The 115,006-nt window shown below is 59.5% G+C and carries 97 protein-coding genes and 6 pseudogenes (1 of these 103 only partly in view); 41 read left to right on the forward strand and 62 right to left on the reverse strand.

From position 1 onward, the window contains the following. A protein-coding gene (locus QK293_RS08535) for a DUF6543 domain-containing protein (protein ID WP_282376743.1) crosses the window boundary here: on the forward strand, positions 1-457 show its final stretch. It extends 4,646 nt beyond the left edge of the window; 457 of the gene's 5,103 nt are visible here — the last part of the coding sequence; its start codon lies off the left edge, out of view; the stop codon is at positions 455-457. Positions 458-518: 61 nt separating this feature from the next. Here QK293_RS08535 and ureC read toward each other — a convergent pair whose 3' ends face one another. From ureC to cbiE, 19 genes are all read right to left on the reverse strand, one after another. Next, positions 519-2,219, reverse strand: coding sequence for an urease subunit alpha (gene ureC, locus QK293_RS08540; protein WP_282376744.1), 1,701 nt, complete (start codon positions 2,217-2,219; stop codon positions 519-521). A gap of 132 nt (positions 2,220-2,351) precedes the next feature. Next, on the reverse strand, positions 2,352-2,660 hold the full coding sequence (locus tag QK293_RS08545) for an urease subunit beta (RefSeq protein ID WP_282376746.1): 309 nt from the start codon (positions 2,658-2,660) through the stop codon (positions 2,352-2,354). Beyond that, positions 2,660-3,193 (reverse strand): GNAT family N-acetyltransferase, encoded by a 534-nt coding sequence (locus QK293_RS08550; RefSeq protein WP_095127352.1) that lies wholly within the window; start codon positions 3,191-3,193, stop codon positions 2,660-2,662. Before QK293_RS08550 ends, QK293_RS08545 begins: the two co-directional genes overlap by 1 nt. Positions 3,194-3,199: 6 nt before the next feature. After that, a complete protein-coding gene (locus QK293_RS08555; RefSeq protein WP_282376747.1) occupies positions 3,200-3,733 on the reverse strand; it encodes a GNAT family N-acetyltransferase in 534 nt (177 codons plus the stop codon). Positions 3,734-3,742: 9 nt separating this feature from the next. Then, positions 3,743-4,045 (reverse strand): urease subunit gamma, encoded by a 303-nt coding sequence (gene ureA, locus QK293_RS08560; protein WP_123367600.1) that lies wholly within the window; start codon positions 4,043-4,045, stop codon positions 3,743-3,745. Between the two features lie 127 nt (positions 4,046-4,172). Continuing rightward, on the reverse strand, positions 4,173-5,012 hold the full coding sequence (locus tag QK293_RS08565; protein WP_282376749.1) for an urease accessory protein UreD: 840 nt from the start codon (positions 5,010-5,012) through the stop codon (positions 4,173-4,175). 30 nt (positions 5,013-5,042) lie between these two features. Next, a complete protein-coding gene (gene urtE, locus QK293_RS08570) occupies positions 5,043-5,741 on the reverse strand; it encodes an urea ABC transporter ATP-binding subunit UrtE (RefSeq protein WP_282376750.1) in 699 nt (232 codons plus the stop codon). Between the two features lie 19 nt (positions 5,742-5,760). Further along, positions 5,761-6,633, reverse strand: coding sequence for an urea ABC transporter ATP-binding protein UrtD (gene urtD, locus QK293_RS08575; RefSeq protein WP_282376751.1), 873 nt, complete (start codon positions 6,631-6,633; stop codon positions 5,761-5,763). Continuing rightward, on the reverse strand, positions 6,630-7,712 hold the full coding sequence (urtC, locus tag QK293_RS08580; protein ID WP_282376752.1) for an urea ABC transporter permease subunit UrtC: 1,083 nt from the start codon (positions 7,710-7,712) through the stop codon (positions 6,630-6,632). The genes urtD and urtC overlap by 4 nt, the downstream gene beginning before the upstream one ends. After that, positions 7,712-9,214 (reverse strand): urea ABC transporter permease subunit UrtB, encoded by a 1,503-nt coding sequence (gene urtB, locus QK293_RS08585; protein WP_282376754.1) that lies wholly within the window; start codon positions 9,212-9,214, stop codon positions 7,712-7,714. Before urtB ends, urtC begins: the two co-directional genes overlap by 1 nt. 146 nt (positions 9,215-9,360) lie before the next feature. After that, complete coding sequence (gene urtA / locus QK293_RS08590; RefSeq protein ID WP_282376755.1) at positions 9,361-10,626, reverse strand: urea ABC transporter substrate-binding protein; 1,266 nt, start codon at positions 10,624-10,626, stop codon at positions 9,361-9,363. Positions 10,627-10,905: 279 nt separating this feature from the next. Continuing rightward, positions 10,906-12,273, reverse strand: coding sequence for a PepSY domain-containing protein (locus QK293_RS08595; RefSeq protein ID WP_282376756.1), 1,368 nt, complete (start codon positions 12,271-12,273; stop codon positions 10,906-10,908). Positions 12,274-12,400: 127 nt separating this feature from the next. Beyond that, on the reverse strand, positions 12,401-14,518 hold the full coding sequence (locus QK293_RS08600; protein ID WP_282376757.1) for a TonB-dependent copper receptor: 2,118 nt from the start codon (positions 14,516-14,518) through the stop codon (positions 12,401-12,403). An 82-nt stretch (positions 14,519-14,600) separates the two neighbouring features. Further along, positions 14,601-15,050 (reverse strand): DUF2946 domain-containing protein, encoded by a 450-nt coding sequence (locus QK293_RS08605; protein ID WP_282376758.1) that lies wholly within the window; start codon positions 15,048-15,050, stop codon positions 14,601-14,603. Positions 15,051-15,071: 21 nt separating this feature from the next. Then, positions 15,072-15,551, reverse strand: a complete 480-nt coding sequence (locus QK293_RS08610) for a copper chaperone PCu(A)C (RefSeq protein ID WP_282376759.1) — start codon at positions 15,549-15,551, stop codon at positions 15,072-15,074. 48 nt (positions 15,552-15,599) lie between these two features. After that, entirely contained in the window at positions 15,600-15,998 is a 399-nt protein-coding gene (locus QK293_RS08615; protein WP_282376760.1) for a DUF2946 domain-containing protein, read from the reverse strand. Between the two features lie 209 nt (positions 15,999-16,207). Further along, positions 16,208-16,936, reverse strand: a complete 729-nt coding sequence (locus tag QK293_RS08620; RefSeq protein WP_282376761.1) for a cobalt-precorrin-6A reductase — start codon at positions 16,934-16,936, stop codon at positions 16,208-16,210. Further along, positions 16,933-18,030 carry a cobalt-precorrin-5B (C(1))-methyltransferase gene (locus tag QK293_RS08625; RefSeq protein WP_282376762.1) on the reverse strand — a complete coding sequence of 366 codons (1,098 nt, stop codon included), beginning with the start codon at positions 18,028-18,030 and terminating at the stop codon, positions 16,933-16,935. The genes QK293_RS08620 and QK293_RS08625 overlap by 4 nt, the downstream gene beginning before the upstream one ends. After that, positions 18,023-19,234 carry a precorrin-6y C5,15-methyltransferase (decarboxylating) subunit CbiE gene (gene cbiE / locus QK293_RS08630; RefSeq protein WP_282376763.1) on the reverse strand — a complete coding sequence of 404 codons (1,212 nt, stop codon included), beginning with the start codon at positions 19,232-19,234 and terminating at the stop codon, positions 18,023-18,025. Before cbiE ends, QK293_RS08625 begins: the two co-directional genes overlap by 8 nt. 144 nt (positions 19,235-19,378) lie before the next feature. On the opposite strand from cbiE, the gene cobG reads away from it, so the two are divergent. The 6 genes from cobG to QK293_RS08660 all read left to right on the forward strand — a co-directional run bounded on the left by cobG (position 19,379) and on the right by QK293_RS08660 (position 38,411). Continuing rightward, positions 19,379-20,686 (forward strand): precorrin-3B synthase, encoded by a 1,308-nt coding sequence (cobG, locus tag QK293_RS08635; RefSeq protein ID WP_282376764.1) that lies wholly within the window; start codon positions 19,379-19,381, stop codon positions 20,684-20,686. Further along, the gene (locus tag QK293_RS08640) at positions 20,679-21,305 is read left to right on the forward strand and encodes a precorrin-8X methylmutase (RefSeq protein WP_282376765.1); all 627 of its coding nucleotides are present in this window, start codon (positions 20,679-20,681) and stop codon (positions 21,303-21,305) included. Before cobG ends, QK293_RS08640 begins: the two co-directional genes overlap by 8 nt. After that, positions 21,305-22,036, forward strand: a complete 732-nt coding sequence (locus QK293_RS08645; RefSeq protein ID WP_282376861.1) for a precorrin-2 C(20)-methyltransferase — start codon at positions 21,305-21,307, stop codon at positions 22,034-22,036. Before QK293_RS08640 ends, QK293_RS08645 begins: the two co-directional genes overlap by 1 nt. After that, positions 22,036-23,724, forward strand: coding sequence for a precorrin-3B C(17)-methyltransferase (gene cobJ / locus QK293_RS08650; protein WP_282376766.1), 1,689 nt, complete (start codon positions 22,036-22,038; stop codon positions 23,722-23,724). The genes QK293_RS08645 and cobJ overlap by 1 nt, the downstream gene beginning before the upstream one ends. A gap of 419 nt (positions 23,725-24,143) precedes the next feature. Continuing rightward, the gene (locus QK293_RS08655; RefSeq protein ID WP_282376767.1) at positions 24,144-31,151 is read left to right on the forward strand and encodes a TcdA/TcdB pore-forming domain-containing protein; all 7,008 of its coding nucleotides are present in this window, start codon (positions 24,144-24,146) and stop codon (positions 31,149-31,151) included. A gap of 186 nt (positions 31,152-31,337) precedes the next feature. Further along, on the forward strand, positions 31,338-38,411 hold the full coding sequence (locus tag QK293_RS08660; RefSeq protein WP_282376768.1) for a TcdA/TcdB pore-forming domain-containing protein: 7,074 nt from the start codon (positions 31,338-31,340) through the stop codon (positions 38,409-38,411). Between the two features lie 11 nt (positions 38,412-38,422). Here the strand turns inward: QK293_RS08660 and QK293_RS08665 are convergent. Next, a pseudogene (locus QK293_RS08665) lies at positions 38,423-38,494 on the reverse strand (MarC family protein); the annotation flags it as partial. Between the two features lie 6 nt (positions 38,495-38,500). Next, entirely contained in the window at positions 38,501-39,151 is a 651-nt protein-coding gene (locus tag QK293_RS08670; RefSeq protein WP_282376769.1) for a hypothetical protein, read from the reverse strand. 241 nt (positions 39,152-39,392) lie between these two features. Between QK293_RS08670 and QK293_RS08675 the strand changes: the two genes are divergently transcribed. Together QK293_RS08675 and QK293_RS08680 are read left to right on the forward strand one after the other, a co-directional pair. Next, the gene (locus QK293_RS08675) at positions 39,393-40,232 is read left to right on the forward strand and encodes a hypothetical protein (protein WP_282376770.1); all 840 of its coding nucleotides are present in this window, start codon (positions 39,393-39,395) and stop codon (positions 40,230-40,232) included. Between the two features lie 47 nt (positions 40,233-40,279). Further along, complete coding sequence (locus tag QK293_RS08680; protein ID WP_282376771.1) at positions 40,280-40,936, forward strand: hypothetical protein; 657 nt, start codon at positions 40,280-40,282, stop codon at positions 40,934-40,936. Between the two features lie 111 nt (positions 40,937-41,047). Here QK293_RS08680 and QK293_RS08685 read toward each other — a convergent pair whose 3' ends face one another. From QK293_RS08685 to gcbA, 14 genes and pseudogenes are all read right to left on the reverse strand, one after another. Further along, positions 41,048-41,644 carry a MarC family protein gene (locus QK293_RS08685; RefSeq protein ID WP_007937197.1) on the reverse strand — a complete coding sequence of 199 codons (597 nt, stop codon included), beginning with the start codon at positions 41,642-41,644 and terminating at the stop codon, positions 41,048-41,050. A gap of 63 nt (positions 41,645-41,707) precedes the next feature. Next, complete coding sequence (locus QK293_RS08690) at positions 41,708-44,485, reverse strand: hybrid sensor histidine kinase/response regulator (RefSeq protein ID WP_282376773.1); 2,778 nt, start codon at positions 44,483-44,485, stop codon at positions 41,708-41,710. A 100-nt stretch (positions 44,486-44,585) separates the two neighbouring features. Beyond that, positions 44,586-45,881, reverse strand: coding sequence for a phosphoribosylamine--glycine ligase (gene purD, locus QK293_RS08695; protein WP_282376774.1), 1,296 nt, complete (start codon positions 45,879-45,881; stop codon positions 44,586-44,588). Positions 45,882-46,066: 185 nt separating this feature from the next. Further along, on the reverse strand, positions 46,067-47,674 hold the full coding sequence (gene purH / locus QK293_RS08700) for a bifunctional phosphoribosylaminoimidazolecarboxamide formyltransferase/IMP cyclohydrolase (RefSeq protein WP_282376775.1): 1,608 nt from the start codon (positions 47,672-47,674) through the stop codon (positions 46,067-46,069). 82 nt (positions 47,675-47,756) lie between these two features. Further along, positions 47,757-48,077 carry a DNA-binding transcriptional regulator Fis gene (gene fis, locus QK293_RS08705; RefSeq protein ID WP_007907419.1) on the reverse strand — a complete coding sequence of 107 codons (321 nt, stop codon included), beginning with the start codon at positions 48,075-48,077 and terminating at the stop codon, positions 47,757-47,759. Next, complete coding sequence (gene dusB / locus QK293_RS08710) at positions 48,074-49,084, reverse strand: tRNA dihydrouridine synthase DusB (protein WP_282376777.1); 1,011 nt, start codon at positions 49,082-49,084, stop codon at positions 48,074-48,076. Before dusB ends, fis begins: the two co-directional genes overlap by 4 nt. A gap of 185 nt (positions 49,085-49,269) precedes the next feature. After that, a complete protein-coding gene (locus QK293_RS08715; RefSeq protein ID WP_282376778.1) occupies positions 49,270-50,478 on the reverse strand; it encodes a DUF3426 domain-containing protein in 1,209 nt (402 codons plus the stop codon). A gap of 30 nt (positions 50,479-50,508) precedes the next feature. Beyond that, positions 50,509-51,387: a 50S ribosomal protein L11 methyltransferase gene (gene prmA, locus QK293_RS08720; protein WP_282376779.1), complete on the reverse strand. Its 879-nt coding sequence runs from the start codon at positions 51,385-51,387 to the stop codon at positions 50,509-50,511. A 169-nt stretch (positions 51,388-51,556) separates the two neighbouring features. Continuing rightward, positions 51,557-52,915 (reverse strand): acetyl-CoA carboxylase biotin carboxylase subunit, encoded by a 1,359-nt coding sequence (gene accC, locus QK293_RS08725; RefSeq protein WP_282376781.1) that lies wholly within the window; start codon positions 52,913-52,915, stop codon positions 51,557-51,559. Positions 52,916-52,932: 17 nt separating this feature from the next. Then, the gene (accB, locus tag QK293_RS08730; RefSeq protein ID WP_282376783.1) at positions 52,933-53,394 is read right to left on the reverse strand and encodes an acetyl-CoA carboxylase biotin carboxyl carrier protein; all 462 of its coding nucleotides are present in this window, start codon (positions 53,392-53,394) and stop codon (positions 52,933-52,935) included. Positions 53,395-53,440: 46 nt separating this feature from the next. After that, positions 53,441-53,893 (reverse strand): type II 3-dehydroquinate dehydratase, encoded by a 453-nt coding sequence (aroQ, locus tag QK293_RS08735; RefSeq protein ID WP_017336343.1) that lies wholly within the window; start codon positions 53,891-53,893, stop codon positions 53,441-53,443. A 131-nt stretch (positions 53,894-54,024) separates the two neighbouring features. Continuing rightward, positions 54,025-55,795: pseudogene (locus tag QK293_RS08740) on the reverse strand (protein-disulfide reductase DsbD). Positions 55,796-55,896: 101 nt separating this feature from the next. Beyond that, entirely contained in the window at positions 55,897-57,825 is a 1,929-nt protein-coding gene (locus tag QK293_RS08745) for a methyl-accepting chemotaxis protein (protein WP_282376785.1), read from the reverse strand. A gap of 52 nt (positions 57,826-57,877) precedes the next feature. Beyond that, complete coding sequence (gene gcbA / locus QK293_RS08750; RefSeq protein WP_282376787.1) at positions 57,878-59,548, reverse strand: diguanylate cyclase GcbA; 1,671 nt, start codon at positions 59,546-59,548, stop codon at positions 57,878-57,880. 287 nt (positions 59,549-59,835) lie between these two features. Here gcbA and QK293_RS08755 point away from each other — a divergent pair, with 287 nt between their 5' ends. The 7 genes from QK293_RS08755 (at position 59,836) to QK293_RS08785 (ending at position 67,457) form a co-directional block, all read left to right on the forward strand. Further along, complete coding sequence (locus QK293_RS08755; protein WP_282376790.1) at positions 59,836-60,903, forward strand: DUF2333 family protein; 1,068 nt, start codon at positions 59,836-59,838, stop codon at positions 60,901-60,903. 3 nt (positions 60,904-60,906) lie between these two features. After that, the gene (locus QK293_RS08760; protein ID WP_282376792.1) at positions 60,907-61,464 is read left to right on the forward strand and encodes an NUDIX hydrolase; all 558 of its coding nucleotides are present in this window, start codon (positions 60,907-60,909) and stop codon (positions 61,462-61,464) included. A 270-nt stretch (positions 61,465-61,734) separates the two neighbouring features. Then, entirely contained in the window at positions 61,735-62,106 is a 372-nt protein-coding gene (locus QK293_RS08765) for a translation initiation factor Sui1 (protein ID WP_282376793.1), read from the forward strand. Between the two features lie 214 nt (positions 62,107-62,320). Continuing rightward, positions 62,321-64,234 (forward strand): arginine decarboxylase, encoded by a 1,914-nt coding sequence (gene speA / locus QK293_RS08770; RefSeq protein ID WP_282376795.1) that lies wholly within the window; start codon positions 62,321-62,323, stop codon positions 64,232-64,234. 233 nt (positions 64,235-64,467) lie between these two features. Then, on the forward strand, positions 64,468-65,784 hold the full coding sequence (locus tag QK293_RS08775) for a contractile injection system protein, VgrG/Pvc8 family (protein WP_282376797.1): 1,317 nt from the start codon (positions 64,468-64,470) through the stop codon (positions 65,782-65,784). After that, positions 65,781-66,563, forward strand: a complete 783-nt coding sequence (locus QK293_RS08780) for a DUF4123 domain-containing protein (protein ID WP_282376799.1) — start codon at positions 65,781-65,783, stop codon at positions 66,561-66,563. The genes QK293_RS08775 and QK293_RS08780 overlap by 4 nt, the downstream gene beginning before the upstream one ends. An 18-nt stretch (positions 66,564-66,581) precedes the next feature. After that, positions 66,582-67,457, forward strand: coding sequence for an alpha/beta hydrolase (locus QK293_RS08785; protein WP_282376801.1), 876 nt, complete (start codon positions 66,582-66,584; stop codon positions 67,455-67,457). On the opposite strand, the gene QK293_RS08790 is transcribed toward QK293_RS08785, so the two are convergent. Both QK293_RS08790 and QK293_RS08795 read right to left on the reverse strand, forming a co-directional pair. After that, the gene (locus QK293_RS08790; protein ID WP_282376803.1) at positions 67,451-68,800 is read right to left on the reverse strand and encodes an MATE family efflux transporter; all 1,350 of its coding nucleotides are present in this window, start codon (positions 68,798-68,800) and stop codon (positions 67,451-67,453) included. The genes QK293_RS08785 and QK293_RS08790 overlap by 7 nt on opposite strands. A gap of 97 nt (positions 68,801-68,897) precedes the next feature. Then, positions 68,898-69,191, reverse strand: a complete 294-nt coding sequence (locus QK293_RS08795; RefSeq protein WP_033059560.1) for a hypothetical protein — start codon at positions 69,189-69,191, stop codon at positions 68,898-68,900. 314 nt (positions 69,192-69,505) lie between these two features. Between QK293_RS08795 and QK293_RS08800 the strand changes: the two genes are divergently transcribed. The 5 genes from QK293_RS08800 to QK293_RS08820 all read left to right on the forward strand — a co-directional run bounded on the left by QK293_RS08800 (position 69,506) and on the right by QK293_RS08820 (position 73,928). Next, entirely contained in the window at positions 69,506-69,808 is a 303-nt protein-coding gene (locus QK293_RS08800) for a MazG-like family protein (RefSeq protein ID WP_282376808.1), read from the forward strand. Next, positions 69,808-70,557: a methyltransferase domain-containing protein gene (locus QK293_RS08805; RefSeq protein ID WP_282376809.1), complete on the forward strand. Its 750-nt coding sequence runs from the start codon at positions 69,808-69,810 to the stop codon at positions 70,555-70,557. Before QK293_RS08800 ends, QK293_RS08805 begins: the two co-directional genes overlap by 1 nt. 12 nt (positions 70,558-70,569) lie before the next feature. Continuing rightward, positions 70,570-71,184, forward strand: a complete 615-nt coding sequence (locus QK293_RS08810) for a DUF4136 domain-containing protein (RefSeq protein ID WP_282376810.1) — start codon at positions 70,570-70,572, stop codon at positions 71,182-71,184. A 54-nt stretch (positions 71,185-71,238) separates the two neighbouring features. Continuing rightward, entirely contained in the window at positions 71,239-71,793 is a 555-nt protein-coding gene (locus QK293_RS08815; protein WP_282376811.1) for a DUF4136 domain-containing protein, read from the forward strand. 152 nt (positions 71,794-71,945) lie between these two features. After that, positions 71,946-73,928, forward strand: coding sequence for a pilus assembly protein TadG-related protein (locus QK293_RS08820; RefSeq protein ID WP_282376812.1), 1,983 nt, complete (start codon positions 71,946-71,948; stop codon positions 73,926-73,928). Here QK293_RS08820 and QK293_RS08825 read toward each other — a convergent pair. Next, positions 73,898-76,651, reverse strand: a complete 2,754-nt coding sequence (locus tag QK293_RS08825) for a PAS domain-containing sensor histidine kinase (RefSeq protein ID WP_282376813.1) — start codon at positions 76,649-76,651, stop codon at positions 73,898-73,900. The genes QK293_RS08820 and QK293_RS08825 overlap by 31 nt on opposite strands. Beyond that, positions 76,648-77,088 carry a TadE/TadG family type IV pilus assembly protein gene (locus QK293_RS08830; RefSeq protein WP_282376814.1) on the reverse strand — a complete coding sequence of 147 codons (441 nt, stop codon included), beginning with the start codon at positions 77,086-77,088 and terminating at the stop codon, positions 76,648-76,650. The genes QK293_RS08825 and QK293_RS08830 overlap by 4 nt, the downstream gene beginning before the upstream one ends. A 74-nt stretch (positions 77,089-77,162) precedes the next feature. Here QK293_RS08830 and QK293_RS08835 point away from each other — a divergent pair, with 74 nt between their 5' ends. Together QK293_RS08835 and QK293_RS08840 are read left to right on the forward strand one after the other, a co-directional pair. Then, positions 77,163-77,633 (forward strand): prepilin peptidase, encoded by a 471-nt coding sequence (locus QK293_RS08835; RefSeq protein WP_282376815.1) that lies wholly within the window; start codon positions 77,163-77,165, stop codon positions 77,631-77,633. Between the two features lie 102 nt (positions 77,634-77,735). Beyond that, on the forward strand, positions 77,736-78,518 hold the full coding sequence (locus QK293_RS08840) for a response regulator transcription factor (RefSeq protein WP_282376816.1): 783 nt from the start codon (positions 77,736-77,738) through the stop codon (positions 78,516-78,518). A 455-nt stretch (positions 78,519-78,973) separates the two neighbouring features. On the opposite strand, the gene QK293_RS08845 is transcribed toward QK293_RS08840, so the two are convergent. The 8 genes from QK293_RS08845 to cpaB are packed head-to-tail and all read right to left on the reverse strand — an operon-like array spanning position 78,974 to position 86,477. After that, on the reverse strand, positions 78,974-79,249 hold the full coding sequence (locus QK293_RS08845) for a DUF3613 domain-containing protein (RefSeq protein WP_282376817.1): 276 nt from the start codon (positions 79,247-79,249) through the stop codon (positions 78,974-78,976). A gap of 12 nt (positions 79,250-79,261) precedes the next feature. Then, a complete protein-coding gene (locus tag QK293_RS08850; protein ID WP_282376818.1) occupies positions 79,262-79,975 on the reverse strand; it encodes a hypothetical protein in 714 nt (237 codons plus the stop codon). Between the two features lie 10 nt (positions 79,976-79,985). Continuing rightward, complete coding sequence (locus QK293_RS08855) at positions 79,986-80,876, reverse strand: type II secretion system F family protein (RefSeq protein ID WP_282376820.1); 891 nt, start codon at positions 80,874-80,876, stop codon at positions 79,986-79,988. Continuing rightward, positions 80,873-81,757 (reverse strand): type II secretion system F family protein, encoded by an 885-nt coding sequence (locus QK293_RS08860; RefSeq protein ID WP_282376823.1) that lies wholly within the window; start codon positions 81,755-81,757, stop codon positions 80,873-80,875. The genes QK293_RS08855 and QK293_RS08860 overlap by 4 nt, the downstream gene beginning before the upstream one ends. Positions 81,758-81,766: 9 nt before the next feature. Next, the gene (locus tag QK293_RS08865) at positions 81,767-83,047 is read right to left on the reverse strand and encodes a CpaF family protein (RefSeq protein ID WP_282376824.1); all 1,281 of its coding nucleotides are present in this window, start codon (positions 83,045-83,047) and stop codon (positions 81,767-81,769) included. Continuing rightward, positions 83,044-84,240: a pilus assembly protein gene (locus tag QK293_RS08870; RefSeq protein WP_282376825.1), complete on the reverse strand. Its 1,197-nt coding sequence runs from the start codon at positions 84,238-84,240 to the stop codon at positions 83,044-83,046. Before QK293_RS08870 ends, QK293_RS08865 begins: the two co-directional genes overlap by 4 nt. Beyond that, positions 84,237-85,508 carry a type II and III secretion system protein family protein gene (locus QK293_RS08875; RefSeq protein ID WP_282376826.1) on the reverse strand — a complete coding sequence of 424 codons (1,272 nt, stop codon included), beginning with the start codon at positions 85,506-85,508 and terminating at the stop codon, positions 84,237-84,239. Before QK293_RS08875 ends, QK293_RS08870 begins: the two co-directional genes overlap by 4 nt. A gap of 21 nt (positions 85,509-85,529) precedes the next feature. Further along, positions 85,530-86,477, reverse strand: a complete 948-nt coding sequence (cpaB, locus tag QK293_RS08880; protein ID WP_282376827.1) for a Flp pilus assembly protein CpaB — start codon at positions 86,475-86,477, stop codon at positions 85,530-85,532. A 324-nt stretch (positions 86,478-86,801) separates the two neighbouring features. Here cpaB and QK293_RS08885 point away from each other — a divergent pair, with 324 nt between their 5' ends. Both QK293_RS08885 and QK293_RS08890 read left to right on the forward strand, forming a co-directional pair. Next, positions 86,802-86,999, forward strand: coding sequence for a Flp family type IVb pilin (locus tag QK293_RS08885; RefSeq protein WP_282376828.1), 198 nt, complete (start codon positions 86,802-86,804; stop codon positions 86,997-86,999). Positions 87,000-87,083: 84 nt separating this feature from the next. Further along, on the forward strand, positions 87,084-87,497 hold the full coding sequence (locus QK293_RS08890) for a response regulator (RefSeq protein ID WP_282376829.1): 414 nt from the start codon (positions 87,084-87,086) through the stop codon (positions 87,495-87,497). 32 nt (positions 87,498-87,529) lie between these two features. Here the strand turns inward: QK293_RS08890 and QK293_RS08895 are convergent, their stop codons facing one another. Together QK293_RS08895 and QK293_RS08900 are read right to left on the reverse strand one after the other, a co-directional pair. Continuing rightward, positions 87,530-88,384 carry a MaoC/PaaZ C-terminal domain-containing protein gene (locus QK293_RS08895; RefSeq protein WP_282376830.1) on the reverse strand — a complete coding sequence of 285 codons (855 nt, stop codon included), beginning with the start codon at positions 88,382-88,384 and terminating at the stop codon, positions 87,530-87,532. 2 nt (positions 88,385-88,386) lie between these two features. Beyond that, the gene (locus QK293_RS08900) at positions 88,387-89,739 is read right to left on the reverse strand and encodes a 3-oxoacyl-ACP reductase (RefSeq protein ID WP_282376831.1); all 1,353 of its coding nucleotides are present in this window, start codon (positions 89,737-89,739) and stop codon (positions 88,387-88,389) included. A gap of 119 nt (positions 89,740-89,858) precedes the next feature. Here QK293_RS08900 and QK293_RS08905 point away from each other — a divergent pair, with 119 nt between their 5' ends. Continuing rightward, positions 89,859-91,136: an acetyl-CoA C-acetyltransferase gene (locus QK293_RS08905; protein WP_282376832.1), complete on the forward strand. Its 1,278-nt coding sequence runs from the start codon at positions 89,859-89,861 to the stop codon at positions 91,134-91,136. Here QK293_RS08905 and QK293_RS08910 read toward each other — a convergent pair. After that, positions 91,123-92,151: a bile acid:sodium symporter family protein gene (locus QK293_RS08910; RefSeq protein WP_282376833.1), complete on the reverse strand. Its 1,029-nt coding sequence runs from the start codon at positions 92,149-92,151 to the stop codon at positions 91,123-91,125. The genes QK293_RS08905 and QK293_RS08910 overlap by 14 nt on opposite strands. Before the next feature lie 84 nt (positions 92,152-92,235). Between QK293_RS08910 and QK293_RS08915 the strand changes: the two genes are divergently transcribed. Beyond that, positions 92,236-93,027, forward strand: a complete 792-nt coding sequence (locus QK293_RS08915; protein WP_282376835.1) for a helix-turn-helix transcriptional regulator — start codon at positions 92,236-92,238, stop codon at positions 93,025-93,027. Between the two features lie 54 nt (positions 93,028-93,081). Here QK293_RS08915 and QK293_RS08920 read toward each other — a convergent pair whose 3' ends face one another. Further along, positions 93,082-95,028 (reverse strand): methyl-accepting chemotaxis protein, encoded by a 1,947-nt coding sequence (locus QK293_RS08920; RefSeq protein ID WP_282376837.1) that lies wholly within the window; start codon positions 95,026-95,028, stop codon positions 93,082-93,084. A gap of 401 nt (positions 95,029-95,429) precedes the next feature. Here QK293_RS08920 and QK293_RS08925 point away from each other — a divergent pair, with 401 nt between their 5' ends. Further along, entirely contained in the window at positions 95,430-96,323 is an 894-nt protein-coding gene (locus QK293_RS08925) for a PA4780 family RIO1-like protein kinase (protein ID WP_123369234.1), read from the forward strand. A gap of 85 nt (positions 96,324-96,408) precedes the next feature. Further along, positions 96,409-97,626 carry an MFS transporter gene (locus QK293_RS08930; protein WP_282376839.1) on the forward strand — a complete coding sequence of 406 codons (1,218 nt, stop codon included), beginning with the start codon at positions 96,409-96,411 and terminating at the stop codon, positions 97,624-97,626. Here the strand turns inward: QK293_RS08930 and cueR are convergent. The 3 genes from cueR to QK293_RS08945 all read right to left on the reverse strand — a co-directional run bounded on the left by cueR (position 97,580) and on the right by QK293_RS08945 (position 100,962). Then, a complete protein-coding gene (gene cueR, locus QK293_RS08935) occupies positions 97,580-97,993 on the reverse strand; it encodes a Cu(I)-responsive transcriptional regulator (protein WP_282376840.1) in 414 nt (137 codons plus the stop codon). The two genes, QK293_RS08930 and cueR, sit on opposite strands and share 47 nt — an antisense overlap. Further along, positions 97,990-100,383: a heavy metal translocating P-type ATPase gene (locus QK293_RS08940; RefSeq protein WP_282376841.1), complete on the reverse strand. Its 2,394-nt coding sequence runs from the start codon at positions 100,381-100,383 to the stop codon at positions 97,990-97,992. Before QK293_RS08940 ends, cueR begins: the two co-directional genes overlap by 4 nt. 195 nt (positions 100,384-100,578) lie before the next feature. Then, a complete protein-coding gene (locus QK293_RS08945; RefSeq protein WP_282376842.1) occupies positions 100,579-100,962 on the reverse strand; it encodes a hypothetical protein in 384 nt (127 codons plus the stop codon). Positions 100,963-101,109: 147 nt separating this feature from the next. Between QK293_RS08945 and QK293_RS08950 the strand changes: the two genes are divergently transcribed. Beyond that, positions 101,110-101,307, forward strand: a complete 198-nt coding sequence (locus QK293_RS08950; protein ID WP_282376843.1) for a cation transporter — start codon at positions 101,110-101,112, stop codon at positions 101,305-101,307. Between the two features lie 211 nt (positions 101,308-101,518). Next, the gene (locus QK293_RS08955) at positions 101,519-102,721 is read left to right on the forward strand and encodes a multidrug effflux MFS transporter (RefSeq protein WP_282376844.1); all 1,203 of its coding nucleotides are present in this window, start codon (positions 101,519-101,521) and stop codon (positions 102,719-102,721) included. An 8-nt stretch (positions 102,722-102,729) separates the two neighbouring features. Here the strand turns inward: QK293_RS08955 and QK293_RS08960 are convergent, their stop codons facing one another. The 3 genes from QK293_RS08960 to QK293_RS08970 all read right to left on the reverse strand — a co-directional run bounded on the left by QK293_RS08960 (position 102,730) and on the right by QK293_RS08970 (position 104,394). After that, positions 102,730-102,900 (reverse strand): hypothetical protein, encoded by a 171-nt coding sequence (locus QK293_RS08960; protein ID WP_282376845.1) that lies wholly within the window; start codon positions 102,898-102,900, stop codon positions 102,730-102,732. 152 nt (positions 102,901-103,052) lie between these two features. Further along, a complete protein-coding gene (locus QK293_RS08965) occupies positions 103,053-104,066 on the reverse strand; it encodes a zinc-binding alcohol dehydrogenase family protein (protein ID WP_282376846.1) in 1,014 nt (337 codons plus the stop codon). Between the two features lie 34 nt (positions 104,067-104,100). Beyond that, the gene (locus QK293_RS08970; RefSeq protein WP_282376847.1) at positions 104,101-104,394 is read right to left on the reverse strand and encodes a putative quinol monooxygenase; all 294 of its coding nucleotides are present in this window, start codon (positions 104,392-104,394) and stop codon (positions 104,101-104,103) included. A 201-nt stretch (positions 104,395-104,595) separates the two neighbouring features. On the opposite strand from QK293_RS08970, the pseudogene QK293_RS08975 reads away from it, so the two are divergent. Continuing rightward, a pseudogene (locus QK293_RS08975) lies at positions 104,596-104,736 on the forward strand (LysR family transcriptional regulator); the annotation flags it as partial. A 317-nt stretch (positions 104,737-105,053) separates the two neighbouring features. Beyond that, the gene (locus tag QK293_RS08980; RefSeq protein ID WP_282376848.1) at positions 105,054-105,785 is read left to right on the forward strand and encodes a helix-turn-helix transcriptional regulator; all 732 of its coding nucleotides are present in this window, start codon (positions 105,054-105,056) and stop codon (positions 105,783-105,785) included. 90 nt (positions 105,786-105,875) lie between these two features. Here QK293_RS08980 and QK293_RS08985 read toward each other — a convergent pair whose 3' ends face one another. Then, entirely contained in the window at positions 105,876-106,829 is a 954-nt protein-coding gene (locus tag QK293_RS08985) for an adenosine deaminase (RefSeq protein WP_282376849.1), read from the reverse strand. An 89-nt stretch (positions 106,830-106,918) separates the two neighbouring features. Beyond that, positions 106,919-107,041, reverse strand: a pseudogene (locus tag QK293_RS08990) (2OG-Fe(II) oxygenase family protein); the annotation flags it as partial. A 224-nt stretch (positions 107,042-107,265) separates the two neighbouring features. Here QK293_RS08990 and QK293_RS08995 point away from each other — a divergent pair. Next, positions 107,266-107,589, forward strand: a pseudogene (locus tag QK293_RS08995) (calcium:proton antiporter); the annotation flags it as partial. A 33-nt stretch (positions 107,590-107,622) separates the two neighbouring features. On the opposite strand, the gene QK293_RS09000 reads toward QK293_RS08995, so the two are convergent. Next, positions 107,623-107,841: a hypothetical protein gene (locus tag QK293_RS09000; protein ID WP_282376850.1), complete on the reverse strand. Its 219-nt coding sequence runs from the start codon at positions 107,839-107,841 to the stop codon at positions 107,623-107,625. A 940-nt stretch (positions 107,842-108,781) separates the two neighbouring features. Beyond that, on the reverse strand, positions 108,782-109,264 hold the full coding sequence (locus tag QK293_RS09005; RefSeq protein WP_282376851.1) for a helix-turn-helix domain-containing protein: 483 nt from the start codon (positions 109,262-109,264) through the stop codon (positions 108,782-108,784). A gap of 219 nt (positions 109,265-109,483) precedes the next feature. Between QK293_RS09005 and QK293_RS09010 the strand changes: the two genes are divergently transcribed. From QK293_RS09010 to QK293_RS09035, 6 genes are all read left to right on the forward strand, one after another. Beyond that, complete coding sequence (locus QK293_RS09010; RefSeq protein ID WP_282376852.1) at positions 109,484-109,876, forward strand: hypothetical protein; 393 nt, start codon at positions 109,484-109,486, stop codon at positions 109,874-109,876. 43 nt (positions 109,877-109,919) lie between these two features. Then, positions 109,920-110,366: a hypothetical protein gene (locus QK293_RS09015; protein ID WP_282376853.1), complete on the forward strand. Its 447-nt coding sequence runs from the start codon at positions 109,920-109,922 to the stop codon at positions 110,364-110,366. An 88-nt stretch (positions 110,367-110,454) separates the two neighbouring features. After that, positions 110,455-110,838, forward strand: coding sequence for a hypothetical protein (locus QK293_RS09020; RefSeq protein ID WP_282376854.1), 384 nt, complete (start codon positions 110,455-110,457; stop codon positions 110,836-110,838). 53 nt (positions 110,839-110,891) lie between these two features. Further along, entirely contained in the window at positions 110,892-111,170 is a 279-nt protein-coding gene (locus QK293_RS09025; protein WP_282376855.1) for a hypothetical protein, read from the forward strand. 320 nt (positions 111,171-111,490) lie between these two features. Beyond that, a complete protein-coding gene (locus tag QK293_RS09030; RefSeq protein ID WP_282376856.1) occupies positions 111,491-112,798 on the forward strand; it encodes a hypothetical protein in 1,308 nt (435 codons plus the stop codon). Beyond that, positions 112,785-113,444: a LysE family transporter gene (locus QK293_RS09035; RefSeq protein WP_282376857.1), complete on the forward strand. Its 660-nt coding sequence runs from the start codon at positions 112,785-112,787 to the stop codon at positions 113,442-113,444. The genes QK293_RS09030 and QK293_RS09035 overlap by 14 nt, the downstream gene beginning before the upstream one ends. Here QK293_RS09035 and QK293_RS09040 read toward each other — a convergent pair. Next, the gene (locus QK293_RS09040; RefSeq protein WP_282376858.1) at positions 113,396-114,202 is read right to left on the reverse strand and encodes an AraC family transcriptional regulator; all 807 of its coding nucleotides are present in this window, start codon (positions 114,200-114,202) and stop codon (positions 113,396-113,398) included. The genes QK293_RS09035 and QK293_RS09040 overlap by 49 nt on opposite strands. Before the next feature lie 170 nt (positions 114,203-114,372). Here QK293_RS09040 and QK293_RS09045 point away from each other — a divergent pair. Next, positions 114,373-115,006, forward strand: a pseudogene (locus QK293_RS09045) (IS66 family transposase); the annotation flags it as partial.

A 115,006-nucleotide genomic window follows, 5' to 3' on the forward strand; every position in this document is an offset into this window, starting at 1 on the left:
CCGTGTGGCCGATCGCTTAGCGAACGGAGAAACCTTCAGGCGTGTCGATGCCAGTGGCCGCGTCACCGGGACGATCGATGAAGTGGAGGTTCATCTGGCCTACATGACTGATCTGGCGGAGCGTCTGAATTTGCCTTGGCAATCGCGTGGCATGCTCTTCAGAAACATGGCCGGGGTTACCCAAGAGATGATCGAAGCTGCTGGTGTGAGGGTGCTGGCGCTGGAGGAAGGAGACCTGCTCATAGAGAGAATTCTTGAGCAGCCTTTCTGGAAGATTTACCTCGAAAACATCTATCGCCAGGCGTTCGACAGCCTGGCGCTTGAGCTGCAGGACGGAGATGAAATGGCCCACTTCAACGCGATCAAGGCGCTGGAAAAAACCTTGACGAAGCAGGCTGTAGAGCGTGCAAGGCTGCAAAGGACGGAATTACCGTTCGCGGTGCAGTCCGATCACTGATTGATGTTTTGATGAGCCCCGAATGCGCTGCCGCATTCGGGGCTTTTTATTGAGAAGACCGTCAGAACAGAAAATAACGCTGCGCCATGGGCAAGGTTTCGGCCGGCTCACACCATAATAAAACCCCGTCGGCTTTCACTTGATAGGTCTGCGGGTCGACGTCGATATTCGGCAAATAATCGTTGTGAATCAGGTCGGTTTTCTGCACGTCGCGACAGCCTTTGACCACCGCGATTTTCTTCTTCAGGCCCAAGGCCTCGGGCAAACCCGCCTCCTGCGCCGCCTGACTGATAAAGGTCAGGCTGGTGGCGTGCAGCGAACCACCGTAACTGGCGAACATCGGGCGGTAGTGCACCGGCTGCGGCGTCGGGATCGAAGCGTTGGCGTCGCCCATCAGGCTGGCCGCAATGGCACCGCCCTTGAGGATCAGCGTCGGTTTGACCCCAAAAAATGCCGGGCGCCAAAGCACCAGATCCGCCCATTTACCCACTTCGACCGAGCCGACTTCATGGCTGATACCGTGGGTGATTGCGGGATTGATCGTGTACTTGGCGATGTAGCGTTTGGCGCGGAAGTTGTCGTTGCCTTCGCCATCACCGGGCAGCGGGCCGCGCTGTTTTTTCATCTTGTCGGCGGTCTGCCAGGTGCGGGTGATGACTTCACCGACGCGGCCCATGGCCTGGCTGTCGGAGCTGATCATCGAGAACGCGCCGAGGTCGTGGAGGATGTCTTCAGCGGCGATGGTCTCACGACGGATGCGGCTTTCGGCGAAGGCCACGTCTTCGGCAATGCTTGGGTCCAGGTGGTGGCAGACCATCAGCATGTCGAGGTGTTCGTCGATGGTGTTGCGGGTGAACGGCCGGGTTGGGTTGGTCGAGCTCGGCAGCACGTTGGCGAAACCGCAGGCTTTGATGATGTCCGGGGCATGCCCGCCGCCCGCGCCTTCGGTGTGATAGGTGTGAATGGTGCGGCCTTTGAAAGCGGCGAGGGTGGTTTCGACGAAGCCCGATTCGTTGAGGGTGTCGGTATGGATCGCCACCTGCACATCGTATTGGTCGGCGACGTTCAGGCAGTTATCGATGCTCGCCGGGGTGGTGCCCCAATCCTCGTGCAACTTGAGGCCGATGGCGCCGGCCTTGACCTGCTCGATCAACGGCTCCGGCAGGCTGGCGTTGCCCTTGCCGGTGAAGCCGATGTTCATTGGGAACGCATCGGCGGCCTGGAGCATGCGCGCCAGGTGCCACGGTCCGGACGTGCAGGTGGTTGCATTGGTGCCAGTGGCCGGGCCGGTGCCGCCGCCGATCATGGTGGTGACGCCGCTCATCAGCGCTTCTTCGATCTGCTGCGGGCAGATGAAGTGGATGTGCGTGTCGATGCCGCCCGCAGTGAGGATCATGCCTTCACCGGCGATGACTTCGGTGCTGGCGCCGACCGCAATGGTCACGTTCGGCTGGATGTCCGGGTTACCGGCCTTGCCGATGGCGGCGATGCGGCCGTCCTTGAGGCCGACGTCGGCCTTGACGATGCCCCAGTGGTCGATGATCAGTGCGTTGGTGATCAGGGTGTCGACGACCTCTGCGGCGAGTAATTGGCTTTGGCCCTGGCCGTCGCGGATGACTTTGCCGCCGCCGAATTTCACTTCTTCGCCGTAGGTGGTGAAGTCTTTTTCCACTTCGATCCACAGTTCAGTGTCGGCCAGACGGACTTTGTCACCGACGGTGGGACCGAACATGTCGGCGTAGGCCTGACGGGAAATCTTCATTCGTTCGCCTTGGAATTTGATGATCGTTCCCACGCTCTGCGTGGGAATGCCGCCATGGACGCTCTGCGTCCGCCGTTATGTGACGCGGAGCGTCACGGGATGCATTCCCACGCAGAGCGTGGGAACGATCAGCTAGTCCAGGTCACCCATGATCCGTCCGGCAAACCCGAACACCCGGCGATGCCCGGCCAGGTCTACCAACTCGACTTCGCGGCTCTGGCCCGGCTCGAAGCGCACGGCAGTGCCAGCGGGGATGTTCAGGCGCATGCCGCGACTGGCGGTGCGGTCGAAGGTCAGCGCATCGTTGGTTTCGAAGAAGTGGTAATGCGAGCCGACCTGGATCGGGCGGTCGCCGCTGTTGGCCACCTTCAGGCTGAGGGTGCGGCGGCCCACGTTGAGTTCGATGTCGCCGGGCTGGATCTGGTACTCACCGGGAATCATCAATGGGCTCCCTGGAGAATCTTGTAGTAGAGCGCGGTCGGTTTGTAGCGGCCGCTCGGGTCGCAGGCATAGTCGGGGATTTCACCTGCGCGGGTGTAACCCAGAGCCTTGTAGAAGTCTTCGGCAGGGGAGCCGGCCTCGGTGTCGAGGTAGAGCATGCCGCGTTTGTGCTGGAGGGCGGCCGTTTCCAGCGCACTCATCAACTGTTGGCCCAGACCCCGGCGACGCGCATGTTCACGCACCAGCAGCTTCTGCACTTCGGCGCGGTTGAGGCCATTGGCCTTCTGGCACAGGGTCAGTTGCACACTGGCCTGCACTTGCTCGTCCTTGACCACCACCCACAGCAGCACGTTGCCCTTGTTCAGGTTCTCCTGGACATCATCGAAATAGGCTCGGGCCTGGGTGGCGTCCAGATTGGCCATGAATCCGACGCTGGCGCCATAGCCGACGGCGTCGAGCAACAAGTCAATCAAACCCTGACGATAGTGCGCAAAGCTTTCAACATTGACGCGGCGCAGTTGGGCGGCGTTCATGGGAATTTACTCCTTGTTGGCGGTCGGCGGTTCCGCGCCAGGATTGAGGGTCAGTTGCATGAAGGTCAGGTCCAGCCAGCGGCCGAATTTGGTGCCCACCTGAGGCATGTGGCCGGTCGTCACGAAACCGGCTCGTTCATGCAGGCGGATGGAAGCGGCGTTACCGCTTTCGATGGCGGCGACCATCACGTGCTTGTCGCAACCTTTGGCACGCTCGATCAACGCGGTCATCAGTTGCGGGCCGAGACCATTGCCACGCTGGTCGCTGCGCACGTAAACCGAGTGCTCGACGGTGTGGCGGAACCCGTCGAACGGGCGCCAGTCACCAAATGAAGCGTAGCCCAGGACAGTGTTGTCGCTGTCGACGATCACCAGAATCGGGTAGCCCTGGGATTGCCGGGCGCTGAACCAGGCCTGACGATTGCACAAGTCCACGGCTTGTTCGTTCCAGATTGCCGTGGTGTTAAGCACGGCGTCGTTGTAGATGTCGCGGATCGCCGACAAGTCGGCATGCGCTGCATCGCGAATGGGGTAAGTCATGGCGCGGCCTCAGGCGATCGGTTGGTGAACGGTGACCAGTTTGGTGCCGTCGGGAAAGGTCGCTTCGACCTGGATCTCTGGAATCATTTCCGGGATGCCTTCCATCACTTGTTCGCGGCTGAGCAGGGTGGTGCCGAAGTGCATCAGCTCGGCCACGGTCTGGCCGTCACGGGCGCCTTCTAGCAGCGCTGCGCAAATGTAGGCCATGGCTTCCGGATAGTTGAGTTTCACGCCGCGAGCCAAACGTCGCTCGGCCACGAGGCCGGCGGTGAAGATCAGCAGCTTGTCTTTTTCGCGTGGGGTCAGGTCCATCGTAGAAATCCATAATTGGCAGATAAAAAGGTGACTACACCCTGTAGGAGCGAGGCTTGCCCGCGAAGGGGACCTCGAGGTCGCCAAAAGCTTCGCGGGCAAGCCTCGCTCCTACAGGGATCGGTGTTCAGGTGCTCCATATTCTTGGGGGGACAGCTTCCCGGCCGAGCAACGCGGGCCTCAGCAACCGCCACAAATCAATCAACCAACCCCGCGCCAGCAACGCTTCACTGGCTAAACACCGAGCCACCAAAAGCCCCGGCAACTGCGTCAAATCCCCGCGCACGTCATGGGGCAACGAACGGCATTTCTCCAGCAATTCACTATCAACCTCCCCAGTCACCAATAACGTCGCAAACACCGGTTGCCCATCCAGCCCGATCGGCGAATCAAGCAATCCGTCACCCCCGACAATGCGCTGGCGTTCATGCCAGAGCAACTGGCCGTCGCGGCGGATGTCCAGCTGCGCCTGAAAATGTCCGAGGTCGAAACGCTCGCCGCTGGCCGGACGCCCCAGCGCCACCACGTCCCAGTAGAACAATCGGGCATCGTCTTCAAGGTCGATGCACGTGCTGAGTTCAGCCTGCGCGGCGCTGAAAATGATCGTCTCTTGTGGCAACCATTCCAGTGTCGCACCGCTCGCCACGTTCAAATCCAGCTGCTGATAGGCGGGGCCGGCAGCGCGATACCACTTGGCCGCGCCAGGACTGGTGATTTGCGCCCAGGCATCCGTGCCGACACTGGCCGAGATGGCCAGTCGATCACCGCCGGCAATTCCGCCCGGCGGGTGCACGATGATGTGCTGGCAAACTTCCGGCCCTTCGGCATACAGATGCTTCTGCACCCGCAGCGGGCCTTGGTGGCGGCGCTGAACCGGGCGCGTACTGTCGCCGAATCGGGCGTAGCCCAGTTCCAGCTCGGCGTGCCAGCTGGGGGTAAACAGGACGGTGGGAAGAGGTAAATTCATGGTTTCTAATTATCGTCAGGACGCTACAGATTAGATCGTTACCAAACCGCGTACACCCTCGGCTTCCATATTTTCTCCGCGACCCTGCTGCACGATCTCGCCCCGGGACATCACCAGGTACTGATCGGCCAGTTCGGCGGCGAAATCGTAGAACTGCTCCACCAGCAAAATCGCCATGTCGCCGCGGGCCGCGAGCTTCTTGATCACCGCGCCGATTTCCTTGATCACCGACGGCTGGATGCCTTCGGTGGGCTCGTCGAGAATCAGCAGGCGTGGACGGCTGGCCAACGCTCGGCCGATCGCCAATTGCTGCTGTTGGCCACCGGACAAATCACCCCCGCGCCGTTGCTTCATTTGCAGCAGCACCGGAAACAGCTCGTAGATGAACGCCGGGACTTCCTTGGCTTCAGCGCCGGGAAATCGCGACAGGCCCATCAGCAGGTTTTCTTCCACGGTCAGCCGGCCGAAAATTTCCCGACCCTGAGGCACATAAGCGATTCCGGCATGCACCCGCTGGTGTGGCTTGAACGTGGTGATCGGTTTGCCTTCCCAACTCACCGCGCCCTCTTTGGCTGGCAGCAACCCCATCAAACACTTGAGCAGCGTGGTCTTGCCCACACCATTACGCCCGAGCAGGCAGGTGACTTCACCGACCCTCACCTCAAACGTCAGGCCCCGCAGGATGTGGCTACCGCCGTAATACTGGTGCAGCTTGTCGACTTGCAGCATGTTCAAATTCCCCTGAAAGCTAGCGACCGAGGTACACCTCGATCACGCGCTCGTTATCCTGCACCTGTTCCAGCGACCCTTCGGCCAGCACGGCGCCCTGATGTAACACGGTGACATGGTCGGCGATGGCGCCGACGAAGCCCATGTCTTGCTCCACCACCATCAGCGAATGCTTGCCCGCCAAGTTCTTGAACAATTCGGCGGTGAATTCGGTTTCGGCGTCGGTCATGCCCGCCACCGGCTCGTCGAGCAGCAACAGTTGCGGGTCCTGCATCAGCAACATGCCGATCTCCAGAAACTGCTTCTGACCGTGGGACAACAAGCCCGCCGGGCGATTGACCGAGCTGGTCAGGCGAATGGTGTCCAGCACTTCGCTGATGCGATCTTTCTGTTCGCCACTCAAACGAGCCCGCAGGCTGGCCCACACCGACTTGTCGGTTTTTTGCGCCAGCTCCAGGTTTTCAAAAACGCTCAAGGCTTCGAACACCGTCGGCTTCTGGAACTTGCGACCGATGCCGGCCTGGGCGATTTGCACTTCGCTCATCTGCGTCAGGTCGAGGGTTTCGCCGAACCAGGCTTTGCCGTGACTGGGGCGGGTCTTGCCGGTGATCACGTCCATCAGCGTGGTCTTGCCCGCGCCGTTGGGGCCGATGATGCAACGCAATTCGCCGACGCCGATGTACAGATTCAAGTCGTTCAGCGCCTTGAAACCATCGAAGCTGACGCTGATGTCTTCCAGGGTCAGGATCGTGCCGTGCCGGGTGTCCAGGCCGGGGCCGACGCGCTGGCCCAGGCCGATGGCGTCGCGGCTGCTGCCCTGATCCCTGTTCGGTTCCAGGGGCGGAAAAAAGGCCGGTTCGAGCATGAATTCAGCCGTCGCAGTCACTCTCATTGCTCACTCCTTTTTTTTAGCAAACCGATCACGCCGTTGGGCAGGTACAAGGTCACGACGATGAACAGCGCGCCGAGGAAGAACAGCCAGTATTCCGGGAACGCCACGGTGAACCAGCTCTTCATGCCGTTGACCACACCGGCGCCGAGCAGCGGGCCGATCAGCGTGCCGCGACCACCCAGCGCCACCCAGACCGCGGCTTCAATGGAGTTGGTTGGCGACATCTCACTGGGGTTGATGATCCCGACTTGCGGCACGTACAGCGCGCCGGCCAGGCCGCAGAGCACTGCGCTCAACACCCAGACAAACAGCTTGAAGCCACGCGGGTCGTAGCCGCAAAACATCAGGCGGTTTTCCGCATCTCGCAGCGCGGTCAACACCCGGCCGAACTTGCTCTGCGCCAGGCGCCAACCGATGAACAGGCTCGCCACCAGCAACACCACGGTGGCGAAAAACCGCACCGCGCGGGTGCCCGGTTCGGTGATGCCGAACCCGAGAATGGTGCGGAAGTTGGTGAAGCCGTTGTTGCCGCCAAACCCGGTTTCGTTGCGGAAGAACAGCAGCATCCCGGCGAAGGTCAGGGCCTGGGTCATGATCGAGAAATACACGCCCTTGATCCGCGAGCGGAAAGCGAAGAAGCCAAACACCAGCGCCAGCAACCCCGGCGCCAATACCACCAGACACATCGACCAGAGGAAGCTGCTGGTGCCGGTCCAGTACCACGGCAATTCAGTCCACGACAGGAAGGTCATGAACGCCGGCACGCCATCGCCCGAGGCCTGGCGCATCAGGTACATGCCCATCGCATAGCCGCCGAGGGCGAAAAACAAACCATGACCAAGGGACAGAAGGCCGGCGTAACCCCAGACCAGATCGAGGGCCAGCGCGACAATCGCGTAGCAAAGAATCTTGCCCACCAGCGTCAGCGTGTACGCAGAGACATGAAACGCGCTGTCCGGCGACAACAACAACGACAGCAGCGGCAACGCCAGCAACAGAACGAGGATCACTGCGCCAACGGCGATCGTGACTTTTGGGCCGGCTTTTTGTGTTGCGGTAACGAGCAGGGGCTGGTTCATCAGTCGATCACCCGTCCTTTCAGTGCGAAGAGGCCTTGCGGACGTTTCTGAATGAACAGAATGATCAGCGCGAGGATCAGGATCTTGCCGAGCACGGCGCCGATCTGCGGTTCGAGAATTTTGTTGGCGATGCCCAGGCCGAAGGCTGCCAGCACGCTACCGGCCAACTGACCGACACCGCCGAGCACCACCACCAGGAACGAGTCGATGATGTAGCTCTGGCCAAGGTCCGGGCCGACGTTGCCGATTTGACTGAGGGCTACGCCACCGAGCCCGGCAATGCCCGAGCCGAGGCCGAACGCGAGCATGTCCACGCGACCGGTCGGCACGCCGCAGCAGGCCGCCATGTTGCGGTTTTGGGTAACGGCGCGAACGTTCAAACCGAGGCGAGTCTTGTTCAGCAGCAACCAGGTCAGCACCACCACAAACAGCGCGAACGCGATGATCACGACGCGGTTGTACGGCAGCACCAGGTTGGGCAGCACTTGAATCCCGCCGGACAGCCAGGTCGGGTTGGCCACTTCAACGTTCTGCGCGCCGAACATCAATCGGACCAGCTGAATCAGCATGAGGCTGATGCCCCACGTGGCGAGCAGGGTTTCCAGCGGACGGCCGTAGAGGTGGCGAATCACCGTGCGTTCCAGCGCCATGCCGATAGCGGCGGTCACGAAAAACGCCACGGGCAGCGCGATCAGCGGGTAGAACTCGATGGCTTGCGGGGCGAAGCGTTGGAACATCAGCTGCACCACGTACGTCGAGTACGCGCCGAGCATCAGCATCTCGCCGTGAGCCATGTTGATGACGCCGAGCAGACCGAAGGTGATCGCCAGACCGAGTGCGGCCAGCAGCAGGATCGACCCCAGGGACATACCGCTGAAGGCCTGGCCGAGGATCTCGCCGATCAGCAGTTTGCGTTTGACTTGAGCGAGGCTGGTTTCGGCAGCGGTACGCACATTGGCGTCGGCTTCGACACCGGGTTGCAGCAGGCTTTCGAGGCGAGTGCGAGCCAGTGGATCACCGGTTTCACCGAGCAGGCGAACAGCGGCAAGGCGCACGGCCGGGTGGGTGTCCACCAGTTGCAGATTGGCCAGCGCCAGGCTCAAAGCCGCGTGGACGCTTTGGTCTTTTTCGCCAGCCAGTTGCTGGTCGAGGAATGCAAGCTGCGCAGGTCTAGCGCTTTTCTGCAATTGCTGCGCGGCGGCCAGACGGAGGTTGGCGTCGGTGGCGAGCAATTGGTGGCTGGCCAGCGCGGTGTCGATCAGACCGCGCAGGCGGTTGTTCAGGCGCAGGGTTTTCGGTTGGCCTTCGACGGTCAGCGCGCCTTGTTGCAGGGCGTTGATCAGTTCGATGCGAGCCGGATCGGGTTGCGCGGCCCAGGATTCGAGAAGCTTGGCTTGCTGCACGGGATTGGCCGCGACGAAGTCTTCGGCGTCGCCGGCGTGAGTGGCCATCGGCAGTAAGAGCGCGAGGGCGAGGAAGATGCGGTAAATGGCAGTGAGCATGTCATTGGCCTTACGTATTGATCGTTCCCACGCTCCGCGTGGGAATGCCGCCACGGACGTTCCGCGTCCGCTTTGGAAGTGACGCAGAGCGTCACGGGATGCATTCCCACGCAGAGCGTGGGAACGATCAGGCTGGGCGGGGTGAATCAGTTGCTCTTCACCGCATAATCCGGCTTCTTGTCGTTACCCGAGATAAACGGGCTCCAAGGCTCTGCACGGATCGGCCCTTCGGTCTGCCACACCACGTTGAACTGTCCGTCCGCCTGAATCTCGCCGATCATCACCGGTTTGTGCAGGTGGTGGTTGGTCTTGTCCATGGTCAGGGTGTAACCGGACGGCGCGGCAAAGGTCTGGCCGGCGAGGGCCTCGCGGACTTTGTCGACGTCGGTGGACTTGGCTTTCTCAGCCGCTTGCGCCCACATGTGAATGCCCACGTAGGTGGCTTCCATCGGGTCGTTGGTCACCGCTTTGTCGGCGCCCGGCAGGTTGTGTTTCTTGGCGTAGGCTTTCCAGTCAGCGACGAACTTCTTGTTCGCCGGGTTCTCGACCGACTCAAAGTAGTTCCACGCCGCGAGGTTGCCCACCAACGGTTTGGTGTCGATGCCGCGCAGTTCTTCTTCGCCCACGGAGAACGCCACGACCGGAACGTCGGTGGCTTTCAGGCCCTGGTTGGCCAGTTCTTTATAGAACGGCACGTTGGAGTCGCCGTTGACGGTGGAGATGACCGCGGTCTTGCCACCGGCCGAGAATTTTTTGATGTTGGCCACGATGGTTTGATAGTCGCTGTGGCCGAATGGGGTGTAGACCTCTTCGATGTCCTTGTCCGTCACCCCTTTGGCGTGCAGGAACGAGCGCAGGATCTTGTTGGTGGTGCGCGGGTAGACGTAGTCGGTGCCCAACAGGAAGTAACGCTTGGCGCTGCCGCCTTCTTCGCTCATCAGGTATTCCACCGCCGGGATCGCCTGCTGGTTCGGCGCGGCGCCGGTGTAGAACACGTTCGGCGACATCTCTTCACCTTCGTATTGCACCGGGTAGAACAGCAGACCGTTGAGTTCTTCAAACACCGGCAATACCGACTTGCGCGACACCGACGTCCAGCAACCGAACACCACCGCGACCTTGTCCTGGGTCAGCAACTGACGACCCTTTTCGGCGAACAGCGGCCAGTTCGACGCGGGGTCCACGACCACGGGTTCGAGCATCTTACCGTTCACGCCACCCTTGGCGTTGATCTCGTCGATGGTCATCAAGGCCATGTCTTTGAGCGACGTTTCGGAGATCGCCATGGTGCCGGACAACGAATGCAGAATACCGACCTTGATGGTCTCGGCGGCCTGGACAGTCCAGGTCATGCCCATTGCGGCAATGGATGCCGTGAGTGTGAAAGCCTTGATCAAGCTGCGACGCTTCATTGTGCGATCTCCATGAACTTATGAATTTTATGGGTGGCAGATGCGGACTACTGAAGGGTCTTTAGCAAGGGCTGTGCCTGTTCGGCAAAAGGCAGGGAAATGTCGCATTAGAGCGGTTGCACGGTTTGGGCTGCGCACCATGAAGGATCGCGCCTGGCGCGTTGGTGCGAAGAGGTGCGCCACATTGGGGCGCGACGATTGCCCCTGTGGGCCTGTCCACAGGGGTAGCACGAGGTGCAAAAATTTAACCCATTGCACCGCGGCTAGCGTTTTTGAGTATCAGGCCGCTTGAGTTTTTGTAGTCATTCGCGACAAAAGCACCCGGTCGAGCAGCCAGACCGCCACCAGCGAAGCGCCTACCAACGGAAAGGCCACCGCCAGTGCAAACATGATGACCATCGCGGTTTTCCATTTCGGCAGATCGTGGCGCAGCGGCGGAACACCGAATTTTCCCTCTGGACGGCGCTTCCACCAGATCACCCCGCCGCTGACGGCGCTGAGCAGAATCATCAGGCAGATCAGCAGCACGATGATCTGATTGAGCGGGCCGAACATTTTGCCTTCGTGCAACATCACGCCGATTTCCGTCGCGCGGGCGACGGTGCCGTATTGGGCGAAGCGCACGTCGGCGAGGACGTCGCCGGTGTACTGATCGACATGCAAGGTGGCGTCGTTGCGGGGGTCGTCGGCGAACACCGCGATGGTGAACACGCCGGTGGCGGTCGTCGGCAAGGTGATGCTGTAACCCGGTTCGACCTTGCGTTGCACAGCGATGTTCTGCACGTCCTGCAAGCTGATGGTCGGCGCGGCGGGGCCGGCTTGCGCGCCGCCGTGGGCCATGTGTTCGGCGTGGTCGCCGGACATCGGCATCGGCGTGTTTTCCATCGCCCATGGCACGGTCTGGCGGGTGGCGGTGTTGAGACTGCGGGCCTCGACATCGGACTTGGGCACGTCATCCCACATCGCCGCCGGAAAGACATTCCAGACTTCGGCGTATTGCTTGCCCCAGAACCCGGTCCAGGTCATGCCACTGAGCAGCATCACCAACAGCAACGACGCGCCCCAGAACCCGGTTACCGCGTGCAAGTCACGCCAGAGCACTCGACCGCGACTGCTCAAACGAGGCCACAAAATTCCGGCGGCCTGACCGCGCGGCCACCACAGAAAGACGCCGGAGACCACGAGCACCACGCCCCAACCGGCGGCCAATTCGATCAGTCGATCACCGACGGTGCCGATCATCAACTCGCCGTGAATCGCTCGCGCAACCGCTTGCAGATTCTTCTTCGCGTCTTGCTCGCCGAGGATGTCGCCCTGGTAGGGATCGACGAACACGTTCAGCTCATTGCCGGCATTGAGCACGACAAATTGCGCGCTGCGTTCGGCGTTGACCGGCGGCAGGTACTGCTTGATCTGACCCTGTGGATACGCCGCTTTTACCCGCTTGAGCAGGTCGTCGGCCGGGACGCTGTGATGCCCGGCCGGGACGTTCAGCAGGCTGCCGTACATCAACGGGTCGAGTTGCGGTTTGAACAGGTAAATGATGCCGGTCAGGGCCAGCATTACCATGAAAGGCGCGACGAACAGACCGGCATAAAAATGCCAGCGCCAGGCCAGGTTGTAAAAATTCACTGTGGGCTGTTTCATCGGTTGTGCTCCGCTTGGCTTGGTTCTTTTGTTGTTGTCCGGTGACTGCTGCGCAGTCATTCGCGAGCAAGCTCGCTCCCACAGGTTCAACACTGTCCATGTGGGAGCGAGCTTGCTCGCGATGCTCTTAAAAACTCATATCCACCTTGGTCCAGAGCGTGCGCCCCGGTTCTTTAATGGCTTGCGGGTCATTGGCCGGGTAGCCAAAACCGGCGTTGCCAGCCAGGTTCAAATGCTCGGCATACGCCTTGCCGAACAGGTTGTCGACGCCCGTGCTGACCTTCCAGTTTTTGTTAATTCGGTAGGCGCCATTGAGCGAGAACACGCCAAAACCCGAGGTCTTGTCGAAGTCCTTGCCGACGACGTTGCCCTTGTTCTGGTCGATGCGGTTTTGCGCCGCAACCACCCGCCACAAGGCACCGGCGCTCCAGTTGTCTGCGCTGTAGGTCAGGCCAAAACGTGCGTCCAGCGGCGGCATTTGCGGCAGTGCGTTGCCGTCGCTGCTGTTCTTGCCCCAGGCGTAGGCCAGGGTCGCATCGGCCTTCCAATGGGAGGTCAGTTTGTAGGCCGCACCCAATTCGCCGCCCATGATTCGTGCGTCGATGTTTTGTGCTTGCGAGGTCATGCCCATCATGGCGGGCGTGTAGTTGAACAGGATGTAGTTGCGCACCTGCCCGACGTATCCCGAGGCCCAGGTTTCCAGGTCTTCGGTCTTGTATTGCAGGCCGAAGTCGAGCTGGGTGGTTTTCTCAGGCTTGATCGAATCGAAGGCATTCACCGATCCGGCGGGCCCCGATTTGGGCGAAAACAGCTCCCAGTAATCCGGGAAACGCTGGGTGTGGCCGAGGCCGGCATACAGCGTGGTCGGGCTGTCCTCCAGATCATGCTCGTAACGAACGAAGCCGCTTGGCAAGGTGTCGGCGCGGGTATCGTCGGCGGTCGGGTTGGCGCGAGTCATCATTCCCGAGCCAGTGGTCTGCCGATAATCCTTGGCCGAGGCGCGGTCCAGGCGTGCACCGGTAATCAACCGATCACGGTCGGCGGCGTACCAGGTCAATTCGCTGAACACGCCGTAGTTGTGGAAGTCGGCGTCCTTGTTGCGTGGCAGTTCCTTGTAGACGTCGATGCCCATGGCGCTGCGTTTGCGATGTTCGTTGGTCTGCGCATCGATACCGCTGATCAACTGCACATCGGCCCAGCGCCAGGTGGCTTTGATCCGTGCGCCGAGGGTTCGACGGTCGACGTTGGAGGCCATCGGGCCGGCCATCATTCCGGTGCCGGACGGCGTGCGCAGGGTGTAGTTGTCCATCACGTGGTCGGCGTAGTTGTAGTAAATCTGCGCTTCGACTTTATCCAGCACATCGCCGATGTTCGACTGCTCGAAACGCAGGCCCAGGCTTTCGCGCTTGAACTGCGAGCCGTCCATGCTGCGCCCGGCGTAACGGGCTTCGCCATCGCCCTTGCCGGCGGTCAGTTCCAGCAGGGTGTCAGCGTCCGGGGTCCAGCCAACTGCCACATCGCCGTTCCATTTGTCATAGCGCGACGGCACGGTGTCGTTGTTGCCGTCCCGATAGTCGTCGGCATGCGCAGTGTTGCCGATCACTCGCACGTAACCCAGTGGCCCGCCGGCAGCGGCGTCCACCACCTTGTCGAAACGCCCGTTGGAGCCAGCCAGCAGGCTGGCGTTCACTCGGGTGCCGAGTTCGCCGAAGCTTTCCGGCTCACGGTCGAAGAGGATGGTGCCGGCCGATGCGCCGGGTCCCCAGAGCACGGTTTGCGGGCCTTTGATGACGGTCAGTTTGTCGTAGGTTTCCGGCGAGATGTACGAGGTCGGTGCGTCCATTCGGCCGGGGCAGGCGCCAAGCAACTGGCCGCCGTTGGTGAGGATGTTCAGCCGCGAACCGAACATGCCGCGCAGCACCGGGTCGCCGTTGGTGCCGCCATTGCGCACCAGGGCGAAGCCGGGGATGGTTTTGAGGTAGTCACCACCGTCGCTGGCGGGTACCGGTTGGCGCGGGTCCTTGGGGTTGGTGACGATGGTCAGCGGCGAACTCGGCGCGATGGCGGTGATCACCGTTGGGCTCAGTTCTTCACTGTGACCGGCGTGTTCATTGGCCAGCACCGTCGGTGTCAGCAGTGCACCGCAAAGGAAGGCGGCGGCGTGCCTGAAACGAATACTGGATTCGTTCGAGGCAAAAGAAGCTTGGGCAGGGCTCAAGCGTGTGTCAGCAGAAAACCTGGACATGACAATTTCCATCGAACAGTCGTAAACGACACGGCCGGCAGCGGGGCTGTCTTCTAAACCGTGTGAGAGCGGATGTGGGTGTTTACGCGTCGATGGGTGGGGCGCGAGTGCGGGCACCGGGGAAGAAGGTTTGCCGGGCGTGGCCCAGTCGGGGGGAAGGGGTGGTGAAAGTGGTGGCTGTTGGCGTGTCGTACGCGATGAAGGACTGGCCGCCGGTCAGCGCCGGGCAATTGAACAGCAGGCTGCAATAGCCGCATTTTTCCCAGAGCGCGTGGTCCGAGGCTTTGGGCGTGCAGTGCTCGGCGGCGGGTTGCGCGCCGTGGTCGGCGTGCTCCATTGCCGACATGTCCATGCTCATGTCCATTGACATGCTCATCGACATCGACGAGGCGCGTTGATCCATCGGCATCGACTGAGAAATCAGCGGGCCGATAAAGATCATCAGCATGGCGAACAGGCTGATCCAGCTGCCGCGCGTCAGGCTTAACGGCTGACGACGGTGGGCGGATGACCTGGCGCTAAGCGGGCGCATGGGCGTTTCCAGCTCTGCCGATTACTGAGCGTGCACGTGCGTTTGCATACCGTCCGGCGCCTTTTTCTGCACCGCGATTTCGACCGTCACGTCGCCGGACTTCTCGAAATGCATCGTCAGCGGGAAGCGTTTGCCGTCGCTCAACAGGCTGCGGTCTTTCAATTCCAGCAGCATCACGTGGTAGGCCATCGGCGCAAAAGTGACTTCGCCGCCGGCCGGGATTTCGACACTCGGCACCTGCTGCATTTTCATCAGGTCGTTTTGCATGACATGCTCATGCAGTTGAGCAATGCCTGCAATCGGCGTGTCGACGCTGAGCAGGCGGTCAGAGGTTTTGCCTGTGTTCTGAATGACAAAATAGGCCGCTACGGTTGGCGCGTTGGGCGGCAACTCTTGCGACCAGGGATGAGCGATTTCCAGCTCCCCGGCCTTGTATTCGTGAGCATTGGCAAAACAGGCAGGCAGCAGCAACACAGCCAGAACGATGAGTTTGTTCAACATGGCAGTTCTCCAGAACGATTCAAAACGCAGGTCAATTGCGAGAAGGAATCACACCAGAGGGGACGCACGGGGGTTGAGGCTCGGCCATTGCTGGCGCGGTGTCGGTGTATCGAGAGAGACGGTGGGCAGGCTTCGATTGGCATCGAAGTGAGCGAAATACAGCTGCGGCACATGCCCGGGCAACGCCACCAACGGCGCGGAACCTGAGCAACACCAGCAATGTTGCATGTTGGAATGATCGTCGTTTAGCGGGGCTTTCTGTTCGATGTCGCCCAGGGAAATCGCCACCAACTTCGTGCCGCTGGAGGAACAGAAACTGCCCCACAACAACTGCTCGGCAGGCGACTTCGCCGTCTGTGCCATCGCTCCGGTCATCGGCATGGCGAGCATGTTGAACAGCACTGCGAAGCAGGCGATCCAGGCAATTGCGAGCCGTTGTCGGGACATGGGACAAATCCGGTTGGGTGGGCGATCAGGCGCGGCTATTTAGCCTGATCAGGGCCGATAAGTAAAAAAGCAGCGTGCGGTGTGGTGTCGCAGTGTCCTCAGAGAGCAACGGCATGCAAACGCAAACCCAAGGCTTTAATAACGTTCATGATAGTCGCGAATTACGGATTGCCAGTGCCGTGCAGATCAGCCTTCACACCAATTACAGGTTATGTTGTGAGTCCTGCCGTTAGGGCTGCCAACACGTCTTTCACCGACCCGAACTCCCGATCAACCCCCGGCAATACCGGCCGCTGCAAAACAATCACCGGCACCCCACGCTCCCGTGCCACTTCCAGTTTCGGCTCGGTCGCCGTGCTACCGCTGTTCTTGCTGATCAGTACATCAATTTGCCGACGCTCAAACAACTCACGTTCATCCTCGATCAGAAACGGCCCGCGCGCACCGATGACTTCGCAGCGCACATTGCCCGGGTAAACGTCCAGTGCACGCAAGGTCCAGAACTGCTCTGGCGGGATTTCATGCAAGTGCAGCAACGGTTCGCGGCCGAGGGTGAACAGCGGTCGGCGAAAGGGTATCAGGGTTTCGATCAGTTCGGCCCAATCGCTGACCTCCCGCCAGTCATCGCCGGCCTGTGGCTGCCAGGCAGGACGCCGTAACGCCCAGCACGCAATGCCGCTCAACTGTGCGGCAGTGGCGGCGTTCTGGCTGATGTGTGCAGCGTAGGGGTGTGTTGCGTCCAGCAGCAGATCGATCCCTTCATCGCGGATGAACTGCGCCAGGCCTTCGGCACCGCCATAGCCGCCAACACGAACCTGACAGGTCAAATCGGTCGGCACGCGACCGACACCGGCCAGGCTATAGATGTGTTCTGGCCCCAGGGTACGGGCGATGGCCAAGGCTTCTGTCACGCCACCGAGCAACAACACACGCTTCATTGAAAAGCGCCCGCATGGCCGACAATCGCGCCTTGGCGATCGATGGCAAACACTTCGACCTGAACCTGCGCCGGTACCACGCTGCGAGCAAAGTCCAGGGCGTGCTGACACACCGCATCACCCAGGGCGATCCCCGCAGCGCTGGCCATCGCCAACGCTTGCTGGCTGGTGTTGGCCTCGCGAATCGCTGATTGCAGCGCCTCATCCGCCCCGACCGCCGCCGCCCATTCGGCCAGTTGCGGCAGGTCGATGCTCGAATGCCGACTGTGCAAATCCATGTGCCCGGCCGCTAGCTTGCTGATCTTGCCGAAGCCGCCGCACAGACTAAGTTTATCCACCGGTACTTTGCGCAGGTGTTTGAGAACGGCGCCGACGAAGTCGCCCATTTCGATCAGGGCGATTTCCGGCAAGTCGTAGACCCGGCGCATGGTGTCTTCGCTGGCATTGCCGGTGCACGCGGCGATGTGCAAGTAACCGTTGGTTTTGGCGACGTCGATGCCTTGATGGATCGAGGCAATGTACGCCGCACAGGAAAATGGCCGGACGATGCCGCTGGTGCCGAGGATCGACAGCCCGCCAAGAATTCCCAGTCGCGGGTTCATGGTTTTCAGCGCCAGGGCTTCGCCGTCCTCGACGTTTATGGTGACCTCGAAGCCGCCCCGGTAATCCAGCTCCTCGGCCAGCAGCGTCAAGTGATCGGTGATCATCTTGCGTGGCACTGGGTTGATCGCCGGCTCGCCGACGCCCAGCACCAGCCCCGGCCGGGTCACCGTGCCGACGCCGCGACCGGCATTGAAGCGAATGCCCGGTCGGGCATTCAGGCGCACGTGGGAGTAGAGCAGGGCACCGTGGGTCACGTCCGGGTCGTCCCCGGCGTCCTTGATCGTTCCGGCCTCGGCGCCGTCGTCCTTCAACCGACAGAACTCCAGGCGCATTTGCACCTGTTTGCCTTTGGGCAGAATGATCTCGACGGCGTCCGCTTCCACGCCACTGAGCAACAGACGAGCCGCCGCAAGGCTGGTGGCGGTGGCGCAGCTGCCGGTGGTCAGGCCACTGCGCAGCGGTGCGGGTTGTTCGGCGGTTTCGTCACGCATCGAAAGGCTTCGTCACTTCCAGCAGGGTAATCGGCAACGCCTGACGCCACGTATCGAAGTCCCCCAACGGTTGCGCCTGAGCGATATGAATGCGCGTCAGCTCGCCGCCGTGCTGCTCGCGCCAGGTCATCAAGGTCATTTCACTTTGCAACGTGACCGCGTTGGCGATCAATCGGCCACCGGGTTTGAGTTCGGCCCAGCACGTGTCGAGCACGCCCTCGCGGGTGACGCCGCCACCGATGAAAATCGCGTCCGGACGCTCGAGACCGGCCAAGGCCTGCGGCGCACTGCCGCGAATCAATTGCAGGCCGGGGACGCCGAGGGCATTTCGGTTGTGTTCGATCAACAACTGCCGCCCTTCGTCAGCTTCGATGGCCAGCGCCCGGCAACTCGGGTGGGCGCGCATCCATTCAATGCCGATCGAGCCGCTGCCAGCGCCGACGTCCCACAGCAGTTCGCCGGGAACCGGGGCGAGACGCGCGAGTGTGATGGCGCGCACGTCGCGTTTGGTCAGTTGGCCATCGTGTTTGAAGGCTGAGTCCGGCAGGCCGGCCAGTCGGGAGAGGCATTGCGTGTTGGGCTCAGCGATGCACTCGATGGCGATCAGGTTCAGGTCGGCGATCAGAGGATCGTTCCAGTCATTGGCGACACCCTCGATGCGTCGTTCGGCGGCACCGCCCAGATGTTCCAGCACCGTGAGGCGACTCGCCCCGAAACCGCGTTCACGCAGCAGCGTCGCGATAGCGGCCGGGCTCTTGCCGTCGTTGCTCAACACCAGCAGGCGAACACCGCTGAACACCTGCGCATTGAGGGCGGCGATGGGACGCGCAACCACCGAAAGCGTGACCACCTCCTGCAACGGCCAGCCCATTCGCGCCGCCGCCAGCGAGCAAGAGGAGGGCGCCGGCAGTACCCGCATTTCATCGCCGGATACCTGCCGGGCCAGGCTGGCGCCCACACCAAAGAACATCGGATCGCCGCTGGCCAGCACGCAGACCGGTTCGCCGCGCAGCGCCAATACCGGTTCAAGGGAGAAAGGGCTGGGCCACAACTGCCGCTCGCCACGGATGCACGCCGGCAGCAAATCCAGTTGCCGCTGACCGCCAATGATCCGCGAAGCGTGCAGCAGAGCGTGCCGGGCGTTTTTGCCCAGGCCCTTGAAGCCGTCTTCACCAATTCCCACTACTGTCAGCCAGGGTGACATCTGCAGTCCTCAAAAAAAGTCCTCAAACGGACTGTTCCGACGGGCAGGCTTTTCATGCCGTCGAACAAAGCAGGCATAATACCGCGCCTTCGCCCGCGAAGCGCCTTTCCCACACTGCCGGTCGCCCCCTTGAACAAACGCCCGATGTCCTTAGCCTTACGTCCCTCGGCCTGTCCGGGGTTGCTGCGTATTGTCCAGGCGCTGGACGGCGGTATCTGCCGGATCAAGTTGAATGGCGGTTCGATCAGTGCGGCTCAGGCCGACGCGGTGGCCAGTGCAGCTGAGCGGTTCGCTGGCGGCGTGATCGAGGCGACCAACCGCGCCAACCTGCAAATTCGCGGGATTGGCAATGAACAGGGCGCCTTGATCGATGGCCTGATGACGGCCGGGTTGGGGCCCAGCACCGCCGCTGGTGACGATGTGCGCAATCTGATGCTCAGCCCGAGCGCGGGTATTGATCAACAGATGCTGTTCGACACGCGCCCGCTGGCCGAGCAGATCCTCGCCACGCTGCAAAGTCATGAACGCTTCCACGAGCTCAGCGCCAAGTTTGCCGTGCAACTCGATGGTGGTGAAGGTTTGGCGATGCTCGAACATCCTCATGATGTGTGGCTGTCCGCCACTGAACGCGAGGGCGAGCTGGTTTTTGCATTCGGTCTGGCGGGGTGTCCCGTGGACTCGCCTGTGGGTGCGGTGTCACTGGAGCAGGGCCACGCGCTGGTGGTCGCGGTGCTTGAGTTGTTTCTTGACCTGGCGCGTCCCGAGCAGACACGCATGCGGCATTTGCTCGCTGATTGCTCGCTCGACGGGTTTCTTGCTCGTCTGGCCGAACGTGTACCGTTGATGCCCATCACGGGTTGGCAGCGCAAGGTAAGTCCGAGTGTCTTGCACATCGGTGCTCATCCACAGCGTGAGGCCAAGCGCGTGTATATCGGCGCGGTGCCGCCGCTGGGTCGCCTCAATCGCGCGATGCTCAGAGGCGTCGCACAACTGGCACGTGACCAGGGTGACGGCAGCCTGCGTTTCACACCCTGGCAAAGTCTGTTGTTACCCGGTGTTCATGTCGACACTGCGGCTCAAGTTATCCACAGCCTCGAACAGCTCGGTCTGCGTTGCTCGGCCGACGATGCCTTGGCGCACCTGATCGCCTGCACCGGCTCGACGGGTTGCGGCAAAGGCCTGGCCGACACCAAGGGCGATGCCCGACAACTGGCGGCGCTGCTGCAACGTCGCGGCCAGACACTGAGCGTGCACCTGTCCGGCTGCCAGCGTTCCTGCGCGGCCGCGCATAGTGCGCCGATAACTTTGCTGGCGGTTTCTCCCGGTCACTACGACCTCTATTTTCGCGACGCAGCGCAGCCGGGTTTCGGCGCGCTGCACGCACACAACCTTACTATTGAAGCGGTCGCAGCCTTGCTCGACGCCCGCTCACGGAGCCCCCTTGATGCTTGATTACATCCGCGACGGTCAGGAGATCTATCGCAACTCCTTCGCGATCATTCGTGCCGAGGCCAACCTCGACCGTATTCCGGCCGACCTGGAAAAACTCGCGGTCCGTGTGATCCATGCTTGCGGCATGGTCGACGCCATCGACGGGCTGCAATTTTCCGAAGGTGCGGGCAAGGCCGGGCGTGACGCGCTGGCCGCCGGTGCGCCGATTCTGTGCGACGCGCGGATGGTTTCCGAAGGTGTGACCCGGACGCGCTTGCCAGCGAACAATCAGGTCATCTGCACCCTGCGCGATGAAAGCGTTCCTGAGATGGCCCGGGAGTTGGGCAACACCCGTTCCGCTGCTGCGCTGGAGCTATGGCGTCCGCGTCTGGAAGGCAGCGTCGTGGTGATCGGCAACGCGCCGACCGCACTGTTTTATCTGTTGGAAATGCTCGACGCCGGCGCGCCGAAACCGGCACTGATTCTCGGCTTCCCGGTGGGCTTCGTCGGCGCCGCCGAATCCAAGGCAATGCTCGCGGCGGACAGTCGCGGCGTGCCTTTTGTCATCATGCAAGGTCGGCTGGGCGGTAGTGCCATGGCCGCCGCCGCCGTCAATGCCCTCGCTACGGAGATCGAATGATGCAGCAACCTGGACGTTTGATCGGCCTTGGCGTCGGCCCCGGTGATCCGGAACTGATTACCGTCAAAGCCCTGCGCCTGCTGCGCGAATCGCCGGTGGTGGCGTACTTCGTCGCCAAGGGCAAAAAAGGCAACGCCTTCGGCATCATCGAGGCGCACTTGCAGGACGCGCAAACGCTGCTGCCGCTGGTGTATCCGGTGACCACCGAGGCGTTGCCGGCGCCGCTGTCGTATGAACAAGTGATCAGCGATTTCTACGATGCGGCCGGCGAACAACTTGCCGCGCACCTGGACGCTGGCCGTGACGTGGCGGTGATCTGCGAAGGCGATCCGTTCTTCTACGGCTCCTACATGTACCTGCATGATCGGCTGGCTGAGCGCTATGAAGCCGAAGTCGTGCCGGGTGTCTGCTCGATGCTCGGCGGTGCTTCGGTGCTGGGTGCGCCGCTGGTGTATCGCAATCAGAGTTTGTCGGTCCTGTCGGGTGTGTTGCCCGCCGACGATCTCAAGCGCCGTCTGGCCGATGCCGATGCTGCTGTGATCATGAAGCTGGGACGCAACTTTCCCAAGGTCCGTCAGGTGCTCGAAGAACTCGGGCTGGCGGAACGTGCGCTGTACGTTGAACGCGCGACCATGGCCAACCAGAAAATTGTCCCGCTGGATCAGGTCGAGCCGATGTCCTCGCCGTACTTCTCGCTGATCATTGTGCCCGGCGAAAGGTGGCAAGGCTGATGTCCCGTCCAGTTCCGGCGATTGTCATTCTGGGCAATGGCAGCCTCGCGACCGCGCGCAAGATTGCGCAGCTATACCCTGGCGCATTGATTCATGGTCTGGCCGAACGGGTGGAAGGCGCGGACCGCGTCTATCACGAGTTCGGCGCCACCTTGCGTGAGTTCTATCAACAGGACACGCCGATTATCGCGTTGTGTGCGGCCGGGATCGTGATCCGTACCCTGGCGCCGTTGCTGCTGGAAAAAGGCGCCGAGCCGCCAGTGCTGGCCGTGGCTGAGGACGGCAGCGCGGTGGTGCCGCTGCTCGGTGGCTTAGGCGGGGTGAACGTCATGGCGCGAGAGATTGCTGCCGTTCTTGAGGTAGCCGCCGCGATCACCACCAGCGGCGAATTGCGTTTCGGCACCTGCCTGCTCAATCCGCCCAGCGGTTACGCGCTGGGCGATCTGGAGTCGGGCAAGCGTTTCGTTTCCGATCTACTTGCCGGACACAGCGTGCGCATTGAGGGCGCCGCGCCGTGGCTGGATCAGGCGCAGTTGCCGGAAGATCCGCAGGCGCAGCGCTCGATCCATGTCGGCAGCGCCGAGCGTGAGGCGAGCGCCAATGAATTGCTGATCTATCCTCGCAGCGTCGCGGTGGCGGTGAGTGCCGGGGTGGCGGATCTGCCGGATACGATTCGCGCGGCGTTGCAGCAGGCGAAAGTGGCGGTGCAGTCGTTGGCCTGTCTCGTGGCGGCTGAGGATGAGATGGCGAGTCCGGCATTGCGTGAGGCGGCGCTGGAGCTGGGTGTGCCGCTGCGGTTTGTCACCTCCGTGAGCGACCTGAGCACGCTGCCCGATGTAACGATCATTGCGACGGCCCACGACATTACGATAGCCGTGGCCGAACAGCCGCTGGACGTGACGCAAATCGGCCGCCCGCGCGGACGGCTGGCGGTGATCGGGCTCGGTCCCGGTGCCGCCGAACTGATGGTGCCCGCCGTGAAAGCCGAACTGGCACGGGCCACCGACGTGCTCGGCTACGAAACCTACGTGCGCATGGCCGGGCCGTTCCGCGAAGATCAGGTGCTGCATTGCACCGACAACCGCGAAGAAATGCAGCGCGCCCGTCACGCCTTCGAGTTGGCGGCGCAAGGCCGTTCGGTGATTGTGGTTTCGTCCGGTGACCCTGGCGTGTTCGCCATGGCGGCGGCGGTGCTGGAGGCGTTGCACGAATCGAGTGAGCCGAGTTGGCACAGCGTCGATCTGGAAATCCTGCCCGGCGTGTCCGCCTCGCTCGCCACCGCCGCCCAGGCCGGTGCGCCGCTGGGCCACGATTTCTGCGTGATGTCGCTGTCGGACAACCTCAAACCCTGGTCGATCATCGAGAAGCGCCTGGATCTGGCCGCTGAAGCCGATCTGGCGCTGGCCTTCTATAACCCGATTTCCCGTGCGCGGCCATGGCAACTGGGCCAGGCGTTGGAAATCGTCGGCCGGCATCGCACGTCGGAAACGGTCGTGGTGCTGGGCCGCGACATTGGCCGTCCTGGCCAGTCGCTGCGGGTTACCACGCTCGGCGAACTGACCCCCGATCAGGTCGACATGCGCACCATGGTGCTGATCGGCTCTTCCACCACCTGCGTGTTCCCTCGCGCCGAGGGTGGAAACTGGGTGTACACCCCGCGCTGGTATGGCGTTAAACCCGCCTCCTGAAATCGAGCGGCCCTTTTAGGGCCGCCGCATGGATCGTTTTCCGTCGATTCTTGAATCTCTCTGATTCACCCGTTTGGCAGCAGTTTCCTACTGTTGTTGTGGGTTTGTTCTTTTCGCAAGTTTCAATTCTTATAATTGGACATACAAAGGCATGCGTTGTAATGCGCGAAACATAAAGCGCTCGCACCCTGACGCCGTTGGGTTAAGTCTTGTTTATGGGGTTGTAGTGTAAGGGGTTGGTATAGGTTTCTCCCGGGTTCTGACATTAATTGAATTCCTTGTGAGTTGATGGGTTGTGCAAGTTGACGTTATTTTTTGAATAACACGTTTGCTCAATGAAAAAGGATGTTCAATTGAAAAGTGCAGAGGCAGGAGGGCTGGTCGGTCGGGATTTTTCTAAATCTGTTGATAGAGCCAAGTTGGAGTTCGTCCTGACGCGCCAGTTAAATGCGGAACTTCAAGGCAAGGCGCTGCGTTACTACGTAGGTGCTGTCACGGCCTCCAGTCTGTCCGAACAGCTGACGGCGGTCAGTTTGCTCAAGGAAATGATCGAATCAACTCCAGCCAATGCCTCGACGACCCAACTGCAACAACTTCGAGCCACTCTGGCGGATTACCATACTCGCTTGACCACCACCGTGGAGTTGTTGAGTACTGCCAAAGCCGTACCCAAAAAACTGCACTTTGTCTGGGTGGGAGGAGGTATAGGGGCAATCCAGGGTGATTACATCAATGTCTGGAAGCAGATGGCGGGGCCTGATGGGTACAGCCTTAATCTCTGGTACGACAGTGACGCGCTGCTGGCCCATGAAACCCATCGAGTCATTGTCGAATCCGCCAAGGCCCTGGGGGCCATGTCTGTCCCTGAAGGCAAGGCAGATACCCCTGCTGCGCTGGCTGATCGTTATATCGAACGAGCGCGCGTGCTGCGTCAGCAGATGTTCGAACATATCCAACAGGTCACTGGTGCGGGTGGAAGTGCCGACCAAGCGCGAATCGATCTTTTGGTGAGCGCCTATGGCCAGGATGAACAGGCGCTCAAGGCACTCAAGTCACGCAACGTGCAGTCCCTGGAGGCTGTAGAACGCAACGGGATTTTGCTTCGCGACATCCGCACGCGGTTATCCGATCAACCGTTGTTCGATATTTATGAGCGCGAAATCTCCTTTCGCGCCAATTTGGCAGCGGCATCGGATATCACGCGTTTGCAGGTTGTGAATCTCGAAAGCGGTACCTACCTTGATGCGGATCTGCTGCCGTCCTTGCATAAAAAAATCGGTGGCGTGGATCTCACCGGTTTCGATGCCGAGGAGCGCATCGGCGTTATGCAGGTCTTGCTTGATCATAATCCGCAGATCCTTCCGAACCGCGGCTCGCACTATGCAGATCTACGTCACCAGATACCTGAGCAGTACAGAGAGGCGTTGGTAGACTTCGCCAAAAAAGTATCTTCAGTGCGGGATATTTTTGCACCGTTCGGTGACGTCATGGTTTCTGAAGGTGGGCTGCGTGTCGGTAACAAGAACAGTCCTGATCTGGCGGCAAATTCAATCGTCCCCTTCAACGGTCTTTCCAATGCATTGTTGAGTGGCCACGCAGGCTCTGCAGCGATTGCCGGGGTCATGGAAAAGATCCGCAAGAACTACGCGTTCCTAGACCGCGTGCTGGAACAGGCACAAATAGCTTACGTATCGCTTCAGGATCGCCAGGCGTTTACCGATCTGATTATTGGTGAGTGGGAGAAGCAGCACGGGCCGATATCAGACTGGGAGGGAGACCTGCGTACACTCAATAGCTTTTTACCGGCAGTCGCTGGCTACGATGCCGACGGCATCAAGTTCGGCGCCCAATCGGCCATTGTCATGAGCGGCCCATCGGCGGTGTCGAGCGGACTGAGTGATTTCGTCATTCACCATGGAGTTGCGAGTGCCCGCCAACTAGTCAGTGACAGGGTCAATCTGTTTGACGGTTTTAATCTGGCAACCGAAGAGGAGACCCACCACAGCTGGAAAGACAACGCCAAGACGGAAACTGCATGGTTCGAACTTGAAACAAAAAAGATCGAGGAAGGTGCCTATAACCTACGTTACAAGGGCAATGTAAATGAATTGCTTGAAGGTCAGACCCTTACTCTCGAGAAAGGCTGGCCCGTCATAGAAGGCCGGCCGGTGTTGATGACGGCTGTACTGCAACAGTTGATGGATGATCTGGGCGAGCCGTTGATCCAGGCGATGCGAAGCAAGATCAGCGGCGAGATGGTGCTCAACAAACCGTTGAACCTCAGCTTCGACCAACGCCAGCAGATCCTTGCCCAACCCGTCAGCGAACTCCCGCCGTCCCTCGGTGCAGAGCAAGCCGCGAACCTCAACGAGTTGTTCGCCCGTCTCGAACACGGTTCGCTACCTATCGAACAATTGAGCCCGCTGCAGCGCGTTGTGCTGGGCGGTCTGTTCGGCGTCCAGAGCCTCGATGCCACGGGTTTTGCCAACGCCTGGCAAGACGCGCTCAAGCTGGCCCGGGAAACCGCTGAAGGCGGGGTGTTTGCCCGTTACGCGATGATCGAGAAAACCCTGCACCAACACAAGGCTGCGGCATTCGAAGCAGGTCTTGCGCAGGGTGGCGTCCCCGGCCTGCAAACGGCGCGGGAGCTGAAGGCACTCGCGTTGACCGAACCCATGAGCTTGAACCAGTGGGGCCAGCGTATCGCGCAAGTCAACAGCACCGCGCAACGGGAATATCACACACAAATCCTCAAGCGTGCTGCGCAGGTTCGTGAACAGTTTTTCCAGGCCGGCGCCCTTTCCGCGCGGCAGTTGCCTCAGGATTTGCTGGCGCGCACACCGGGCGACCCGAGCCGTCGGTGCTACCCACTGACATTGCTCATGGCGGTGGCGCTGAGCAGGGGTGTGAGCGCCGAGCGAACGCTGGTAGGCCGAGTGGCCAGTGCCAGTCTGATGCCCGATGACACCGATTCCCGGGTATTGATGCAGGCTCTGGATGAGTTGCTCGGCGTCGCCATGACCGACGCCGGAACGCCACTGGGAACCCACAGCCTGGAAAAGATTCTGCAGACGCTGCAAGCGAAAAGCACCACGAGCGTGTTGCTGCTCGATACCGGCAATCATGCGTTGCTTCTGGCGAAAGTCGTCGTCGGCGACAGCAGTTTCTATCGTTTCTTTGATCCCAATTTCGCCGTGTATGGATTTGACCAGGTGCAGTCGCTGAAGCAGGGCATTGAGCGCTACCTGAGTCATGGCAACGCCGAATTGGCCAGGTTGTACGGCCTGTCTGCCACCCCGTCATTCAACGTCATCGAACTCAATCCTGCGGCCATTGCCGACAGGATCCTGCCATCAGAAGTGCAGGTGGGCAGCTTCCTGAATGACGGACCGGTTGCGTCCGCTCAGACCGCCACAATATGGGAACGACAGGCTGTTCAGCGCACGCGCTCGCTGTCGGAAAACGCCCGGATGGGGGCCAGTCTGGCGCAACTGGACGGGCGTTTCTGGGCACGTGAATTCGATGAGGCGACCCGCCGTTTGCGCAGCGAACATGAACTGGGGCGTGAATTCTTGCCATTGCTGGAGACGGTTCAGGGCAGTCCGGAGACGGGTTATACGTTGACGATGGTGGACGCCCGCAATCCCTTGGATGCTGTCAAGGTCACCACCGCCGACTCGCGGTTTATCAAGTTAAAAAAACATATTCGAAGTTTGCTGGAGAGGGTTGCGGGCAACAACACCGGCCCGGTGGAAGCCGACGGTGGCAGCCGCTTGAGTTTTGCCTTCGCCATCCAGACCGTGATCACCGAGATGCGCAACCGTGAGTATCAGGCCGGGGAGGGGCAAGTGCCGGCGCTGGCAGTCGCTCTTCAGGTGCAGGTCTATGTCAGTTATGCCCAGCTGGGCTATGGCGTGGTGAGTGATTCGGTGCAGATTATCAATCTGGTTCGTCAGGTCGCCGCCAGTGAGCAGGCCCTGGCGATACGCCAGTCGTCGCTGTCCGGGCGACTGTTGGGCCGTGCGTCCACGGGGGTAGGAATCGGATTTTCCGTGGTGAACATTGGCTTCGACATCTATGGCCTGGCCGTAGCGAACAACCAGGAGCAACGTTCGCGGCTGGCCACGCAATTGGTATTCGATGTGGCGGCGCTGGGGCTGGATGTCGTTGCACTGGCCGTGGGCGGAACCGTCGGCGCGGCAGCGGCCATCTTGTCGGTGCCGTTGCTGGGCGTGGGCATCGGTGTGACGGCCATCGCCAGTAACCTGGGGCAGATCAGCGACAAGGCCAGGGCCGTGGGCGAGCATTTACGCAAGATCCAGGATGCTTACGGAATCGCCGCTTACACGAGCAAGGACGGGGTCTTGCGCTTCGAACCGGAGGCGGTCATCACTCATCTGGACCTGCCGAAAAAACGCATCGGGTTCGACAGCCAGAAATTCTACCCAATGGTACGCGGAGGTCTGGAGCTGCCGCAGCCCGACACGAATCCCAGGCAGTTGCACCGGGCCATCGACATCCGCCAAGCATTGGAGCTGCCAGACTTCGTCGCGCTGGATCCCGGGATTCCACCGACCCGGACAGTGGTATTGCCGTGTACGCCGATTTGTTACTACGGCTATGAGTACCAACTGGGGTCGGCAGGATTCGATTATGTGCCGAAGGAAGGCGAGTCCGACGTCGAGGCGTCAGACCTTCCTTCGGGAACCTGGTACCCGAGCCTGCACAACAGCACGGTGAGTAAGCTGGAATATGACGAGGAAGGTGAGCGTCGTTTTTACTTCTTTGCCAATACCCCGTTCCCGCACATCCTCTACAAGCTCAATCCGGTCTATAAACCGACGAGGATAGAGGTGACCCTGGACGCTCATGTCCGGCAATTGCTGGTGCCCGAGTTGCCGACGAATTGGAAGAAATGCATTTCCTACGTAATCAGCGGTCACTCGGGTCTCTATCAACTCTGCCTGACTCCCGGGATCGTGGCGGTTGCCTTGAGGAACAGCACTTTCGGCGAGTCGGTCAGCTGGATGATTCGTGCACCATGGGTCAGTGAGAAACAGGTTACGTTGGAGAATACAATCCTGACCATCGACGGCGTCCAGGTCGAGGGTTTCGGAGTCTTGGAAGGGTTCCTCGAACTGGCGAACGGGGAGCTTTTCCGGTTCGACCAAGACCAGCAACATTGGGTGTTGCTGTCCGTCACACTGGACACCGGAACGAACGAGACTGCACTGCCGGCTGCTCTGGCCCGGATTCGCGAGCGGGCGCACGAGAAGCGGCTGGCTTCTGCGTATGTGCCGCTGCACAACGACGAGATCCCGTTCAACGACCGATCCGCACCGGCGTACACCACCGGATACTACGATGTGGCGCAGGATCGGGTGCTCTACGCACGCAATCTCCCGGCTGCCGCCAATGAGGGCATCGTTCTGGGTGGCGCCAGCGGTCAACACGCCTGGTTCTATCATCCAGACCATCCGACCCTCTGGCGTGTCGATGCGACCACCGGAACGGTCAACCATCGCTATCGCCTGATGAACCCGCAAAGTGGTTCGACAATCATCGGTTGCGAGCAGACCGCAGACGGGAAACTGCGCGTGGTGCAGAAAATGAAGAGGAAACGGACCTACGACTATACGTTGGAGTACCTGATCTGCGATCAGTCCCTGACGTTCGTTGGCATCAATACCTGGGGAACGTTTCGTCACGACCAATTTTTTGGCACCGACGTGGAGGACTGGAGGGATCCGATCGACGCCTTCGGGCAGCCTCATTCCTATGCGGATGAGACGCCCGGCATGGCTGCATCGATGGCCAACTGGACATCCGCTCCCTTCATTTGCGGGCGCATGTATTTGTGGGAAAAATTCCAGTATTCGGTCTGGATTCGTCTGCATGACAACCAGTATTTTCGCGATGGCATAGGACTCACTCAGAGAATCATGCTGATGTGGGATCAAGACGATAATGACGCCATGCTTTTCTACGACAAGGAACGCAACGTTCTCTTCCGTGGTTTTAGGGATCTGGACGAGCTTTCTACTTTCCATGACGAAATTATCGAGAGCGATGTTGTAGAGGTCTCATCCACTGCCGGTCGCTACATCGCCACCAAGCCTGATGGCCGGCTGTTCGAGATCGAGATGGACAGCGCACTGAAGTTTGTCGGCGTCGGCCAGCGCTGGCTCGAGCAGCATCCAGATTGGCTCGCGGCGTTACCTGAGTTGGTGAAAGAACATTCGGGTGGGCCGATTCCGATCATGGGCCTGGGCAACGGTTCCGACAGCACCTTCCTCGCGGCGTGGTGCATCGACGGACAGCTTCTGCTGGCGGACATCGGTCATGGCAAAGAGCTGGCGTTGCTCGGGCTGACCCCCGACAGGCAAGCGGGCTGGCTGCTCGATGTTGCAGCAGGGCAGATCTATCGCCAGAGGCTAATCGGGTTCGAAGCCGTTCGGCCGGCCTTTGCCAATGGCGCTCGTGTGCTGCATCCCGAACACCTGCCGGTCGCGCAAAAAGTCTGGTCGGGCTGGTCGTTTGCCGAGGTGCTGACCGACGGGCAAGGGCTACGGGGGCGAACCCGTGAAGGCGTGAATCTGGAGTTACTGGACAACCGGCCTGCACGGATCGTGAGCGTGGAAAATCAATGGTCTTACGTTCGCGGTGAGACGACTGAACAGTTGCAGGCGCGTTTGAAAGCACTGGTGTCGAGTAATGCCCATGCCTTGGTTCTGCAAGTCGAAAGCTTTCCGAATCGCTACAAGTATTTTGTACCCGAGCTGAACCGTGTATTCGACGTCTCCGGGCGAGCCGACGGACAGTGGGCGGTGTTCCTTGGAACCCGAAACGAATCGGTGCCGATGCTGTTCGATCCGGTGGACGGGTTGATTTTCGGCCGCGGTACGACAAATGGCATCTGGTTGACGGGCAGTCATGCCAGCAGAGACGGTGAGGTACTGGTGCTTGAGACGACCGTTGAGGTCACTGACCTTTTTCCCTTGGTTCCGGATGGCGTCGACAAGTTGATTCTGGCCTTCGGTTCGCAGGTGCAGACTTATTGCGTGTCCGACCAGACCTGGCAACGGCTGGACTGCATTGTCATCGATAGCCGGCCTCTGCGGGAGGATCAACCTTCGATCGTGTGTACGCTGGCCCTGGACATGGCCGACAACCAGCGTTTGTTGCTTTGTGTGGCTGAGGGGCATCTGGTGGTTACCGATCCAGACAACGCTCATAGCCTGATTGTGCGTGATGCGGATCCGCAGGATGGAGAATCAAGGATGCCATTGGAAGTCAGCATCAAGCTCCAGGGGCATGACCACAGATTTGACCTTGAACGATTGCTGAAGATGTTGAAGGACTCCCAGGGTGATGCGGGGTCTGTCGTGTTGGGTGAAATGATCAAGAAGAACGCAGCCTCTCAATAGGCCGGGGACCGCTGGCGCAACTGTGCGCAGCTTTCGGTGTTTACAACCAGATTTGCGATAACGCAGAAGTTTTGCAGTTTATCACTGAGTGAAATAGTTGCTGTGCTTCGGGTTCTGTGGCGATGTTTTTATGTGTCTGTTTGTTGGCGTTTTTATTAATAGAACAAGTTCAGGGGTGTATTTCTCATGCAAGAATTGAAAGTAAAAATCAGCGACGGCTATGTAAGGTTCGTCAATCTTTTCAAGCTATCTGATCTTGAGCGATCGCTGTTGCCGTACAAGAATAGCGAGCAATACGATGCGCTCATTCGTTATTACTTTGCCTGTATCGGTTTGCTGGAGTCGCCCAGATTGCTAGAGCCCTTGGGGCTCTTGAAACAGACGCTGGTACCGTTACTGGACAACCATCGCGTGAAGCGCAGCCTCCAAGCGCAGACGTCTCGCGTTGCTGATGATGCCGTGGATTTGTCGCAGATACATGACAGAGTCGAACGTTATGAGTCGCGTCTTCAATCCAGTGTCGAGCAGATGAAAGTGGTGGCGACGGAAGTTCCCAAAACGTTGCACTTTGTCTGGCTCGGCGGAGGGCTTGGCGTCATTCAGCGCGACTATCTCAATGTGTGGAAACAGGTGTTGGCCGAGCAGGGTTACACCCTCAATCTCTGGTATGACAGCGATGCGCTGTTGGCCTGGCAAACCAACAAACTGATTGTTGAAGCCGCCAAGGCAGATGCCCTGTTGCGGGTCGCGGATAAGAGCATCTCCGAAGATGAGCTGGCTACCCTGTACGAGGAGCGCGCCATTGTTCTGAAACAACAGATGTATGCGCACATCAATACGGCGGTGGCGAAAAAGGAATCCGCCGATGACGCCCGAATGGATTTGCTGACCCGCGCCTATGGCCAGAATACGGCGGAGCTGGAAGCGTTGAAGGAACGCAATCATCGCAGCGTGCTGGAGATGGCCGAAGGGGGCTTCCAGTTGCGCGATCTCGATGCTGGCGCAGTACCGCTGCAACTGCGGGACATCTACGATCGGGAGATGCGTTTGCGCGGCAATCTGGCGGCGGCGTCCGACGTGGTGCGCGCCGAAGTCCTGTATGCCGAAGGTGGCAGTTATACCGATGTCGACCACCTTCCACCGTTGTCGAATACCCTGGGCGCAGTCGACCTCAGCGGTCTGACCCCTGATGCCCGTCTGGGCGTTCTGCAGTTGTTGCTGAACAACAATCCTGAATGGATGCCAGGGCGTCAGGCATCCTCAAGATATTACGGGAGCATTCCTCCTGAACAGGTGCCAACGCTGGAGGCTTTTGCGCAAAAACGGCCAAGCCTGAGCGAGGTGTTCCAGGCCCCGGCGGATCGGCTGGCTCGACCTTTCATGCTGCGCGCACTCCCCAAAGACACTACGTTAACCAATGCATTTCTGATGGCTCATCCCCGTTCAGGGGTATTGAAAGCCGTGATCGAGCGGTTCCGTTTCAACTATGAAGTGATTGATGCGTCGACTCGGCTGGCCGCGCAGCGAGGTGTTGCATTGAGCGATTTTGACCTCATGGCGCCGCTGGCGCAGGACGTGCTGGAAAAAACCTATGGGCCGCTGATTGGGCTGCAAATGGAAGAAGAAATAACCGCAGCCTTTCTGGCGAGTGCTGTGGCGTCCTACTTCCGCGACGGCATTCGCCTTCAGAGCGAAGGGACAATCTATCTGACCGGTCCGGGTGCCCTACGTGACGGCATGACCGATTACGCCAAAGCGCACTTGACACCCTCGGTTGCCGAGGCTGTGCGCGAAGAGGCGGCCATTGCGACGCACTCGACAGTCAACCGCGATACCGAAGAGGAGTTGGACCACTCCTGGAAGGACAATGAAACCGACGGGGTGAAGTGGGTCAGCGACGAGCAGCAACGTTGGCGCGAAGGCCGATACACGACCCGTTACAAGGGCGATCTCGCGCAACTTCTTCAATCTTCGACGATTGAGTTCCAGCAAGGTTGGCCAGTGCTCGAAAACCGGCCGGTGCTGCTGACCGAGGTGCTGGAGCGATTGGTCGACGGACTCGGAGCGCCGTTCATCGAGGCAATGAGCCAAGGACACAATGGCGCAATCCGCTTCAAGGAACCGCTGCCGCTGAGTTTTGATGATCGCCAGGCAATCAGGAACCAGGCTTTCGAGGCGCTTACTCCAGCCTTCCTGAGCGATGCGCAAATTCAAAACCTTGGGGTCGATGAAATGCTGAGCGACATCGCCAGTGGCTCCCGTCACTTCATTGATGCAAGCCCTTTGCAGAGGCTGTCGCTGGGCGTGTTGTTAGGGCTGGATTCACTGCATAACCAGCGCTTTGTGGAGTCCTCCAGCGAACTGGACAATTTGGCCAACAGCGTTGCCGAGCAGGGTGCCTCTGGCCGTTACGCCGTCATTGAACGGCAACTGTACAAGCGTAAGGCTGCGGGGTTCATGGCCGGGCTGGCCAGCGATCTGGATCAGGCGCCGATGTTGTCCGACAGCGCGCTGGAACTGAAAAAAGCCGCCTTGAAACAGGCGCCAACGCTGTTTCAGTGGGGCCGTCGTGTGGCGCAGATCCAGCAAGTGGCCACCCTTGAACATCGCATTCAGCTCGGCGAACGGTTGGCGCAGGTACTCCATGATTTCGAGGCCAGCAGCATCCACATGGTTCCCCAGGATCTGCTGCTGAATAGCGGTGGCGAGGCGATTGGCGGGCGTTGTTATCCGCTGGCGCTGGCGATGAGCGCGGCGCTTGTGCAGATTAATATGGCCTCCAGACGCTTGCGCGAGCGTTTCTTTCTGGCGGTGCTCGAACCTGGGCAAGACGATTCGGCAGCCTTTGTGCAAGCGCTGGAAGAGCTGCGGGACGTGCAACTGAGCGAGGTCGGGACGCCGCTTGAGCGCGCGGATCTGGATCAGGTCACTGCCGCCCTTGAGAAACACGCTGGCACCCGCACGCTGATGCTCAACTCTGATAATCATTCGATGCTGGTGGCCAAGACCGTTAACGCAGGACGCGCCACTTATCATTTTTATGACCCCAACTTTGGTCTGTGCGAATTCGAGCATCCCGCCCTGTTCAAGCGGGCACTGGAGCACTTCTTCCAGAAACAGGGCATGGCCCGCTATTACGCAGCCTATGGTTCTGAAGCCCGGCCAGTGTTTGATCTGATCGAACTGCAGGGTGAAAAGGTGGCAGCCTTGCAACTGTCTGCCGGATTCGCTGTGGAGCAACTGCTCAAACCCGATCCATTACCGGGAGTAAAGGGGCCCACGATTCGCCAGCGTCTGAACAGTGCCCACGGGAAATCGCTGGTCGACAATTCGCACCTGGGCAGCAGTTTGCTGGAGCTGGACAGCCACTGGTGGGGACAGCAGATCGCGCACGCTGCTGCCTCCTTGCAGGATTTGCATCCGTCGGCAACGCCGTTGGTGCCGTTGTTCGAAACGCTGGAGATCACGCCCGAGGGCAAGTACCGGGTGAGTCTGATCAATCCGTCAGACCCGCAGCACGTGATTCAGGTGCTCAGCGACGATCAGCGGCTGCTGCGGATCAAGAACTGGCTGTCGGAACAGTTTTCGACCCTGGCGCGTAAACCGGTCGAGACGGGCAGCGTCCTGGATCCGACCGAAGCCGGCAGTGTCCACACCCTTAACGCAGGCTTCACCATTCAGGCGTTGATGAACGCCTTGCGAGGGCGGGAAGGGGATGACCGGACACTGACCACCTCCGTGCGCCTGCACGCGTACGTTAACTATGCCCAGTTGGTGCATGGCAATGTCGTGGATGTGGTGGGCCTGGTGCAATTGGTTCGCACCGCGCTGGGCGAAGAAAAGATCATCGCCCGCACGTGCGCTCCGGTAGTCGGTGAGGCCCTGGGGCATGCGGCCAACGAAGGTGTCGGCGCCGTGTTGGGGCTGGCCAATGTTGGCTTTGATGTCTATCAGTTGACGACGGCGCAAAGCGAAGTCGAGATAGCTCAGTTCGGCACTCAGCTGACATTCGATTCCGCCAGCCTGGTGTTAACGGCGGTCGGTATCGGTGCCGGGCTGGTCGGCGCCTCGACCGCCGCGGCGGTGCTCGGTGGCGCTGGAGTGATTCTCGGTGGATTGGCTATTGGTGTGGCGGCACTGGCCCAAGGATTTGCCAATATCGCGCGCGAGGCGCAGGAGGTCGGGAAGTTTTTCGACGACATGGAGCGGGCCTATCGCAGGGGGGGCTACCGTTACGATGACGCTCTGGCTGCGTGGGTTGCACAGCCCTCACTGATCGTAAAAAGCATCGACTTGAATGCCGGGAAGGTGATGCTCGACAGTCCGAAGCTGTATCCCCTGCGCGATCATTTCGGCGTGCCGGACTTCGACCCCGATTACGCGCGGGCGATCAATATCCGTCGGGAGCTGGGACTGCACGCACAGATCGGATTTGCACCGCCCGGCGGCCAAACTATCGTGCTGCCGTGCACACCGCAAACCTGTTACGGCTATCAATACAAGGCTCTGCCCTTTGCCAGCGCACGTCACGATCGCGGTTTCGACACGGCCCGACGCCTGGAGAAAAAGCAATCGGACGGCCAGTGGCTGTTTCGGTTTTCGTTCTATTCCTTTCCTTCCGATTACATTCTTTATCGCCTGACTCCGGTGTATCGCGAAACGCTCATCGAGGTGCAACTGGATGCGGTGGAACGTGCACTGGTGATCCCCGTTTTGCCGAAAGTCTGGCACGGCAAATTGTCTTATCAGCTGACAGGCGCAGACGCCTCCTGTTCATTGACGCTCAATCCCGGGGCCAATATAAGCCTCGTCTCACCGAGACTGAAGCGTTGCCGCTGGGTGTTGCAGGCTAGCTGGGTCAGTGAACGTGATATTCGGATCGAGTCTTCGGGCGAACTGTACGTAGGCAGCGTCCACGTGACGTTTTCCGGCAAAGGTCTCCACGAGGTGCTGATCAGGACGGCTGACCAACGGCTCAAAGTCAATCGCGGTAAAGGCCAGTTGGAGTTTCTCGAACAGACGGCGCCAGACGGACTCGATGAACAGGTAATGCTGGAACACTACAAGAGCCTTGCTCAGGCGCATCGACTGGTGCTGCCGTATACACCGGTCCATCACTATCTGATCCCGTTCGAGGATCCGCAGGAACCGCGTTGCACCACGGCCTGGTATGACTCCCGCGAAGATCGCTTCCTCTATGTCCGCAACGAGGAAGTGCTCGACATCAGCGAGCCGCAGCTATCGGTAGTCGTCGATGGATCTGCCTATTTTTACGACCCAGCGGATTTCCAGATCTGGCAAGTGGATGCCGCGACAGGCTTGCTCAAGCATCGGTATTGGTTATTGCTTCAGGATGGAAAAAGCATCATTCGCAGTATCGAAGCGGATGCCCAAGGTGTGATTCATGTCGTGCAGGAATACGTCGTGGGCAATCAAGCGGTCAGGCAATACCGTTACTTGATTCATGACGGGCAACTGCTGTTGAGTTCCGTCACTCACGACATGGCGCCGGAACTGCAGGCGCTGGTTCTGGCCAACGATGCGCAGGCCGACTGGTCAACGGTACTGGGCAAGTTTCTGCGACTGGAAGCCCGTCCGTTGAACAACGGTGTCACCACGGTCGACTGGCAGCCGGCCCCTTACGTTTCGATCTGTTGGACGATTGAACCGAAGGTCCGGGGCATGGTGTGGGTGCGCAGCCGCGATCGACTTCTCATCGTTCCGCAGCCCGGTCGGCATCACGCACGTGGCTGGGACGATTCGATCAAGAACCTGAACGATCTGATGCTGTTGACGATGGCCGATGACAGCGATGTGTTCCTTATTTATGAGCGACTCTACCGCAACCAGTCACTCAGCCGACTGCAACGGAGCGGAAAAAACGGCAAAGGGCAATGGACACACCGATGGGTGCAGCCCGACGGGCTCAAGCAGGTCGTGGCCATCGAGGGCGGCTATGTGGCACTCGATGAAAACGGGCTGTTTTTCAACCTGACCTCGCAAGGCGAGGTGCAACTGGGTGGCTTGAGCGAGCAGTGGCTCAAGGATCGTGCTCAATGGTGGCGGGCGCTGGAGCCGATTGCCGAGCAATATCCGGGCAAGGATTTTGCGATTGTCGGTGTGCGCAATTTCACCGGTAGCGGCAACTTGTGCGCCTGGTACGTGAATAACCGTTTGGTGCTATGCGATCCAGGACTCGACAAGGAAGTTCGCTTGCTCGGCGTAACCCCGGACAATCAAGCGGTCTGGCTGTTTGATCTATCGAGCGGTGAGATCTGGACCCAGAATTTCATCGATCCGCAGCAACTCGATGAGGCATTTGGCGCCGGCTCGCAATTGTTACTGAGCGACAACCTGCCGGCTTATCAGCGGGAGTGGGAGGACTGGCGGTTCGCCGACGTGACGATTGATGCCGCCGGATTGCGCGGGATAACCGTTGACGGCGTATCACTGGAGCTTCGTTATCAGGAGACGGAGATCATCACTGGGGTCAGCCACGATTGGGTGAGCGTGCATGGCGAACACTTGATCAAAGATCTCCAGTTGTTACTGGAAGCGGCGGAACATCCTGAGTTTGTGTCTGTGGAGTCCGAACCAGGCAGCTTGCAATGGTATGACGTGCAAAGTGCCCGGCTGATCCGGATTACCGGTGAGAACCTGCCCAGGGATTTTGCGCTGCTGGGTACTCAAGACCAGGTCAACGTGTTGCTGCATGAGCGCCAGGATGGATGGGTGCATCTCTATCCGGACATGCGAAGCCTCGGGCCGTTCGATTATGTTCAGCGCAACGGCGAAGTGCTGGTCGTCGAAGGACAGACGGCCCAGCGCGATCTCTTGCCGCTGATTCCCGATGACGTCAATACGTTGATTCTGCGATTGGGGCAGGGCGCCGTGACGTGTCACCTGACGAAGGCAGTCTGGCGGAAACTGGACTCGGTCGTCGTCGACTGCCGGCATGCTCTGGGTGAAACTCCGGCCATTGTGGGCAAGTTGATTTGGGCGTTCGACGAGCCTGAAAAACTGTTGCTCGAGATTGTCCAGGAGCATCTGGTCATTGTTGACCCGGACAGCGAGCACTGCTTGATCTTCCGTGATGTGTGTTCCGCCGACCCTGCATTGCGCGGTGAAGTGTTCCTCGCGTTTGAAGCGTTGCAGTCACATCCGGTATCCATGTTCGTGGCGCGGTTACGGGACAGAAAAGGCAAGGTTGGCAGTGCAACCCTGCAAGAGCTGCTGACGGAGTCGGCATTTGCAGGGTAAGCGGCCGTCACTCAGGGCACCAGATACCCCTTCACCCCGGTAAAAATGATCTGCGCCGCAAGGGCGCAGACAAACAGGCTCATGGAGTTTCAAAGGGACTCAATGAGTGAGTTCTTTTTTCTCAAGGAAAATCGCGCCATACGGTACCTATCAATTAACAGTTTGAGTCGTGCTCTGTTTTGCGCGAATTTTTCTCGATTTAACATTAGATGTACAGCTCGACGAATAATTTTTGTTGATCGATCTTCCCAGTTCCAGAATAAAAAATTACCGTTTTTTGTTTCGGAAAACAACTGCACTTGAATGATTGTTATAAAAAGGTTGCCTTGTAAGTCATACTTGGCTGGTATAACTTGTAATGTTTGCCCCTCCCCTGTTTCTTCACCCAGCGACAGCATTGCTGGGTTGTTGGACTTCAAGGCGTCGAACGTGTCAATCATTGCATTTTTTTCAACAGGGTCCTTGAACATCCATACAATATAGTCTGCTAAAGACAGGGTTACGTCGTTATGTGTAAGTTCTTTAATGTCACTGTTTACGGTCCAGCCCAAGTAATCCATTGTTTCTAGGTATTCTAAAAACCAGCTGTCTGAGTCGGCATATCGGTAGTAACCGAGGTCGGCCGATTTGGTTGCAATATTTTGGCTGTCTGCCAAGTCGTTGTGGTCGCTCAAGGACATTGTTTCAACATAGGAAGCCAGGGTCGGGCCGGTTACTAGCCCGGAGAGTAGTTCATTCATGGGTGAGGTCTCGTCAGAGTTGATATTGAATTTTCTTTGTTTGTGCGAGGTTGCATTGTTTGGATTGTATGAATACAACTGTTGGCGAAAATTTAAAAGTCATTAGGTTTTTTAGTGTGTGTCTGGTTTTTTGTTCGGTCATGTGTGAAGTTGTTTTGCCCTTACATATTCAGTAATCAGTGGGGAGTGTTGTGTAAGGAGGTGATGAGTTAGATTGGCGTTAGTCCGCAGGAGCGGTCAATTGGATAAAAAAGGAATAGTTATGAAATATTTTGAGAGTGTAATTGGCGTTGCGCAAAGCGTTGAGTTGATAAAGGCCCGCGTTAACAAACGTAAGGCGCTGGCGTCCGTTGGCCCTCGCCCGCGTGCGTTTGCCGTACAGCAAGATGACAGCCCGACAAAGGAACTCGATGCGGTGATGCTGGGCGATGCGCTAGTTGGTTATGGTAAGGGTATGTCGCTTAGCAATATGGCGATGATGGAGAACTTGATGACAATGGCCATTATGGAGGCTAATTACGAGGTTCCCAAGGGAAAGAATACTCAGCCATGGTATGAGGAATTTGTCCGATGCTTAATGGATCTTGGATGTTTCATTGCCGAGGATGGTTACACTCGGTACTCCGAGAGTTCTTTGCGTGTCAATATGGACTATGTGATTAAAGATATCGTTAAAGGAATATTGGACGGTGTGAAGGCCAGTGTGCCAGCGGCGGCTGTGCTCGGTGGAGTAATAGAATCCACCATTGGTGGCTTGAGGGATGATGAGAAAACCTTGAATCTTTTCAATCGTGAGGTAAAAATACCCGAAGGTGCACGACTGTCTGTCATTCCATGCGAGCAGTTGGAGAACGGTGTTCTAATCGCCTCGACTGCGTCAATAAAACAGGCAGGGTCTTCGCACAACGGCGGGGTTCTCTTTGTAAACTGGCAGTCTTCTGCACTGGAAATCTTTCGAGGGAAGTCGTTCGTCACCTTTAATCCTGCACGTTATGAGGAATTTCGAAGTGACATTGAACAATATCTTGGCGAACATCGGAAGGAAGTCCTGAAGCAAAGGTTTAGTCGTCGTAGGCCTTAAAATTGCTTAAAGAGAAAAGCGCTGACTTTTTTGGGGAGAGTTGAATAATGGAATATTCAGTTTATATAAGTGCATGCAGTATTTTATTACTGTCCCGATCATTGTCAGAGTCTTTACGGCAGAGCGTGCAGGATTCGACTCTTTTTTCCCAGCTTTGCGCAGACGAGGATTTTTTCGAAAACTCGGTGACTGTGGAATGGCACGAAGTTTTCAAGGAGTCTTTGGAGTCTTGTGGCTGGAGTTTGTACGAACAACAGGAAATGTCGTTAGCTGCTGACGGCGAGCGATTCACGCTTACAAATATTCTGCTCGGCGTTTTTGGGGATCACCTTTCACGTGCGCAGAAAAATTGTCTGGATATCGCTTCCAAGCTACTTGCTGCGTTGCCAGAAAGTACACCACTTGCCAGGATATTCCGTGATCATACGGTGATGAAAGGGCAAACTCATATCAAGATGCAATTAGGCATCGTTGACAAAGAGGGACTTCTTAAAGTTACTACGGTGCTTTTCGAGACCGTTGAGGACGTGGGGGCGAACCTCATTGATCATGTTTTCGATCCAGCCCAAGTGCAGGGGGGCGTGAAAACTGGTTTTGTTATAGCTCGATTTAACATCAAGAGCTATGAGGAGAATGCAGAGAACGTTGTGCAGTGGCTAGGTTCGCAACGGCAATCCCACTCCGGCCGTCTCGATCAGCCGTAAGGATGACGACCTCATTCGAGGGCGTCTCCCTTTTCTACCCAGTATCCCGAAGATGTTTCATATACGGGATACTGGGTCGTCGATCGTTTGGAAGAGGCGAGTGGGTGTGGCTTAGGGCACCAGATACCCCTTCACTCCGGTGAAAATAATCTGCGCCGCCAACGCACACACGAACAGCCCCATCAACCGGCTGACGATCTGCAAGCCTTGGTCACCGAGAATGCGCTCGATGCGGTTGGACAGATAAAGGACCACGCCGACGGTGAAACTGGCTAGGGCAATACTGAGAATGGCCGTGAGTTTGTCGTCCCAATGAGGCTGACTCACGCCCATCACCAGTAGCGCACCGATGGTGCCGGGGCCGACCGTCAGGGGAATGGTCAGCGGGACGATGGTCACGTCCTGCTGCACATTGTCTGTCTGCACCGCCGACTTGCCTTGGGCCATGCCCAGCGCCGAGATGAACAACACACTGCCGGCACCGATGCGGAATGCGTCTACGGTGATGCCGAAAACACTGAAAATCACCCGCCCGAACAGGTACAGCAAGACGCTGGAGACCAGCGTGGCTGTCGCCACTTTCCAGGCCAGCCGACGTTGTTCCTTGCGCGAATAACCGCGGGTCAGACTGATGAAGCAGGACAACACGAAGAACGGGCTATAAAGCACCAGCATCTTCAGGTAAACGCTGAACAACACGTGGAGCATGGTGCAAGCTCACTGGCGAGGGAAGTCGAGGGGAGTCTATCAGGCGCTGCGGGGTCTGTCGGCTCAGGACGTTTGAGTCGCTGCCCGGATCTGCTGATCGCGCTGGGCCACCCAATGCTCGATCAGGTCGCGCAGTTGCGACAGCTCGACCGGTTTGGCCATGTGCCCGTCCATGCCGGCCTGACGCGCGCGCTCTTTATGCTCGGCGAGGATGTGCGCAGTCAACGCCACCACGGGGGTGCGAGTGCGCTGGTTGCCGACTTCCCAGGCACGCAATTGCTGAGTCGCGGAGAAACCGTCGAGGATCGGCATTTCGCAGTCCATCAGGACCAGGTCATAGCGCTGGGCTTTCATCGCCTGCAAGGCTTCTTCGCCATTGCTGGCAGTGTCCGGTTGCAGGTTGAGCTTGCCCAGCATGCCGCGAATTACCTTGGTCGAAATGCTGTTGTCTTCGGCCACCAGGATGCGGAAATCGCTTGGCACCTTCACCGGTAAAGTCGGTCCGACGGGCAGGTGCTGCGAGATAGAAAGGCCCTTGTTTCGCTGGTTCAGCTCATCGGCCAACGTCGTCTTGAGGGTGTAGCCGGCCACTGGTTTGGCGAGGATGCGTTTGATCCCGGAGTTGCGCGCGATGATCTTGCTGGGTGCGTTGCTGATGCCGGTGAGCATGATCAGCAGGATGTCGTGGTTCAGGCTCGGGTCTTCCTTGATCTTGGCGGCCAGTTGCATGCCGGTCATGCCGGGCATGTTCTGGTCCAGCAGAACTACGTCGAAGTAATCACGCAAGTGGGCCTTGGTGCGCAGCAGCGCCAGCGCTTCCTTGCCGGACGGTACGGCACTCACATTCAGGCCCCACGCGCTGCACTGCTGCACCAGCACCTTGCGGCAGGTGTCGTTGTCGTCCACCACCAACACCCGTGCACCCTGCAGTGGGCCATCAAGGTCGGACGTCGGGTGCTCGAGGCGGTCAGGGTCCAGCGGCAGGGTCAGCCACAAGGTGCTGCCCTGGTTGGCGCCACTCTTGACGCCGAACTCCCCTTGCATCAAGCGAATCAGCTGGCGGGCGATCACCAGCCCCAGATTGCCTCCCAAGCGGGTGGCCGAGAGGAAGTGCTTGCTGTGCAGTTCGGCGTGCATCAATGCGTCGCGCTCTTCGGCGTCCATCGGCTCGCCGCTGTCCTGCACGGCAATGCGCAAGCGCGGTTTGGCACTGCGCTCATCGAGCGCGACGACGATGAGGATCTCGCCCTCATCGGTTTTCTTCAGGGCGTTCTCCAGCAGACTCAGCAGGGTCTGGCGCAGACGCGTCGGGTCACCGCTGATGACGCGCGGCACTTGCGGCTGGATAAAGCTGATCAACTCGACGTTCTGCTGTTCGGCTTTGGCGCGGAAGATACTCAGGCAGTCTTCGATCAACGCGTTGAGATCGAACTGAACATCGTCCAGTTCGATCTGCCCGGATTCGAGCTTGGAAATGTCGAGGATCTCGTTGATCAGCGTCAGCAGTTCGTTGCCGGCACTGTGGATGGTCTGCACATAGTCGCGCTGCTTTACCGAGAGCGGCGTGCCCAGCAGCAGCTCGGTCATGCCCAGCACGCCGTTCATCGGGGTGCGGATTTCGTGGCTGATTTTTGCCAGGAATTCGGCCTTGGCTTTGATCTCGGCGTTGCTGGCGGCCAGGTCGCGGCTGACGCTGAAACGGTCTTCGGTGATGCTGCGCTGACGTTCACTCAAGGCAATGCTCATCAACAGGCCACTGATGCAGATGAACACCAGCAAAGTGATGATCAGACCTTGAGGCTCCACCAGGGTCAGTCCCAGCAGGGCGGGCAGGATAATCAGCGTACCGGCGTTGAACACCACCATTGCCGCCACGAAAAGACGTGCCGGGCGATAGCCTTTTTGCCAGTGATAGGCGCTGACGAACAACATGGTCAGACCCGCGAGGGCGACCAGCGCGTACGTGATGATGTTGAGCGGCAGCGTATTGACGAACAACAGCAGCAAGCCGCAGACACTGATGAACAGGATGTCGCCCAGCAGCAACTTGTTCAGCGGATGCGGGCCGAGCGGGGCGAAGAAGCGATAGGCAAACATCAGACCGCAGGGCGCTGTCAGCAGCAGCGCGAGGTAAGCCCCCGGCGTCTGGACCGCATGCCAGTCCGGCAACCAGGGTCCGGCTACATTCAGCAGCAGGACCAGGCTGAGCATCAACAGCCCTTCGCAGCCAGCTAGCCAGAGACTGCTGCGCGAGCGGGTGTAGGCATAACGAATGACGTTGTGCAGGATCAGCATCGCGATACAGCCGAGCAACAGACCGTAGATCAGCGTCTGATTCTGATTGGCTGCGGTCATGACCGCCGACTGCAGGGTGATGTAAGGCCTCAACTGATGGTCGGAGACCAGTCGCAGGTAAACGTCGAGGTTTTTTTCGCTTTGCGGCAGCGGCAACATGAAGTCGCTGCTGGGCAATGGCCTTTCGGCTTGGGGCTGTCCGGTACCGGTGTTCAATTGCTCGATCAGCGTGTCGCCGTCCAGCACATAGAGATTGAGGTGCGACAGGTCGGGAGCGAACACCCGCAGCAACTGTTCGTGCTTGCCAGGCGCGAGTCTGAAACGCAGCCATAAAGCGCCATCGGGCTCGGCGGCGGTGAGGCGGTCGAGTTCAATGGGGCTGAATTGATTGGTGTAGCGAGTGGAGCGGATGTCGCTTAGCTGCAGGTCGCCCTGTTCGTCGAGCAATACCGCCCAGCCACTGCCTTGCACGGCTTGGGCCGGGAGCATGCAGAGCAAGGTCAGCAGAGTGACGGTGAGACCTATGGCAATCCTGAGCCAGCGCACGGCGAAATCCCTTCGTAGGTTGATGCCAGAATTATAACTATGCGCGGCGCCGGAATAGCCCGGCAAGTGCCCGAAGCCCTTGCCTGGCCGAATGGTGCCCTTATTCCTGATTTTCGCCACGCTCGCGGGCAATGGCGCGGTAGCCAATGTCGTTGCGATAGAAGCAGCCTTCCCAGTCAATCCTTGCCGCCAGCTTGTAAGCTTGCTGCTGAGCGGCATCGACGCTGGCACCCATTGCAGTGGCGCAGAGTACCCGACCACCGGCCGTCACCACTTGACCGTCCTTGAGCGCAGTGCCGGCGTGGAAGACTTTGCCTTCCAGTGCTGCGGCTGCATCAAGGCCGTTGATGGCAATGCCTTTAGCGTAGTCACCAGGATAGCCGCCTGCGGCCAGCACGATGCCGACGCTCGGACGCGGATCCCATTGTGCTTCGACCTTGTCCAGGGCTTGTGCCAGGGCTGCTTCGACCAGCAACACCAGGCTCGACTGCAAACGCAGCATCACCGGTTGAGTCTCAGGGTCGCCGAAACGGCAGTTGAATTCGATGACTTTTGGGTTACCAGCTTTGTCGATCATCAAACCGGCGTACAGGAAGCCAGTGTAAACGTTGCCTTCTTCGGCCATGCCACGCACGGTCGGCCAGATCACCAGGTCCATGACACGCTTGTGAACTTCAGCGGTCACGACCGGGGCAGGAGAGTAAGCACCCATGCCGCCAGTGTTCGGTCCGGTATCGCCGTCGCCGACGCGTTTGTGGTCCTGGCTGGTGGCCATCGGCAATACGTTCTTGCCGTCGACCATGACAATGAAGCTGGCCTCTTCGCCGTCCAGGAACTCTTCGATCACCACGCGCGAACCCGCGTCGCCGAAGGCGTTGCCAGCCAGCATATCGCGCACGGCGTCTTCGGCTTCGGTCAACGTCATGGCAACGATCACGCCTTTACCGGCAGCCAGGCCATCGGCCTTGATCACGATCGGCGCGCCTTTTTCACGCAGATAAGCCAGGGCTGGCTCGATCTCGGTGAAGTTCTGGTAGTCGGCCGTCGGGATCTTGTGACGCGCCAGGAAATCCTTGGTGAAGGCTTTCGAACCTTCCAGCTGGGCAGCACCAGCGGTCGGACCAAAGCAGTCCAGGCCACGGGAGCGGAACAGATCGACGACGCCGGCGACCAGCGGCACTTCCGGGCCGACGATGGTCAGGGAAACGTTTTTCTCGGCAAAGTCGGCCAGCTGTTCAAGGGCCAGCACGTCGATAGCAACGTTCTCGCACTTGGCTTCAATGGCGGTGCCGGCGTTACCCGGAGCCACGAACACTTTCTGCACGCGCGGATCCTGAGCCACTTTCCAGGCCAGGGCGTGTTCACGGCCACCGCTGCCAATGATCAAAACATTCATTTCAAAAACCTCGGATGACGCTAATTCTGTGGGGGCAGCCTGAGCTGCCTGGCTAACGGTACGCGGCATCCGCCACTGCACCAAACCGGTAGGAGCGAGGCTTGCCCGCGAAGGGAACGCCTCGGTGCGTCAGCCAGACCGAGGTGAGGCCTTCGCGGGCGAGCCTCGCTCCTACAAGAGCAAAATCAGTGACGGAAGTGGCGCATGCCGGTGAATACCATGGCGATGCCGGCTTCGTCGGCAGCAGCAATCACTTCGTTATCACGCATCGAGCCGCCTGGCTGGATCACCGCAGTGATACCCACCTTGGCCGCGTTGTCGATACCGTCGCGGAACGGGAAGAATGCATCCGATGCCATGACTGCACCTTGCACCTGCAAGCCAGCGTGCTCAGCTTTGATCGCCGCAATACGCGCGGAGTTCACGCGGCTCATCTGACCAGCGCCGACACCAATGGTCTGGCGATTCTTGGCGTAGACAATGGCATTGGACTTAACGTACTTGGCGACTTTCCAGGCGAAGATGAGGTCGTGGATCTCCTGCTCGGTCGGGGCGCGTTTGGTCACGACTTTCAGGTCGTCGGCGCCGATCATGCCGATGTCGCGGCTCTGCACCAGCAGGCCACCGTTGACGCGTTTGTAGTCCCAGGCAGCGGCGCGTTCAGCCGACCACTCGCCGCAGGCCAGCAGGCGTACGTTGGCTTTTGCAGCCACGATGGCGCGGGCTTCTTCGCTGACGCTTGGGGCAATGATCACTTCGACGAACTGACGCTCGACGATGGCCTTGGCCGTTTCAGCATCCAGTTCGCGGTTGAAGGCGATGATGCCGCCGAAGGCGGATTCAGTGTCGGTGGCGTAGGCCAGCTCGTACGCCTGACGGATACCGCCTTCGGCGTCCAGGCTGACGGCAACGCCGCACGGGTTGGCGTGCTTGACGATCACACAGGCTGGTTTGACGAAGCTCTTCACGCATTCCAGCGCGGCGTCGGTGTCGGCCACGTTGTTGTACGACAGCTCTTTGCCTTGCAGTTGGGTCGCGGTGGCGATACCCACTTCCGCAGGCTTGGTTTCAACGTAGAACGCCGCGCTCTGATGCGGGTTCTCGCCGTAGCGCATCTCCTGCGCCTTGACGAACTGGCTGTTGAAAGTGCGCGGGAATTCGCTGCGACCTTCGGTGCTGAGGGTGTCAGCCGCCTGGTTCACGGTGCCCATGTAGTTGGCAATCATGCCGTCATAGGCGGCAGTGTGTTCGAAGGCCTTGAGCATCAGGTCGAAACGCTGAGCGTAGGTCAGGCCGCCGGCTTTGAGGCCTTCGAGCACGCTGGCGTAGTCGCCGGCATTCACCACGATGGCCACGTCTTTGTGGTTTTTTGCAGCCGAACGGACCATGGTCGGGCCGCCGATGTCGATATTTTCGATCGCGGTCGGCAGGTTGCAGCCCGGCTTGTTGATGGTGGCTTCGAACGGGTACAGGTTGACCGCGACCAGGTCGATCGGCTTGATGCCGTGCTCGTTCATGATGGCGTCGTCGATACCGCGACGACCGAGGATCCCGCCGTGGATTTTCGGGTGCAGGGTTTTCACCCGACCGTCCATCATTTCCGCAAAACCGGTGTAATCCGCGACTTCCACTGCGGCAACGCCGTTGTCGCGCAGCAGCTTGAACGTTCCGCCGGTGGAGAGGATCTCGACGCCCAGGGCTTCAAGCTCTTTGGCGAACTCGAGGATCCCGGTCTTGTCGGAAACGCTGATCAAGGCGCGGCGGATCGGCAGGCGGGTAGTCTGGTCGGTCATTTCAATTTCCATCAAAAAGCAAAGGAGTCAGCAAAAAAGGCGACCGTTTTTACGCGGGCGCCTTTCTGGTTTGATTGAATGCTTACAGCAAATCGTACTGCTTGAGTTTCTTGCGCAGGGTGCCTCGGTTCAGTCCGAGCAGCTCGCTGGCCTTGGTCTGGTTGCCCTTGACGTAGTTCATCACGCACTCGAGCAGGGGAGCCTCGACTTCGGAGAGCACCAGGTTGTACACATCCGTGACGGCAGCGCCCTCAAGGTGGGCGAAATAATTGTGCAGCGCCTTCTCGACACTCCCGCGAAGGGTCTGACCTTCTTCGCTCGGCGTATTGAGGTGCTGTTTCAAATTCACGTTGTCGCTCACGGGTGTTGTTCCACTCACTAAAGTCTCGGTCATCATCGTCATGCGGCCACCTCGTCTCCGTCCCCTGTCAGGCTCTTGTTACGTTCGGCGAAGTAGCCCTGAACGTTGGCGCATTGTGCTTCCGTATCTTCCAAACGATTGAAGTGGGCGCGGAACTCCCTGGCGCCCGGCAAGGTTGCGAGATACCAGCCCACATGCTTTCGAGCAATGCGTACGCCCATGACATCCCCATAGAAGACGTGCAGCGCAGCCAGATGCTCTAGCAGAATGCGTTCCACCTCGATCAGATCCAGCGCCGGGAGTTTCTCGCCGGTACGCAGAAAATGATCGATCTCACGAAAAATCCATGGCCGCCCTTGGGCAGCCCGGCCGACCAACAGGCCATCGGCACCGGTCGCGTCGAGCACGTACCGGGCCTTCTCGGGTGAATCGATATCGCCATTGGCAAAGACCGGCATCGACACGGCCTGCTTGATCGCTGCAATGGTGTCGTACTCGGCTTCGCCGGTGTACAGATCGGCACGGGTGCGGCCATGAACCGCCAACGCCGAGATGCCTGCCTGCTCGGCAATCTTCGCCACCGTCAGGCCGTTCTTGTTGTCCCGGTCCCAGCCGGTGCGGATCTTCAGGGTGACCGGCACATCAACCGCAGCCACGACGGCCCGCAGGATCTCGGTCACTAATGCTTCATCTTTCAACAGCGCGGACCCGGCGGCCTTGTTGCAGACCTTTTTTGCCGGACAGCCCATGTTGATATCAATAATCTGTGCACCCAGTTCGACGTTGGCCCGGGCTGCATCCGCCAGCATCTGTGCATCACCACCGGCGATCTGTACCGAGCGGGGCTCGGGATCACCTTCGTGGATCATGCGCATCCGCGATTTGCGGGTGTTCCACAAGCTCATGTCGCTGGTGACCATTTCCGAGACTACAAGCCCTGCACCCAGTCGTTTGCACAGCTGACGAAAGGGCTGGTCGGTGACCCCCGCCATCGGGGCGAGAATCAAGCCGTTGTGCAATGTATATGGACCGATGCGTACCGCCGACATAGGACTTCCCTGTTGTGGGGCCGGATCATGAGAGTTCGAAAAAGGGTTGGCATGATACCCGCTCTCGATGACTGGATAAAGGCTGAATTGAACAAAATCTGAACAGTGATTTTGTTATCGCCAGCGGTTTGGTACGAACGGTCAAAGTCAGAAATATGCCGTCAAAGCCGTAATACTGAACCGTTTCACTCGGGCGAATGAAAACTCAGGCTGTAATTCACCGCTTTGGAGCCTGGGTCGAGGATATCCAGTGCGATGTGGATCGGTGTTTGCGGAGGCATTTCCACCATTCCTTCTAGATCGCCATTGAGGTACTCGCCGGGTTTGAAGCGACGGCTGGCGATCAGGTGACCGTTGAGGTCGGCAAAACGCAACTCCAGCAGCGGGAAAGGCTGGGAGAAGGGCGCGCGGTTGTAGATGATCGCGTCGACCACCAGTGCACCGTTGAAGTCCGGGTGGCTGCGGACCACCAGGTTGCTGCTTTTGATTTTGGCGATGTCGACTTTGGACGGCACCGTGCAGCCGATCTGGGGGCACAGTTGCTGGAACCACGGACGGTACTGATCCTGGCGCGCCAGTTCGTCGAAATGGTAAGCGATGTACTGACCGGCGAGCGCCGCCGCGCCGAGCAGGATCAGCAGCAGCCAGAAAAGTCGGCGACCCCAGGGTGAGCGGCGTTTTTGCCAGTCCAGTTGCAGTGGGTCATCGGTCAGGTCGTGCAGGGCTTCAGCGCGGACAGCCGGCTCACGCTTTTTGCGCAGGGGCTCGATCGAGGGCAGGTCGTCGTCGATCTCATCGGTCGCCGACAGGCGTTCGTGATGCATCGGCGCGTCGAGCGGATCGTGCAGGCGCAGTTGGGGCGGCTGATGTTCGTCGTCCAGTTCCACCGGTTCCAGGGACAGCGAAGGTTCGGTGCGCGAGTGTTTGCTCGGCTCGAGTTCCAGCTCCGGCAAGTCGGCTTCAGCGGTCTGCGCACGATCGGCGGCCGATTCGCTGAACAGGCTGTCGGGCCAAGGCGCTTCTTCGTGCTCGACGGTATCGCGGCTAGCGCTCAGGTTGTCTTCGCGGGGGCGACCGAATTCCGTGGTCGGCTGGATCTCCCGTTGTTCGAGGCGGGCGAGCTCTTCGTCCAGGTCCAGGCTGTCCAGATCCAGCTCGGCGGCGGTCCATTGCTTTTGGCTGATGGCCCGCGGCTCCGGTGGTTCGACGACGGCCGGGGCAACTGGCGTGATTGCGTCCTTGCCGGTCCGTTGCTCAAGCAGCTGCTTGGCGGCATTGAACACCTGCAAACACGAGCCGCAACGAACCACTCCGCGGGCCACGCTCAACTGAGTATGGCTGACGCGGAAGCTGGTTTGGCAATGCGGGCACTGGGTGACGAAGCTGTCGGTCATGCGGCGATCCGGTTTATGCAGGCGCTCATTCTAGCGCCGACGGCCAGTGATGCGCACCCAGCCATCGCGATGGGCGATTGGGTCCAGATCGAAGTCCTGAGCGTAGGCTTTGGCGACGTCTTCACCTTGTTCGGCGAGGATGCCCGACAGCGCCAGGCGGCCACCCGGCTTGACCAGGCTGGACAATTGCGGCGCCAGGGAAACCAGCGGGCCGGCAAGGATGTTGGCCACCAGCACGTCGGCCTGAACCTGCGGCAGATCTTCCGGCAGGTACAGTGGGAAGAGCGCTTCGGCAATGTTGTTGCGCCCAGCGTTATCGCGGGAGGCTTCCAGGGCTTGTACGTCGATATCGGTACCGACGGCTTGCTTGGCGCCCAGCAGCAGGGCAGCGATGGCCAGAATCCCCGAGCCGCAGCCGAAGTCCAGCACGTTGCAGTCTTTCAGGTCCTGACCGTCGAGCCATTCCAGGCACAGCGCGGTAGTCGGGTGAGTGCCGGTGCCGAACGCCAGGCCCGGATCCAGCAGCAGGTTGACGGCGTCAGGCTCGGGTGCGGCGTGCCAGCTTGGGACGATCCACAGGCGCTGACCGAAACGCATCGGCTGGAAACCGTCCATCCAGCTGCGTTCCCAGTCCTGGTCTTCGATGATTTCGCTGTGATGCTCGGGCAGCGGGCTGCCCGTCAGCAACTCGAGGTGGGCCAGTACGCTGGCGGCTTCGGTGCCACCTTCGAACAGGGCCAGCAGGTGCGTGTGGGACCACAGCGGCGTGGTGTTGAGTTCTGGCTCGAAAATCGGTTGATCTTCGGCGTCCATGAAGGTCACCGAGACGGCGCCCACTTCAAGGAAAGCATCTTCGTAGGTTTCGGCTTGTTCTGGGCTGATGGCGAGACGGACTTGCAGCCAAGGCATGGCGGGCACCTTTGAAAAATGTTGATTGCAGCCTAGCGGGCTGCGCGAAGCGCGCAAGTTTACGCGAGCGCGGAGCTTTTGTGGGAGCGAGCGTGCTCGCGTTCACATTATGAAACCTTCAGAAACAACAAAGCCGCTCGAAAGCGGCTTTGTTGGTCAGGATCACATCTTAATGCTTGTCGCCAGCCAGCTTGTGTTCCAGGTAGTGGATGTTGACTCCACCTTTGCAGAAGCCTTCATCGCGGACCAGATCGCGGTGCAACGGGATGTTGGTCTTGATCCCGTCGACAACGATTTCGTCCAGCGCATTGCGCATGCGCGCCAGGGCTTCGTCACGGGTTGCGCCGTAGGTGATCAGCTTGCCGATCAACGAATCGTAGTTCGGCGGAACAGCATAGCCACTGTACAGGTGCGAATCGACGCGAACGCCGTTGCCGCCTGGGGCGTGGAAATGCTTGACCGTGCCTGGGCTCGGCATGAAGGATTTAGGGTCTTCGGCGTTGATCCGGCATTCCAGCGAGTGACCGCGGATAACCACGTCATCCTGGGTGTACGACAGCTTGTTGCCAGCGGCGATGCTGAGCATCTCCTTGACGATGTCGATGCCGGTAACCATTTCCGAAACCGGGTGCTCAACCTGAACGCGGGTGTTCATTTCGATGAAATAGAACGCGCCGTTCTCGTACAGGAACTCGAACGTGCCTGCGCCACGGTAGTTGATGTCAATGCACGCCTTGACGCAGCGAGCGAGGACTTCAGCGCGTGCTTTCTCGTCGATGCCCGGTGCCGGCGCCTCTTCGAGAACCTTCTGGTGACGACGCTGCAGCGAACAATCGCGGTCACCCAGATGGATGGCGTGGCCCTGGCCATCGGACAGTACCTGAACTTCCACGTGGCGTGGGTTGGTCAGGAATTTTTCCAGGTAGACCATCGGGTTGCCGAACGCTGCGCCCGCTTCGGTGCGGGTCAGTTTGGCGAAGGAGATCAGGTCTTCTTCTTTATGCACGACGCGCATGCCGCGACCACCACCGCCGCCAGCGGCTTTGATGATCACCGGGTAACCGACTTCGCGACCGATGCGCAGAGCGGTTTCTTCGTCTTCAGGCAGCGGGCCGTCGGAACCCGGAACGGTTGGAACACCCGCAGCGATCATGGCGTGCTTGGCCGAAACCTTGTCGCCCATCAGGCGAATGGTGTCGGCTTTCGGGCCAATGAACGCGAAGCCAGAGTTCTCGACCTGTTCAGCGAAATCAGCGTTTTCCGCAAGGAAGCCGTAGCCTGGGTGAATGGCGGTAGCGCCGGTCACTTCAGCCGCGGCGATGATCGCCGGAATGTGCAGGTAAGACTTTGCAGCCGAGGCCGGACCGATGCAGACGGATTCGTCTGCCAGACCCAGGTGCATCAGTTCTTTGTCGGCCGTGGAATAAACGGCGACAGTCTTGATGCCCATCTCTTTGCAGGCACGCAGAATCCGCAGGGCGATCTCACCGCGGTTGGCGATCAGAACTTTTTCCAACTTCGCAGTCATCAAAGTCTCTCCGCGGTTCAAACGATGGTGAACAGCGGTTGGTCGTACTCAACCGGCTGGCCGTCTTCGACGAGGATGGATTCGATCACACCGCTGGTTTCAGCTTCGATGTGGTTCATCATCTTCATGGCTTCGACGATGCACAGCGTGTCGCCTTTCTTCACGGTCTGGCCGACTTCAACGAAGGATGGCGAGGCTGGCGAAGATTTGCGATAGAAAGTGCCGACCATCGGCGAACGGGCAACGGTGCCGTTCAGAACAGGTGCGGCCGGAGCAGCAGGAGCGGTAGCGGCAACCGGGGCAGCAGCAACAGGCGCCGGCGCCGGAGCATGCATTGGAGCCGGTGCGTAGTATTGCTGAGCCGGGGTCTTGCTGTGACGGCTGATACGTACGGACTCTTCGCCTTCCTTGATCTCGAGCTCGTCGATGCCAGACTCTTCCAGCAATTCGATCAGTTTCTTAACTTTACGGATATCCATGAATCATCAACTCCCAAGGGTCGGTCAGGGGCGTTACGCTTGTTGTTCAAGCTGTTGCCTGTCTTTCAAGCTGCTCTAGGGCGGCCTCCAGGGCCAATCGATAACCGCTGGCGCCAAGGCCGCAGATCACTCCCACCGCTACATCGGAGAAGTAAGAGTGATGGCGGAAAGGTTCGCGTTTGTGCACGTTAGACAAATGCACTTCGATGAATGGGATGCTCACCGCCAGCAGCGCGTCACGTAATGCGACACTTGTGTGCGTAAAAGCTGCTGGGTTGATCAGAATGAAGTCCACACCTTCGCTGCGGGCAGCGTGGATGCGGTCGATCAATTCGTACTCGGCGTTGCTTTGCAGGTGCAGCAAATGGTGGCCGGCTTCACGGGCGCGGCGTTCCAGGTCCTGGTTGATCTGCGCCAGTGTCGTCGCGCCGTAGGTGCCCGGTTCACGGGTGCCGAGCATGTTCAGGTTGGGTCCGTGCAGAACCAGTAGCGTCGCCATCTGCTGTTCCTTGTGATCTGTGTGCAATTGTCAGAACTCGGCGACTATGCCGCAAAGCCTTTGTGACTGTCCAGTTCTATGCAATAGCCAGCACGATGGCCGATGTTTGCGCAAAATATATGACCGGGTTATTAAATCCGGTCATTTGCTTTCGCGACACGTTCGGCGAAGTCACGGGCGTTGATCTCGCCGATGACCCGCACATCGGTGTGTTCGACCCCGTCCTTGCCGAAAAACATCAGCGCCGGCGGGCCGAACAGTTTGTAGCGGTCGAGCAGGGCGCGTTGCTCGGCGTTGCTGGCGGTGATGTCGAAGCGGATCAGTCGATAGCCTTTGAGGCGTTCGACGACCTTGGCGTCGTTGAGCACTTCATGTTCGATGACTTTGCAACTGATGCACCAGTCGGCGTACCAGTCGAGCAGCAGTGGGGTGCCTGAAGATTTGGCTTCGGCGAGGACGCGGTCCAGTTCCGCCGGGGTGCTGATGGTTTGCCAGGCGCTTTGGCTTTGCGGGTTGTTCTCGGTTCACCGTCGTGACTGGCTGGCCGATGGGGTTAAGCAGATTGCTCTGACCGCTGAAAGCTCCATACCAACAGGCCATCGCGTAAAACAGCAAGAACAGCCCAAGCAGTTGTGCCAAACGCTTTCTAGGCGGTTTGTAAACAAATTCCAGTGCCCCGAGAAACAGGCCCACACCGCCCCACAACAGGCCGACCAGCAACAAGGTTATCGGACCTGGCAGCACACGACTCAGCAAGCCGAGGGCGACGCCCAACAATAAGACACCAATGACGTTTTTGACGAAGATCAGCCAGGGACCACTTTTTGGCAGCCATGCCGCACCGCCAGTTGCCACCAGTACCAGAGGCAGACCCATGCCAAGGCCGATCATGAACAGTTTCAGCGCACCACCTACGGCATCGCCGCTAGCGCTTATGTAGAGCAGGGCGCCTACCAGTGGCGCGGAAACACACGGCGAGACCAGCAAGCTCGATACCACTCCCAGCACCGCCGCGCCCCAAAGCGAACCACCTTGAGTGCGACCGGCAATTCGATCCAGGCGACTGCTCATGGCGTAGGGCAGTTTCAGTTCGAAAACACCGAACATGGCCAAGGCGAAAATGGCGAAAAACGTTGCGAACGGCACCAGCACCCAGGCCGATTGCAGCCGCGCCTGAAGATTGAGTTGGGCGCCGAACATTCCCATTAGCGCGCCGAGCGCGGCGAAACACGCCGCCATCGGCAGCACGTAGGCCAGGGAAAGTTTGAAGCCTCGCAAGCCCCCCACCTGATCGCGCAACACCACGCCGGAAAGGATCGGCAGCATCGGTAATACGCAGGGCGTAAAGGTCAGGCCAAGGCCAGCGAGGAAAAACAACGCCAGTTCGCTCCAGCTCCATTTGGACAGGGTGGGCGTGGTTGAGGTGTTGCCCGAAGCAGATGCGCCGACATCTTCGATACTCAGTCGCTCGGTTTCGGGTGGATAACACAGCCCTTTATCGGCGCAGCCCTGATAAGTCACCACCAGCGTGAACGCTCGTTGATCGGTGCGCGGCAGCTCTACATCGAGAACCCCGTGATAGACCTCGACATCGCCAAAGTACTCATCGTGTTTCTGTTCGCCCTTGGGCAGTTGCGCGGCGCCCAGGCCAGCATCGGCCGGGTCTGCGCGAAACTGAAAACGATGCCGGTAGAGGTAGTAACCCTCTGTAGCGATGAAACGCAGCTTGATTGATTGCGGCGTGCTTTCGACCAGGCTCAGATGAAAGGCTTCGCGCACCGGCAGGAAGTCGGCGCTGTTGTTGATCGAGCCCAACGTCGAACTGGGTTGACTCTCCAGCAACCCGGCGGCGGTGGCCGGCAGGGTGAGCACTATAAGCAGCAGGCAGAGCAAACGGCGCATGACAATCTCGCGTATCGAAGGTGAGGGCATCATAGCGGACAGCGGTCGGGTGTGCAGGGTGGGGAATTTTGCGGTGATTGTTCTGGTGCCTTCGCGAGCTATCAGACGCGGAAGGCTTGGACGGCGGTATGCAGTCGTCCACCCAACACCAACAAATTCTCCCCTTGCACGCGCCCTTCACCAATCCTCAGCAAGTTATCCCCACCCAACTGGTGAATCCGCTCACTGTGATCGCGGATCTCACTGACCGCACCGCTCTGTTGAGCCGTGACATCGGCAATGCGCACGGCGGTGTCGGAAATGGTCTGGATCGCCCCGACGATTTTATCCAGTGCACCGTCGGCGGCCTGGGCCTGATTGGCGGTGGCTTCGGCGTGTTCGACCTGGGCGCGCATGCCTTCCACTGATTGTCGTGCGGCGGTTTGCAGTCCAGCGATCAACGTCTGGATCTCTGCGGTGGCGCCGGCGGTGCGTTGTGCCAGTGAGCGAACTTCTTCGGCCACCACCGCAAATCCACGACCCATTTCCCCGGCGCGGGCCGCTTCGATGGCGGCGTTAAGCGCCAGCAGGTTGGTCTGGTCGGCGATCGAGCGGATCACCGTCAGCACGCCGCCAATGGTCGCCGACTCCTCGGCCAAGTGCTCGATCATCTGTGCATTGCCTTGGACTTCACCCACCAGCGCATGCAGGCCGGTGAGGCTCAAGCCGATGACTTTCTGGCCATGCTCCACCGCCAGCCCGGCATGGCGGCTGGCATCGCCGGCAACCTGTTGAATGGTCGCTTCCAGTTCACCGAGAGAATCGCGGATCAGCGCCGTGTCGCCGGCCTGATGTTCGGCGCCGCTGTGCAGGTCATTGCTCAACTCGGCCAGTGTTCGGCTGCTACCGGCGACCTGTTCGGCGTTGAGGCGAATGGTCCCTACCAAGTCGACCAGGTAGGCGCGCAAGCGATTGAGCGAAGCTTGAATGTCATGCAGTTCGCGATTGGTTGCGCCCAATTCAATGTCCCGGCTGAAGTCGCCCTCGGCCCAGGTCGAGAGGGCTGGCGCGAGGTTGGTCAGGGTTCGGGCCAAGCGTCGTTGCAGGGTGTCGATGAGCAATGCGATCAACAGGATCAGACCGATCATCACCCCTTGCATCAGCCGCACTTCGCCCTGGATCTGTCCGTGCTGGGCGCGAACCACCGGTTCCAGCCCAGCGATGACCTGCTGCACGGCGGCGATTTTCAGGTGAGTGGCGGCGCTGAGGTCGGTGCGTTTCTGGATCTGGTCGCGTGTGCGTGTCAGTTCGGCCGGGTAACGACTGAGGAGGCTGTTCAGTCCACGTTTGAGGCCGGCGCCAGCCTCTTCGACGACGGCTTTTTCGGTGTTCTCCAGGCCCATCATCGCCGCGAAATCATCCGTGTTCGATTCACTTTTGCTCGTCACGCCCAGCAGCGGCAAGGCGTCCAGAAGCTCAGCCTGGGTACGGATGTTGCTGACTTCACGCTCGACATCGGCGGCCAGTTCGCTGCGGCCGCTGCTGACCAGTTTGTCCCGGACCAGCGACAGTTTGCCCAAGTGCTGGGAGGCCGCGAGCAGCGGTGTCAGATACGCCGCGTTAGCGCTGGCGTATTGGCTGAGCTGATCGAGGCTGGCACCGAGTTCGCGTTCGGCTTGCAGCAACAGCGCCTGCGGATCACCGGCCAGCTTGCCGGCCGCCAGCAGATCGGTTTTGCTGAACTCTTCCAGGTTCGACAGGCTCGGGCGCAGGGTGTCGGCCAATGCCGGCGGCAACTCGCCGAGTTCCTTTTGCAGGCCGTCGATGGCCTGGCTAGCGCTGCTCAGGCGCAGGGCATCGCCGCTGGCGAGATAGTCCTCGATGTTACGCGCGACTTCATTTTGAAATTGTTGGGACAAGCCCAGGTAACGCTCCATCAGTAAATAGGGGCGCTCCAGGGCCTTTTGCGACCACCAAAGTGTGGCGCCAAGGGCCACGCACACGGCGACTAAAAGGAGGGTGTTGAGATTGGTCAGCAGCTTCAGGCGCATTGTGGGTCTACCAACGGCAGAATGGTAAGCGCCTGAAGTTATTGCGTTTCTGTTACGGGGTTATGACTGAATGGGTCGATTCCGATGAAAAAGTGGCACTTTGCTTTGACGTCCGCGCGGCCTGAACGCGGTTGCGTCCGGCGTCCTTCGCGCGGTACAGCGCTTCGTCTGCCTGGCTGGCCATCATCAGGCTGTCGGAGTTTTCGCACAGTTCCACCACCCCGGCGCTGAACGTGCACCAAAGGTCCTGTGGTTGGGCCGGGTAGTGAATCTCGGCAAAGCGTCGACGGATCTCGTCGAGCACCTTGTGAGCCGATTCGAGATCGGTGTCCGGCATGACGATGGCGAATTCTTCACCGCCATAACGGCCGATGAAATCGGTCTTGCGCAAGCGTTGCTTGAGAAACAGCGCCAGGCTCTTGATCACCCGATCGCCCATGGGGTGGCCGTGGCTGTCGTTGACCCGTTTGAAGTGGTCAATGTCGAGCATCGCAAAGCTCAACGGCTTGCTCTCGCGACGGGCGCGGAAGCTGCAGTCTTCGAGCAATTGCAGGATGTGCGTATGGTTGTACAGCCCGGTGAGGCTGTCGCGAACCATCCGCGATTTCAGATGGCGTGCCCGTGCCGCGCGGTTGCGCACGGTCGTGATCAGGTGTCGCGGCTTGATCGGTTTGGTCAGGAAGTCGTCGCCGCCCTCGCTCATGGCGTCGAGCTGCTTGTCCAGATCATCTTCGGCGGACAGGTAAATGATCGGCACGCTGACGTAACGGTCGTTATGACGGATCACCTTGGCCAATTCAGTGCCCGTGCAGGCCGGCATGTACATGTCGAGGATGATCAGGTCCGGCTGGAAGTCCGCGAGCTCGGCCATGGCCTGGATCGGCTCGATCAAAGTCCGCGTGACGATCCCGGCGCCGTTGAGCAGGCGCTCGGTGTGCAAGGCCTGGGCGCGGGAGTCGTCGATGATCAACACTTTATAAGGTTCGTACTGGGCGACGCAGGTCAGGACTTCAATCTTCTCCAGCAGGCTCGACGCTTCGAGGGTGCCGGTCAGGAATTCCTGGCCGCCGGCGCGCACGGCGGCGAGGCGAGTCGGGGTATCCGTTTCGTGCAGGCTGAAGAACAACAAGGGCAGCGTGTGGTCGAGGCCTTCCTGTGCTTCGGCGGCCAGTTTCAGGCCGATGCCGGGGCCGCTGAAGTCCACGTCCATGACGATCGCTGCAGGCAAGCGCTCGACCATTGAGGAGCGGAACGCCGAAACGCTGTCGAGGGCTTGAGCGCTGAGCCCAAAAAATTCTAGCTGCTTGGCCAGACGCTCGGCGCGGTCGTAATCCTGCAACATCACGTAGATCGGTTTGCGCAGGGGCGGCAGAAAGGTTTGGTCCATCTGATCGCCATGGCGCAGGCCGGTGCGTGACAGGCGCTGCATCAAACGATTGAGTTCAGTGATCAGTCCGCTGCTCAGGCGTCCGCGATTGGCGTCGACAGCCTCCAGCGACTGACCGATGTGGCGCGCCAGTTGGGTGTGTTCAGGTTGTTCGAATCGCTCAGCGAAACGCAGCAGGCGCAGATTGGCTTCGCTCAGTTCCGATAAGTCGGTGGTGGACCACTCGCTGCATTGCAGGCGCTGCCATATCTCAAGAATCTGACGTGCCTGATGAATTACCCGCTGGGCAAAGTGGTGCTTGAGGCGCTCACGGCTGGGGTCTTCTGGCTCGGTCATATCCTGACTACTAGTTAGGGTGCATGCTGAGATCGACTGGTGGCTCTATGCTAGCACCTCTTTTTCGATCGCATGAGTGTCGCACGTCAATAAACTGCAAAGCGACGTTATTCAGTTTATGACCGACTGGTCGAATAGGCTCAGCGCTGTGCTTCATTTATAGTGGCTCTCGATCCCGATCATTGTGCGGTAGCCGTTTTATGCAGGATTAATGCGCGGCACACGAGGCACGATGCGATAGGGTTGTGGTCGAACCGATGAACTCAAGTGATTGAAAGGATATCGCCATGCTGGACTGGAAGAACCGCGCGGGCAGCGCGCCCGAACGTGCCGCTGAACCGAAATCGGCCACCCGCAGTTACTTGGGGGGCCTGTTGTTCAGCCGAGCGCTGGCCACTCTGATTGCCATTTACTTGCTGGTGGCTATTGCGCTGGGCTGGTACTGGAGCCAGGAACCTGCGCTGTTCCCGGTTCAGCAGAATGCCCAGATGGCCGCCGAGAAAGAAGGCAAGCAAATGGTCATCGGCTACACCACGGTCGAAACCCTCAAGACCGTCGCCGGTACTTTGCTGACCAAGCCGGGCGGCTATATTTCCAACGACCGTTTTCCACCGGGCCTGTGGATGGACAACACGCCGAGCTGGGAATATGGCGTGCTGGTCCAGGTCCGTGACTTGACGCGTGCCTTGCGTAAAGACTTCGCCCGCTCGCAATCGCAATCTGCCGAAGACTCCGATCTGGCCAAGGCCGAGCCGCGTTTCAACTTCGACAACAAAAGCTGGGTGCTGCCATCCAGTGAGTCCGAGTACCAGGAAGGCATGAATTCCCTGAGCCGTTATCAGGCGCGGCTGTCCGATCCGTCGCAGAAAAACGCGCTGTTCTATGCCCGCGCCGACAACCTGAACAACTGGCTGGGCGATGTCGGCACCCGTCTGGGTTCGCTGTCGCAACGGCTGTCGGCCAGTGTTGGCCGGGTCAAGCTCAACACCGCGCTGAAAACTGAAGTCGTCGCTCCAGGTCAGGTGCCGCAGGTTGACGAAGAGATCGTCGAAACCCCGTGGATGCAGATCGACAATGTGTTCTACGAAGCCCGCGGTCAGGCCTGGGCCTTGTCCCACCTGCTGCGCGCCATCGAAGTCGACTTCGCCGACGTGCTGGCCAAGAAGAACGCCACGGTCAGCGTGCGCCAGATCATTCGTGAGCTGGAAGCCTCGCAAGAACCGGTCTGGAGCCCGATGATCCTTAACGGCAGCGGCTTCGGCGTGCTGGCCAACCACTCGCTGGTCATGGCCAATTACATCTCCCGGGCCAACGCCGCAGTGATCGATTTGCGCCAACTGCTCAATCAGGGCTGAGTCATGGTCGATAGCGCCAGAGAGGCCGCCCATCGCGCGGCCTCGGATGCCGAACAGATCGCCTGGGTTGACGAGCAGGACAACCTGCTCGGCGCCTTGGTCCGCTCCGACCTGCGCGAACGCGGGCTGATCGGGCGCGGCACTTACATCATGCTGTTCAATTGCGCCGGTGAACTCTGCGTGCATCGACGCACGCTGAGCAAAGCTATTTATCCAGGTTTTTGGGACGTGGCGGCGGGAGGCATGGTGCTTGCGACCGAAACCTACGCCGAATCGGCCGCCCGTGAACTGGAGGAAGAGTTGGGCGTGAGCGGCGTCGAACTGACCGCCCATGATCACTTTTTCTTCGAAGACACCGGCAATCGGCTGTGGTGTTCGGCGTTTTCGGCGGTGTGGGACGGCCCGTTGATCCTGCAGCCGGAAGAAGTGCTGGAAGCGCGGTTTATTCCGATCGATCAGGTGATGCTGGAAATCGAGGAGAAGCCTTATTGCCCGGACTCTTTGGCCGCGTTGAAGCGTTATCTGAAGGCTCAGCAAAGCAACGTCGCAAAGAAGGCATAAATTGGCGCCGATTGGCTCTTAGCAAGTCGGCTTTTTGCCGTTACACTGCGCGACCTTTTGTAGGAGCGAAGCTTGCTCGCGAAGGTCGTCAACGATAACGCATACATTCAGGATGTACGCGTCGTCCTTGCGATCTTCGCGAGCAAGCTTCGCTCCTACGACAAGCAATTCCGTTTCAGTAGCGCTGCCCCTGCCTGAGTGGGGCTTCGCGGTCGATGGCACCTGCCCAGGTTGCCGCGACCAGTCTTTGTCCTCCCAAGAGGATTGCCGGTGGCCAAAAAAGCCGCATCCTTCGCCGCCCTTGGTGGCCTGGTATTTTCCACCGACGCAGGTCGTCATTGCCCGGATTGCAGCAAACCGGTGGATGCCTGTATCTGCAAGCAAACCGTGATCCCGTCCGGCGACGGCATCGCTCGCGTGCGTCGCGAAAGCAAGGGCCGTGGCGGCAAGACGGTGACCACCATCACTGGCGTGCCGCTGGCTGAAGACGCGCTCAAGGACCTGGCCACCACGTTGAAGAAACGTTGCGGGACCGGCGGGGCGTTGAAAGACGGAATCATTGAAATCCAGGGCGATCATGTCGAGCTACTCTTGGCCGAACTGATCAAGCACGGTTTCAAAGCGAAGAAGTCCGGCGGCTAGCAGCCTCTGTGAAAACCACCCTCGGCTTGATCCAGTCCTGACAGCAGGTCTGGCGTCGTCTACATGGTTTTCACAGAGCCTGTTCTGACCGGTTTCTAAACTCACTGCGGTCAGCGAGGTCTACCCCCTCGTTGACGAACCGTCATTTTCATTCTTTAGACTGCGCCGGCCTGAACCCAGGCGACGCTCTATGACTTCTTTATAGGGGACTTCAATGTCCGTACGACGCACACGCAAAGACGATGGCAGCCAATGGACAGTTGCGGACAGCCGCAGTGTTTACGGGATTCGCCATTGGGGGGCCGGGTATTTCGCGATCAATGACGCCGGTCGCGTCGAAGTTCGTCCGAACGGTCCGACCAGTTCGCCTATCGACCTGTTCGAGCAAGTTGACCAGCTGCGCCAAAGCGGCCTGTCCTTGCCGTTGCTGGTGCGTTTCCCTGACATTCTGCAAGACCGCGTGCGCCAGCTGACCGGCGCGTTCGATGCCAACATCGAGCGTCTGGAATACCAGAGCAAGTACACCGCGCTGTACCCGATCAAGGTGAACCAGCAGGAAGCGGTGATCGAGAACATCATCGCGACCCAAGACGTGTCCATCGGCCTGGAAGCCGGCTCCAAGCCTGAGCTGCTGGCCGTGCTGGCCCTGGCGCCGAAGGGCGGCACCATCGTCTGCAACGGCTACAAGGACCGCGAATTCATTCGTCTGGCGCTGATGGGTCAGAAGCTTGGCCACAACGTGTTCATCGTGATCGAGAAAGAGTCCGAAGTCGCGCTGGTGATCGAAGAAGCCGCCTCGCTCAAGGTCAAGCCTCAGGTTGGCCTGCGCGTGCGTCTGTCGTCCCTGGCGTCGTCCAAGTGGGCAGATACCGGTGGCGAGAAATCCAAGTTCGGTCTGTCGGCGGCGCAACTGCTGTCGGTGGTCGAGCGTTTCCGCGCGGCTGGCCTGGATCAGGGCATTCGCCTGCTGCACTTCCACATGGGCTCGCAGATCGCCAACCTGGCGGACTACCAACACGGTTTCAAGGAAGCGATTCGCTACTACGGCGAACTGCGCAACCTCGGCCTGCCGGTTGACCACATTGACGTCGGCGGCGGTTTGGGCGTGGACTACGACGGTACTCACTCGCGCAACGCCAGCTCGATCAACTACGACATGGACGATTACGCCGGTGTCGTGGTCGGGATGCTCAAGGAGTTCTGCGACGCGCAGAGCCTGCCGCACCCGAACATCTTCTCCGAGAGCGGTCGTTCCCTGACCGCTCACCACGCCATACTGGTGGTGCAGGTGACCGACGTCGAGAAGCACAACGACGACGTGCCGCAGATCGAGAACAAGGAAGCGCTGCCGGAAACCGTGCAGTGGCTGGTTGACCTGCTGGGGCCGACCGACATCGAGATGGTCACCGAAACCTACTGGCGCGCCACGCACTACATGAGCGACATCGCGACCCAATACGCCGATGGCAAGCTGACCCTGGCGGAAAAAGCCCTGGCCGAGCAATGCTACTTCGCCGTGTGCCGTCGCCTGCACAACTCGTTGAAGGCCCGTCAGCGTTCCCACCGTCAGGTGCTCGACGAACTCAACGACAAGCTGGCCGACAAGTACATCTGCAACTTCTCGGTATTCCAGAGCCTGCCGGACACCTGGGCCATCGGTCAGGTGCTGCCGATCCTGCCGCTGCACCGTCTCGACGAAGAGCCGCTGCGCCGTGCCGTACTGCAAGATTTGACCTGCGACTCCGACGGCAAGATCAAGCAATACGTCGACGAGCAGAGCATCGAAACCAGTCTGCCGGTTCACGGTTTGAACGAAGGCGAAGACTACCTGCTGGGTATCTTCCTGGTCGGCGCCTACCAGGAAATCCTCGGCGACATGCACAACCTGTTCGGTGACACCGATTCGGTGAACATCTACCAGAACGCCGACGGCAGCGTGTACCACGCGGGTATCGAAACCCACGACACCATCGAAGACATGCTGCGTTACGTGCACTTGTCGCCGGAAGAGCTGATGACCCACTACCGCGACAAATGCGCCAGTGCGCGTATCACCGCCGCCGAGCGCACCCAGTTCCTCGATGCTCTGCGTCTGGGCTTGACCCGTTCGTCTTACCTGTCTTCTTGAGGTAAGGCACCGCTCTCATCAGGTTGTCTGAAAATGTACCGCTCGTTGCGGAAATTTCAGATGAGCTGGTGGGACGCCTCCCTGATTTCACGCGAGATGACTCACATTCTTGGCCATCCAAGCGATGTGGTCTTCTTTTCGCGTAGGTCATTTCCTAAGTTGTACTTCGGCACTCTACTCGGCCAACTCTCTCGGAGAGAATCGCCTGCCGCCCCTCCTGTAGAGAATCGCCGATGTTCGATCCAGTCAACGAGCCGTCATTTCGTCTGGATGTAGAGGGTTTGCCCGACCCCTTTGAGGTCTTGGCGTTTACCGGTCGAGAAGCCATCAGCGAGCCTTTTGTGTTCGACGTGGATCTGCTCATCGATGACCTGACACTCGACCTTGCAAGCCTGCTGTACCGTCCGGCCTTTTTGCACGTCGGGCCTGCGGAAAACGGCTTCCACGGACAATTGCATGAACTTGTCCAGCACGACCATCACCCGGCTGTCAGGCTTTGCCGCATACGTCTGAGGCCGAAGCTGGCGTGCCTTTCCCTGCGCTTCAGTCAGCGAATCTTCAGCGCGCGCTCGGTACCGCAAATCCTTGATCAGGTGCTCAAGGAACACGGCATTGCCGGCAAGGATCGGCGTTTCGAGCTGAGTGGCGATTACCCGCCCCGTGACTTTTGTACGCAGTACCGGGAATCGGACCTGCAGTTTCTCCAGCGCTTGTGTGCCCAGGAACAGCTTCATTACCACTTCGAACACCGTGCGGACGCGAACTGCGTGGTTTTCGGTGAGGGTCAGGGGCATTTTCGCCTCGGTGAAAATGCACGCTTCGAGGTCGAGAGCGAGCAACCGGCAGTGCGCCAGTTCGAGCTTCAGAGAGGGCGACGAACCCCGCAAAGTGCCGAAGGTCGTACGGACCTGACGTCGCTGCGCAGTGGTCAGCTGATGCCGCTGTTCGGCCATCCGATTGCCGACTGGAACCATCTCTGGCTGCTGACCCATGTCGAGCATCAGGGGAGCCAGGATCCAATGGCCCCCTACAGCAACCAGATCCGCGTGGTTCACTGGGAGGCGCCTTTTGTATCGCCTCACTCTGCAGCGAAACCAACGATGCACAGCCTGCAACGGGCTTGGGTGGTCGACATCGATGAATCGCCGCCCGATGCCTCAAGACCGGTTGCCGTGCAATTTGACTGGCTCTATCAGGGCGAGGGTGCGGCGCCCAGTCACTGTTGGCTGCCGTTGGCCGCTGAACTGGGGGGCGCGGCAGTCACGCAGTTGAGTGTGGGGGCTGAGGTCGTGGTGAGCTTTATCGAGGGGGATCCGGATAAGCCGTTGATCACCGGGTTTATTCACATGCCAAAGCCTGTTGAGGAGGCTAAAACACCCGTCACGACCGATGATTGGCCGCCCATTGAAGGCCTGCAGGAATGGCTGCAATCGAGCGAGCCCTTGATGTTGCTGTGCCTGCTGCCCGGTGGCGGCAGTTTCAGCCATTGCACGCAAGCCCTTTGCACCTGCCGGGCGGCGATGCGGTTTGGCCAGAGCGGTGCGGCATGATCGCCGCGACCCCGCAATGGCTATTGCTGGATGTACCGGGTGCGTCACAGGCTCGGGCGACACTGCAACAGAAGTTTGCGCATGCCCGGTGGTTCTGGTTGTTCGAAGGCACTGAGTGGCATGCATTGCGTGAACATGGACCGGCCCTGATCGACCTTCGGACATGCCCTGTGCTGGCCGGGTTGTGCCACAGCGAAGCGCCACTCTGGCGAGGCTTGCTGGTCGCCAGTGAGACGTCGTCGTCGCCGTTGCTGGCGCATTTGCGCCGGATGCTCACGGTCACTTTCGACCCACATCACCGGGCCTTGTTGAGTTACTACAACCCACACACCGCCAGTTACTTTTTTGATGCCTGCGATGCGCTGGAGCTGAGCCGCTGGCTGGGTCCGATCAGACAGTTGCGCTGGTTCGGCGGGACCTGGGCCGACCGCGCAGTCGGCAGTCAGGGCTGGCAACAGTTGGTCAACCCGGGGCTTGCCGTCAGCCCTTTGGCGGTTGAAGAAAACCTCAGCCCTCGTCATCGGGAAAAGCTGCAAACCTGTGTGTTGGAACAGCACACTTGGCACTGGAGCAAATCTACCGGGACCGAATACCACACGCTGTGGTCCCACGTGCAGGAAGGGCTGGCGCTGGGTTTCAGCGAACGTCGGGTGCTCGATGGCTGGTTATGGCTACGCTTGCAGTACCCCGGCGCGTTTCCTGCGCTACCGTTGCCGGGCGTCACCCAACAGGAACGTCTCGATAACCTGCGCAATCTATGGCAGAACGATCAGCCCTGAACATGAGGTTCGACATCGATGGCGAGCACACTCCGGCGGCTGTTCAGCTTGGCAATCGGCAGCGTTTTACTTGCCGCGATGACGGCATGTTCGCCACTGAAATTGCTCAATGTGCTGACCCCCAACGGAACCTTCGACAAGACCGAGGGTATTGCCTATGGCAGTGATCCGCGGCAAAAACTCGATGTGTATGTGCCGCGCCATCCCGTGGAAAACGCGCCGGTGGTGGTGTTTTTCTACGGCGGCAGCTGGAACAGCGGTTCGCGCAGCGATTACGGGTTTGTCGGCGAGGCGCTGGCGTCTCGGGGGATAGTCGCGGTGCTGGCGGACTATCGGTTGTATCCGCAGGTGCGTTATCCGCTGTTCCTTGAAGATGGCGCCCGGGCTGTGGCCTGGACCCATGAACACATTCGGCAGTATTGCGGTAATCCGCAGCGGTTGTACCTGATGGGCCACAGTTCCGGGGCCTACAACGTCGCGATGTTGGCACTGGACCCCGGGTTACTGGGGGCGGTGGGCCTGTCGCCACACAACCTCAGCGGCTGGATCGGCCTGGCCGGGCCTTATGATTTTCTGCCTATTAAAAATCCGGATGTGCGTCCGGTGTTTTTCTGGCCGGACTCACCGCCGCAGTCGCAGCCGATCAATCACGTCAGTCGCGGCGCGCCGCCGGCCTTGTTGATCGCCGCGAGCGACGATGAGCTGGTCAACCCGGCCCGCAATACCGGTGGTCTGGCGCTCAAACTGCGCGAGGCGGGCGTGCCGGTGCAGGATCTGTATTTCTCGCGCACCAGCCACGCCACGCTGGTGGCGACGCTGTCCCGGCCCATGCGCGGTTTGGCTCCGGTGCTGGATGAGGTCACGGCCTTCATCAAAGCCACGCCGACTCAGTGAGCGTTGCCTGCGAACCAGCCGTCGCTCTTGTGCAGATACCAGGCAAACGCGCCGAGGGTCAGGCTGCGCAGCAACATGAACAACAGAAACGTTATCCACAGCCCATGGTTGCCCAAACCTTGCAGCGCCCAGGCGAAAGGCAGTAATAGAATCGCCGTCAGCAGCATGCCGTTGCGCATTTCCCGGGCACGGGTGGCGCCGATAAACAGCCCGTCGAGCAGGTAACTCCCGACCGCGATCAGTGGCAGTGCGGCGAGGTAGGGCAGGTAGATGAACGCTGTGTTGCGCACGCTCTGAATGTTGGTCTGCATCTCGATGAACAGATGCCCGGCGAACAAGAACAGCACGGCAAATCCCAGGCTCGCCAGCAACGACCAACCGCAGGCCACCACCAATGAGCGGCGCAAGGCCTCTCGATCGCGAGCACCGATGGCATGCCCACAAAGGGCTTCCACGGCGTGGGCCAAACCGTCCAGCGCGTGTGCAGTCAGCAGCAAACCATTGAGCAGCAACGCGTTGGCGGCGACGGTGGCATCGCCCAGCCGCGCGCCTTGCACGGTGATCAGGAAAAACACCGATTGCAGCGCCAGGCTGCGGATGAAAATGTCGCGGTTGACCGCCAATAGCGGCCGCCAGCTCTGCCACAGCGCCAGCGCGGCCCAGGCGATGTGGCCGGGATAGGCGCGCAGGGCGTTGCGGGTCATCAGAAGACCGATCAGCGCGCCGGTCCATTCGGCGATCACCGACGCTCGGGCCGAACCGACCACGCCCCAATCCAGCCCGAGGACGAACCACAGGTTTAGCGCGATATTCACCAGGTTGGTGCTCAGCAGAATGGCCAGCGGCGCCCGGGCGTTCTGAGTGCCGAGGAACCAGCCGACCAGCGCATAACTGGCCAGCGCTGCCGGCAGACCGAACAGGCGGGTGTGGAAAAACTCGCGGGTCAGCTGTTCCAGCTCCGCCGACGGCTGCATGAAGTGCAGCGCGACGCCGCTCAACGGAACACCCAGTGTGCCCAGGACAATCGCCAGGCCCATGGCCAACAACAGACCCTGCAGCAAAATCTGCCGCAACGCCGCGCCATCCCCACGCCCGGCGGCCTGTGCGGCGAACCCGGTGGAGCCCATGCGCAGAAAACCCATGGCCCAGGCAAGAAAGGTATACAGGCTGGCCCCGACCGCGACGGCGCCCAACTGATGAGCGTGGGGCAAGTGGCCGATGACTGTACTGTCGACCAACGCCACCAGCGGTACGGAAATGTTCGAGAGAATCATAGGGGCGGCGAGCGCCCAGACTCGACGATGGGTTGGGCGGTCGCGCCAGTCGGCGATCAGGTTGGACATGCAGGCTCCTTCGGGGAGCGGGCATTGTAGCGACATGATCGTTCCCACGCTCTGCGTGGGAATGCAGCCCGGGACGCTCCGCGTCCCTGTCGGATCACTAGTGAATTATCCAGCTCAACAACCAAAGCCCCAACAGCAACCAAATGATCCCCATGATGATCGACGCATTCATGAACGCCCGAATCGCCGACCACAACAGCATCAACCCAAGAATCAACGCGATGATGCTGATGATCGACGCGTCCATGCCCAGCGCACGGGACAGCCCTTCGACAAAGTTGCTGCCGGCGTGGCTCAACAGATTGAACAAGCCACTGAGGCCGTCAACGATGAAACGGATAACCGAACCAAGTGCCTGGCCGAGCCATTCGAAAAAACTTTCTACCTGCATGTCGTGAGCGTCCTTGATGGAAGGGGTGGAAGTGATGGCGTGGTTGCCGGACTTGAGCCTTGGTCCATTGATAACAGTGACGAGTTCCCTGATGCCGGAACCGTTTGAGTATGGCGCAAGAACCTTGTAGCAGCTGCCGTAGGCTGCGTTCGGGTGCGAAGCAGTCGTGAAACACTGCAATTGGGTGTGTCAGGCGAATCGCCCACACAGAATTGACGACTGCTGCGCAGCCGAACGCAGGCTTCGCCAGCTGCTACATAGACCTTGCCTTGATTGAGGATCCCCCCGAAGCTATACGCCTTCAGGAGAGCCCGATGAACCTTGTTGAACTGACCGAACGCCTGCACGCCATTCGTGACCACAATGACTGGCGGCAATTTCACAGCCCGAAAAACCTGGCCATGGCCGCGAGCGTGGAAATGTCCGAGCTGGTGGAGATTTTCCAGTGGCTGACCGAAGACCAGTCGCGCCAGTTACCGGCTGACAAACTGACCCATGCGGGGCAGGAAATCGGCGACATCGTGCTCTATCTATTGCTGCTGTGCAGCGAGTTGGGGTTGGACATGAATGAAGTGGTGCGCAGCAAGCTCGCGGACAGCGAAAAGAGGTTCAGCTGATGAGCGACCGTCATTTCGATCAGTTGGCGACCCGCTTCGCCGAAAAAATCTATGGCGGTGCCAAAGGTGCGATCCGTCTGGCGGTGCTTCAGGCCGACCTGGCCGAAACCCTGCCAGACCGACCCTTGCGTGTACTGGACATCGGTGCCGGCCTGGGCCACATGTCGTTGTGGCTGGCCCAGCGCGGTCATGAGGTCACGCTGGCCGAACCTGCCGAGCCGATGCTCGAAGGCGCCCGCCAGCGCTTTGCCGATGCTGGGCAAACAGCGACATTCATACAGGCGCCGTGGCAGGAGCTGCTTCGCCAACTCACCGAACCCTACGACCTGGTGCTGTGCCACGCCGTACTGGAATGGTTGGCCGAACCCCACGCGATCCTGCCCGTGCTGCATCAGTTGACCAAGCCCGATGGCTGGTTGTCCCTGGCCTTCTACAACCGCGATGCGCTGATCTATCGCAACCTGCTCAAAGGCCATTTCCGCAAGATGCGCAAGAACGACATGGCCGGCGAAAAGCAAAGCCTGACGCCGCAGCAGCCCCTTGATCCACGTGAACTGGCGGCGCAACTTGAGGGCCTGTGGCAGGTCGAAACCCAGAGCGGGGTACGGGTTTTTCACGATTACATGCCGGTGGAATTCCAGGCCCGCGCCAAACTGGTGGATTTGCTGGAAATGGAACTGGCCCACCGTCGTCACCCAAGCTTTGCCGGGCTTGGGCGCTACTTGCACTGGATCTGTCGGCCGGTCTGATCGGAGCACGAAATGAACAGTCGATCGGGGTTATTGGTGATCTGTCTCGGGTTGGCGGCCTGTCAGGGCAGCAATCCTTATGTGGCGTCATCCAACCCCCTGCCACCCGCGCCGCCTCAGGCGGCCAACACCTTTGATCGCAGCGCCTACCCGGCACCGCCGCGCGACTACGGACGTTACCGCAGCTGGGCCTGGCTCAACGGACGCCTGCCGCCGGGCACCGCCTGGGCGGATTCGGCGCAGGTCGCCGAAGCCGTCAGCAATGCCCTCGATCAACGAGGCTTGCGCCCGCTGCACGACAATCGCCCGGCGGATCTGTTTGTCAGCGCCGACCTGCGCCTGGAAACCCGCCTGCGTCAGGTTCGGGACGACTATGGTTACTACGGCGGCGGTTATGGCGGTTACAACCGCTACGGCAGCGGTTACGGCATGTACAACACCGTGCCGATCGTTCGGACTTATCAGGAACAGGTCGTGGTGGTGCGGGTTGATCTGTTTGATGCCGGCACCGGTCAACCGGTGTGGAGTGCCAGCGCCGAAACCAGCAACCGAGGCAGCCAGAGCGAGCGAGCCGATGCGATACGGGAGGCTGTAGAAAAGGCGATGTCGGCGTATCCTCCTAGTTAGCTTCTGTCGTTAAGACGCTTTGCGCAGGTTCATGTCTTCAACCGGAGAAATATCATGTTCCGCCGTCTCGCTTTACTGGCTGTGGCCGTGCTGCTCAGTGCCTGCGCCAACCAGGTCAATCATGACTTCGATGCCAGCCGCGACTTCGCCGCCTATCGCAGCTGGAGCTGGAAAGACCCTGCCCTGCAATATCGCCCCGATGACCCACGGATCAAGAGCGACCTCACTGAACAACGCATCCGCCAATCCGTGGCCGATCAGCTGGATCAGCGTGGCCTGCGTCCGGCTGCCGCTGGAAAAAAGGGCGATTTGAGCGTGCAAACTTATCTGATCGTCGAACAGCGCCAGCAACAAGTGACCACCCACTACGGCGGCGGTTGGGGTGGTCCGTGGAATGGCTACTGGGGTGGGCCGATGTACAACGAAACCCGTAACGTCAGCTACAACGTAGCGATCATCCAGATCGACCTGCTGGATGGCAAGGACGGCAAGCTGGTGTGGCGCGGCAGTGACGAGCAGATGCTCAGCAGTACGCGGAATCCGTCTGATCGCGCCAATGCGATACGTGAAACAATCGGGCGAATCCTCGCCAACTATCCACCGAAATAAACACCACCCAAACACTGTGGGAGCAAGCTCGCTCCCACAGTGTTTTTTGTTGTCTGCACTGGCATGTCGCCAGCAGTCCCGCCAAGTCTTGTCTACACTTCTGTTCACCCATGGAGGTAGCCCTCGGCTGTGCACCGGCAAAGGAGTGTGCGATGTCTCCCCGTTTGCAGTTACGCAGCCCGTCCCGGCAACGGGGGGCGATCGGTTTGATGGCGGCGCTGACATTGGGCATGGCCCTGATGTTCTTGCTGCTCGTGGTCGACAGCGGTCGTTTGTACCTGGAAAAACGCGACCTGCAGCGCGTAGCGGACATGGCCGCCCTTGAAGCGTCTACCCGAGGGGGGGATTGCGCTGCTGGCAACACCGCCACCGTCTATGCCACCGACAGCGCAAACCGCAACGACTTCACCCTTCCTGACCCCAATCGCAATCTGCTGGTCGCTTGCGGCACCTTGACCCTGGATGCCAATAACCTTCGGGTATTTGGCGCCGACCCAAGCAAGAGCGAAGCCATTCGGGTGATCGCCAGCCATTCGGTCCAGCAGAGTTTCGCCGGCGGTGTCGGCGCCCTGTTCGGTGGCGCCCCACGTGGAGCGACCATTAACCTGACGGCCACCGCTGTGGCCGCATTACCGCCACCCCTGGCTTCGCTGACCATCCGCAGTACGGCGCTGAGCGTCGATACCAGCAAGTCCGCCACGCTCAACGCGCTGTTCGGCGGTTTGCTGGGCGGCAATGTCAACATCACTGTGGCGGGCTGGAACGGGTTGGTGAACACCAACATCAGCCTGCTCGGTTACCTCGACCGACTGAAGGTCGACCTTAACCTCAGCACCGCCGGGTATGACCAGGTGCTGGGCACTACCGTTGCCGTCAGCCAACTGGTCCAGACTGTCGTCAATGTGCTGGACCCTGGCGGCACGCTCGGCGCGACGGCGACAATTGGGAGTTTGCAGGCGCTCAAGGTCGCGGCTGGCACGACGACGGTGGTACTCGGTAACCTGCTGCACGTCGAGACTGGCAGCAACATTTCGGCGCTGGCGACCAATCTGAAGGTGTTCGACCTGATCGAAGCTGTCGTGCAACTGGCCAACAAGAAAAACGGCCTGGTGGCGACGTTGCCGATCAATCTGGCAGGCCTGGCGCAAATCACCGCCCGGGTGCAGGTGCTGGAGCCTCCGCAGCTGTCGGCCATCGGTAATCCGAAAAACGCCGCGCTGGCTCCATTGGGGCCCAACCGCATCTATGTGCGAACTGCCCAGATCAGGACATTGCTGTCGATCGACTTGCCGGTGCTCAATTCCATCGTGGCGCTGATCAATGCGGTGGCTGATCTGGCAGGCCCGCTGACCAACACACTGAACGCCTTGCTCAATCTCAACCTGGTGGGAGTGCTCAATTCACTGACCTGTGCCTTGCTCGTGCCCTGTCAGACTCCCGACATCATCGTGCTGCCGCCACCGATACGTATCGACGTGGCGCTGGACGTTGCCAGCGCCAACAGCTATGTCACTGCCTACAGTTGCGTCAGTACCACCAACAAAACCCTGACCACCAACACCAGCACTTCGCTGGTAAATCTGAAGATCGGCAAGATCGATCCAGCCACCGCTTTCGGCAGCAACACCACGCCACCGGCGGTAGTGGTGCAGCCGTTGAAGGTGATCGATATCGGGGTGAAAACCTGTATGAGGATTCTGCTCCTGCCCATCTCCTGCGACCCACGGATTCCGGGCGTCGGCGGCGGCATCAGTATCATGGCCGACACGACCGTGGCGCAGAACGCCAACATGCCCCACGTCTATTCTGCACCGCCGGCCACCAGCCTGCCGGAGATCAACCAGCCACCGTTCTACTATTCCTATTCCACCAGCAATATCGTCAGCAGCCTTACCGACACGCTGACCAATCTCAAGGTCGACATGTACGGCCCGACGGGCAGTCTGGTCGGTGGTCTGGGGGTGATCCTCAGCAGCGTCACAACATTGCTGGTCAACGCGATCAACAGCGTGCTCAGCCCGTTACTCGACGCCTTGATCAACACGCTGCTGCTCAGTCTGGGAATCGATCTGAACAAGGTCGATGTCGGCGCCAACCTCAGTTGTCACTCAGGACGAGCGACGCTGGTGATCTGATCGTCGGCGGCAATCGGCAGTTCGATACAAAACCGTGCGCCCTCGATCGAGTTTCTGACGCTCAGTTTTCCGCCCATGTTCTCGACGATGCCGTAACTCACCGACAACCCGAGCCCGGTGCCGACACCCACGGGTTTGGTGGTGAAGAACGGTTCGAAAATCCGCTCCAGCAACCGTGGATCGATACCACCGCCGTTGTCCTCGACCCACAGCCGCACCGACTGCGCATCATGTTCGGCGTACACCGAGATCCACGGTTTGAACTCGCGGTCGGCCTCGCGTTTACCGAGCAACGCATCCCGCGCGTTAACCATCAGATTGATCAACACCTGTTCGAGTTGATCAACATAACCGCGCACCTGCACGTCGAATCCAGTGTCGCTGACCCGCAGGTCGACCCCTTTGCCGCGCATCCCTTCGGCCAGCAGCGACAGCGTGCCTTCGATGGCTTGCGCCGGATTAAACGGATGCTGCTCGATCTCCGAGCGGCGGCCAAATACCCGCATGTGATCCACCACCCGGGCGGCGCGCTGCACCTGGGCATCGATGCGGTTGAGCTTGTCGGTCAGGTAATCGATTTGAGCATCGCCGTTGTTCAGACGCTTGAGCACATTGACGATGGCCATGCGCATCACGTTCAGCGGCTGGTTGATTTCATGGGCCAGCCCCGTGGCCATTTCGCCAAGGGTGGCCATTTTGGCGCTCTGGGTGAGCTGCTGCTGGGAGCGGCGTACTTCGGTGTTGTCGCGGCCCACGGCCTGAATCTCCAGCAAGCGGCCGTCCTCATCAAACACCCCGCGATCCGACCAGACCCACCAGGCATGTTCCCGTCCCGGCAGTTGCAGGTTGATTTCCGCGGTGCTGACCGGGAATTCCGGGCTCAGCTGGCCGAGCCGCTGGAGAAATGTTTCGCGCTGTTCTTGCGACATCCAGGTGCCCAGATTAACCCCTGGCAATTGCTCGGGCTGGCACTCCAGATACGTCGCCAGCGGACGGTTGCCGAAGGTCAGGGTCAGGTCGGGGCGGTAGCGGCAGATCATCGCCGGCGAGTCTTCCACCAGGATCCGGTAACGTTCTTCACTCTGTTTCACCTGCTCGGCGGCCAGGGTCGCTTCGGTGACGTCGAGCCACAGGCCGACGGCTTCCACCGGCAGGCCAAGGTCATCGCGCAGCAGTCTGGCTTCATCGAGCATCCAGTGGTAATCGCCGCGACTGTCGCGCAACCGGTAGCGGGTACGAATCGAACCTTCTCGCAACAGGCGTCGGGTGCGCTCGAAATACTGATCGCGGTCCTCGGGATGAACCCTTTCAACCAACGTCCCCGCCGCGCAATCTACCAGTGTCCAGCCGAGCAGCGGCAGCAGGCTGTCACTGAAAAACGTCGGTTGCAGGGCACCTTCGACATAGCGCTGCACGTAGATCACCGCCGGTGAACTGGCGATCAGATTGTCCAGTCGGGCATGGGCCGCTGCAGCGTTTTGCTCCTGGTTTTTGATGTCGCTGATGTCGAGCATGAAACCCACCAATCGCCGGTTTTTGCCAACGCCCAGGGCCTGTCCCTGCAGGCGATACCAGTTCGGGGTTTGTGCCAGGCGCACGCACAGCAGTAACGGGGTGTCTTCGTCCTGTAAGGCTTGCAGGCGACTGCTCAGCTCTTCACGGTCGGCGGGATGCACCTGATCAAGCCAGTTGTGCAGCGGCAATCGGGCGCTCGCAAGGTTCAGGTTACTGGCCAACGACGGCGCCAATTGCACCTCGCGACTGTCGCTGAACACCTCCCACCATCCGGTGCCGAGCAAGGCTTGCAGCGACTCCAGTCGCTCCAGTTGCAGATGGTGCCGGTGCTCGCGCAAACGCTCCAGCAATGGGCCCGCGAGCGCGGCGGCGAGCTGCAACCAGTCGCGATCATTCATGTCGGGTGCATGTTGCTGCACCGGATAAAAGCCACACAGCAACCAGGCGACCACACCCTGAGCATCGTGATAGGGCACCGCGAACCCTTCGGCATTGCCGAAGATGCCTTGCAAACGGGGGTGTTCACCGGGGGTCAGGCGTTGCGGCGCAGAGCCGTTCAGGCTGTCGAGGCCGGTGCCCAGGCGCTGAGCGTCTTGCCACAATTGGGGCGCATCGAACGCTGCATCATGCTGATGGATCTGCCAGCCTTCCTCCTGTTCATCGAGCAAGGCCACCGCGACGCATGGAATGCGAAAGCGCTGGGTCAGGCCTTGCAATTGTTCCACAAACACCTCGGGCAGGCGCGTCAGGCTGCACAGGCGTAACTGCTCGCCGATCTGCGCCGCGAGCAACTGGCATTGCTCGCGGCTGCGCGATTGTCGGCGTTCGAGCAGCAAGTCGCCGATGTCCAGCATCTGCAACAGCCAGGCATCGGCTAACGGCTGGACCCAGCCGCGCAGGTGCAGGGGTTGTCCGCCGAGGCTGTAAAAATCAAGATCCAGTGTCTGTCCCAGCCAATCCGCAGGCGAGCCTTCAACGGCGAGGCAGCTGTGGGGCATGAGGAAATCGAGGAGGTACGGTGCTTGTGCCGCGGGCGTCTGCTGGGCCAGCACATGCCGCAGCGGGCCGGTCAGGTGAATCACTCGACCTTCGACATCCAGATGCACCTGCAAGCCGACACCTTGCACACTCAGGGTGTCTGACGTGTCCAGCGGCTGAGGCGGATGGCGGTTCAGCAGGCGGCCGAAGAGTTTGTCTGCGGAACTCAAAATTGCAGGCTCGAACTGGCGGTGAGGGTTGCCGGCAGATTGGGCACCTGGCCAATCCCCGGCAGGTTCAGAAACGGGATGACCTGCTGCAGTTTGCTGGTGGGGTAGTTGATGCTGACCTTCAACACCCCGCCCACGTAGGTGGCGCTGGCGTCGGTGGCGATATTGAAATTCAGTGCGGCGGGAATCCAGGCCAGTTGCCGGCTCAATTCCGTGGTGGCGACGGTTATTACCGCGGTGTCGTACCCGGGGGTGCTTGGGTCCAGTGCCACGCTTCGGCGCACGGCTTCGGCGGTCGACTGGTTGAACGATTGCATCAGCAACAGCGGCAGACTGTACGTGACAATCCCATAAAACACGGCGAAAAAGATGAGGAACACCAAAGCGAATTCAATCGCTACAGCGCCTTTTTGCTTGCGGGGGAGGCCTGTTTTCATGACTGCGTCTACCCTGACATTCACTACGTGATATCAGCATAGAATCATTCAGCCAAAACGGGCGTTTTTTACGGATGCAGAGCTTTGTCCTACTGATCTGGCTGACGCTATGCGCAGCACAGGATGCTCGAGAACGGCACATCGCCAATGGCCTGACCCTTGGCGCAGGAGTGTTGGCGCTGGCCTATCTGCTGTGGACAGGCACCACCTGGCTGGGGGCCGAGGCGGGGCAGGGCGGTTGGGCTTGTTTGCTTGCGCTGGCCTTTACCTTGCCCGGTTATGCGCTCAGACGCCTGGGCGCAGGCGATGTGAAACTCATGACCGCCCTGGGGCTGGCGACGGACGGTATGCACCTGCTCGGCGTGTTCATCGGCGCCGGATTGAGCAGTGTGCTCTGGCTGCTGCTGGCGCCAAGAGTCTGGCTTCATATGGGGCAAGGGCTTAGGCATCGTCTTCGATATCTGGGGCCTGGAATGTCAAAAAAACAGCCCTTTGCGCCCTTCGTGCTGGTAGGCCTGTTGCTCACACTTGTCTGGCTCCACTAGCCACTGGTTCTGTGTACAGAGTCGGAAAGTACGTCTACTTTCAAACCAGTAGTTGTACCGCCTGTGGCTGTCGGTACAGGAGTGGTCAGCAGGGAGTTGCACGTGAACAAGCCTACCTCGGCAATGAAAATCCTCGTGGTCGACGATCAGCGGTTGATCGTTGAGCAGCTTTGTGAGTTTCTTGAGCGCAGCGGTTATCGCTGTGTGCCTTGCGAGTCCAGCCGGCAGGCGGTCGAGCGTTTCAGTGAGGACGAGGCGATCGGCCTGGTGCTCTGTGATTTGCACATGCCCGGCCTGGACGGGATTCAATTGGTTCAGGCGTTGCAGCGGCTATCCGGCAAGCACCGGGCATTCGAGGCGATCATGCTCACCGGGCGTGCGGACAAACAGGATGTGATCAAGGCGTTGCGGGCCGGGTTTGCCGATTATTATCAGAAGCCAATTGATCTGCATGAGTTGCTCGACGGGATTGCGCGTCAGCAAGTGGCGTGGCAGGAGCGGCAGAAGAGTGTGCAGCTGGGGCATTTGAATCAGAAGCTGCAGTATCTTTCCGAGTCGATCGATGATCTGTATCAGGATCTGGATAAGGTTCGGCGTGGGCCGCGGTTGTCGGTTTCCCCTGATGACGATGTCAGTGCTGTGGATCGGGTTGAGATTCCGGCGATTTTCAGTCATCTGTCGCCAAGGCAGTTGGATGTGGCGCGGTTGGTGGGCAAGGGGCAGACCAATTATCAGATTGCCTGTGAGTTGGGGATTACCGAGAACACGGTGAAGCTTTATGTGTCGCAGGTGTTGCGGTTGACGCATATGCATAATCGGACGCAGTTGGCGCTTGCTTTGATGCCCAGTCATTCCGGGTTGCGGCAGCGGGTCACCGCTCACTGAAAATGTGGGCGACCTGTATTGGGTTGATTGAGTACATATCCGTTGCTGCGGTAACGGCCGCTTAGGGTTTCGCCCTTACGGCAACTCACTTTTTTTACAAACGCCTAAAAAAAGTAAGCAAAAAAACGCTCGCCCCGAGCGTCCGGCCCCTCGCCTAGGCTCGGCGTTCCTTCGCTCCGGCATTCATCTGGGGGCATCGCCTCCGGTTGGCTTCGCTTCAACCTCCTCTCGATGTGTTCGACTGCGTCGAACGGCGCTTCGCGCCTACCCCCCAGATGAACACCTCCACTCAGCCTACCGAAGGGGCGGGTGGATCAAGGTCAAGATCAAGAGCTGCAGGCGAGCTAACGCTCGGCCTGTTGAATGGTGAGAAGCGAAAGGCGTACCCGATTTATTGTGGGAGCGAGCTTGCTCGCGAAAGCGGCAGTTCAGGCACAACAAATCCCGGATTAAGACTACCCCCCCGTCCCACTGTCCACCGTCCCGCTCTCATACTGATCAAAGTACTCCGGGATCTCATGCTGATAGCTTTTCAGCCAGCGCTGCATGCTCAGCTCGCGCTCGGTCGCGGTTGAGGTTTGCGGTTTCTGGGAAGCCGCCTTGTTACTGCGTTGCAGTTGCAGCCAGCCTTCGGTTTCCTGCTGTTGGGCCGAGGCGGGGCCGGCGTCGATGGCGTGGGTGGTGAGGGGCAGGGCCAGCAGGCCGAGGCAGTAGAGGGCGGTCGGTTTCATCAGGGCTTCTCCCTATTCACGGGGCGATGTGGCGACGGCGGCAACCTGGTTCGTGGCCGTCGGGCCGGGCTTGCTTGGGGTCTTGAGTCTTTCTGCGCGGGCCTGGGCTTCGGTGACCTGAGCGGGGCTCAGGCCGAGGCGGCTGACCAGTTCGGCGGCGCGGCTCCAGTCGTCCTGGTAGATCAGCAGCGTCACCAGATTCAACGCCGCCAGCTGATCACTCTGCTTGAGCTCCATGGCCGTCAGAAATTCGAAGCGCGCATCCTCGACGCGTAATTGATTGAGGTACACCACGCCCAGGTCGTTGCGGATTTTCTCGTCGGTGGGCGCTAGCCGTGCGGCCCGTTGCAAGTGGGCTTGGGCCAGGCCGTTGTCGCCCCTGGCGGCGGCGAGTTGGCCGAGGCCGTGTTCGGCTTCGGCGGCCAGGCAACTGCCGAGCAGGCTGCGGTATAACGGTTCGGCTTCGCTGCGACCCAGCAGTCGATAAACCTTGGCCTTGCGCAGGCGCACATCCGCCAGGTTGTCGGGCAGGCTTTGCAGGTTGGCGAGGCTGGCGTGCAGTTTGCCGTCATTGGCCATATCGTCGGCGAGGTTCAGCGACAGCTGTTCATCGGAGGTCAGCTTGGCGCAACTGGCGGTGTTGGTCAGGGCGCTCCAGGGTGTCGCGCCGTTACTCGCGCAACCGCCTAATAACAACAGACTCAAACCGGCAATGATGGCTTTCATAACGTTCCCTCTAGGAAGCAAAGGCCCGGGACAGGGCGGTGAATCCCGGGCCGGCCAGTACGATCAATAACGCCGGGAAGAGAAACAGCATCATCACGACGGACATTTTGGCGGACATCTTGGAGATGTATTCTTGCAGGCGTGTCAGGCGCCGGTCATCGAGCAATTGCTTGAGGGCCAGCAGGGATTTCATCGCACCGCCCCCCTGATGGATCAACTGCTGAAGGATGACGCAGGTGTCGGTGAACTCATCGACAGCCAGCAAGCGAGTGGCCTTGTTCAGTTCTTCGCCCAGTTCCAGGCCGGAATCGACCCGGGTCAATACCAGACGCAACTCAAGGGTCAGGGCCGGCAATAATTGTTTGCCTTCATTGCTCAACACTCGCAGCGACTGCTCCACCGCCATGCCCGATTCGAACAGAATGCGCAGCAGCGGAATGAAGGTGGAAATCTCGCTCGCCAACTGTTTTTGCCGGTTCTGGGCGGCTGCGGCCAAAAGGCGTTTGGGGAGCAGGTAGCCGATGCCGGTGGCAAAGGCCGGGACGAGCCATTGGTTGTCCACCTGCGGGAAAAACACACCCTGGACCAGCAAGCTCAGGGCCAGTGCCAACACCGGGGCGCCCACCTGGAAGGCCGCGAACAGCGAGCGTCGCCGAGCGCTGCGCCAGCCGAGGCGATTGAGCAGGGTCTGGGTTTCATTATCCAGATTGACCGACCGTTGGCCGATCCGGCTGCTACCCAGCACCTGCAGCCAGTGACCCACACGACCCATATTCAGCCGTTTGCCGTCCAGCCGTTGGGCCACCTGACGAGCTCGTCGCTGCTGTTCCAGCAAACTGCCGAGCAGTAATAACGTAGCGCCCAGAAACAGCAGCGCGCTGATCAGCAGAGGCATTTTCATACGCTGCGCAACATGCGCCAGAGCGCCAGGCTGCCCACCACCTGCAGGCCGAACGCGGACGCGAGCATGATTTGCCCCGAGTTGTCGTGCCACATGGCGAGCAAATAGAGGGGGTTGGTCGCCAGGAAATAGCCGGCCAGACCAATCGGCAAACAGCCCAGGACCCATGCGGTCACCCGGGTTTCACCGGTCATGGCCCTGAGTTGGCGCGCAGCCTGCTCGCGCTCGCGGATCATCTTGATCAGGTTCTCCAACAGCTCACTGGCATTGCCGCCATAGCGGTGATTGACCCGCAACCCGAGCGCGAACAGGCGCAGTTCATCTTTCTCATACAGTTCGGCGAGGTCCGAGGCGGCGTCCGGCAGGCTGACCCCCAGCTGCACGTTGCGCTGAACCCGGCCCATGGCATTCTTCAGCGGATCTTCGGCGGCGTCGATGGCGCCCAGCACCGCATCGGCCAGGGTCCGCCCGGACTTCAGACTGCGCACTGTGTGATCGAGCATTTGTGGCAGTTGTTCGATCATGCGCTGGAGTCGGTGCTGATAACGCCAATTGACATACAGACGCAGAATCAGCGGCGGCAGCAGTAACAGAACCAGCAAGCCGATCCAGCCACTGGTAGCAAATCCGAGCAAGATGCCAAAGGCCCAGATCAACAGCCACACCCCCAGTCGTTCAGTGGGGCGCCCGAGGCCGGCGCGCAAAAAGGCCCGCTCCACACCCGACCAGGACGATTTCGCCACCACCGGCTCCGGTTGCCCCTGAGTCAGACGGCCCAGCACACGCTCGGTGCCGGTCTGGCGCAAACCGTTGTAAAACAGGCGGATCGACAGCCCGAGCAAGATCAGGCAAACGAGAATAAGCAGCAGCGGTTTGAGCATGCTGTGGCCTCAGTACGCAGAGGGAGAGAGCGCCGACTCACGGCGCAGTTTGTCGCCCGCGGGGTTGACCGCCTCACGCATAAAACCGAAACCGCTGCGCCGGTCGAGCCGGAACAAGGTATTGGTGACGTAGACGTCATCGCGGATGCCGATTACCTCCACCACCTCGCTGACGCAGCGGCGGCCGTCGGGCATGCGCGTCAACTGGATGACTACATCCAGCGCGGCGCAGATCATTTGCCGCAGGGTGCGTTCGGCGATGGTGCGCCCCGTCAGGCCCACCAGCGTCTCCAGGCGCAACAACGCATCCTGGGCATTGTTGGCGTGCACGGTGCTCATGGAACCATCGTGGCCGGTGTTCATTGCGGTGAGTACGTCGAGCACTTCGACGCCACGAATCTCGCCGAGGATGATCCGGTCCGGGCGCATCCGCAGAGCGTTGCGAATCAGGTCACTGGCCTTCACTTCGCCGTGGCCTTCGGCATTCGGCGGTCGGGTTTCCAGGCGCACCACGTGAGGGTGGCCCAGTTGCAATTCGGCGACATCTTCGATGGTGACGAGTCGCTCGTGAGGGTTGATCAACTGGCTGAGAATGTTCAGCAGCGTGGTCTTGCCGGTGCCGGTGCCGCCGCTGATCAGGATATTGCAGCGCTTGCCCACGGCCTCCTGAATGAAGTCGAAGATGGCCTGATCGATGGTTTGCATCGCCATCAGGTCAGAGCTTTTGAGCATGTCCTTGCGAAATTTACGTATCGACAGGCAGGGGCCATCGAGAGCAATCGGTGGAATGATCGCGTTGACCCGGCTGCCGTCGGGCAGTCGGGCATCGACCATCGGCGACGACTCATCGAGCCGTCGGCCGAGGGGTGCGAGGATCCGTTGCATAACCCGTTCGACGTGATGCGCATCGATGAAACGCAGGTCGCTTTGATGCAGTACGCCATCGCGTTCAACGAACACCCGGTGCGGGCCGTTGACCAGAATCTCCGTCACCGCCGGGTCCCGCAGCAGCACTTCCAAGGGGCCGAAACCGGTGAGTTCGTCGACGATTTCTTCGGCCAGACGCTCCATTTCATACCGGGAAATCGCCAGGTGCAGCCGGGCGATGTACTCGGCAGTCTTGTCGACGACGAACTGTGAGAGCACCTGCCGCGAACCCTCCAGCAGGTTTTTGCCGGACTCCTCGATGGCGTCGATGATGTAGCGGTGCAGCACCAGTTTCAAGCCTTCGTGGTCGGTGTTACCGCTGGTTGTGCAGACAGGGGCGCCGAAGAGTTTTTCACCGCTCATTGCGCACCCCTCAAGCGGTTTAACCAGCCAGACTTGGGCTTGGCCAGGCTCTCGGAGCGCTTGGCCAACCGTTCACCGAGGGCGCGCAAGCTTTGAGTCAGGCCTTCGCGGGGGGCCAGTTCAAACAGAGTCACACCTTGGTTCTTGGCGTTAAGCCGCACTTCCGGGCTGTAGACTAGGGTCGCGATGACCTCCATGCCGAAGCTTTTGCCCAGGGTCTCGGAGTCCGGTGAGACGTTGCGCAGGTAGCGGTCCACCAGCAGTTTGGCGTGATCGAGCTTAATGCCTTTTTCACGCCACAGGTTGAGTACCGCCAGGTTGCGGCGGCAGTCGAGTACGTTCTGATCGGTGTACCACAGCAACTTGTCGCAATGGCTGACGAAGGTGCGCAATGCTTCGCTGTCCGGCTGGCCGGTGAGGTTCACCACGATGTGCTGGAAGTGTTGACGCAGGGCGCTGAGCAGCATGTACAACTCGGCGGCACTGGTGTGTTCCAGCGGTTCATCGTGACTGGCGTAGGCGAGGATCCGCAGCCCCGCGTCGCAACGGGTGAAGGCGCTGTCGATCAGCGTCGCATCGAGGCGCCGCAAATGCCTGAGCGCATCGCCGAAGTGAAACGAACTCTCCAGCCCGAGCAGGGCCAGGCTGTCGCCGCTTGGCAGGCCCAGGTCCAGCAACAATGTTTGCTGACCGCTCTTCTGCACCACTTGCGCCAAGTGGGAGGCGAGCAATGCGCCGTCGGCGTTGCTCTGCACACCGTAGAGCACTGTCAGGCCACCGAGTTGGGTGTTCGGGGCCACCGGCGGCAGCCGTTTGCTCAACCGTCGCACCAACCCCGCAACTTCGCTGGAACGCGAACCATAGGCCACGAAATCCCGTGCACCGGCGCGCATGGCATTGAGCACGAGTTGGTTGTCCATGCCGTCGCCGAGCACGACGATCGCCAGCATCGGCTTGGCTTCCAGGGCGCTTTCGATCAGTGCGCTTTGGGCCACCACGTGTTCGCGGTCCAGGCCGATGAACACCAGGCTGGCGAAGGTCACGTCCACCAGCGCCAGCAATTCGTCGAGGCTGCCACCGCCGGCGCTGACCACTTGGCCCAACGGGGCGAGGGCGCCTTGCAGCCACTCAAAGTCGGTGTTGTTGCGCGTGATCGCGAGGAAGGTCTGGCTCAGGTTCTGGCTCTGGCTCATTGCGATAATCCGCTGCGTTTATCGAAGTTGCCGTTTTCGAGGAAGTACAGGCGATACCAGTTGGGGTCGTAGTTGCGCAGTTTTTCACCGGGCAGCGACGGCAATTTCGCGTTGGCGGCCAATGGCTGGACCAGGTGCGGCGTGACGATCATCAGCAGCTCACGCTCTTCGCGGTTGACCGATGAGTTGCGAAAGAACGCGCCGATAATCGGGATGTCGCCCAGCCCCGGGAACTTGCTGACCTGCGAGGCATTGTGGGTGCTGATCAAACCGCTGATGACGAAACTCTCGCCATCGGCCAGGGAAATACTGGTGTCGGTGCGGCGTATGGTGAACGCCGGAACGGTGGTGCCGCCGATGGTCACGCCGTTGTTGTAATCCAGTTCGCTGACCTCCGGCGCCACTTTGAGGACGATGCGGTCGTGACTGACCACGGTCGGCGTCAGCGTCAGGCGGATGCCGAATTCCTTGTATTCGATGGAGTAACTGTTGCTGTTGGCGCTGGGCACCGGAATCGGGATTTCACCGCCGGCCAGGAAACTGGCGCTCTGCCCGCTCAGGGCCACCAGGCTTGGCCGCGCCAGGGTGTAGGCAAAGCCGCTGCCTTCCAGCGCATTGACGATGCCGAGAAATTTACTGCTGCCACCGCCCCAGACAATGTTGAAACTGTCGTTGAGTAACGGAATGCTGGGCACCGCGATCCGCGGATCAATGTTGAACAGCGGCACCACGCCCGGCGTCACGGCGGTATTGGGCACCGTGCCGGGCGCCCCGAAGAGGAAATTGTTGGAGCCCTTGCCGAAAATCGACGTGCCGGCCTCTTTCAGTTTAGTCCGGCTGACTTCGACGAAACGAATGTCGGTCTGTACTTGCGACGGTAGCAGTGGGTCATCAGAGGGTAACCGTGTAGTGGTGGTCATCGCCGCGGTGGCCTTGCCCTGAACGAACACCATGCTCTGGCGCGGAGCGCTGGCGCAGGCGGTCCAGACCATCAGGCTGGTGGCGCCTGGGGCCACTCCGGTGAGTAAAAACGCCTGATTACCGTTGACTCGCACGTCGGCGATTTTCGGGTCGCCCACCGCCACCCGAGTGATCGCCACCGGCGATTGCACCTCCTGTTGCAGCCCTTCACCGACTTCCAGCACCGCAGGCAACGAACCCAGCGCGGCGCAGTTGCCGACGGCTGCGAACGTCACGCCGAGCGGCAGACCGCCCAGCAAAGAGACCCAGAGCAGGCCTTGGAATAGGGGCATGGAACGTCTGCGCATAAAGATGCGTCCTTGCTCGACTCAGGGAATTTGTTGGGTGATTTCATTGCCGCGGATGACTTCCACGCTCGATTTGCGCGGTGCTGTGCCGCCGCTCGTGGCGACAGGTTTGGGTGGGGGCGTCATGGCCAGTTGGCTGAACTGGATCAACTCGCGGTTGGCACTGGCGAGGTTGGCCGATGAATCGCTTTCGCCGGCCCAGTAACGAGCCAGACGTTTCTCATCGGCGCTGCGTACGGCCAGGCGCAACACGCCGGCCTGGGCCGCCAACATCAGGCGACTCAATAGTTGTTCGGGGACGGCAAGCAAGACGTTGCGGGCGCTGGCGCGCGATTGTTCCTGCCTGAGTTTTTCTTCGTTGCTGCGGGCCGGGCTTGCGGGTTGACCGTCGTTGGTCAACCCCATCTGTTCGCCCACCCCGAGTACCCGCAAGGCCGGCACCACCAGTTGAGCCGACGGCTGAAGGTTGTTGTTGTCCATGCGCAGAAACAGCAGCACATCGACATAGTCCCCCGGTGTCAATTGCCCACCGGCATTGATCACTTCATCCACCGCGACGGCGAGGGCGCGTTCATCCGGACGAATCATCCGTGCCAGTCTGCCGCCGGCTTCGAAGCTTTCATCATTGAGCCAGCTGCCGGCAGTGAGGGCGCGCCAGGGCGTACGGCCAATCGCTTGATCGAGGCGGGTCAAGCTGCCGGCGGGGGCGGTGCGGAGTTTTTCCAGGGCAACGTCGGCGGCAGTAATCGACACGAACGGCGGCACGTCATGCAGGAGTACCACCACGGGTTGGCGGGTGGTGTCCTCCACCGACGCAGGTGTCGGGGCCGCGGCCGCGGGCGCGACAACGCTGGATTGCACAACAGGCTCGGGTGCCGGTTGACGGCTGAGTGTGAGGCCCCAGTAACCGGCAATGATGGCGCCCACCAAAAACAAACCGGCCAGGCCCAGAGTGATACGGCTGTTCATGACGGCTCTCCCTTTCCTGCTGCTTAAGACCCCGTCACATCCAACGAGACAACTTCGCAATCAGGCAGCTATGAACATGGAACTATTTCGCTATTTGAAGGTAGCTCAGCTAGAGCGAAACGCCATTACTGGTCTGAAAATAACTAACGAAAGTAAGTAGTCAGGGCGAAAACGTGCAGTTTTTGGCGTCAACGAAACAACTAATACTTTAGTGATAATTCGTTCTTACAGTTGTGGGTACGGGGAATGCCGACAATGCTGATGCTGGCAAAGGCGAATCATGTTGCGGTCGTGCAACACCCGTCGTCGTCCAGGAGAAACGCCATGTCCATTTCCAAGCTTGCGCAGAAGATCAAATCCGAAATCGCTTTTTACAAAGGCCTGGCGAAAGATACCGAAGGTGCTTCGGGTATCGAATACGCCATTATTGCGGGCATGGTGGCAATCGCTATAGCGGCGTTTGTGACGCCGATCTCCGGGCTTATCACCACCATGTTTACCACTATCCAAGGCGCGCTTTGACCTGCCTGCTGTCAATGGTCAGCTACTTGCCAATCCCGCAAAGGGCTTCTAACGTCAGCGCTTAGTCCATTGCAGGTGTTGCCCATGAACTCTCCCACACTCCCACGCCAACAGCTTCTACTGGTCGATGATGAGGAGGACGCGTTGTTGGAGCTGGCGGAGTTGCTGGAGGGCGAGGGGTTCACTTGTTTTACCGCGACCTCGGTCAAACTCGCGCTGCATCATCTGACGCGCAATCCCGATATTGCATTGGTGATTACGGACCTGCGGATGCCGGAGGAGAGTGGCATGTCGTTGATCAAGCGGTTGCGTGAACATACGTCCCGGCAGCATTTGCCGGTGATCGTGACGTCGGGGCATGCGGATATGGAGGATGTCAGTGACATGTTGCGGTTGCAGGTGCTGGACCTGTTTCGCAAGCCGATTTATCACGTGCGGTTGTTGGAGACGCTTAATAATCTGTTTCCGCAGCCTCAAGCGGGACTCGTTGGGACCTGACTTTTTGAGGGTCTACATCCACTGCCGAGCGATCAGGGAACAGGCCGCCAATGCCCGACCATATGCTCCAAATCGCCTGCGCCCACCAACCGCAGATCCCCACTGGCCCCCGCCGCACTGGCCAGCAATGTCACCTCACTGGGTAACCGCACCGGTTTCCTGAACTGCACCGCAATCTCGACATTCGCCGCCGGCAGATGCTCGCTTAACGCCGCCAGCGTACGTGCCTTGTTCCACAACCCATGGGCGATGGCTGCAGGAAAACCGAAGAGTTTGGCGCTGACGGCACTCAGGTGAATCGGGTTGTAGTCGCCGGACACTTTGGCGTACTGCCGGCCAATGTCCGAGGGCGCTTTCCAGCGGGCCACTTGCGACATCTCCAGCGTCGATGCCAACACTTCTTCGATGGGCTGGCCTTCGAGTTTGACCCCGCGGCATAACATCTGGCTTTGCGCTTCCCACAGCGGCCCCAACTGATCGTCGAGCGTCGTCACCAGATCGAACGTCGCACCTTTTTCATGTGGCTGAAGGTTTTGCACCTGCACGCTGACCCGCACGCGATTCACGCCGCCCATTGGACGCAAGATGCGAATGCGGTTGCTCAGGTGAATCAACCCCAGCAGCGGGAACGGAAATTCCTTGGCCGTCAGCAATTGCATCTGCAACGCGAACGCCAGGAGGTGTGGATACGTGGGCGGCAGCAGGCCGTTGTCGGCAAAACCGCAGACGTTGCGATAGGCCGCCAGACGCTTCGAATCGACATTGACCCAACAGCGTAAACCCGAGTCGGGCAGGGTGGTGCCGGTGACTTTGCGTCGCGTCGCTGCCCGCACGTACAACGCCGGCAGGCTCGGTTCGCGGTTGAGTGTGTGCCAATCGATGATCATGCCTAAGCCCCCAAAACACTTTGCCCGCACACTCGCAGCGCTTGCCCGGTAAACGCGCCGGTTCCCGGTTGAGCCAGCCACGCCACCGCTTCGGCAACGTCTTGCGGCGAGCCGCCCTGACCCAACGAACTCATGCGTCGCCCGGCTTCACGTAAGGCAAACGGCACGTGCGCCGTCATTTGGGTTTCGATGAACCCCGGCGCTACTGCGTTGATGCTGATGCCGCGTTCATTCAGCAGCGGCGCCCAGGCTTGAGCCAGACCGATCAGCCCGGCCTTGCTCGCTGCGTAATTGGTTTGCCCGCGATTGCCGGCGATGCCGCTGATGGACGCCAGCAGGATCACCCGGCCGTTGTCATGCAGGGTGCCATTGTCGAGCAGTGCTTTGGTCAGCACTTGCGGCGCATTGAGGTTGACCGCCAGCACCGCGTCCCAGAATTCCGGGGTCATGTTGGCCAGGGTTTTATCCCGCGTGATGCCGGCGTTGTGCACCACGATGTCGATGCCGTCGGGCAGTTGCTCGATCAACTGCGCGGCGGCGTCTGCGGCGCAAATGTCCAGGGTAATGCTGCGCCCGCCGAGGCGTGCGGCGAGGGCTTCGAGGTCGGTTTTGGCCGGTGGCACGTCGAGCAGGATCACGTCGGCGCCGTCGCGGGCCAGCGTTTCGGCGATGGAGGCGCCGATGCCACGTGCTGCCCCCGTCACCAGCGCCTTGCGGCCGGACAGTGGACGAGTCCAGTCCGTCACTGGCGTGTCGCAGGCGTTCAAGCGAATCACTTGCCCGGAAACGAACGCACTTTTGGGCGAGAGGAAAAACCTTAGTGGGCCTTCCAGTTGATCCTCCGCACCTTCCCCGACATAAATCAACTGCAAGGTGCCGCCGTTGCGCAGTTCCTTGGCCAGCGACCGGCTGAAGCCTTCCACCGCACGCTGGGCGCTGGCGGCGAACGGATCGCTCAAGGTCTGCGGCGCGCGCCCCAGAATCACCAGGTGCGCGCTGTGATCGAGGTTTTTAATCAACGGCTGGAAGAACTCGCGCAGCTGTTTGAGTTGATCGGTCTGCACCAGGTCACTGGCGTCGAACACCACGGCTTTGAGTTTGGGGCCGTGGCCGGGAATCCACGCGGTGGCCAGTGAAGGCTCGGTGCCGTAGCTGAAAATCGCGTCGGTCAGGCGGTTGGCGAAGGCACTGACCTTTTCCGCCAGCGGGCCACCGCCTATCAACAGCGCCCCTTCAACAGGGCGCAGCCGGCCAGCTTGCCAGCGCTCCAGCCGTACCGGTGACGGCAGACCCAGGGCCCCGACCAAACGATGGCCGATGGATGAATTGGCGAAGTCGATATAGCGGTCAGACATGGAACGCGCTCCAGCAGCTGGGATTCAAAGTGTGGACCACGAATGGCGTTTAGTCGTTCGATCCACGAGATAAGGCCTACGCTTGTGGGTTATAGCCTTCACAGAATAGGGAGCTTTTCATGACTCAGCTGCGCCGCGTTGCGATTATTGGTGGTAACCGTATTCCCTTCGCCCGTTCCAACGGGGCGTACGCCACCGCCAGTAACCAGGCGATGCTCACCGCCGCGCTCGAAGGCTTGATCGAACGCTACAACCTGCACGGTTTGCGCATGGGCGAAGTGGTCACCGGTGCCGTCCTCAAGCTGCCGCGGGACATGAACCTGACACGCGAGTGCGTGCTCGGCTCGCGGTTGTCACCCGCTACCCCGGCTTATGACGTCCAGCAGGCCTGCGGCACGGGTCTTGAAGCGGCTTTGCTGGTCGCGAACAAGATTGCCCTAGGCCAGATCGAGTGCGGTATTGCCGGCGGCGTCGACACTACCTCCGACGCGCCAATTGGCGTCAATGAAGGCCTGCGCAAAATCCTTCTGCAAGCCAATAGCGCCAAGACCACCGCTGACAAACTGAAAACTTTCCTGCAACTGCGCCCCCGTCATCTGATCCCGGAACTGCCAAGTATCAGCGAACAGCGCACCGGCCTGTCCATGGGCGAGCACTGCGAGTTGATGGCCCAGACCTGGAACATTCCGCGCGCCGAACAGGACCAACTGGCGTTGGAAAGTCACCAGAAAATGGCCGCGTCCTACACCGAAGGCTGGCACAACGATTTGATGACGCCGTTCCTCAACCTGACCCGCGACAACAACCTGCGCCCGGACCTGACCCTGGAAAAACTCGCCTCACTCAAACCCGCGTTCGAAAAAAGCGCCAAAGGCACTTTGACGGCGGGCAACTCGACGCCGCTCACTGATGGCGCCTCGCTGGTGCTGCTGGGCAGTGAAGAATGGGCCAAGGAGCGTGGCCTACCGATCCTCGCGTATTTGCGCGATGGCGAGGCGGCGGCGGTGGATTTCGTCAACGGTGCCGAAGGGCTGTTGATGGCACCGGTGTATGCGGTGCCGCGTTTGCTGGCGCGCAATGGCTTGACCTTGCAGGACTTCGATTACTACGAAATCCACGAGGCCTTCGCCGCGCAGGTGCTCTGCACGCTGAAGGCCTGGGAGGATCCGGACTATTGCAAAACCCGTCTCAGCCTCGATGCGCCGCTGGGTTCCATCGACCGCAGCCGCCTCAACGTCAAAGGCAGTTCACTGGCTGCCGGGCATCCGTTTGCCGCTACCGGCGCACGCATTGTCGCTAGCCTGGCGAAGTTGCTGGATGCAGCGGGGCAGGGCCGAGGGTTGATCTCGATCTGCGCCGCCGGTGGCCAAGGCGTGACGGCGATTATTGAGCGCTGAGGATCGCAGCGTTTTGTTGCGCCGTCAGCTGCCGGTTGCGGTTGGCGTAGCGCTCGGCCATGACCGAGCAGACGATCAGCTGCAACGGGTGATAGATCATGATCGGCAGCAGGATCAGCCCAAGGCCCGGGTCGGCGCCGAAGATCAGCGCCGCCATTGGCGCACCGGCGGCCAGGGATTTTTTGCTGGCGCAAAACACTGCTGCGATTTCATCGGCCGGGCTGAATTTCAACGCGCGAGCGGTGCGGGTGGTCATCCACAGGATGATCGCCAGCAGGATCGCGCTGCCGATCAGCGCGCTGAGAATCACGCTGTTGCCCTGTTGCTGCCACATCCCCGAGACCATCGAATTGCAGAACGCCGCGTAGACCAACAACAGAATCACCAGCTTGTCGGCAATGTTGGTGTAGCGTTTGTGGCGGGCGAAGAACTTGCCGAAGAACGGCCGCAGCAATTGACCAAGCACCAGTGGCAACAGCAACAGGGCGCAGAGGTCGAGCAGGGTTGCGCCCAGATCGATGCCGCCAGCGCCGCTGCCGACCACGAAACTCACCAGCAACGGCGTCAGAAAAATCCCCAGCACGCTGGACAGGCTCGCATTGAGAATGGCCGCCGGTACGTTGCCGCCCGCGCTGCCGGTCAGGGCCACGGACGAGGAGATGGTCGAGGGCAGGGCGCAGAGGTACAAGAAACCGAGCATGAGCAGCGATGGAATGTGCGAGCCCAACAGCGTGTCACTGAGCAGCCAGATCAGCGGAAACACGGCGAAGGTGAACCCCTGAACCATCATGTGCAGCTTCCAGTTTTTCAGACCGTGAGTGATCTGCTCGCTGGACAGGTTGACCCCGTGCAGGAAGAACACCAGGAACACACCGATATTGATCACGTATTCAGCGTGCATTCCGCCACCGGTAGCGCCGAAGGTCGGGAAGAAATACGACAGCAGCGTGGCGATCAACATGCCGCACAAGAACCAGTCGGTGACCACGCGTTTGAGGTGTTTAAAGGTATGCATAACCGGCACCGAATACATTTGTAAGAATTGGTGACTTAGCCTAACGTCGGCCTCATCAGCCGTCTTGCGACATAAGGCCAATCAATGCCGACTAACGGACAACTTTCCCTTGAACGGACGATTCCGACGCTGACGGCGTTGCCGCGTCCGCTCTATGCCCGTGCGGAAAGCCTCAGCGCCGGTTCATGGACGCCGCCTCATCGACACGATTGGGTGCAGTTTTCCTACGCGATCAGCGGCGTTCTCGGCGTGCACACCGCCGAAGGCAGTTTCTTTGCGCCGCCGCAGTGGGGGATCTGGATTCCGGCGGATCTCGAACACCAGGTGGTGACCTCGATGCGCGCCGAAATGCGCAGCCTCTATGTACGCCGCGAGGATTGTGAGTGGGCAGACGGGCGCTGCCGGGTGCTGGAAGTGACGCCTTTGGCCCGGGAGCTGATCAAGCGTTTTTGTTTGCTGCCGGTTGATTATCCACAGGGCGACAGCCAGGAATCGCGGCTGGTCGGCGTGTTGCTGGATCAGTTGGCGCATCTGCCGGAAGTCGGCTTCTCGCTTCCGTTGCCGCGCCATGAACGCTTGCTGGGGTTGTGCAATGAGCTGATTGAAAGTCCGGAGCGGAACGTGACCTTGCAGGAGTGGGCCGAGCGGTTGGGCACCTCGGAGAAAACCTTGATGCGGCTCTTTCAACGTGAAACCGGGTTGAGCTTTCGAGGGTGGCGCCAGCGAATGCGATTGCTGTCGTCGTTGAGTTTGCTGGAGGAGAGGGACAGCGTGACCAATGCCGCGCTGTCTTGCGGGTATGACTCGACTTCGGCGTTTATTGCGGCGTTCAAAAGCCTGTTTGGGTTCACCCCGGGAGAGTTATTCAAGCAGTGACGGCCTCTTCGCGAGCCTGCTCGCGATTGGCCGCGCGCGGCCCGGAGTTCTGAATCAGGTTCTGAACCGCCGAACCAACCCATCCAACTCATTCGACAACCCCGCCAAACTCTGCGAATCCACCCGCGCCGAGTTCGCCAGCTCCGCCACCAACTGCGCATCACCATGAATCTGGCTGATGTGCCGGTTGATGTCTTCAGCCACTTGGTGCTGTTCTTCCGCGGCGGTAGCGATCTGGGTGTTCATATCGCGGATCACGTCGACCGATTCGCGAATCAGCCCGAAGCTGCTGCGTGCTTCACCGATCCGCGTCACCGATTGCTGGGACACTTCCAGGCTGGCGTGCATTTGCTGAGTCACCTGACTGGTGCGCTTGGCGAGGTTGCCCAGCAAACCGTCGATTTCTGCCGTGGAATCGGCGGTGCGTTTGGCCAGTGCCCGAACTTCATCGGCGACCACCGCAAAACCACGACCCTGTTCACCGGCCCGTGCCGCTTCGATGGCCGCATTCAGCGCCAGCAGGTTGGTCTGTTCGGCAATCGAGCGAATGGTCCCGAGGATTGACTGAATGTCGTTGCTGTCGCGCTCAAGCTGTTGCATCGACTGGGCCGACTGTTCGATTTCCTGGCTCAAGCGATCAACGCTGGTCACTGCCGCATCAATCTGCTGCTGACCTTCGCGCGCTTGGCGCTGGCCGCTGTCGGCCGATTCCGCAGCCTGGCTGCAAGAGCGCGCGACTTCGTTGGCGGTGGCGACCATTTCGTGGAACGCCGTGGAGACCATGTCCACCGCTTCACGCTGACGCCCGGCCGCTTCGGCCATGTCGCTGGAGACCTGGGTCGAACTCTTGGAGGTGGCGAGGATCTTGTTCGCGGCGCCGCCAATGCTCTGAATCAGGTTGCGAATCGCTGCCAAAAACTGGTTGAACCAGTTGGCCAGTTGAGCGGTTTCGTCACTGCCACGGATTTGCAGGTTCTTGGTCAGGTCGCCTTCACCTTGGGCGATGCCTTCCAGACCGCTGGCCACGCTGCGGATCGGCCGCACGATGAGGCTGGCGAAACTGGCGCCGACGATGGCGAAGAACACGGCCAGCACGGCGGCGATGATCGCAATCAACCAGGTCAGTTGAGTGGCCGAACTCATCACGTCGGTTTGCTTGATAAGGCCGATAAAGGTCCAGCCCAGTTGCTCCGACGGCCAGACGTTGGCCATGTAGCGTTCGCCGTTCAACTCGACTTCCACCAGCCCTTTGCCGGCCTTGGCCAGTTGCGCGTAGCCGTCGCCGAGGCTGCTCAGCGCTTTAAAGTTGTGTTCCGGTTGCTTCGGATCGACCAGCACGGTACCAGTGTTTTCCAAAAGCATCAGGTAGCCGGTTTCACCGAGCTTGATCTGTTTGACGATTTCGGTGAGCTGCTTGAGCGTCACGTCGATGCTGACCACGCCGCCATGGGTACCCAATTTGTTGTCGACAGTGCGCACGGTACTGACGTAGGTCGCGTCATCCTGAGCCCAGTAGTAGGCCTCAGTACGGAACGGCTTGCCCGGTTTGGCCTGGGCAGCCTTGTACCACGGGCGCTGACGCGGGTCGTAATTGCTCAGCTTCGCATCGTCCGGCCAGGACACATATCCGCCCGCCGCGGTGCCGAGAATGGCATAGGCGTACGACGGATGGCTGTTACCCAGGTCCTGAAGGAGGCCGAAGACCTTTTTGTCCATCTCGCCTTGGGGAATGCTCTCGGCGTTGGCGCTCATGTAGGTCTTGAGGCTGTCGTCGGAGTTCTTGATCAGCGGTTGGGTCGCCAGGTAATCCACGTTCTGGCTGATGCCGTCAAAGAACAGTTGCATGGCGTTGCTGACCTGACGAATTTCGCGACCACTGCCGTCGACGAAATTGTCCTTGGCATCACTGCGCAAGTTCATCACAACGAGGGTAGCGACCAGCACCACCGGCAAGCAGGCGATGATTGCAAACGCCCAGGTCAACTTCTGTTTGATGTTCATCCGCGCTCCAGATTTTTCTTGTTGGCCCACGCAGTGCAGATGACTCGCGGATTATTGGCAGAACGATTGTCGGACAAATCACTTTGTCATTGATGACTTCGGCAGATGGAGGCGGAAATTGAGGCCTATTAAGAAAAATCCTACGGAGGGTATGAATCGAGGTGTCAACTTCTGTCGCAAAAACCCTCCAAGCCCTACCGCAACACGTGACGCTGGTTCAGCTATGATCTGAGGCGGCCGATGACGAGGGTCGGGTTTGCCTGATTAATCCGGCACATTGTGTGCTTCTTGATGTCGATGGGAGCGTTCATAGGTCGGCAACCCCTCCCCGGAATGAGTGGATTGCCGTATAACGAATGACTTTCGCGTGTTTGGTAATAAAGGACCCCCAATAAAAGCTGATGAAGACTCCAAAACGCATTGAACCCCTGATCGAGGACGGTCTGGTCGACGAGGTGCTGCGCCCACTCATGAGTGGTAAAGAAGCAGCTGTTTATGTGGTGCGCTGCGGCAACGAGTTACGTTGCGCGAAGGTCTACAAGGAGGCGAATAAACGCAGTTTCCGTCAGGCGGCCGAGTATCAGGAAGGCCGCAAGGTGCGCAACAGCCGTCAGGCTCGAGCGATGGCCAAGGGCTCCAAGTTCGGCAAGAAAGAAACCGAAGACGCCTGGCAGAATGCCGAAGTGGCGGCGCTGTTCCGTCTGGCCGGTGCTGGCGTTCGGGTCCCTCAGCCTTACGACTTCCTTGAAGGCGTGCTGCTGATGGAACTGGTGGCCGACGAGTACGGTGATGCCGCGCCGCGTTTGAACGACGTGGTGCTGGAACCGGATCAGGCGCGCGAATACCACGCGTTCCTGATTTCGCAGATCGTGCTGATGTTGTGCACCGGTCTGGTGCACGGCGACCTGTCGGAGTTCAACGTACTGCTGACCCCGACTGGCCCGGTGATCATCGACCTGCCGCAAGCGGTGGACGCGGCGGGCAACAACCACGCGTTCAGCATGCTGGAGCGGGATGTTGGCAACATGGCGTCGTACTTCGGGCGGTTTGCGCCGGAGTTGAAAAAGACCAAGTACGCCAAGGAAATGTGGGCGTTGTTCGAAGCCGGCACCTTGCACCCGGCCAGCGTCTTGACCGGCGAGTTCGACGAGCCGGAAGAGTTGGCCGACGTTGGCGGGATCATGCGCGAGATCGAGGCGGCACGCCTGGATGAAGAGCGCAAGCAAGCGGTGCGTGCGGCAGATGATGCACCACCGGGCAAAACCGAAGAGCCGCCTCCGCCTTGGATGCAGTGATTGGTTGATGAGAAACCCGGCTTCGGCCGGGTTTTTTGTCGAACGCGTAACCCTTGAAGGACCCTCCCACACTCAAGGACTGAATGTGAACACCTCCACCCGCAACGCCCAACTGATCATCACCGCCCGTCTGATCTCTGACTTCGGCGCCTTCCTCAACATGGTTGCCCTGGCCACCTACGTCTACCTGCTCAGCAACAGCGCCATGAGCGTCGGGATCTTTCTCGCCAGTCGTGTGGGTGGAGGGATTTTCGCCAGCCTGATCGGCACCGCTTTCTATCGCCACTGGGTCGGGCGCCTGCCGCTGATTGCCTTCGACCTGTTGCGCGCCGGGCTGCTGGGCCTGCTCCTGGTGCTGCCGGTCGCCCAACACGTACTGCTTTTACCGTTAATTGCGTTCGGTCTGGGATTCGGTAATTCGATGTTCGCCATCGGCCTCAACAGCCAGTTGCCACACTTGATCGAAAACGAACACCTGCTCAAGACCAACGCCTGGATCACTTCGGCCTCCTCGGCAGCAATGGTCGGTGGAAGTCTGGTGTCGGGGCTTTTAGTGGCGGCATTCGGCTTTGAAACGGTGTTTGCATTGAACGTGGTCACTTATCTGCTGGCCGCGTTGTTCATCTTGCCGCTGCGCTTTTCACAACCTGCGCCCAGCGCCGAACCCTCCCACGAACGGGGCGGATGGTCGGCCCTGCTCCAGGGCCTGCGCAGCACACCGGTGGTGGCGGCGATGCTCGCGGTGGCCATGGCCGACACCCTTGGCAGTGCTGCGCACAACGTGGGTTTTCCGATCATTTCCAAACTGCTGACGCCCGAGTCGGCCAGCGCCACGCTGGGTCTGATGCTGGCGGTCTGGGCCAGCGGAAAACTCATCGGTGCACGCATCGCCAGTCGGCTGAAAGGCTCGGACAACGTGAACCTCGAGCGACGATTTTTCTTGGGTGTGTTGCTGATGTCCTGCGGCTTTATCCTGATGTTTCAGCAGCAGACCCTTTACGGGCTGCTGCTGTTCTCGCTGCCGGCGGGCATCGGCGACGGTTTCTCGGAAGTCGGCCTGATGTCGCGTCTGCAGCGTGAACCGGACAGCCTGCGCCTGCCGATCTTCAGCTTCCTGACCCTGCTGCAAATGACCGGGTTCGGCGTTGGCATGCTGGTCGCGGCGCCGTTCTATTCGTGGTGGACGCCGGGTGCCGTGGTGCTGTTGTTCCACGGGATTCCCCTCACCACTTTGTGGGTGGTGAAGGGGCTGGCAATCAGGGGCGAACGGGTTGGGCGCAACAGCCCGACTCCAGGTTCTTGAGGATCGGGCAGTCGGGACGGTGATCACCGTGGCAGTGTTCGACCAGGTCCTGCAAGGTGTCGCGCAGTTGGCCGAGTTCGCGGATTTTCTGGTCCAGCGCTTCGATGTGCTGACGGGCCAGCGCCTTCACGTCGGCGCTGGCTCTTTGGCGGTCCTGCCAGAGGGTCAGCAGTTTGCCGACTTCTTCCAGTGAGAACCCCAGGTCCCGGGAACGCTTGATGAACGCCAGGGTATGCAGGTCGTCGTCGCCGTATACCCGGTAACCGCTGTCGGTACGATGGGCGGCTTTGAGCAAGCCGATGGATTCGTAATAACGAATCATCTTCGCGCTCAGGCCGCTCTGGCGGGCCGCTTGGCCGATGTTCATTGAGTGTCCTCCAGATCCTTGGGTTTCCAGGTTTTCAACAGTAACGCATTGCTCACCACGCTGACGCTCGACAACGCCATGGCCGCACCGGCCAGCACCGGGTTGAGAAAGCCGAACGCTGCCAGCGGAATACCGATCAGGTTGTAGACGAAGGCCCAGAACAGGTTCTGACGAATTTTCGCGTAGGTCTTGCGACTGATCTCCAGCGCCGCCGGCACCAACCGTGGGTCGCCGCGCATCAGGGTGATCCCGGCCGCGTGCATCGCAACGTCGGTACCACCGCCCATGGCGATGCCGATGTCTGCGGCGGCCAAGGCCGGTGCGTCGTTGATGCCGTCGCCGACCATCGCTACCACGCCGGTTTTCTTAAGTGTGGCGACGGTGGCCGCTTTGTCGGCTGGCAGCACTTCGGCGTGGACATCCTTGATGCCCAGCGCCTCGGCAACCACTTTGGCACTGCCGCGATTGTCGCCGGTCAGCAGGTGGCTGCTGATGTTCCGTGCGCTAAGTTGTTGCACGGCTTGTAGCGCGCCGGGTTTGAGCGTGTCACCGAAAGCGAAGAGGCCCAGCACACGTCGTTCGGGACTTTGCTCGATCAGCCAGGACAGGGTCCGGCCTTCGGTTTCCCACGCGGTGGCGCAGTCAGCCCATTCACCTGCGCTCAAGCCGCTCTCTTCCAACAGACGACGATTGCCCAGCGCCAATCGACGACCGTCGAGCGTGCCCGCGATGCCACGGCCGGTCAGGGACTGGCTGTCGGTGACATCGGCCACCGTCAAGCTGCGTTCGGCGCAAGCGTCCAGAACCGCCTTGGCCAGCGGATGTTCACTGCCGCGTTGCAGGGCACCGGCCATTTTCAGCAACGCCGCTTCGTCACTGTTGATTGCGCTCAAATGAGCGATGCGCGGAGTACCCGAAGTCAGCGTGCCAGTCTTGTCGAAGACCACCGCGCTGACTTCATGGGCGCGCTCCAGCGCTTCGGCGTCCTTGATCAGAATCCCGTAGCGCGCCGCCACACCGGTGCCGGCCATGATTGCCGTTGGCGTGGCCAACCCCAGGGCGCACGGGCAAGCGATCACCAATACCGCCACGGCATTGATCAGCGCCGTTTCCATCGGTGCGCCGTACAACCACCAACCGATCAAGGTTGCTAACGCAATGAGCAGAACCGTAGGGACAAACACCTGACTGACTTTATCCACCAGTTTCTGGATCGGCGCTTTTGCAGCCTGGGCGTCTTCGACCAGACGAATGATGCGCGCCAGCACGGTTTCCGCGCCCAAGGCCAGGGTGCGAACGAGCAACCGGCCTTCGCCATTGATCGCACCGCCAGTGACCTTGTCGCCGGGATGTTTGGGCACCGGCAGGCTTTCGCCGCTGATCAGCGCTTCGTCGGCGTGGCTCTGGCCTTCGACCACTTCGCCGTCCACCGGGAAGCGTTCACCGGGTTTGACCATCACCAGATCATTGAGCCGCAAGGCGCTGATGGCGACGTCCTGCTCGCGACCATCGACAACCTGAATCGCCCGTTCCGGGCGCAAGGCTTCGAGGGCGCGGATGGCACTGGCAGTCTGGCGTTTGGCGCGGCTTTCCAGGTACTTGCCCAGCAGCACCAAGGCAATCACCACCGCCGAGGCTTCGAAATAAAGGTGCGGCATGCGCCCGGCGGCGGTGGCCCATTCATAGAGACTCAAGCCATAACCGGCGCTGGTGCCCAACGCGACCAGCAAATCCATGTTGCCGGTACCGGCACGCACCGCTTTCCAGGCGGCCACATAAAACCGCGCACCGAAGATGAATTGCACCGGCGTGGCCAATGCGAATTGCACCCAGGCAGGAAGCATCCAATGCACATCGAACGGTTGCAGCAGCATCGGCAGCACCAACGGCGAGGCGAGGGCGATCGCCATGATCAAGGCCCAGCGCTCGCGGTGCAGGCGCTGTTGCTGATGGTCGGTTTGTGGGTGTTCAACTTCCCAGACACTGGCGCTGTAGCCAGCCTTGATCACGGCAGCAATCAAGGTTTGTGCATCGATCTGACCGAGCAGCTCAAGGTGTGCGCGTTCGTTGGCCAGGTTGACGCTGACGCTCTTGACCCCTGGCACCTTGGCCAGCGCTCGTTCGACCCGGCCGACGCAGGAGGCGCAGGTCATGCCGTCGATGCTCAGTTCCAGGCTCTGCTGCGGCACGCTGTAACCGGCCTGCTGCACCGCATCCATCAACGCCGGCAGGCTGTCACTGGGCGCTTGAACCCGGGCCTGTTCGGTGGCCAGGTTGACGCTGACGGCAGAGGCGCCGATGACTTTGCTCAAGGCACGCTCGACACGCCCGGCGCAACTGGCGCAGGTCATGCCGGCAATCGGCAGATCGAAAGTGGTGGATTCGGACATCGGTCACGCTCCCAGTAGAAGATGACTACAGGATCAACCTTGCCATGCGGGCAAGGTCAAGCGCCAATCAACAATTGATCGTTCCCACGCTCCGCGTGGGAATGCCTCAATGGACGCTCTGCGTCCGCTCTTGGGACGCGGAGCGTCCCGGGCTGCATTCCCACGCAGAGCGTGGGAACGATCAGCGGAAAGGAATCAGTAATCGAGGGCTGTGGGCTTGAGGTACATCCCTTCCTGCGTCATCGCAATCCGGAACTTCAGCACGTCACCGGCCTTGAGCGTGATGATCTGCGAACCGGGAGCCAGCATGCCCGGGTTGCACCCCGGCGCCTGACCCGGCAGCAGTTTCAGGCGCAGGGACACATCGCCCGGCGGCAGGTTGAACGAGGTGCTTTGTTCCTGGAATAACCGCGCTGACAACTGATCCTGGATATACACGCCGATTTCGCAGTTGGTCGAGACTTCCAGGCGCTCGCGGGAAATGATCAGCACGCCGTAATCCTCCCCGGCCGCATTGACCGAGGGCGCGACGGCGAAAAGACTGAGAAAGCCAAACAGGCTGAGAGCTGACCAGCGCATGGCTGAATCTCCTGATGTCGAGTCATTGATGGACGCAGCTTGGCCGAGCGCGACGCCGATTGCCAGCCCGGCAGCTCACTTCAGAACTTGACCTTGCCATGGTGGCAAGCTCGAGACTGCACGCAACCTCACTCAAGGAGTCATCCCATGCAAGTGTTCACCGTTCAAGGCATGTCCTGCGATCACTGCATCAAAGCCATCACTCAGGCGCTGCAAGCCAAGGATCCTGGGGCCAGCGTGCTTATCGATCTGGCGGCGAAAGAAGTTGGCGTCGACAGTGCATTGACAACGGATCAAGTGATCGCGGTGATCACCGAAGAAGGCTACGAGGCGAAAGTCTCCTGAAGCGATTTTTGTAGGAGCCGAGCTTGCTCGCGATAGCGGTAGAACAGTCACTGAGATGTTGAATGTTCCACCGCACCACCGCGAGCAAGCTCGCTCCCACAGGTATCAGTTGCTTGAGGGGTTTTATTAGTTAGCAACCTAACGGAGTGTTCAAGGCGTCCATGCGCGGCTAGACTGTGGGGCTGCCGACCCCTGTCCAACTGGATGCCTGATGAACTTCCGTACCATTTTGATTCTTGGCACCTTGAGCGCCTTCGGTCCGCTGGCAATCGATTTCTATCTGCCGGCCTTCCCGGCGATGGCGCTCGCCTTCGGCACCGATGAAAAACACGTTCAACTGACCCTGGCGGCGTATTTCCTGGGCTTGTCCATCGGTCAGCTGGCTTACGGCCCGGTGGCGGATCGCTTCGGGCGACGCATTCCCTTGCTGACCGGCGTCGGCCTGTTCACCGCAGCCTCCCTGGCGTGTGCCTATGCGCCGAATCTCGAATGGCTGATTGGCGCACGTTTCATTCAGGCGCTGGGTGGGTGCGCGGGGATGGTAATCGCGCGAGCGGTGGTCAGCGATAAATGCGATGCGGTGGGTTCGGCGAAGGTATTTTCGCAGTTGATGCTGGTGATGGGCCTGGCGCCGATTCTTGCGCCAATGCTCGGTGGGCTGTTGGTCAACACCACGGGTTGGCAGTCGATCTTTCTCGTGTTAACCGGTTTCAGTGCGCTGGCAGGGTTGACCGTGGCGCTCGGGCTGCCGGAAAGTCTGCCGGCCCATGTGCCGCGTCAACCGTTGTCCGGCGCGTTGCGTCAGTACGGTCGACTGTTGTCGGATCCGTTGTTCCTTGGCCACGCCTTGACCGGTGGCATCGCCATCGCCGGGATGTTCGCCTACATCGCCGGTTCACCGTTCGTCTTCATCAAGCTTTATGGCGTACCCGCCGAGCATTTCGGCTGGCTGTTCGGTACCAATGCGGCGGGATTCATTCTGGTGGCGCAGGTGAATGCGCGACTGCTGGCCAAGCGTGGCCCGGCGTTTCTGCTGGCGCGCACCGTGTGGATCTACCTCGGCGCGGGTCTGGCGCTGCTGGCCGTCAGTTCGTTGCACACCGTGCAGTTATGGCCGTTGCTAATTCCGCTATTTATCTGCATTGCCAGCCTCGGTTGCATCCTCCCCAACGCCTCGGCTTGCGCCATGAGCGGACAGGGCGCTCGCGCCGGCAGTGCGTCGGCGATGCTCGGATGCCTGCAATTCAGCGTCGCCGCCGGGGCAGCAGCGCTGGTGGGTGTTTTACACGATGGCAGCGCCATGCCGATGGCCATGGTCATCAGCCTTTGCGCAATTCTGGTGGTGAGCGTGGCGACGCTCACCCGACGTTTGCAAAATGCCCGGGCACTGGCACTGGCACACGCCCAGGTCTGAGGGCGAACTTAGCCAGCAGCGCGCTGCTGGTGTTCATTAATTTGATGAGGTGCTTGTAGTCGCGCTTCAAGGGTGCGGGTGAAGGCGCGAGCTTCGGCTTCGCTGCGGAATGTCACGGCGTGTTGGTCCAGACGGACCTGCCACTGGGATTTTGCCAATTCTTTTATCAGGATCTTCATTGCTGATCTCTCCTCTCGTAAAAGATGTCACATAAAAGATTGCACCGCAGAGTTCACGATTGTAGACCCGAATACGATCGCAATTGTGACAACGGTCAATCTTCTGACTGACGGTGTCGTCCACCCTTGGCCGACACCGGTGCTGTCTCGTTTTAGAACCCTTCAAGCACGATCTTGCCCTTGGACTTACCGCTTTCCAGCAGTTCATGGGCACGACGCAGGTTCGCCGCATTGATGCTCCCGAAGTGCTCGCCGACTGTGGTTTTCAGCGTCCCGGCGTCGATCAGCTGCGCAACGCGGTTGAGCAGTTTGTGCTGCTCGATCATGTCTGCAGTTTCGAACAGCGAGCGGGTGTACATGAACTCCCAGTGCAATGACAGGCTCTTGCGCTTGAGCTTGCTCACGTCCAGCGCCTTCGGATCATCGATCAGTGCCAGTTTGCCTTGCGGCGCCAGTGCCTCGACCAACTGATCCAGGTGGTGATCGGTCTGGGTCAGGCTGGCGACGTGGGTCACGTGATCGATGCCGGCGCGTTTGAGTTCTTCGCTCAACGGCTGGCTGTGATCGATCACCAGGTCGGCACCCAACTCACGAACCCAGCTCTGGGTTTGCGGGCGAGAAGCCGTGCCGATGACTTTCAACCCGGTGAGCTGGCTGGCCAATTGCGTGAGGATCGACCCCACACCGCCCGCGGCACCAACGATCAAAAGGCTCTGGCCTTGGTCGGTTTTATCTTCACACACTTGCAGACGCTCGAAGAGTAATTCCCACGCGGTGATAGCGGTCAGCGGCAACGCGGCGGCTTCGGCGAAACCGAGGGTTTTCGGCATATGGCCGACGATCCGCTCGTCTACCACGTGCAGTTCGCTGTTGCCGCCAGCGCGGGCGATGGAGCCGGCGTAGAAGACTTTGTCGCCCGCCTTGAACAGCGTTACTTCATTACCGACGGCCTTGACCACCCCGGCCACGTCCCAGCCCAGCACTTTCGCCGCGCCGCCTTCGGGCTGGACGTTCTGGCGCACTTTGGTGTCGACCGGGTTGACCGAGATGGCTTTGACTTCCACCAACAGGTCGCGCGGGCCGGCGACCGGCTCTGGCAGTTCGATGTCTTGCAGCGAGTTTGAATCGCTGATGGGCAAGGAGGCGTAGTAGACAATGGCTTTCATTGGGGCTCCTGAACAGTAATAAAGAAGGCAGAGATCAGACGATGGAACGCAGGCGCTTGAGGTCGAAGTGTTCGAGAAAGTCGCCGGCCTTGGCGCGGAAGTTCTGGATATGCGCGCTGGCGTCGTGAGCTTGCAGGGCTTCGTCGCTGCTCCAGTGTTCGATCATGTAGAAGGCGTGAGGATTGGCGAGGTCCTGGTGCAAGTCGTATTGACCGCAACCGGCCTCGGCGCGGGTCGGTTCCAGGAGCGCCCGCAGGTGCTGTTCGAGGGCGTCTTGCTGGCCGGCTTTGGCGATGAGGGTGGCGATAGCGGTAAAAGGCTGGGACATGTTCGACTCCGGGAATGGGATGAATTGGATGGGACGGATGATTGGCTATTTCTCTTAAAGATAAAACCCGCTAAAAGAGCAGTCTCTTTCAATATTTTTTTGATAATCGAGGCTGAAAAATGCTGCGTTTCGATGACTTTCAGTTGTTTGTCCGGGCGGCGGACCTGGGCAGTCTGTCAGCGGCGGCGCGTGGGATGGACCTGTGAGCGCGCACCGCTGAATTTGCTGTGCGCCCATCGCGCACAATTGAGTAAGCCGGTGAACCTTTTGCGGGAAATGCTCGCCAGCCGATGCGCCCGGTTGAGTAGCCAATTTCCGACGTTATCGGGCCCCGATCATTAGTCGCAGGCAAATAGCGAAATTTCACTCAGGAACTATCACCACCAATGGTTTCCCAAGGGCAGGAACCGGCGGTTAACCCGCCTATACTAGCGCTCGCCTCATGTACGCACCGTCGATCTCGCAATGGCGAGTCCACGTCCGAGTCAGCCAGGCCCCAGGGTCATTCGCCGAGGCTTTGCGAAACCTGCGAAGCAATGGCCTGTGCGATTGGTCGGCTTTGCCCGGTTTATGGCGGTTTCCACGCCTTGGCCGACGACACATTACTGGTCAAGATGTCTCTGAGCAGTAGACGAAACGATTCAACAGGGAGTGAATACATGGAACATGCACCTTGCATCAGCCAGATCGCCACGTTGCTGGCTGACCCAAAGCGCAGCGCAATGATGTGGGCCTTGATGGACGGCTCGGCGCGGCAAACCGAAGAGCTGGCCTTGTTGGCCGGCCTGTCACCGTCTTCGGCCAGTGCACATCTGGGGCGTTTGTCCGCCGGAGGTCTGTTGAAAGTCGAAATCCGCGGCCGCAAGCGGTTCTTCCGTATTGCCGCCCCTGAAGTGGGTGCCGCGATAGAGGCACTGGCCAGCGCCACCCTGGCCAGCACGCCTCGGGAAATCCCGGACGTTTTCAAGCGCACGGCCCCCATCGGCAAACCTCAGGTGGCGCCTTCGTCATTACTGCGCGCCAGGCTTTGCGACGACCATCTGGGCGGCACCCTTGCCGCCGATCTTTATCAGCGTCTGCTGGATTCAGGCTGGATCGAACAGTTCGATCAGCGAGTCATGATCACTCACAAGGGCGCCACGCAATTGGCGACGCGTGGTGTGTTCATCCAGGCGCTGGCCCATCGCAACAGCAGTGTCGCTTGCGCTTGTCCAGACTGGAGCGAAAGACGCCCACACATGGGCGGATCACTGGGGGCGGCGTTGCTGCAATTGTTCATGCAGTCCGGTTGGTTGAGCCTGCCCAACGATTCGCGAGCCTTGCAGATCACCGCCGCGGGGCAGAGTGAAATCCATCGGTTCGCCAAGGAAACCGAGCTGGAAATGGCGTAATAGACGCATCGAGATCGACGTCCGAAGCTTCGGGCGTCGTTCAGAGCTGCGAACAGGTCGCATCCAGCAGTAAGCGCCATCGATCAGTAACTAGGGTTTCACCAACCGTGCATCCAGGCTGTTCTGGGCCAGGCGCTTGGCCTGATCCTGGGTCATGCCCAAATCGGTGTAGAGCGCGTGGAAGTTCTCGGTGACATAACCGCCGAAGTACGCCGGGTCATCCGAGTTCACGGTCACTTTCACACCACGTTCCAGCATGTCGAGAATGTTGTGCTGAGACATGTGATCGAACACGCAGAGTTTGGTGTTCGACAACGGGCACACGGTCAACGGGATTTGCTCGTCGATAATCCGCTGCATCAAACGCTCGTCTTCGATGGCGCGCACGCCATGGTCGATGCGCTGGATTTTCAGCAGGTCGAGGGCTTCCCAGATGTACTCGGGCGGGCCTTCTTCACCGGCGTGGGCGACGGTCAGGAAGCCTTCGTGCCGAGCGCGATCGAACACGCGCTGGAACTTGCTCGGCGGATGACCCATTTCCGAACTGTCCAGACCGACAGCGACAAACGCATCACGGAATGGCAGCGCCTGGTCGAGGGTTTTCTCGGCTTCTTCTTCGCTCAAGTGACGCAGAAAGCTGAGAATCAAACCGCTGGTGATGCCCAGTTGCTGCTCACCATCTTTCAGCGCGGCGGCGATGCCGTTGAGCACCACTTCGAACGGTATGCCACGGTCGGTGTGGGTCTGTGGGTCGAAGAACGGTTCGGTGTGAATCACGTTCTGTGCCTTGCAACGCAACAGGTAGGCCCAGGTCAGGTCGTAGAAGTCCTGAGAGGTGCGCAACACGTTGGCACCCCGGTAATACAGGTCGAGAAACTCTTGCAGGTTGTTGAAGGCGTAGGCCTTGCGCAGGGTTTCGACGTCGCTCCACGGCAGGGCAATCTTGTTGCGATCGGCCAGGGCGAACAGCAGCTCAGGCTCCAGCGAACCCTCAAGGTGCAGGTGCAGTTCTGCCTTGGGCAGGGCGTTCAGCCAGTCGTACATAGTCTTTTCTCATCAGGTGCAGATGGCGAGCATTCTACAGATGCTCGTGGAAACAATTAGCAAAACCTGGCCAGCCGGTTCATCACACCGATGTCGCCAAGGTTGACCACGAACGTGCCGTCGATGGGTGGCGCGTCGATCCAGTCGCCTTTTACGTTTCGCACTTGCAGGCCGCCGGCGGCATCCTGATACAGCAGGGTGATGCAGCCGAATTTAAGACCGCAGGGTTCCCCTGCAACATAGAATCTCTCACAGGAGACCACGATCCAATGTGGGAGCGGGCTTGCCCGCGATGAGGCCCGCAAGGCCAATAAAAGTGCATCACCTGACACGGCCGCCATCCACTGGTGCGCTAAGGTGTAACGAAACGTTAGCGCCGCCCCGCAGTCAGTAGCTCATCACACTGATTTCGCTTCACACGGCAAAAAGGCCCGCAATGCTCACACTCCTCAAGCAAGAAAAGTTTTTGCTGCTGGCCCTGATTGCCGCATTCATCGCTTACCCGATGGAACACTGGATGCTGCACAGCGGCCAGCCCATTGCGTTGACCGCCGGCCTGGTGCTGATCGCATTCATCGTCGCGGCCTCCATGCGCGTCGCCCATCACGCCGAGCTGCTCGCGGAAAAAGTCGGCGACCCCTACGGCACGATGATCCTGACGCTGGCTGCGGTGCTGGTGGAAGTGGTGATTCTGGCGATCATGATGAGCAACGAGGCCTCACCGACCCTGGTGCGCGACACGATTTATTCGGCGGTGATTTTCTAGACACATAGGCTTTTGGTGTCAAAGCCCTTAGGCTTTGACCTGCTCCTGCTCCTGCTCCTGCTCCTGCTCCTGCTCCTGCTCCTGCTCCTGCTCCTGCTCCTGTTCCTGTTCCTGTTCCTGCTCCTGATGTGGAAGCTTAAGATGTGTATTTGACTGGGAGTGCTCTTGCCTTGGCCTTCCTGACACACCTCGATCTATGGCATACCCCGGAAGCCCCGCCAATTTCTGGGTGATGGCAATCTGCATACATACCCGTCATTATCGCCACATCACAGAGATTCCGCGCTCACGTTTGCTCAGTGTTGCCGGTCGTGTTGGGCTTTACCCAGGGAATGGAACCGTGTCCTCACCATTAGCAACTGTGCCTTCACTGAGTGAGGTCATAGACAAGCTGTTAAATCAGTCTCCCCTAGACGACTTCGTCAAATGCGCTTTGGACTTTTCTGTCCAGTCGCCAAGCTCACCACCCAAGCTCGCTTTGCTACATGTTCGTTTCCAAGAGGACATTCCGAACACTGGTTCCTTGGCCGACTTCCTAAGTAGCCAGGCGGTGAACTATGCCCTTATTGACTCCTGAGCACGCCCGCGAATGGATCGCCTTAGACACCTCACCCGAACGAGCGCGGGAGATTGCGCTGGAGCACTGCCGGCCAGCTACAGACTTTCATTGGTACAAGGTGAGCAAGGACGTAGGTAATGTTCGTAATCAGGGCCCACAGCTCATTGAGCCGCTTTCTTCAGCGTTGGACGTCGACGACTGATTAAGGTGCCGTGTACAAGATCAGCTCTGGCGCCGGATGGTGGGGTATCCCCTCTACAATCCCATTTCTGCTGTAAGCCGAAACCCCCTCAAACTGCGCGGCATGTTTTCGACCGGGATAATATTCAATAACTCGTCCGCGAGATATCCGGCGTGCGCGGAATACATCGCCAACCTCTCAGGTTCACTCGGCCTGTTTGGGACAACAGCACCTGCCGAGATTTGGGCGACTCTCAAAACATCGAGCACGGCATTGCCTAGGACGTCGCTGCCAAGGTACTCAACAGTCGAGCGAGATGGTGAGCTGGCGTTGGCCCATAGTTCAACGACCATGTGATGTAGACGTTCGGGGCCAAGGAATTCCATAGCGGCTTTCCATAGAAGTCCCTCCTCACACATTTTCAGTCGCGTACTCGTCATTCAAAATCACGGCTGGTCGGGTGGATTTTTTTTTAAATATCTGCGAACAGTCGCTTCAGACAGCTCCAGTCTTGCAGCGATCTCGACAACGGGCACTCCGTCATTCTTCAATCGACTGGCCTCAAGCGCGTTAGCCGCCGCCCCAGATCGAGCTGGTCGACCAGGAGGTAACTTCCCAGCCCGAACCAGTGACTCAATTTCTAGATCAATCCCCGCCTTCTTGATTCTGGTCAGTTGCTTCGAGAGACGTTTTAGACCGTCACTGAATGACTCGTGAGCTTGCAGCGAGGTCGCCATCAGAACCAGCGCAGCCGGGTCGAGATCTAGGATCCCGGCGAGCCGTACCAGGACGTCAAGCGTGATGCTTACTTCCCCCCGCTCGATCCGGCTGAGATGAGAGCGCCCGATGCTGTTGATGTCCTCTTGAGACAGGCCTTGCCCTCTGCGAATCCCACGAACCACGACAGCCAGCGCTTCTGCCGTATCCATCGGTATTTTCCCCAAGCAAATCTGAGGATAAGGCCACATCCTAATCAGTCATAACACGCCTTATTAGGTTCAATATGATTGCCTCTCGGCTTGCGTAGCGGTTTAATGGTCTCACCCAAGAGGCCAAGGCATCGCTGACGTGGGTCAGCCAGGTCACCGTGAGCGGCGGCCAGAAGGGTCATATTGTCAATTTGATGAAAATTACTGAAAGGAAACCCTATGGCAAGCGTCGAAGAACCCGACGTTGTAGGTGGGCCACGTACTCCCCGTGTTGGTCTGTCTAGCAGTTCAGAAGCTCGAGCTCTCGTATCCGAAAACTTTCCTGGCAAGCCGTACTGCCTTGTCGAAGAGTGGACAGTTTTTCACATCGACGTCACGCCCGATGAGCTCGCCAAAGTTCATGCAGTCGGCCAGCTCCCAATGATCGTATTTGCTCACAATGTGATCGAGGACAGTCAGGGACGTTTTCGGCAAGGCGACTGGGTTCGTTCAAGCATGTGCACCAGCTTCAATGACGGCGTCGTGTTCGAAACCAGAAATACGATTTACATCTTGATTGGCCCAGGGCATGAACAAACCGCGAGCCTGAAGACCATTTTTTCCTTTTTTTAACCTCGGTTCGTACGTCGAGCCCGTTGAGCTTCAGAGACACAAAATGTTCAGAACCCATGACAACGAGATGATCGGTCTCCCTGGTATGTTTGGCGAAGGCCAATGCCATTGGCAGAAGGTATCCAGAGTGCTACGAACCCATTGGTATCACGTGACCGTCCAAGCAAAGTACCAAGACAGAATCACCGAAGCGGCGCTGATGGTCGACAACGAAAATCGGCTACAGCAAATTTTGATTGCTCAAGACGACGAGACAATCGTCACCGATGTTCAGGTAGTCACGCCGGCTCACATGAATGGCACGAAAGGTTGGCGCATGGAAACCCTGACCAAAGTGACACTTGGTGAAGACGAGAACGAGTGCGTGGTGTGTCTAGTAGAAGTAGAGACAGGCTCCACATACCACAGCTCCCACAACCCTGCTTTCCAAAGCAACTTACTGACCAATCTCAGCCCGATTTTTCAAGCGGGCATGATCCGCGCAGCCTGAAATCCATCAGATTTTCGGCACGGCATCAGCGTGGATGATCCCGTGTCGAATTCCTGGTCTCCATACGAGCGGTCAAAGGTACGCAATTATGCTGAATACGATTGAGGTAAGTTTTCACGTAAAGCGCCACACAGATTTCGAACTTCTGCGAATCATCAAAGCTCAGAAGCAAGGATTTGAGGAGCCAGTCACCGCCTACCTCTGTGGAGTCGCCATCTGGGCGCGCACTGGCATAGGCGTAGTTTTTGGCCACAAGCGCGAAGACCAGTACGGTCGGTTCGGCGATGGTCATTTAATCCGAACTTCAGACGTTATTAAGGCTGAACGCGAGGGACGATTTTGGGTGCTGACCACAGTGAACTCTCGGTACGTGCTCGGTACGTTCCAGCGCGACAATGGACGTGCGAGCCTGCGTGAGTTTCTGCGGCTTTCACAGGGGATGCACCATTTCACCCCGCGAGTGTTGCAGTAATGGTCGTGTTCATCTTTGCCATGAAGCCCCATGAACAATCATAAGGTGGCGTTATGATCGTGAAGGCCGGAGAAGTCATCTGCATAGCCTCAGGCATTTTCGAAGGGTATGCCCGCGCAGGGCCATTTGTCGCTACGCAGGACTTCGACCTCGATTCATTCGTTGCAGAGGTAATAAAGCCGCTGACCGAGAGATGGGAGGTGTCGAGCTTATTATCGGAAATGCCTAGGATACTTTTCGAATGCGGACTCATCACCAAGTTACCTTGTCGGAACATTCACCTGGGAGCGATGGGCGAAGTTGACATTCGGGAAGTGCGGAAAGACTTCTGATGACGACGCATCAAGCATCTGACAAAAGAATCATGATGGTAGCGATAGAGCTGAGATGATTTGCACTACGCCAGTGATTTTGACAACGCTGAAGAAGCAGGAGATTTCAGCGGATGCATCGGCCTCCAGGCTAAGGCGGCTCAGGACTATCAGACGCTGGCAGGGTTGGTTGCGTAGTCGTCAATGGCTAGGATAATCGGCGACTACTTGATCGGTGCCCGTGGCCCGGTAGCTTTGCTCCGCGAGAACGTGAGCAATTTTTTCCAATAAGCATTGATTGCGAACAGGTTTGATGGGCTCTCTTACCAAGGAGCACCAAGATGAGCAGCATTTTCTGGCCCCCTAGCATGCAGCATGTCGTTCGCACGGTTTATTTACCGACGCCTGAAAATCTCGCCCCATCCATAGTTGAACAGATTAGTAAAATCTTGAAGCAAGTAGATGCACTGCGCAGCCTACAAGGTTACGGCGAACACATTCCGCTCGTAACCGACGCGCTGAAGAAAGACATCGCCACCCGCTTGGCAGAAGTTAGCGCACAACTGGAGGATGTCGACTCCCGCAAGGCGGCTGGTTTCATCGCCGAGGGGCTAATGGGCGGCGAAATGTTCTCGATCATGAGCAAACACCTATCGGAGCTGAACGAGCGTGAATTGGTTGGTCATGTGGGGGAGTTGTCAACTTGGCTAGGGAAGTCACGAAAAATGTTCTACTCGGCATTTTTCGGAACCCCAAATACGGGACTTCAATGCGTTTCAGACTGTGTCGATGAGCATTTTACCAAAGCCTTGCAATGTTTGGCCCAGACGCTGGACGTCCCCTTGCAGGCATTGCCGCACTGCGCCTACAAGATCATCGACCTATTCGGGATTGCGGGAGAAGCGAATTACTTTCCTAAGCATTTCGCCTACTTCATGCCCGAAGACCAGGGCGTCAAGTATTCACCCATTAAACGTACTATTGTCTTCGCAAACACCTACCGCAATCTTTACGAGAAGATCGCTTTAGAGCAGGCGCCGCTCTTCAACTGGGAACTAGGGGACTTACCTGCGTCTAATGAGATCGAACGCTACCTGATTACCTGGTTCAGGGGTCATGACCTTGGCCACTCCATTGTTCTGCAGGACACCAGCTTTGGCCAGTTGAGTAAGCATGATCGCTGGGGATCGATGGTGATCCAGGAGGCCTTGGCGGACGTATTCGGGTTCCTGATAAGCGTAGATGAAAGCATCGCCGGCAGCATAGGTCTCGACTCAGCAAAGATGACCCGCATGTACGTGCTGGAGCTGTTACGTTACCTCCGTCGCGGGCCACGCCAGTTCCCTGATGCTGGTTCCGCATACATCCAGTTGCGCATTCTGCATGATGCTGGGGTGATTAGCGGTACACCCATTACCGGGCTGACGGTCGATACCGACCGATTCATCGACACCATGCGTATCATCGCACAGAAGTTAATAAAAGCCGCGCTCGTCGGCGATCTGGCGCAATTCGAACGTTTCATAGATATATATTGCCCGCACCGTATCGAAGATGAGGAGGATCTCATGTTCGGCCTGGGTAGCTGCGGCATTACATTGGGTTATGCTCAACAGATAGTGGAAGGGTGTATCGATGCAGTTCAGTAATGGTTTTTTGCTTAGCCTATCTCTTTGTTTGGAATTGGGCCTAGCCAATTTGGCCATGATCACTCTTGCGATGCAGCGAGGCTTTGCTCAGAGTGTATGGTTAGGGATTGGAACTTGCGTGGGGGATCTTATCTACGCGATTCTGGCCATGGCTGGCATGGCCGTACTACTGCAGATCGAGTGGGTGCGCTGGGGACTGTGGGTTGGCGGCTCAGCTGTCCTATCGTATCTCAGCGTAAAAATGCTGTGGAGCGCCCTGAAAACTAAAATGGGTGATCCAGATGCGGCAGAAAGGCAGTGGGGGAGCGGTGGTCTGGCACTGTTCTTACGCGGCATCATGTTAGCGATGTCCTCTCCCAGTGCCATTCTCTGGTTCGCGGCAGTGGGCGGCGCGATCATTGCCCGGCAGGGTTCAGACATAACTAGCGCTGGGTTATTCCTCAGCGGCTTTTTCGCCGCTGGGGTAGTTTGGGCTTTTGTTCTTTGTTTGCTTGCGTCTCGGGGAAAGCAGTTGCTGGGGCAAAAATTAGTCAAATACACCTACATGGCTTCAGCTGTGATCTTTGCCTACTTTGCTATCTACGTTGTGATCACCGGCTATAACGAATTTTTGGGCGACCCGCAACCGCCGAGCATCGAACTGTAGTTTCGCGGCGACGTACCCATCACTTTGCGAAACGCATTGCTCATGTGGGCCTGGTCGAAAAAACCCAGGTCGACGGCAATGCGTGCCGGAGGATCACCGAGACGCAGACGCTTGCGAGCTTCGATCAGACGCAACTGCATAAAATACTGCATGGGGGGAAGTTTATTGATGGTCTTGAAGCTTCGCACTAGATGAAACTTTGACAGGTTGGTTTCAGCGCAAAGGTCTTTAAGCTCAATCGGCTCGTATAGATTGGCCTTCATGAAATTGATCAGCTGTTCCGCCTGCAACGGCTCACTATCTGTCTCAGGAGTTGTGCGAAATCGCAGCAGTTCCCTGAACAGCACCAATAGTGCCTCTTCGCGGCTACTCAAGCGCAGATGTCCAAATAGGTCGACGATGGAGCGGAACAGGTCATGGTCGCGGATAACCCCCTCTTGGAATGTGGGCAGGGTATTCGTGCTAGCAGTCTGGTTAAGGATGCTGCGGACTTGATTGCCATCCAGATGCACGCTAATGAACTGCACGCCTCTCCCGCAGAACTCCGACGCTTGGACTGTCATGGGGTTGTAAAGCGTTACCTCACCCAATGACACGTCTTGTTGCTTGCCGTCGTACCAGATCCGCTCCAACCCACTGAGATTTGCGCTGATCACATACTCTTCATGGACATGCTTAGGGTAAGAAGCCTCCTTCGCATGAACCTTCGAACACTCAATACGCTCAAACCGATTCAGGTTTTCCATTACCAGAGACATCGGGCTACCTTCTTTCCATAAAAAATTGCCACGGCCTTGCGCAAGCCGAAATTCAGGCGTGAGGAAGGATGGACAGACACAATCGCCCCCGAAATCAGCCCGGCATGTCGCAAAAATGCAACCCAGTGTCGCACTGGCATAGCTTTATCGCAAGGGGAGCTCTGTTTGACGCCGATTTGAACGCCCTCCGACCAGCTCCCGCTCCAGAAGAGAAACGCCAGCAACCCAAGCGCGCGCCGCTGCCACCGCAGTTTCCACGCACCGTAATTCATCACGAACCGGAAAACACCCAGTGCCCTTGCGGCTGCCAACTTCAGCGCATCGGCGAAGACGTCAGCGAGAAGCTGGATTACACGCCAGGCGTGTTTACCGTCGAACAGCATGTGCGTGGGAAATGGGCCTGCCGCCAGTGTGAAACACTGATCCAGGCACCAGTGCCAGCCCAAGTGATCGACAAGAGCATCCCGACCGCAGGCCTGCTGGCCCACGTAATGGTGGCGAAGTTCGCTGACCACTTGCCGTTGTACCGGCAAGAAAAGATCTTCGGCCGTGCCGGTTTATCTATCGCGCGCTCAACGCTGGCGCAATGGGTGGGACAGACCGGTGTACAGCTTCAGCCATTGGTTGATGCTTTGCGAGAAGCTGTACTGGCCCAACGAGTCGTCCACGCCGACGAGACACCGGTGCAGATGCTTGCACCCGGAGAGAAGAAAACTCACCGAGCTTATGTCTGGGCTTACTGCACCACGCCGTTCTCGGCGCTTAAGGCAGTGGTTTATGACTTCAGCCCGAGCCGCGCCGGTG

The sequence above is a fragment of the Pseudomonas sp. AL03 genome, assembly GCF_029960815.1.
Taxonomy (GTDB): Bacteria; Pseudomonadota; Gammaproteobacteria; order Pseudomonadales; family Pseudomonadaceae; genus Aquipseudomonas.

Excerpts from the sequence above, each read along its gene's own strand:
- QK293_RS08620 (WP_282376761.1), bottom strand. The coding sequence starts at position 16,936 with ATGAAGCGTGTGTTGTTGCTCGGTGGCGTGACAGAAGCCTTGGCCATC.
- QK293_RS08965 (WP_282376846.1), bottom strand. The coding sequence starts at position 104,066 with ATGAAAGCCATTGTCTACTACGCCTCCTTGCCCATCAGCGATTCAAAC.
- urtE (WP_282376750.1), bottom strand. The coding sequence starts at position 5,741 with ATGCTGCAAGTCGACAAGCTGCACCAGTATTACGGCGGTAGCCACATC.
- QK293_RS08800 (WP_282376808.1), top strand. The coding sequence starts at position 69,506 with ATGAACCTTGTTGAACTGACCGAACGCCTGCACGCCATTCGTGACCAC.
- urtB (WP_282376754.1), bottom strand. The coding sequence starts at position 9,214 with ATGCTCACTGCCATTTACCGCATCTTCCTCGCCCTCGCGCTCTTACTG.
- QK293_RS08780 (WP_282376799.1), top strand. The coding sequence starts at position 65,781 with ATGATCGCCGCGACCCCGCAATGGCTATTGCTGGATGTACCGGGTGCG.
- purD (WP_282376774.1), bottom strand. The coding sequence starts at position 45,881 with ATGAATGTTTTGATCATTGGCAGCGGTGGCCGTGAACACGCCCTGGCC.
- gcbA (WP_282376787.1), bottom strand. The coding sequence starts at position 59,548 with ATGACCGAGCCAGAAGACCCCAGCCGTGAGCGCCTCAAGCACCACTTT.
- cbiE (WP_282376763.1), bottom strand. The coding sequence starts at position 19,234 with ATGTCACCCTGGCTGACAGTAGTGGGAATTGGTGAAGACGGCTTCAAG.
- purH (WP_282376775.1), bottom strand. The coding sequence starts at position 47,674 with ATGACCGACCAGACTACCCGCCTGCCGATCCGCCGCGCCTTGATCAGC.
- QK293_RS08755 (WP_282376790.1), top strand. The coding sequence starts at position 59,836 with ATGCTGGACTGGAAGAACCGCGCGGGCAGCGCGCCCGAACGTGCCGCT.
- QK293_RS08820 (WP_282376812.1), top strand. The coding sequence starts at position 71,946 with ATGTCTCCCCGTTTGCAGTTACGCAGCCCGTCCCGGCAACGGGGGGCG.
- accB (WP_282376783.1), bottom strand. The coding sequence starts at position 53,394 with ATGGATATCCGTAAAGTTAAGAAACTGATCGAATTGCTGGAAGAGTCT.
- QK293_RS08915 (WP_282376835.1), top strand. The coding sequence starts at position 92,236 with ATGCCGACTAACGGACAACTTTCCCTTGAACGGACGATTCCGACGCTG.
- QK293_RS08795 (WP_033059560.1), bottom strand. The coding sequence starts at position 69,191 with ATGCAGGTAGAAAGTTTTTTCGAATGGCTCGGCCAGGCACTTGGTTCG.
- QK293_RS09030 (WP_282376856.1), top strand. The coding sequence starts at position 111,491 with ATGAGCAGCATTTTCTGGCCCCCTAGCATGCAGCATGTCGTTCGCACG.
- QK293_RS09010 (WP_282376852.1), top strand. The coding sequence starts at position 109,484 with ATGGCAAGCGTCGAAGAACCCGACGTTGTAGGTGGGCCACGTACTCCC.
- QK293_RS08985 (WP_282376849.1), bottom strand. The coding sequence starts at position 106,829 with ATGTACGACTGGCTGAACGCCCTGCCCAAGGCAGAACTGCACCTGCAC.
- QK293_RS08610 (WP_282376759.1), bottom strand. The coding sequence starts at position 15,551 with ATGTTGAACAAACTCATCGTTCTGGCTGTGTTGCTGCTGCCTGCCTGT.
- QK293_RS08940 (WP_282376841.1), bottom strand. The coding sequence starts at position 100,383 with ATGTCCGAATCCACCACTTTCGATCTGCCGATTGCCGGCATGACCTGC.
- QK293_RS09020 (WP_282376854.1), top strand. The coding sequence starts at position 110,455 with ATGCTGAATACGATTGAGGTAAGTTTTCACGTAAAGCGCCACACAGAT.
- QK293_RS08645 (WP_282376861.1), top strand. The coding sequence starts at position 21,305 with ATGCAGCAACCTGGACGTTTGATCGGCCTTGGCGTCGGCCCCGGTGAT.
- QK293_RS08660 (WP_282376768.1), top strand. The coding sequence starts at position 31,338 with ATGCAAGAATTGAAAGTAAAAATCAGCGACGGCTATGTAAGGTTCGTC.
- QK293_RS09015 (WP_282376853.1), top strand. The coding sequence starts at position 109,920 with ATGTTCAGAACCCATGACAACGAGATGATCGGTCTCCCTGGTATGTTT.
- QK293_RS08845 (WP_282376817.1), bottom strand. The coding sequence starts at position 79,249 with ATGAAACCGACCGCCCTCTACTGCCTCGGCCTGCTGGCCCTGCCCCTC.
- QK293_RS08885 (WP_282376828.1), top strand. The coding sequence starts at position 86,802 with ATGTCCATTTCCAAGCTTGCGCAGAAGATCAAATCCGAAATCGCTTTT.
- aroQ (WP_017336343.1), bottom strand. The coding sequence starts at position 53,893 with ATGGCGACGCTACTGGTTCTGCACGGACCCAACCTGAACATGCTCGGC.
- QK293_RS09035 (WP_282376857.1), top strand. The coding sequence starts at position 112,785 with ATGCAGTTCAGTAATGGTTTTTTGCTTAGCCTATCTCTTTGTTTGGAA.
- cueR (WP_282376840.1), bottom strand. The coding sequence starts at position 97,993 with ATGAACATCGGCCAAGCGGCCCGCCAGAGCGGCCTGAGCGCGAAGATG.
- ureC (WP_282376744.1), bottom strand. The coding sequence starts at position 2,219 with ATGAAGATTTCCCGTCAGGCCTACGCCGACATGTTCGGTCCCACCGTC.
- QK293_RS08760 (WP_282376792.1), top strand. The coding sequence starts at position 60,907 with ATGGTCGATAGCGCCAGAGAGGCCGCCCATCGCGCGGCCTCGGATGCC.
- QK293_RS08555 (WP_282376747.1), bottom strand. The coding sequence starts at position 3,733 with ATGACTTACCCCATTCGCGATGCAGCGCATGCCGACTTGTCGGCGATC.
- QK293_RS08895 (WP_282376830.1), bottom strand. The coding sequence starts at position 88,384 with ATGATCATCGATTGGCACACACTCAACCGCGAACCGAGCCTGCCGGCG.
- QK293_RS09040 (WP_282376858.1), bottom strand. The coding sequence starts at position 114,202 with ATGTCTCTGGTAATGGAAAACCTGAATCGGTTTGAGCGTATTGAGTGT.
- QK293_RS08775 (WP_282376797.1), top strand. The coding sequence starts at position 64,468 with ATGTTCGATCCAGTCAACGAGCCGTCATTTCGTCTGGATGTAGAGGGT.
- QK293_RS08715 (WP_282376778.1), bottom strand. The coding sequence starts at position 50,478 with ATGACCGACAGCTTCGTCACCCAGTGCCCGCATTGCCAAACCAGCTTC.
- QK293_RS08900 (WP_282376831.1), bottom strand. The coding sequence starts at position 89,739 with ATGTCTGACCGCTATATCGACTTCGCCAATTCATCCATCGGCCATCGT.
- QK293_RS08670 (WP_282376769.1), bottom strand. The coding sequence starts at position 39,151 with ATGAATGAACTACTCTCCGGGCTAGTAACCGGCCCGACCCTGGCTTCC.
- QK293_RS08955 (WP_282376844.1), top strand. The coding sequence starts at position 101,519 with ATGAACTTCCGTACCATTTTGATTCTTGGCACCTTGAGCGCCTTCGGT.
- QK293_RS08615 (WP_282376760.1), bottom strand. The coding sequence starts at position 15,998 with ATGTCCCGACAACGGCTCGCAATTGCCTGGATCGCCTGCTTCGCAGTG.
- urtD (WP_282376751.1), bottom strand. The coding sequence starts at position 6,633 with ATGAGAGTGACTGCGACGGCTGAATTCATGCTCGAACCGGCCTTTTTT.
- QK293_RS08605 (WP_282376758.1), bottom strand. The coding sequence starts at position 15,050 with ATGCGCCCGCTTAGCGCCAGGTCATCCGCCCACCGTCGTCAGCCGTTA.
- QK293_RS08595 (WP_282376756.1), bottom strand. The coding sequence starts at position 12,273 with ATGAAACAGCCCACAGTGAATTTTTACAACCTGGCCTGGCGCTGGCAT.
- QK293_RS09005 (WP_282376851.1), bottom strand. The coding sequence starts at position 109,264 with ATGGATACGGCAGAAGCGCTGGCTGTCGTGGTTCGTGGGATTCGCAGA.
- cobG (WP_282376764.1), top strand. The coding sequence starts at position 19,379 with ATGTCCTTAGCCTTACGTCCCTCGGCCTGTCCGGGGTTGCTGCGTATT.
- QK293_RS08865 (WP_282376824.1), bottom strand. The coding sequence starts at position 83,047 with ATGAGCGGTGAAAAACTCTTCGGCGCCCCTGTCTGCACAACCAGCGGT.
- QK293_RS08980 (WP_282376848.1), top strand. The coding sequence starts at position 105,054 with ATGGAACATGCACCTTGCATCAGCCAGATCGCCACGTTGCTGGCTGAC.
- accC (WP_282376781.1), bottom strand. The coding sequence starts at position 52,915 with ATGACTGCGAAGTTGGAAAAAGTTCTGATCGCCAACCGCGGTGAGATC.
- fis (WP_007907419.1), bottom strand. The coding sequence starts at position 48,077 with ATGACGATGATGACCGAGACTTTAGTGAGTGGAACAACACCCGTGAGC.
- QK293_RS08550 (WP_095127352.1), bottom strand. The coding sequence starts at position 3,193 with ATGAACGCCGCCCAACTGCGCCGCGTCAATGTTGAAAGCTTTGCGCAC.
- QK293_RS08680 (WP_282376771.1), top strand. The coding sequence starts at position 40,280 with ATGGAATATTCAGTTTATATAAGTGCATGCAGTATTTTATTACTGTCC.
- dusB (WP_282376777.1), bottom strand. The coding sequence starts at position 49,084 with ATGTCGGCGGTACGCATCGGTCCATATACATTGCACAACGGCTTGATT.
- QK293_RS09000 (WP_282376850.1), bottom strand. The coding sequence starts at position 107,841 with ATGCAGATTGCCATCACCCAGAAATTGGCGGGGCTTCCGGGGTATGCC.
- QK293_RS08565 (WP_282376749.1), bottom strand. The coding sequence starts at position 5,012 with ATGAATTTACCTCTTCCCACCGTCCTGTTTACCCCCAGCTGGCACGCC.
- QK293_RS08545 (WP_282376746.1), bottom strand. The coding sequence starts at position 2,660 with ATGATTCCCGGTGAGTACCAGATCCAGCCCGGCGACATCGAACTCAAC.
- speA (WP_282376795.1), top strand. The coding sequence starts at position 62,321 with ATGTCCGTACGACGCACACGCAAAGACGATGGCAGCCAATGGACAGTT.
- QK293_RS08855 (WP_282376820.1), bottom strand. The coding sequence starts at position 80,876 with ATGAAAATGCCTCTGCTGATCAGCGCGCTGCTGTTTCTGGGCGCTACG.
- QK293_RS08815 (WP_282376811.1), top strand. The coding sequence starts at position 71,239 with ATGTTCCGCCGTCTCGCTTTACTGGCTGTGGCCGTGCTGCTCAGTGCC.
- QK293_RS08600 (WP_282376757.1), bottom strand. The coding sequence starts at position 14,518 with ATGTCCAGGTTTTCTGCTGACACACGCTTGAGCCCTGCCCAAGCTTCT.
- QK293_RS08625 (WP_282376762.1), bottom strand. The coding sequence starts at position 18,030 with ATGCGTGACGAAACCGCCGAACAACCCGCACCGCTGCGCAGTGGCCTG.
- urtC (WP_282376752.1), bottom strand. The coding sequence starts at position 7,712 with ATGAACCAGCCCCTGCTCGTTACCGCAACACAAAAAGCCGGCCCAAAA.
- QK293_RS08890 (WP_282376829.1), top strand. The coding sequence starts at position 87,084 with ATGAACTCTCCCACACTCCCACGCCAACAGCTTCTACTGGTCGATGAT.
- QK293_RS08925 (WP_123369234.1), top strand. The coding sequence starts at position 95,430 with ATGAAGACTCCAAAACGCATTGAACCCCTGATCGAGGACGGTCTGGTC.
- QK293_RS08640 (WP_282376765.1), top strand. The coding sequence starts at position 20,679 with ATGCTTGATTACATCCGCGACGGTCAGGAGATCTATCGCAACTCCTTC.
- QK293_RS08745 (WP_282376785.1), bottom strand. The coding sequence starts at position 57,825 with ATGCGCCTGAAGCTGCTGACCAATCTCAACACCCTCCTTTTAGTCGCC.
- QK293_RS08835 (WP_282376815.1), top strand. The coding sequence starts at position 77,163 with ATGCAGAGCTTTGTCCTACTGATCTGGCTGACGCTATGCGCAGCACAG.
- QK293_RS08905 (WP_282376832.1), top strand. The coding sequence starts at position 89,859 with ATGACTCAGCTGCGCCGCGTTGCGATTATTGGTGGTAACCGTATTCCC.
- QK293_RS09025 (WP_282376855.1), top strand. The coding sequence starts at position 110,892 with ATGATCGTGAAGGCCGGAGAAGTCATCTGCATAGCCTCAGGCATTTTC.
- QK293_RS08950 (WP_282376843.1), top strand. The coding sequence starts at position 101,110 with ATGCAAGTGTTCACCGTTCAAGGCATGTCCTGCGATCACTGCATCAAA.
- prmA (WP_282376779.1), bottom strand. The coding sequence starts at position 51,387 with ATGCCTTGGCTGCAAGTCCGTCTCGCCATCAGCCCAGAACAAGCCGAA.
- ureA (WP_123367600.1), bottom strand. The coding sequence starts at position 4,045 with ATGGACCTGACCCCACGCGAAAAAGACAAGCTGCTGATCTTCACCGCC.
- QK293_RS08970 (WP_282376847.1), bottom strand. The coding sequence starts at position 104,394 with ATGTCCCAGCCTTTTACCGCTATCGCCACCCTCATCGCCAAAGCCGGC.
- QK293_RS08870 (WP_282376825.1), bottom strand. The coding sequence starts at position 84,240 with ATGAGCCAGAGCCAGAACCTGAGCCAGACCTTCCTCGCGATCACGCGC.
- QK293_RS08805 (WP_282376809.1), top strand. The coding sequence starts at position 69,808 with ATGAGCGACCGTCATTTCGATCAGTTGGCGACCCGCTTCGCCGAAAAA.
- QK293_RS08945 (WP_282376842.1), bottom strand. The coding sequence starts at position 100,962 with ATGCGCTGGTCAGCTCTCAGCCTGTTTGGCTTTCTCAGTCTTTTCGCC.
- cpaB (WP_282376827.1), bottom strand. The coding sequence starts at position 86,477 with ATGAACAGCCGTATCACTCTGGGCCTGGCCGGTTTGTTTTTGGTGGGC.
- QK293_RS08790 (WP_282376803.1), bottom strand. The coding sequence starts at position 68,800 with ATGTCCAACCTGATCGCCGACTGGCGCGACCGCCCAACCCATCGTCGA.
- QK293_RS08920 (WP_282376837.1), bottom strand. The coding sequence starts at position 95,028 with ATGAACATCAAACAGAAGTTGACCTGGGCGTTTGCAATCATCGCCTGC.
- QK293_RS08830 (WP_282376814.1), bottom strand. The coding sequence starts at position 77,088 with ATGAAAACAGGCCTCCCCCGCAAGCAAAAAGGCGCTGTAGCGATTGAA.
- QK293_RS08960 (WP_282376845.1), bottom strand. The coding sequence starts at position 102,900 with ATGAAGATCCTGATAAAAGAATTGGCAAAATCCCAGTGGCAGGTCCGT.
- QK293_RS08810 (WP_282376810.1), top strand. The coding sequence starts at position 70,570 with ATGAACAGTCGATCGGGGTTATTGGTGATCTGTCTCGGGTTGGCGGCC.
- QK293_RS08850 (WP_282376818.1), bottom strand. The coding sequence starts at position 79,975 with ATGAAAGCCATCATTGCCGGTTTGAGTCTGTTGTTATTAGGCGGTTGC.
- QK293_RS08875 (WP_282376826.1), bottom strand. The coding sequence starts at position 85,508 with ATGCGCAGACGTTCCATGCCCCTATTCCAAGGCCTGCTCTGGGTCTCT.
- QK293_RS08910 (WP_282376833.1), bottom strand. The coding sequence starts at position 92,151 with ATGCATACCTTTAAACACCTCAAACGCGTGGTCACCGACTGGTTCTTG.
- QK293_RS08785 (WP_282376801.1), top strand. The coding sequence starts at position 66,582 with ATGGCGAGCACACTCCGGCGGCTGTTCAGCTTGGCAATCGGCAGCGTT.
- QK293_RS08685 (WP_007937197.1), bottom strand. The coding sequence starts at position 41,644 with ATGCTCCACGTGTTGTTCAGCGTTTACCTGAAGATGCTGGTGCTTTAT.
- cobJ (WP_282376766.1), top strand. The coding sequence starts at position 22,036 with ATGTCCCGTCCAGTTCCGGCGATTGTCATTCTGGGCAATGGCAGCCTC.
- urtA (WP_282376755.1), bottom strand. The coding sequence starts at position 10,626 with ATGAAGCGTCGCAGCTTGATCAAGGCTTTCACACTCACGGCATCCATT.
- QK293_RS08860 (WP_282376823.1), bottom strand. The coding sequence starts at position 81,757 with ATGCTCAAACCGCTGCTGCTTATTCTCGTTTGCCTGATCTTGCTCGGG.